The organism is Pseudofrankia coriaricola (assembly GCF_032027725.1).
Classification (GTDB): domain Bacteria; phylum Actinomycetota; class Actinomycetes; order Frankiales; family Frankiaceae; genus Pseudofrankia.
Map to the genome: position 1 here is coordinate 1 of NZ_JASNFO010000055.1, position 83,782 is coordinate 83,782.

69 protein-coding genes and 1 pseudogene are annotated in these 83,782 nt (G+C 72.1%); 20 read left to right on the plus strand and 50 right to left on the minus strand.

The features are described 5' to 3' along the window. Positions 1-424: pseudogene (locus tag QOZ89_RS27750) on the minus strand (ferritin-like domain-containing protein); the annotation flags it as partial. A 598-nt stretch (positions 425-1,022) separates the two neighbouring features. On the opposite strand from QOZ89_RS27750, the gene QOZ89_RS27755 reads away from it, so the two are divergent. Next, entirely contained in the window at positions 1,023-2,063 is a 1,041-nt protein-coding gene (locus QOZ89_RS27755) for a thioesterase family protein (RefSeq protein WP_312626300.1), read from the plus strand. Between the two features lie 52 nt (positions 2,064-2,115). On the opposite strand, the gene QOZ89_RS27760 is transcribed toward QOZ89_RS27755, so the two are convergent. The 4 genes from QOZ89_RS27760 to QOZ89_RS27775 all read right to left on the minus strand — a co-directional run bounded on the left by QOZ89_RS27760 (position 2,116) and on the right by QOZ89_RS27775 (position 8,008). Further along, entirely contained in the window at positions 2,116-3,573 is a 1,458-nt protein-coding gene (locus tag QOZ89_RS27760) for a VWA domain-containing protein (protein ID WP_083418729.1), read from the minus strand. A gap of 37 nt (positions 3,574-3,610) precedes the next feature. Continuing rightward, complete coding sequence (locus tag QOZ89_RS27765; protein WP_312626305.1) at positions 3,611-5,152, minus strand: TIGR02679 family protein; 1,542 nt, start codon at positions 5,150-5,152, stop codon at positions 3,611-3,613. Positions 5,153-5,265: 113 nt separating this feature from the next. Beyond that, positions 5,266-6,387 (minus strand): CapA family protein, encoded by a 1,122-nt coding sequence (locus tag QOZ89_RS27770; RefSeq protein ID WP_071049229.1) that lies wholly within the window; start codon positions 6,385-6,387, stop codon positions 5,266-5,268. Positions 6,388-6,859: 472 nt separating this feature from the next. Then, entirely contained in the window at positions 6,860-8,008 is a 1,149-nt protein-coding gene (locus QOZ89_RS27775) for a thiolase family protein (RefSeq protein ID WP_312626307.1), read from the minus strand. Between the two features lie 329 nt (positions 8,009-8,337). On the opposite strand from QOZ89_RS27775, the gene QOZ89_RS27780 reads away from it, so the two are divergent. Further along, positions 8,338-9,141 carry an LLM class flavin-dependent oxidoreductase gene (locus tag QOZ89_RS27780; RefSeq protein ID WP_071049232.1) on the plus strand — a complete coding sequence of 268 codons (804 nt, stop codon included), beginning with the start codon at positions 8,338-8,340 and terminating at the stop codon, positions 9,139-9,141. Between the two features lie 484 nt (positions 9,142-9,625). After that, complete coding sequence (locus QOZ89_RS27785) at positions 9,626-10,069, plus strand: SsgA family sporulation/cell division regulator (RefSeq protein WP_071049233.1); 444 nt, start codon at positions 9,626-9,628, stop codon at positions 10,067-10,069. An 81-nt stretch (positions 10,070-10,150) separates the two neighbouring features. Here QOZ89_RS27785 and QOZ89_RS27790 read toward each other — a convergent pair whose 3' ends face one another. Continuing rightward, complete coding sequence (locus tag QOZ89_RS27790) at positions 10,151-10,501, minus strand: NAD(P)(+) transhydrogenase (Re/Si-specific) subunit beta (protein WP_312626314.1); 351 nt, start codon at positions 10,499-10,501, stop codon at positions 10,151-10,153. Between the two features lie 242 nt (positions 10,502-10,743). Between QOZ89_RS27790 and add the strand changes: the two genes are divergently transcribed. Together add and QOZ89_RS27800 are read left to right on the plus strand one after the other, a co-directional pair. Beyond that, complete coding sequence (gene add, locus QOZ89_RS27795; protein ID WP_071049235.1) at positions 10,744-11,778, plus strand: adenosine deaminase; 1,035 nt, start codon at positions 10,744-10,746, stop codon at positions 11,776-11,778. Positions 11,779-13,186: 1,408 nt separating this feature from the next. After that, a complete protein-coding gene (locus QOZ89_RS27800; RefSeq protein ID WP_312626315.1) occupies positions 13,187-13,921 on the plus strand; it encodes an SAM-dependent methyltransferase in 735 nt (244 codons plus the stop codon). Between the two features lie 76 nt (positions 13,922-13,997). On the opposite strand, the gene QOZ89_RS27805 is transcribed toward QOZ89_RS27800, so the two are convergent. The 3 genes from QOZ89_RS27805 to QOZ89_RS27815 all read right to left on the minus strand — a co-directional run bounded on the left by QOZ89_RS27805 (position 13,998) and on the right by QOZ89_RS27815 (position 16,647). Next, complete coding sequence (locus tag QOZ89_RS27805) at positions 13,998-14,768, minus strand: SDR family NAD(P)-dependent oxidoreductase (protein ID WP_071049236.1); 771 nt, start codon at positions 14,766-14,768, stop codon at positions 13,998-14,000. Positions 14,769-14,945: 177 nt separating this feature from the next. Further along, complete coding sequence (locus tag QOZ89_RS27810; RefSeq protein WP_312626319.1) at positions 14,946-15,371, minus strand: VOC family protein; 426 nt, start codon at positions 15,369-15,371, stop codon at positions 14,946-14,948. A 334-nt stretch (positions 15,372-15,705) separates the two neighbouring features. Further along, positions 15,706-16,647 carry an SDR family NAD(P)-dependent oxidoreductase gene (locus QOZ89_RS27815; protein WP_071047761.1) on the minus strand — a complete coding sequence of 314 codons (942 nt, stop codon included), beginning with the start codon at positions 16,645-16,647 and terminating at the stop codon, positions 15,706-15,708. 433 nt (positions 16,648-17,080) lie between these two features. Between QOZ89_RS27815 and QOZ89_RS27820 the strand changes: the two genes are divergently transcribed. Beyond that, the gene (locus tag QOZ89_RS27820) at positions 17,081-18,430 is read left to right on the plus strand and encodes an ABC transporter substrate-binding protein (RefSeq protein WP_071047762.1); all 1,350 of its coding nucleotides are present in this window, start codon (positions 17,081-17,083) and stop codon (positions 18,428-18,430) included. Between the two features lie 57 nt (positions 18,431-18,487). Here QOZ89_RS27820 and QOZ89_RS27825 read toward each other — a convergent pair whose 3' ends face one another. From QOZ89_RS27825 to QOZ89_RS27860, 8 genes are all read right to left on the minus strand, one after another. Then, positions 18,488-19,498 (minus strand): PfkB family carbohydrate kinase, encoded by a 1,011-nt coding sequence (locus QOZ89_RS27825; RefSeq protein WP_312626325.1) that lies wholly within the window; start codon positions 19,496-19,498, stop codon positions 18,488-18,490. Positions 19,499-19,518: 20 nt separating this feature from the next. After that, positions 19,519-19,995 carry a cytidine deaminase gene (cdd, locus tag QOZ89_RS27830; RefSeq protein ID WP_071047763.1) on the minus strand — a complete coding sequence of 159 codons (477 nt, stop codon included), beginning with the start codon at positions 19,993-19,995 and terminating at the stop codon, positions 19,519-19,521. Between the two features lie 85 nt (positions 19,996-20,080). After that, the gene (locus tag QOZ89_RS27835) at positions 20,081-21,517 is read right to left on the minus strand and encodes an ABC transporter permease (RefSeq protein WP_312626328.1); all 1,437 of its coding nucleotides are present in this window, start codon (positions 21,515-21,517) and stop codon (positions 20,081-20,083) included. Then, positions 21,514-22,659 carry an ABC transporter permease gene (locus tag QOZ89_RS27840; RefSeq protein ID WP_312626331.1) on the minus strand — a complete coding sequence of 382 codons (1,146 nt, stop codon included), beginning with the start codon at positions 22,657-22,659 and terminating at the stop codon, positions 21,514-21,516. The genes QOZ89_RS27835 and QOZ89_RS27840 overlap by 4 nt, the downstream gene beginning before the upstream one ends. Next, positions 22,656-24,695, minus strand: a complete 2,040-nt coding sequence (locus QOZ89_RS27845) for an ATP-binding cassette domain-containing protein (RefSeq protein WP_312626333.1) — start codon at positions 24,693-24,695, stop codon at positions 22,656-22,658. The genes QOZ89_RS27840 and QOZ89_RS27845 overlap by 4 nt, the downstream gene beginning before the upstream one ends. Positions 24,696-24,728: 33 nt before the next feature. Continuing rightward, positions 24,729-25,805, minus strand: coding sequence for a BMP family lipoprotein (locus QOZ89_RS27850; protein WP_071047765.1), 1,077 nt, complete (start codon positions 25,803-25,805; stop codon positions 24,729-24,731). Positions 25,806-26,352: 547 nt separating this feature from the next. Beyond that, positions 26,353-27,666: a thymidine phosphorylase gene (locus QOZ89_RS27855; RefSeq protein ID WP_312626336.1), complete on the minus strand. Its 1,314-nt coding sequence runs from the start codon at positions 27,664-27,666 to the stop codon at positions 26,353-26,355. Positions 27,667-27,833: 167 nt separating this feature from the next. Continuing rightward, entirely contained in the window at positions 27,834-29,255 is a 1,422-nt protein-coding gene (locus QOZ89_RS27860) for an MFS transporter (RefSeq protein ID WP_312626339.1), read from the minus strand. 103 nt (positions 29,256-29,358) lie between these two features. On the opposite strand from QOZ89_RS27860, the gene QOZ89_RS27865 reads away from it, so the two are divergent. Then, positions 29,359-30,000 carry a TetR/AcrR family transcriptional regulator gene (locus tag QOZ89_RS27865; RefSeq protein ID WP_312626341.1) on the plus strand — a complete coding sequence of 214 codons (642 nt, stop codon included), beginning with the start codon at positions 29,359-29,361 and terminating at the stop codon, positions 29,998-30,000. 166 nt (positions 30,001-30,166) lie between these two features. Here the strand turns inward: QOZ89_RS27865 and QOZ89_RS27870 are convergent, their stop codons facing one another. Next, positions 30,167-31,264 (minus strand): esterase-like activity of phytase family protein, encoded by a 1,098-nt coding sequence (locus tag QOZ89_RS27870; RefSeq protein ID WP_312626343.1) that lies wholly within the window; start codon positions 31,262-31,264, stop codon positions 30,167-30,169. Between the two features lie 328 nt (positions 31,265-31,592). After that, positions 31,593-32,090 (minus strand): DoxX family protein, encoded by a 498-nt coding sequence (locus QOZ89_RS27875; RefSeq protein WP_312626346.1) that lies wholly within the window; start codon positions 32,088-32,090, stop codon positions 31,593-31,595. A gap of 683 nt (positions 32,091-32,773) precedes the next feature. Here QOZ89_RS27875 and chrA point away from each other — a divergent pair. Beyond that, positions 32,774-33,967, plus strand: a complete 1,194-nt coding sequence (gene chrA / locus QOZ89_RS27880; protein WP_312626349.1) for a chromate efflux transporter — start codon at positions 32,774-32,776, stop codon at positions 33,965-33,967. Positions 33,968-34,147: 180 nt separating this feature from the next. Here chrA and QOZ89_RS27885 read toward each other — a convergent pair whose 3' ends face one another. Then, a complete protein-coding gene (locus QOZ89_RS27885) occupies positions 34,148-34,918 on the minus strand; it encodes an arsenate reductase/protein-tyrosine-phosphatase family protein (protein ID WP_071047769.1) in 771 nt (256 codons plus the stop codon). A 255-nt stretch (positions 34,919-35,173) separates the two neighbouring features. Then, positions 35,174-35,404 (minus strand): hypothetical protein, encoded by a 231-nt coding sequence (locus QOZ89_RS27890; protein ID WP_312626353.1) that lies wholly within the window; start codon positions 35,402-35,404, stop codon positions 35,174-35,176. Positions 35,405-35,592: 188 nt separating this feature from the next. Between QOZ89_RS27890 and QOZ89_RS27895 the strand changes: the two genes are divergently transcribed. From QOZ89_RS27895 to QOZ89_RS27905, 3 genes are all read left to right on the plus strand, one after another. Beyond that, complete coding sequence (locus QOZ89_RS27895) at positions 35,593-39,060, plus strand: BTAD domain-containing putative transcriptional regulator (RefSeq protein WP_312626356.1); 3,468 nt, start codon at positions 35,593-35,595, stop codon at positions 39,058-39,060. A 148-nt stretch (positions 39,061-39,208) separates the two neighbouring features. Further along, positions 39,209-39,853, plus strand: a complete 645-nt coding sequence (locus QOZ89_RS27900; RefSeq protein WP_071047776.1) for a hemerythrin domain-containing protein — start codon at positions 39,209-39,211, stop codon at positions 39,851-39,853. Between the two features lie 64 nt (positions 39,854-39,917). Next, on the plus strand, positions 39,918-40,376 hold the full coding sequence (locus tag QOZ89_RS27905) for a nuclear transport factor 2 family protein (RefSeq protein ID WP_071047777.1): 459 nt from the start codon (positions 39,918-39,920) through the stop codon (positions 40,374-40,376). A gap of 315 nt (positions 40,377-40,691) precedes the next feature. Here QOZ89_RS27905 and QOZ89_RS27910 read toward each other — a convergent pair whose 3' ends face one another. From QOZ89_RS27910 to QOZ89_RS27920, 3 genes are all read right to left on the minus strand, one after another. Continuing rightward, complete coding sequence (locus QOZ89_RS27910; protein WP_071047778.1) at positions 40,692-41,579, minus strand: NmrA family NAD(P)-binding protein; 888 nt, start codon at positions 41,577-41,579, stop codon at positions 40,692-40,694. 173 nt (positions 41,580-41,752) lie between these two features. Next, positions 41,753-42,529, minus strand: a complete 777-nt coding sequence (locus tag QOZ89_RS27915; protein ID WP_312626362.1) for an SDR family oxidoreductase — start codon at positions 42,527-42,529, stop codon at positions 41,753-41,755. A 58-nt stretch (positions 42,530-42,587) separates the two neighbouring features. Continuing rightward, positions 42,588-43,343, minus strand: coding sequence for an SDR family oxidoreductase (locus tag QOZ89_RS27920; protein ID WP_071047780.1), 756 nt, complete (start codon positions 43,341-43,343; stop codon positions 42,588-42,590). Between the two features lie 132 nt (positions 43,344-43,475). Between QOZ89_RS27920 and QOZ89_RS27925 the strand changes: the two genes are divergently transcribed. Beyond that, positions 43,476-44,099, plus strand: a complete 624-nt coding sequence (locus QOZ89_RS27925; RefSeq protein WP_312626365.1) for a TetR/AcrR family transcriptional regulator — start codon at positions 43,476-43,478, stop codon at positions 44,097-44,099. Between the two features lie 170 nt (positions 44,100-44,269). Here the strand turns inward: QOZ89_RS27925 and QOZ89_RS27930 are convergent, their stop codons facing one another. The 12 genes from QOZ89_RS27930 to QOZ89_RS27985 form a co-directional block, all read right to left on the minus strand. Then, a complete protein-coding gene (locus QOZ89_RS27930; protein WP_312626368.1) occupies positions 44,270-45,346 on the minus strand; it encodes a methionine synthase in 1,077 nt (358 codons plus the stop codon). After that, positions 45,339-45,803 carry a GlcG/HbpS family heme-binding protein gene (locus QOZ89_RS27935; protein WP_071047783.1) on the minus strand — a complete coding sequence of 155 codons (465 nt, stop codon included), beginning with the start codon at positions 45,801-45,803 and terminating at the stop codon, positions 45,339-45,341. Before QOZ89_RS27935 ends, QOZ89_RS27930 begins: the two co-directional genes overlap by 8 nt. After that, a complete protein-coding gene (locus QOZ89_RS27940) occupies positions 45,800-46,615 on the minus strand; it encodes an alpha/beta fold hydrolase (RefSeq protein ID WP_071047791.1) in 816 nt (271 codons plus the stop codon). Before QOZ89_RS27940 ends, QOZ89_RS27935 begins: the two co-directional genes overlap by 4 nt. Before the next feature lies 1 nt (position 46,616). Then, positions 46,617-47,105: a VOC family protein gene (locus QOZ89_RS27945; protein ID WP_083418342.1), complete on the minus strand. Its 489-nt coding sequence runs from the start codon at positions 47,103-47,105 to the stop codon at positions 46,617-46,619. Between the two features lie 152 nt (positions 47,106-47,257). Further along, positions 47,258-48,112 carry a fumarylacetoacetate hydrolase family protein gene (locus QOZ89_RS27950; protein WP_312626375.1) on the minus strand — a complete coding sequence of 285 codons (855 nt, stop codon included), beginning with the start codon at positions 48,110-48,112 and terminating at the stop codon, positions 47,258-47,260. Beyond that, positions 48,112-49,614 carry an NAD-dependent succinate-semialdehyde dehydrogenase gene (locus QOZ89_RS27955; protein ID WP_312626377.1) on the minus strand — a complete coding sequence of 501 codons (1,503 nt, stop codon included), beginning with the start codon at positions 49,612-49,614 and terminating at the stop codon, positions 48,112-48,114. Before QOZ89_RS27955 ends, QOZ89_RS27950 begins: the two co-directional genes overlap by 1 nt. Further along, positions 49,611-50,528: a VOC family protein gene (locus QOZ89_RS27960; protein WP_071047784.1), complete on the minus strand. Its 918-nt coding sequence runs from the start codon at positions 50,526-50,528 to the stop codon at positions 49,611-49,613. The genes QOZ89_RS27955 and QOZ89_RS27960 overlap by 4 nt, the downstream gene beginning before the upstream one ends. Before the next feature lie 120 nt (positions 50,529-50,648). Beyond that, positions 50,649-51,554, minus strand: a complete 906-nt coding sequence (locus QOZ89_RS27965) for a LysR family transcriptional regulator (RefSeq protein ID WP_071047785.1) — start codon at positions 51,552-51,554, stop codon at positions 50,649-50,651. Between the two features lie 133 nt (positions 51,555-51,687). After that, positions 51,688-53,988 (minus strand): ATP-binding cassette domain-containing protein, encoded by a 2,301-nt coding sequence (locus tag QOZ89_RS27970; RefSeq protein WP_312626382.1) that lies wholly within the window; start codon positions 53,986-53,988, stop codon positions 51,688-51,690. Between the two features lie 3 nt (positions 53,989-53,991). After that, complete coding sequence (locus QOZ89_RS27975) at positions 53,992-55,191, minus strand: sugar ABC transporter substrate-binding protein (protein ID WP_312626385.1); 1,200 nt, start codon at positions 55,189-55,191, stop codon at positions 53,992-53,994. Positions 55,192-55,263: 72 nt separating this feature from the next. Continuing rightward, a complete protein-coding gene (locus QOZ89_RS27980) occupies positions 55,264-56,394 on the minus strand; it encodes an ABC transporter permease (protein WP_312626387.1) in 1,131 nt (376 codons plus the stop codon). Next, positions 56,391-57,056, minus strand: coding sequence for a carboxymuconolactone decarboxylase family protein (locus QOZ89_RS27985; protein ID WP_083418346.1), 666 nt, complete (start codon positions 57,054-57,056; stop codon positions 56,391-56,393). Before QOZ89_RS27985 ends, QOZ89_RS27980 begins: the two co-directional genes overlap by 4 nt. A 210-nt stretch (positions 57,057-57,266) precedes the next feature. Between QOZ89_RS27985 and QOZ89_RS27990 the strand changes: the two genes are divergently transcribed. Next, positions 57,267-57,674, plus strand: coding sequence for a cupin domain-containing protein (locus tag QOZ89_RS27990; protein ID WP_071047787.1), 408 nt, complete (start codon positions 57,267-57,269; stop codon positions 57,672-57,674). Positions 57,675-57,888: 214 nt separating this feature from the next. Here QOZ89_RS27990 and QOZ89_RS27995 read toward each other — a convergent pair whose 3' ends face one another. From QOZ89_RS27995 to QOZ89_RS28015, 5 genes are all read right to left on the minus strand, one after another. Continuing rightward, entirely contained in the window at positions 57,889-58,941 is a 1,053-nt protein-coding gene (locus QOZ89_RS27995; protein WP_071047788.1) for an Ldh family oxidoreductase, read from the minus strand. Positions 58,942-59,028: 87 nt separating this feature from the next. Beyond that, a complete protein-coding gene (locus QOZ89_RS28000) occupies positions 59,029-60,840 on the minus strand; it encodes a thiamine pyrophosphate-dependent enzyme (protein WP_241841596.1) in 1,812 nt (603 codons plus the stop codon). Beyond that, complete coding sequence (locus QOZ89_RS28005) at positions 60,837-61,733, minus strand: amidohydrolase family protein (RefSeq protein ID WP_071047789.1); 897 nt, start codon at positions 61,731-61,733, stop codon at positions 60,837-60,839. Before QOZ89_RS28005 ends, QOZ89_RS28000 begins: the two co-directional genes overlap by 4 nt. Positions 61,734-61,915: 182 nt before the next feature. Further along, a complete protein-coding gene (lhgO, locus tag QOZ89_RS28010) occupies positions 61,916-63,142 on the minus strand; it encodes an L-2-hydroxyglutarate oxidase (RefSeq protein WP_071047790.1) in 1,227 nt (408 codons plus the stop codon). A gap of 209 nt (positions 63,143-63,351) precedes the next feature. Then, positions 63,352-64,815 carry an aldehyde dehydrogenase family protein gene (locus QOZ89_RS28015; protein WP_071047796.1) on the minus strand — a complete coding sequence of 488 codons (1,464 nt, stop codon included), beginning with the start codon at positions 64,813-64,815 and terminating at the stop codon, positions 63,352-63,354. Between the two features lie 213 nt (positions 64,816-65,028). On the opposite strand from QOZ89_RS28015, the gene QOZ89_RS28020 reads away from it, so the two are divergent. Beyond that, complete coding sequence (locus QOZ89_RS28020; RefSeq protein ID WP_083418348.1) at positions 65,029-65,415, plus strand: putative quinol monooxygenase; 387 nt, start codon at positions 65,029-65,031, stop codon at positions 65,413-65,415. Positions 65,416-65,696: 281 nt separating this feature from the next. Here QOZ89_RS28020 and QOZ89_RS28025 read toward each other — a convergent pair whose 3' ends face one another. Then, the gene (locus QOZ89_RS28025; protein WP_071052810.1) at positions 65,697-66,272 is read right to left on the minus strand and encodes a TetR/AcrR family transcriptional regulator; all 576 of its coding nucleotides are present in this window, start codon (positions 66,270-66,272) and stop codon (positions 65,697-65,699) included. Positions 66,273-66,328: 56 nt separating this feature from the next. Here QOZ89_RS28025 and QOZ89_RS28030 point away from each other — a divergent pair, with 56 nt between their 5' ends. Further along, complete coding sequence (locus QOZ89_RS28030) at positions 66,329-67,354, plus strand: NmrA/HSCARG family protein (protein WP_198543531.1); 1,026 nt, start codon at positions 66,329-66,331, stop codon at positions 67,352-67,354. Further along, entirely contained in the window at positions 67,351-68,241 is an 891-nt protein-coding gene (locus QOZ89_RS28035; RefSeq protein ID WP_071052809.1) for an LLM class flavin-dependent oxidoreductase, read from the plus strand. Before QOZ89_RS28030 ends, QOZ89_RS28035 begins: the two co-directional genes overlap by 4 nt. A gap of 159 nt (positions 68,242-68,400) precedes the next feature. Here the strand turns inward: QOZ89_RS28035 and QOZ89_RS28040 are convergent, their stop codons facing one another. The 7 genes from QOZ89_RS28040 to QOZ89_RS28070 all read right to left on the minus strand — a co-directional run bounded on the left by QOZ89_RS28040 (position 68,401) and on the right by QOZ89_RS28070 (position 77,319). Further along, positions 68,401-69,141, minus strand: coding sequence for a class II aldolase/adducin family protein (locus QOZ89_RS28040; protein WP_241842255.1), 741 nt, complete (start codon positions 69,139-69,141; stop codon positions 68,401-68,403). A gap of 101 nt (positions 69,142-69,242) precedes the next feature. Further along, positions 69,243-70,472, minus strand: a complete 1,230-nt coding sequence (locus QOZ89_RS28045; protein WP_312626399.1) for an amidohydrolase family protein — start codon at positions 70,470-70,472, stop codon at positions 69,243-69,245. A gap of 155 nt (positions 70,473-70,627) precedes the next feature. Beyond that, positions 70,628-71,848 (minus strand): thiolase family protein, encoded by a 1,221-nt coding sequence (locus tag QOZ89_RS28050; RefSeq protein WP_198543530.1) that lies wholly within the window; start codon positions 71,846-71,848, stop codon positions 70,628-70,630. A 2-nt stretch (positions 71,849-71,850) separates the two neighbouring features. Next, positions 71,851-72,816: a PadR family transcriptional regulator gene (locus QOZ89_RS28055; protein ID WP_312626401.1), complete on the minus strand. Its 966-nt coding sequence runs from the start codon at positions 72,814-72,816 to the stop codon at positions 71,851-71,853. After that, entirely contained in the window at positions 72,813-75,536 is a 2,724-nt protein-coding gene (locus tag QOZ89_RS28060) for a CaiB/BaiF CoA transferase family protein (RefSeq protein WP_312626403.1), read from the minus strand. The genes QOZ89_RS28055 and QOZ89_RS28060 overlap by 4 nt, the downstream gene beginning before the upstream one ends. Positions 75,537-75,547: 11 nt before the next feature. Next, positions 75,548-76,870 (minus strand): amidohydrolase family protein, encoded by a 1,323-nt coding sequence (locus QOZ89_RS28065; RefSeq protein WP_071052806.1) that lies wholly within the window; start codon positions 76,868-76,870, stop codon positions 75,548-75,550. Between the two features lie 17 nt (positions 76,871-76,887). Beyond that, positions 76,888-77,319 carry a Zn-ribbon domain-containing OB-fold protein gene (locus QOZ89_RS28070; protein WP_312626405.1) on the minus strand — a complete coding sequence of 144 codons (432 nt, stop codon included), beginning with the start codon at positions 77,317-77,319 and terminating at the stop codon, positions 76,888-76,890. A gap of 435 nt (positions 77,320-77,754) precedes the next feature. On the opposite strand from QOZ89_RS28070, the gene QOZ89_RS28075 reads away from it, so the two are divergent. Beyond that, positions 77,755-79,173: an ABC transporter substrate-binding protein gene (locus QOZ89_RS28075; protein WP_312626407.1), complete on the plus strand. Its 1,419-nt coding sequence runs from the start codon at positions 77,755-77,757 to the stop codon at positions 79,171-79,173. Between the two features lie 93 nt (positions 79,174-79,266). Here QOZ89_RS28075 and QOZ89_RS28080 read toward each other — a convergent pair whose 3' ends face one another. After that, complete coding sequence (locus QOZ89_RS28080) at positions 79,267-79,971, minus strand: nitroreductase family protein (protein WP_071052803.1); 705 nt, start codon at positions 79,969-79,971, stop codon at positions 79,267-79,269. 172 nt (positions 79,972-80,143) lie between these two features. On the opposite strand from QOZ89_RS28080, the gene QOZ89_RS28085 reads away from it, so the two are divergent. The 3 genes from QOZ89_RS28085 (at position 80,144) to QOZ89_RS28095 (ending at position 83,599) form a co-directional block, all read left to right on the plus strand. Then, complete coding sequence (locus QOZ89_RS28085) at positions 80,144-82,552, plus strand: ATP-binding cassette domain-containing protein (protein WP_312626410.1); 2,409 nt, start codon at positions 80,144-80,146, stop codon at positions 82,550-82,552. 185 nt (positions 82,553-82,737) lie between these two features. After that, entirely contained in the window at positions 82,738-83,178 is a 441-nt protein-coding gene (locus tag QOZ89_RS28090) for a helix-turn-helix transcriptional regulator (protein WP_071052802.1), read from the plus strand. A 10-nt stretch (positions 83,179-83,188) separates the two neighbouring features. Beyond that, a complete protein-coding gene (locus tag QOZ89_RS28095) occupies positions 83,189-83,599 on the plus strand; it encodes a VOC family protein (RefSeq protein WP_071052801.1) in 411 nt (136 codons plus the stop codon). Positions 83,600-83,782: the final 183 nt, after the last annotated feature.

The following is an 83,782-nucleotide window of genomic DNA, read 5'->3' on the forward strand; positions in this document are numbered from 1 at the left end:
GCAGAACCGGTTCGTCGACCCAGGCGGCGACGGACCGGTAGACGTGGTTGACCGTCAGCTCGGAGATGATGTTGGTCGCCAGGGTGGCGCTCGGCGTGGTGCCCGGCGCGTACGGCGCGCGCATCGCCTGGACCGGGGCGGTGGGCATCGTCACACCGACGGCGTTCAGCCAGGTCCGGAAAGCGAAATGATGCTGGAGCTCCTCGTAGCCCCAGACCGCGACGAACGCCGAGAAGTCGTAGTCGTCGAACTCGTTGAGGAAGCCGTGCTGGGCCGCGATCGAGTTCGCCTCACCCATCACGGCACTCTTGACCATGGTCATGTACTCGGGCCGCACCAGATCCTGGTCGATCTCGTCGAACGGGAGCTCGTCGAGCGTCCAACGCTTGCGTTCGTAGTGCCGGAAGACGTCGTAGCCATGCATCGGGCTCAACCTCCGTCGGGGTTGGTCACTCATCCGCCCGCCGGCGCGGCCAGCCCGGCGCCCGGCCCATCGCCGTCCGCCGCTCCGTCTCCCCGGCACGCGGCCGTCACGGTGTCGAGCGCGGGACGACGACGGCCCAGCCGACACGGCGCGGACGGCACCGGACGGCCGCGCCGCCGCACCCAAGACTGACAATCCGGCATCGACCGGTCAACGAAGAGCACATCTCTTCTATCGATCGATCGTGGACAACAATGAGCCGCCCCGGCCACCAGCGCTTTTCTCCAGGAAATGGCCGGTGAACTTCCCCGAGTTCACCCGATATTACGGTCGGCGGCACTGGCCGGTCGGGGCAGGTTTGGTCCCTGTTCGCCGGCGTTCGCCGTGCCGTGGCGTTCCGCGATTGCCGGCCAGGGGCACCGATATTCTGTTGGCATTTGGTATATCGACCAACCGGAAACCCGGACCAGATGTCGCCTCGACGGGCCGCGCGCTGGTGGCGCGGACGCCGTCGGTCGGGGTGGCCGGGCCGACCGGCGCACCGCCCCGGGTCGTGAGCGGACGAGGCCGGCGTCCACCGTTCAGGGAGGGTGCACTCGTGGAGCAGATCGGCGCAGCGGACCGTGACGGCCTGGTCCACCAGGCGGCCGGGACCGCCCAGCGAGACGACGACGGAAGCGGCGATGGCGCCTTCTTCGTCCCCGACACCACCGTTTTCGACACCGCCATTTCCGAGACCGCCGTTTCCGGCACCGCTGTCCCGCCCGCCGTCGGGCAGACGCCGCCAGGCCTCACGCCTGAGCCGACGCCGACGCCGACGCGGCCGCCGATCGCCGCCGCGGCTGGCGGCACACCGCTGCGCGCGACGTCGTCCAGCGAAGGCCCGTGGGCGCCCGGCCTGCAGCACGGCGGCGTGGTCAGCGCGGTGCTCACCCGGTCGCTTGAGCAGACCGCCGAGGCGGCTGGCCTCACCGGCGGGCACCTCGCCCGGATCGCGGTGGAGTTCCTGCGCCCGGCGCCGGTCGGGCCGGTCTCGATCACGGCCGAGGTGGTCCGCCCCGGCCGCCAGGTCGCGCTGCTGCGCGCCGAGCTACGCACGGGCCCGGATCCGGCGTCCCGGGTGCTCGCCGTCGCGACGGCCTGGTGGCGGCGCCGGTCGCCCGGCCTGGTCCCCGACATCGCCCACACCGAGGCGCCCACGCTGCCCGACCCGGACACGCTGCCCACCGAGGTGCCCGACAGCGACCTCACGCGCTACCTGGACCGCGGCTACATCGCCGCCACCGAGTGGCGCTACGCCGGCGGACGGCTCGAGGAGCCCGGCTCGTCCACCGCGTGGGTCCGACCCCGCGTCCCCCTCGTACACGGCGAGCCGATCAGCCCGGCCCAGCTGCTGATGCTGGTCGCCGACGCCGCCAGCGGCGTCAGCGCCGTGCTTGACTTCCGCACCCACCTGTTCACCAACGTCGACCTCGTCGTCAGCGCGCTGCGGCCGATCGAGGGCGACTGGGTGAGCCTGCACGCCACGACCGCCATCGACGGCGCCGGCGGCGGCACCACGACCACCATGCTCGGCGACCGGCGCGGCCCGGTCGCCTTCGCCCTGCACACCCTCTTCGTCGCACCCCTCGTCGGCTGACGGCAAGCGGTCAGCGGTCAGCGGTCAGCGGTCAGCGGTCAGCGGTCAGCGGTCAGCGGAGGATGCCAGCGGCGCGGGCGGCGGAGAGCCAGATGGGGAACTCGGCGAGGAGCTGGTCGTAGAGCTCGCCGGCGGACAGGTCGCCCGGGGCGCGGCCGGTGGCGAGGAAGCCGGCGTTGTCGACCAGCCGGCCCTCCATGGTGTCCAGGCCCTGCAGGAACTTCAGATGACGGCCCTTTCCGAAGCCGACGAACTGCCAGAAGATCGGCAGGTTGCTGCTCCGCCGGATCAGGTCACGCGCCGGGCGCTTGTCGAACGGCGCGCCGTCGGTCTGGAACACGACGAACGCCGGGTAGGCGCCGCCGGTCGCCCGGTGGTGGTCGATAACCGCCATCATCGCCGGGAGGTAGTTGGTGCCGCCCCAGGAAAGCTTCGCCTGCAGCGCCTGGATCCTGCCGTGGTAGTTGTCCAGGCCGATCTCGTCGATGAGGCTGACCTTGTCGGAGAAGAACACCAGCGGCACGACGCCGTCGTCGTCGAGGTTCGCGGACAGGCCGAGCACCTGCTCCGCGAAGTGCTGCATCGTCCCGGTCCGGTAGTGGCCGGACATGCTGGCCGAGTGGTCCAGGACCAGGTAGACGGCGGCGCGCAGCCCGGCCGCGCCCTGCTTGCGCAGGCTGACCCCGGCCGCCTTGTAGAGGTCGACCAGGCCCGGCGCGGTTCGCGAGACCTTCTCGAGGCTGATGGCGGGCGCACCCGCCGGCACGGTGCCGCCAGGAGCACTCCCCGGCGCGGGCTGCCACCCACCCGGAGCCGGCGGTCCCCAGGCCGGTGACGGCTGCACGGGTGCCGGCTGCACGGGCTGTCCCGTCGGCGCGGGCCATGGCGTCGGCGCGGGCCATGCCGCCGGGGCGGACGGTGCGAACGGGGTGGCGGGCGTACCCGGCGGACCGGGAGGCGGCGGCGTGGCGCCACCGGCCGCCCGGGTGGCCGGCGCGGTGGGTGTGCCGGGGTCGTCCACGACGACCCCGAAGTCGGCCGCCAGACCCGCGAGCCCCGTCGCGTACCCCTGTCCGATGGCCCGGACCTTCCAGCCGCCGTCGCGCCGGTAGAACTCCGCCAGGAGCACGACGGTCTCCCCATGCGTGAGCGGCGCCGGGGTGAACTGGAAGCGGCGCCCGCCGTCGTCGACGTCGACCCAGGGCGTGGTGGCGCCGTCGAACACCACGCCGGGCCGCGCCGCGTCGACGCTCGCGGCGACCACCACCTTGGCGACGTCGGCCGGAACACGCGGAAGGTCGACCGTCACGCACGCCCCGTCGAGCCGCACACCGCCGTACGCCGGATGGTTGAAGAAGACCAGGTCGTCGTCGCCGCGGACCTTGCCCGTGGTCGTCAGCAGGACCGCGGACACGTCGATGGACCCGCCGGCGGCCGCGACCGCCGCCCTGACCTGGCCTCCGGCCAGCGGTCCGTTCGCGCCGGGCGTCAGGCGGGTCACGGCGTTCATGACGGCGGCTCCCCATCACTCGACGATGCGCGAAGTCTTAGGATCGCCGCCGCGCGGCCAGGTCGGCAAGGAGTGTGGGCAGGACGAGCTCCTCGTCGACGCGGATGCCGTGGCGTTCGAGGGCGGGGCGCAGGGCCGGGTCCCAGGCGGCGTCGACGGGGCGGCCGGTGAGCGGGCCGCCGGCGAGCGGGCCGCCGGTCGCGGTCGCCAGGGCCGCGGCGTAGGCCTCGGCGTCGTAGCGCCACGGACGCCAGCCGACGCGGTCACGCAGTGCCCCCGCAATGCGCAGGCCGCCCCAGTCGAAGTCGCCGTGGTAGGCGAGGCTCGCGCCCTGGGCGGCGAGCAGCTCGAGCAGGCCGAGGACGGCGGCCGACGGCTGGCCGCCCGCGCAGACCAGCGGCGGGGTGCCCAGGCCGAGCTCGTCGGCGGCGCTGGCCAGCACGATCGGGTTCTCGCAGACGAAGACGAGGCCGGCACCGACGCCCAGGTCTGCCCGCTCGCCGCCCCGGCCGGTGACCTGGCGCAGCGTCAGCACGCACGGCTCCGCCGCCTCGTGGGCGGCGGCGAGCACCCGGCCCGCCGCCGTGGCCGCGCCGCCGGGCAGACCCAGGCAGAGCACGGTCGACGACAGCTCGTCCAGATGGACCCCGACCGCGGCCCAGGCGGCACGCCGCCCGGCCGCCGACGCGTCGCCGGTCAGCGCGGACCCGGCGAGCACCCGGGCGGCGGCGAGTGCCAGCGTCGCGAGCGGCCGGCCGTCGTCGAGCGCGTGCGCGTCGCCCGCGGCCCGCATCGCCAGCCGGTCCAGCGCCATCCCGCCGGCTGGGAGCGCGTCGAGCACCGCCACCAGCGGCTCGACCAGCGCGGTCGCCGTCCCCGGGTCGCCGGCGAGCCGGCGTAGCGTCCCCGTGCCGTCCAGCCAGGTGAGCCACGGTGAAAGCTCCGGCCGCCGCCCGGCGAGCATGTCCAGCGGTGCCCGGGCGGCGGCCCACGCGGCGGGCGCGGCGGCGGGCGCCGCGGCCCCGGCCCGGGCCGGCCCCGTCAGCAGCACGACCGCCGCCGCGAGCCCGTCGGGCGCGGCGCCGCTGGCCCGCAGGATCCGGTCGACCTCGTCCAGCGGAACCGACAGCGAGTAGCCCCGCCCGGCGCGCCGCCCGAGCAGCCGCTCGGCGGCGCGGCGCTGCTCGTGGCTCGCCTTCGGCAGCGTGACGACGCCGGTCAGCGGCTGCCCCTGCGCCATCCGCCGCCGAGCCCGATCCACCAGCCACGCCAGCTGCTCTCCGCCCAGCAGCCGCCGCAGCCGTTCGACGTCCCCGTCCGACCTCCCCCGCACCGACGACGCGCCGACGGAGACAGCCGACGTGTCCGGGGAAGTCGACGGGCCCGGGAGAGTCGACGGGCCCGGGAGAGCCGACGGGTCCGGGAGAGCCGACGGGTCCGGAGAAGCCGACGACGAGGCCCCGGGCGCGGGCCCGGCGGCCGCGGTCGGGTCCGTCTGGGCGCCGGGCGTGCGCGCGGCGCCACCCACGCGGGCGTCGCGGGGTGGTGCGCCGGCCGGTCTGTCCCCCTGGTGGCTCATCACCCACGATGGTGGCACCCCAGCGCCTCGCGGTGACGCGGGCGGGTCCCCGACCGCCCGGAGGTGTCCGCCGCCGCCGGACCCACTGACCCGCGGCCAGCCCGTCCCTCGCATCATCGCGACGCTCGGCGCAGTGACAGCAGGCCGTCGGGGTCGAGGTCGAAGCCGGCGCCGAACCGGCGGCTGATCCGGTCGAGCGTTCCGCGCAGCCACGCGGCGTCCCTGGTGGCCGCGCGGCGCAGCCGCATCCGCCAGGCATGCAGCGGCATCACCCGCAGGGCGGCCAGCCGGCCGGTGTCCGGCTCGACCGAGGCGAGGTAGGCGGGCCGCAGGTCGTCACGGTAGCTCTCGTAGCCGGGTATGCCCTCGTAGTCGTCGATGAAGTCGCCGCAGCCGTAGAGGATCAGCCGGTCCCGGTACACCTCGACGGGGCGTGGATGGTGCGACGAGTGCCCGTGCACGAGGTCGACGCCGCCGTCGACCAGCCGATGCGCGAACCGGACCTCGTCGTCGTCGACGCCGTACCCCCAGTTGGCTCCCCAGTGGATCGACGCGATCGCCACGTCCCCCGGCTGCCTGCCCCGCCGCGCGCGGGCGGCGACGTCGTCGGCCGCCGCGTCCGACAGCTCCGGGACGACGTCGACACCTGGCCGGTCGCCGACCGCGGCCCACGTCGGCGGGATGCCGCTGGACGGGACGCCGAACGCGAGCACCAGCAGGCGCGACCCGTCATCCAGGGGGACGGCGGCCGGCTGGCGCGCCTCGTCCGCGTTCCGCCCGGCGCCCGCCGTCCGTAGCCCTGCGCTGGCCAGCACGTCGAGCGTCTCGACGAGGCCGGCCCGCCCGAAGTCCAGCACATGGTTGTTCGCCAGCGCGCACACGTCGGGCCGGGCCGCGGCCAGGCACGGAAGGTTGCCCGGACTCATCCGGTAGTGCACCGCTTTCCCCGGAGCAAAGTCGTCGGACCGGGTAACGCTCGTCTCCAGGTTCACCAGCCGGGCGTCGACCCCGGCATCGTCCAAGGCGGGCAATGCCTGTCCCCACGGCCACGAGAAGTCAACCGGATACCCGATCCACCCGCTCGCCGCCTCAGCCAGGTCGACGTAGGCCAGAGCATCCCGGGTGAACCCTTCGCGCAACGCCGGATCCCCAGGATGCGGCAGGATCTGATCAATCCCCCGCCCCAGCATCACGTCGCCGCACAGGAACACCGTCACGAGGCCCGAGTCGTCCATCGTGCATCACCCCCTCGGCCCGCACTCTCTCGGCCCGCACCCCCTCGGCCCGCGCGTCGTCCTCCTCCCGGGCCCCGTCACGATCAGCAACCAGCTCCGGGCGGCGCGGCGGAGCGCGACCGTGATCTGGTGGGACTATCTGGCCCAGGGCGCCGAAGATTCCACCAGATCAAGAGGCCTGAGCGGACAGAGCGCCCGGCCCGGGGCCGGCCGGTGACTTCGAGTAGCTCCGAAGCCTGGGCGCCCCAGCCGACGCGCGGCGCTCCCGCCGCCACGCCCCGCTCACGACCAGCCTCCGGCCCGAGAGCGGCACACGGACGCACGGGCACACGGGTGCCCCACCTCCACCGTCTCCCTGCCCGACATGCCCCGCCCGAACACCCCGCGGGCAACAGGGCGCGGGGGATGCGTCAGCGGCCGGGCGCTCGCTGGTCACCCAGGCAGGCTGCCTCCACGCTGAGTGGCCCTCTGATCAGGCGTCGACGAGCTCCACGAGGGTCGCGTTGGCGGTGCCGCCGCCCTCGCACATGGTCTGCAGGCCGTAGCGCAGGCCATTGTCGCGCAGGTGGTTGACGAGGCGGGTCATCAGGATCGCGCCGGAGGCGCCGAGCGGGTGGCCGACGGCGATCGCGCCGCCGACCGGGTTCATCCGCTTCGAGTCGGCGCCGGTCTCGGCGAGCCAGGCGAGCGGCACGGCGGCGAACGCCTCGTTGACCTCGAACGCGCCGATATCGTCGATCGACAGGCTGGTCCTGGCCAGCAGCTTCTGGGTGGCCGGGATGGGCCCGGTCAGGACCATCACCGGGTCGGCGCCGACGACCGTGCCGGCGACGTAGCGGGCGATCGGGGTGAGACCCAGCTCGCGGGCCTTCTCCGGGGTGGTGATCAGGATGGCGGCGGCGCCGTCGGAGATCTGGGACGAGCTGCCGGCGTGGTGCAGGCCGTCCTCGCCCGCGACGGCCTTGAGCCCGGCCAGCGTGTCGGCGGTGGTGCCGCGGCGCAGGCCCTGGTCGACGGTGACCGGGCCGGCCTCGGTCGGCACGGCCACGATCTGCGTGTCGAAGGCGCCCGCGTCGATCGCGGCGGCGGCACGCTCGTGGCTCTGCGCGGAGAAGTCGTCGAGCTGGCGGCGGCCGAAGCCCCACCTGCGGGCGATCAGCTCGGCGCCGGTGAGCTGGTTGAAGTCGGAACCGTCGTAGCGGTTGCGGGCCGTGGCGCCGTAGGGCTCGCCGGACTGCCGGGAGGCGCCGAGCGGGATGCGGCTCATGCTCTCGATGCCGCCGGCGACGACGACCTCCTGCTGGCCGGACAGCACGGCCATCGCGGCGTAGTCGACCGCCTGCTGGCTCGACCCACAGGCCCGGTTGATCGTGACGGCGGGCACGGACTCCGGCCAGCCGGCGGCGAGCACGGCGAACCGGCCGACGTTGCTGGACTGGTCGCCGAGCTGCCCGACGCAGCCCCAGTGGACGTCGTCGACGACCGCCGGGTCGATCCCCGTCCGGGCGGCCAGCTCCCTGAGCACGAGCGCGGACAGGTCCACCGGGTGCACCCCGGCAAGCGCCCCGTTCCGCTTGCCGATCGGCGTACGCACCGCTTCGACGATCACCGCTTCCGGCACTGCTGTTCCCCTTCCCGACGCCCACATCCCACGACCGCGCACCGCGCCGGCGCCTGAGCCGCGAGGCTTCAGGCACCGGCACCCGGCCGGCCACGGTCCTGGCTGCCCAGGCCCCGTGACGGCGCAGGCGGCCCTTGCGGCCCGGCCGGCCAGCCAGCGCCCGAAATCCGCTTCTCGCCAGACGATAGGACGGTTTCCACTGCGAGGCCGGCACATGTGCCGCACTGAACGTCGTACGCCGGCCACCCGCGAGGCAACCGATGGCTTCCCACCAAGCCCCGTCGGTGCCTCCCCGCCAAGACCCGCCGGCCGCGGGCTACGGTCGGGGCGTGCACCTTGGGGTCTCTCCGTACGGTTCGGACCGCGACGAGACCGTCGCGTTCACGGACACGGCGGTCGCCGGTGGGATCGACACGCTCTGGCTCGGCGACGGGATGTTCCGCCGACCGGACTTCTCCGGCTGGCGGGGCGGACTGGAGTCGATGGTCGAGCTCGCCTGGTTCGCCGGCCGGCACCCGGGCACGCGGATCGGGATCACGGCCGCGGTGCTGCCGGTGCGGGACATGGACTGGCTGACGCGCCAGGCGACGACCCTCGACCAGCTCACCGAGGGCCGGTTCGTGCTCGCGGTCGCCGCCGGCTTCTGGGACGACGAGCTGGCCTACCGGGGTGTGGCGCCGGCCGAGCGCGGCCGGCGTTTCCGCGCCTGCCTGGACGAGCTGCGCACCGGCCTGACCGGTGACGTCCTCTCGCCCGAGCCGTTCACCCCGGGCGGGCCGCCGATCTGGCTCGCCGGCGCCGACGCGACGATGCGCCTGGCCGCGCGTCTCAGCCTGCCCTACCAGGCCTCACGGGCGCTACCGGACGAGTTTGCCCCGCTCGCCGCCCGCTGGCGCGACCTCGGCGGCGGCCTGCTCGCCCACCGGATCTACGTCGAGGCCGGGACCGCGGTTCCCGACGGCGTCCAGGTCGCCCGTCACGTCCTCGCCGGCTCGGCCGGCCAGCTCCTCGACGGCCTGTCCCGCTACCGCGAGCTGGGCGTGGGTGACCTGTCGATGGTCCTCGGCCACGACGACCTCACCGCCCGCCGCACTCTCGACATCCTCCTCGCGGACGTCCTCCCAGGTCTCTGACGGCCGGCCCAGAACCCGTCAACCTGTGGAGACCGAATCTCGCGAGAACCACTGAGCCGGCCATGACGAAGGTCACCGGGCGGGGCCCTGGCCAGTACGGCCAGAGCGACATCAGCGGGGCGTACACGTTCGGCAAGTTCCTGGCCTATGACGCCGCGGTCGCGAAGGCCGGTCCGAGGCCGGCGCGCGCGCCATCGTCGACCAGATGGAATCGGCCGGCCACCGCTTCTGCGAGGAGCTGCGCCGCCGCGGGGTGTTCGCCGTACCGCCGTCCGTGTCGCCAGCGGACGGCACGGACGGCACGGACGGCACCTGATGGTCTGGCACCGCCCGAAGGTGCCCGTGGTCGCCGCCTACTTCCCGCCCACGCAGGTTCATAGGAAAATCGGTCCGACGCGCCGCGACTTCTGATACCTGCCTATTTTCGCGCCGGCGCGCCATGATATCGATAACGTCCGTACTCGCCCGGCAAGGGGAGGCCACGGTGAGCAGAGCCGAGCCAACCATCACCGTCCCGTTCGATGCCCGGCTGCTGGACGACGGAGGTAAGTTCCCCGCCGAGCTGGCCTACCGGCCCGGCGACCCGTTCGCCGTCGTCATCCGCTTTGACGTCGGCAGCGGGGCCCTGGTCGAATGGGTTTTCGCCCGTGAGCTGCTCGAGGACGGCCTACGCCGCCCCGCCGGCATCGCCGACGTGCGGATAGCCCCGATCACCCACGCCGGTGAGTCCGTCGTCGAGTTGTGGCTGACAAGTCCTGGGGGCCACGCCCGGATCGGCCTGCCGCGCTGGGCGGTTCGCACCTTCCTACGCCGCGTCGCCACCTCGGTGCCCTCGGGCACCGAATCAGGCCGCATCGACTGGGACCTGGAACTCTCCCTCCTCTCCGAGGGAGGCCTCACCGGCGATGGTCCCAGCATGACCACCTGAGCTGAGCGGACGCCCTCCTCAGCATGGTCAGTGCTTGTTCGTGGACCGCCCGGCCGCACAACACCGGATTCGGTCATTCGGTCAGTGGACGAGGGCCTTGGTGGCGGAGGTGAGGGCGGCGAGGCCAGCTTTTGCGTCCGCGAAGAGCATGCCGGTCTTCGGGCCGGTGTAGAGCTCGTTGTCGATGCCGGCGTAGCCGTGGCCCATCGAGCGTTTTACGACGACGACGCTGCGGGCCTTGTCGACATCGAGGATCGGCATACCGGAAACGGGATTGCCCGGGCGGCGGGCGGCCGGGTTCGTCACGTCGTTCGCCCCGACGACCAGAGCGACGTCGGTACGCGCGAGTTCGGCATTCGCCTCGTCCAGCTCCAGCATCAGCGGGTACGGGACGTGCGCCTCGGCGAGCAGCACGTTCATATGCCCCGGCATCCGGCCGGCGACGGCGGATTTCCTCTCAGCCCCAGCTGACCCCGTGGGTGAACGCCCTCGGCGAGGCTCCGCCTCGCCCGCGGCCGTGACCTGGGCGTTTCCCGGTGGAAACCGGCGAGGCGGGCTCGGCTCCTAAGGTGGGCGGGCGGCCGAGCGCGGGCCGGCCCCAGCTCGGCCAGGCCGGCCAGCAGGCGGACGGGGGCGGACGGTGAGGCGTTGACGGTGTGGGAGGCGAGCACGCGATGGACTACCCCGAGTACCTGCGGTCGGTGCCGAAGGTGGAGCTGCACTGCCACTTCGAGGGCACGGTGCGGGCGGCGACGTTCGCCGACCTGGCCCGCAAGCACGATGTCACGCTGCCCACGGACGAGGTGGCGCGGCTCTACGACTACGACACCATCTACGAGTTCCTGAAGATCTTCGGAATGGTGTCCTCGACGCTGATCGACCGCGCGGACTTCGCGCGCTGCGCCTACGAGTCGCTCGAGGACGGCGTGAAGCTCGGCAACCTGCGCTACCGGGAGATGTTCTTCAACCCGACCCTGCACACCCGGCGCGGGGTTCCGATGGCGACCGTCATCGGCGGTCTGGTCGACGGCATCCGGGCGGCCGAGACCGATTTCGGGGTGCGCTGCAGGCTCATCGCCGACGTCTACCGGCAGGACCCGCCCGAGATGGCCAGGCAGATGGTCGAGGAGGTGCTGGCGAACCGGGTGGACGAGCTGATCGGGCTCGGGATGGACGGCGCCGAGGCCCCCGACCCGCCGGAGAAGTTCGCCCTGGCCTACCGGGCTGCGAAGGCCGGTGGCCTGCGCCTGACCAGCCACGCGAGCGAGGACGCGCCGCCCGTCAACATCACCACCTGCCTGGACGTGCTCGGCTGCGAGCGGATCGACCACGGCTACCACATCATGTCCGACGACGCGGTCCTGCGCCGATGCCGGGACGAGGGCATCTACTTCACCTGCTGCCCGACCTCGACCGCGGTCGTCTACGGCTGGCCGGACCTGACCGCCCACCCGATCAGGGACATGGTGGCGGCCGGCCTGAACGTGATGCTCAATTCCGACGACCCGACGATGTTCCACACCGACATCGGCCGCGAGTACGTCGAGCTGTGCACCGCCCTCGACTACGGCCAGGAAACCGTGCGCGCCCTCGTCCTGAACGGCGTCGACGCCACCTGGCTCGACGGCACCGACAAGACCGCGCTGCGCGCCGCCTTCACCGCCGAGCTCGACGCCCTCGACACCCGCCTGGTGGCCGGCACCACCTGACCAGCTCACATTTCGATTCCCACAGCCATGGCCTCACGCGGCTACGTCCCGTCTCGCGCGGGCGGGACGGGACGGGACGTAGCCGTTTCGCATGGATCTGACCGCGTCGCTCCGGCAACCCGTCACCCGTCATCGGGATGACGGTGCTTCCCCCTTGCCCGCCCTGAACCTTGGCGGGCCGGCGTGGGTATGCACACGGCTGAACGGGCCGTTGGCGCCCGGCAAAACTCCGCCTGGACCGATCCCCTGGGTTCCGACCGACCGCCCACCGACCGCATCCTCGCCGCCAGGCCGTCCCGACCACCAAGCGTGTCATCTCAGCCCGCCCATGGACTTGCTCTTCCGACACAGTCCGACCACACACCCCGCCACTGTGTTGGATGAGCCTGCGTATAGGCCTGCTCATCCGACGCGCTTCGCACTTGGGTGCCCCCCACGCCAGCCACACCCACCAACCAGTGGCCCAACCGGTCACATTTCGCAATCAGCCGATTGCGCCTGGCGTGCGAGACCGCGCGCGCCCGCCTGGCACATTCGGGCCAGATCTCCGAGATGCGATGACGTGCCGCGGCGTGACCGATCGGACCCTCTACGTGGTCCCCACCTCGGAATGGCGGGTGGGTACGGCCACCCCGAAAGCAGATCGCGAACCCGCCGTCCAGACCATGACCTCATGACCCGCGCGGCCGGAAGTATGGCGCGGGAAAAGAACGGGGTGAGAGAAGTCCACCTTACACCGCAAGAACGGTGTTTAGGTGATGCATGGTGCGGGGATCACGCCTTTCGGCGCGTCCACTTCTCCGTGCCATTCTTTTGGTGGCTCCTCTCACCTGTTTTCGTTATACCCGCCTCCGCCCGTCCACACAACCCCCAGGGCGGTCCGAGGTGCCCGCCACCCGCGCCGCGGGCACCGACAGCGCCGTGACCAGTGGTTTTCTCCCGTTCGCCAGGGTCGTCCGGCCCGCCAGACCGGGCCAGAATGGTCCTTTTCGCCACCTTCCAGCGCCCATCTCCGCATTGCCGCTCAACTCCAGGCCGGAGCGTTGGGCGAAGACCGAGTCTCGGCGAGACGGCGACGAATCGGGAACGAGAAGCGCCTGTCCGATGCGGCCAAGATCCGCGACTATACGGCCACGATCGATACTGTCCGCCCCGAGGGACGCCGAGTGCCACGCCCCCTGCCCGTTCGCCCGCTCCGGCAACCCTCGGGTAGGTGCGGGGGGAGACCGCGGCGGCCCGCCGTCGCGAACCTCCTCGGTGGCGCGCCCGGAAGTAACCTTTGTCCGGATTGAGGCGGTGGGCCTGGCATCGCCAGATGATCGGCGACCGGCGACGTGGTCAGACGGCGAAGCGCGTGGCCCAAAAGGAGCGGGCCGCGCCGCGGCCGTCGGAAGGGATCGGGATCAGGATGGACGCGACGCACTGGGACGCGCGATACCGCGCCAGCGAGCTCGTCTGGGGGCTCGCGCCGAACCGGTTCGTCGCCGCGGAGCTGGCCGACCTGCCGCCCGGTCGGGCTCTCGACGTCGCCTGTGGCGAAGGCCGCAACGCCATCTGGCTCGCCAGCCGCGGCTGGCACGCCACAGGCCTGGACTTCTCCGACGCGGCCATCGACCGTGCCCGTCGCCTCGCCACCGAGGCCGGAGTCGCCGAGCGCGCGGCCTTCCTCGTCGCCGACGTCGTCGCGGGTGTCATGGCCGAACCACCAACCACCGCCGCTGGCGCGGCCGCCGCCGGACCGGCCAACGCCAGTGCCGGCGTCGACGCCGGGGCCGGGGCCGGGGCCGGCACCAGCGGGGACGATGGCCTACCGCCGACGGCGGCGTTCGACGCGGTCGTGGTCGCCTACCTGCAACTGCCCGCCGACGCGCGCCGCGCCGCCCTGCGCGCCGCCGCCGGTCGGCTCGCCCCTGGCGGCACCCTACTCGTCGTCGCCCACGACGCCACGAACCTCACCGACGGTGTCGGCGGTCCCCGCGACGCCTCCGTCCTCTACACCCCCGACGGCACCGCCGCGGATCTGGCCGATATTCCTGGCCTCGTCATCGAGAAGGCCGCACGCGTGCCGCGCCCGGTCGAAACCCCGGACGGCGAGGCGACCGCCATCGACACGCTTGTCCGGGCGCGCCTGGCCCCCGCCTGACACGAGGAGCCGGCGAGACACCCCGCCGGGCCACCGGCGGTCGGGCGACGGTGTCCATTACGAGGCCGCCCGGGTGTCAGCCGGCGGTGACGCCGCCGTCGGTGGACAGGATCGCGCCGTGGATGTTGCGGCCGTCGTCGCTGGCGACGAAGGCGAACAACTTGGCGATGTCGTCGGGCTTGGCCATCGGGCGCGGGACCATATAGCGGCCGATCAGGTCGTAGTCGACATCGTCGGGAAAAGTTGTGGCGGCGACCAGCGCCGTCTCGGTGCCGCCGGGCGCGATCGCGTTGACGCGGATCTTCTTCTTGAGGAACTCCATGGCCAGCGCGCGGGTGAGCTGGACGACCGCGCCCTTGGTCATGCAGTACAGGACGGTGTAGGCACCGCCCATCAGGCCCGAGTTCGAGGCGATGTTGACGATGTTGCCCTTGGTCGTCAGCAGATGCGGGATGGCGGCCTGGGCGAGGAAGAAGTAGGCGTCGGTGTTGACCGCGAACATCAGCCGGTACTCGTCCTCGGTCACGTCCGTCACGTGACCGGTGCGCAGGATCCCGGCGACGTTGCCGAGGACATCGAGCCTGCCGAACGCGGCGACCGCGTCCGCGACGGCGGCGCGGCATTCGCCGCTCTCCCGCACGTCGGTGACCCGGGTGACGATCCGGCCGCCCCCTTCCGGTTCCTCCTTGGCCAGCGAATCCAGGCCCGCCGCGTCGATGTCGCAGGCGAACACCGAGGCACCCTCGGCGGCGAGCCGTAGCGTCACCGCGTGGCCAATACCGGACGCGGCGCCGGTGACGAGCGCGACGCGGCCCTCGAACCGGCGCGGCTGGCTCCCCTGAGACATGCGGGCACCTCCCTGACGCGCGGACCATGGCCGCGCCCGACTAGAACCTGTTCCAGTATTCAGCGAACCGGCCTTTGTGCGCACGTATCTCCCGATCCGCGGGGGCCAGATCGCCCGCCGGCACGCGGCAGGACCAGCCGAGCGCGTGCGGGCGGGCCCCGTCGGAGCAGGACGTGGTCAGGCCTCGAGCTTCTTGGGGTCGGGGACGGTGGCGGGGGTGCCCTGGTGGTATTCGATGAGTTCCAGGAGGTAGCCGTCCGGGTCCTTCACGAAGGCAACCGTGACGGGCCACCGGTCGAGCCGGGCCGGCGGGGTGACGGCCTCGCAGCCCGCCGCGACGGCCCTCTCGAACAGCGCGGCGCAGTCGTCGGTGTTCACGTAGAGCTTCCAGATCGCGGTGCCCATGTCGATCGGGCCGGTCTGGCCGAGCTGCTGGGCGAGCTGCATCCGGCTTCCGCCGTGCGGCGACTGGATGACCGCCTCGCGCGCCGTCTCGATCTCGGTGCGGCTGACGACGGGAATGCCGACGACTCCCTCCCAGAACGCCACCGAGCGCTCCAGGTCCGACACGTTGATGCAGTACTGGCCAAGGATCGCTACCACCGACGTCCTCCTGGACTGGGGAATGCGGGTACCGCACGGCCAGGAGGTACCGGCCGGCGGTGGGCGAGTATCGAGGGCGGGGCTGAGACGAGGCGAGGGGTGGCCGCGGACGCAAATGGGCCAGCGCCGCCCCGCCAACGTTCGCCCGTCAGTGATCCTGGGGACAACGGCCGCCGGGTGGGCGAAGGAAGATCATTTTCGCACACCCTTTGGCCCTGTAGCGTGCGGCTGGCGGATCACCACCACCGTGTCGTCGTAGTCGTGAATCGGGCCAGATCGCGACCGCGACAACACGTCCGCGGCGATCATGAAGCAGACCGTTGCGGGCGCGGCGCTAGTCGGGCGGTTGCGACGTCGCCCCCGCTCCCGCCGGGCGGCCGGTCATCAGGTTTGCCTCGAGCAGGTAGGCCGGGTCGGTACGCTCGACCTGGGAGTGGGCGCGGGCAAGGATCTTCGCGTTCTGCGCGTCGCCCGGCACCGTGATCCAGAAGATCTCGTCGCGGATACCTGCCAGGCACAGGTCGGCGACCTCGGACAACGGCGCGAACGTGACCGGCAGGCCGGCCGCCTCCATGCGCTGCAGGAAGGCGCCCAGCGAGTCACGGCCGTCCTTCGGCGGGGCGCCCGGCCGGTCATAGCGGTCGGGCCGGTTCGCGCCGGGGCGCCAGATCCCGGTGTTGAGCAGGCCGGGGGTTGCGGTCGACGGGTACAGCAACGAAGCGCCGACCAGGGCGCCCGCCTCGCGCAGCTGCCCCCACAGGCATTCGGTGATGGTCGTGACCGCGGCCTTCGTCGCCGCGTAGACCGCGCTGTTGATGAGCGGGGTGAAGCCCCCGTTGCCCGAGGTGGTGTTGACGATGTGCCCTTCGACTCCCTGGTCGATCATCAGCTGGGTGAAGGCGCGGATGCCGTTGACGACACCCAGCACGTTGACGTCGAACGACCACCGCCAGTCGTTGACGTGGTGCTCCCAGATCCGTCCCTCCGAGCCCGAGCCGATGCCCGCGTTGTTGCACAGGACGTGCACGGCGCCGTAGGCGCCCAGAGCCGCGTCGCGTAACGCCTCGACGGACTCGAGCGAGGTCACGTCCGTGACGACGCCGGTCACCTCGCAGCCGGCGGCGCGCAGTTCAGCCGTGGTCTTCTCGACGAGGTCGGGCACGACGTCGGCGACGACCGCCTTCATGCCCTCGGCGCAGAACCGTTCGACAAGCGCGCGGCCGATCCCCTGACCAGCGCCCGTCACCACCGCGACCCTGCCGGCGAAGTCCTTCACAGCGCACCCCTCTGCCGTCGCGTTCGCCCGTCATGCCCTACCACCGGTGAGCACCACCCGCCTCGGGTAGAACGCGTTCTACCCAACCGTCAGACCGGGCGCAACGCAAGACCCGGCCGACGGTGGCCCGCGCCGGGCTGACACGCCCCTGCCGCGAGGCCTGCACCAGCATCGACGCCATCGAGCCAGCACTTGTGACCTGCGCCACGTTTGGATAACATATTCTGTATCAAATAGACGGACAACGACGACGTTAGGTGACACCGCCGGCTCCCCACCCCCTGAACAACCCGGGAGGGTCACGGTTCGAGCACGGCCGGTACGTCGCAACCGCCCCGGACCCGGCAGATCCGCCACAGCAGCCACGCAATCCAGGCCCAGCCCTCGTCGGCGTCATGCCGGCGCACCGTCAGCGCAAGAAAGGTGTTCGCCCATGCGGGCCTCACGATTAGTCACGGCCGTCGCGTTCACGGCCGCGCTCGCGACCAGCCTGGTCGCCTGCGGGAGTGGCGACGACGGCACTTCGCAACCCGGCGCGCCGACCGTCGCCGCCAACGACGTCACCCCAGGCCCGCCGACCGGCTGGAGCGACGGCGGCTGGAAACCCCCGGTGTCCCTGAAGTGCTCGCAGACGGCCTCGAACCCGACCCGCGGCGTCACCGCCACCTCGATCAAGGTGGGCGGGCTCGGCTACCTGACCAGCCCGAACGGCAGCACGCAGGCCGGCAGCGACGTCGGCGCGAAGGTGCGCTTCCAGCGAGCCAACGATTCCGGCGGCATCAACGGCCGGAAGATCGACTTCATCGGCATGCTCGACGACGGCAACGACCCGGCCCGCAACGGATCCCAGGCCAAGGTCCTCGCCCAGCAGGACCAGGTCTTCGCCGCCCTCCCGATCATGGCCTCCCGCGCCACCTACCTCGACACGTTCTGCGCCGAGACGGTGCCGTTCTTCGGCTGGGGCTTCAACCTCGGCTTCTGCGGCACGTCGATCGGCTTCGGCATCACCGGCTGCCTGCTGCCCACGCAGAAGGACGTCACGACGAACACCTACGGCCTGATGATCAAGGGCATGTTCAACGGTGACGTCAGCGGGAAGACGACCGCGCTCATCGGCCAGGACAACGACTCGGCGCGCACCGGCGTCGTCAGCCTGGCCCAGCAGGTCAAGGTGGTCGGCATCGGCGTGCCGTACGCGGAGAACCCGATCCCGGACTCCGGGCTTTCCGACACGACCGCGATCGTGTCGGCCGTGATGCAGTCCAACAAGGGCGCCCCGCCGGACGTCATCCTCGCCGTCACCGACTTCGCGACCACGGTGAAGCTCACCCAGGCGTTCGTCGCCGCCGGCTTCAAGGGCAAGTTCCTCAACGCGGTCGGCTACGACCCGCGGCTGGCCGGTTTCGACGGCCTCGCCGGCTCCTACACGCTGCTGCAGTGGTCGCCGGCGGAGGACACCTCGTCGTCGGCCGTCCAGCAGCTCGTCGCCGACTTCAAGAAGTACGCGCCCGACCAGGCGATCAGCCTGCCGGCGATGGCCGGCTACTGGTCGGCGGACATGTTCGTCACCGCCGCCACCAAGGTCGGCCCGAACCTGACGGTCGACTCGCTGCTCAAGCTGCTCAACAACAACTACTCGAACTACGTCGAGGGGGCGCTGCCCGAGACGCGTTACCCGCTGAGCCATTTCATCGGCACGCCGTGCGCCTCGATCGTCCAGCTGACCGGCAAGGCCTACACCGTCCCGACCAAGCTGTCCTGCGGCTCCCTCCTCAAGCAGTGACCTGATCGCCAGGCCGGCCCGGGTAGCGCGGTCCCCCAGACCCGCCGCCCCGGCCGGTCACGGGCCGGTGGGCGTTACAGCTCGTGGCGGCGCCTGTCCCACCGCGTCGCGCGCGAGGTCGGCCCGGGTGGGGAGGGCGTCGTAGGCGCCGGGGCGGGTGATGGTCAGCGCGGCGGCGGACTGTGCCTGGTCAACGGCGTCAGCCTGGTCCGCCTTCGCGAGGTGGCAGGCGGAGAAGACGGCGGTGAAGGCGTCGCTGGCGCCAGTCGTGTCGATGGCCTCGGTGGCATGCGCCGGGTAGGCGCGGGTCGTCGCGCCGTCGTAGACCGCGCAGCCGCGTTCGGCGAGGGTGACGCAGACCAGTGGGATGGCGAGCGTCTTTCCGACGGCCTCGGCCAGGCGCTCGGCGGGGCCGTCGCGGGCTGGGTGATCGTCGGGCAGCAGGGCGCGCGCCTCGGCCTCGTTCGGGATGAGGACGTCGACGAGATCCCACCGCACGGCGTCGAACTCATGGCGGTCGGCGGGACGCGGCGCCGGGTTGACGATGACCTGGGCGCCCGCGGCACGGGCGATCCCGCCGACGAGGGAGATCGCCTCAGGGGCCTCGAAGGTGAGCAGGACGGCGTCGGCGCCGCGAATCGCCTTCTCCGCCTGGGCGATGACCTCGGGCGTGATGGCGTACTCGTCGGGGACACGCCAGACGAAGGCGTTCCGACCGTCGGGGGCGGTGAACACGAGACAGACCGGGGTCGGCACGGTCGGGTGCCGGGCGATCGTGGTCACGTCGATGCCCTCGGCGGCCAGCGTCGCGAGCAACGACGACCCGACAGGGTCGGCGCCGAGCACACCGACGGCCCAGACGTGGGCACCGGCGCGCGCGAGGGTGACGGCCTGGTTCAGGCCCTTGCCACCAGGAACCGTCCGGACCGAATCGGGGCGCAGATCGTCACCCCAGTTCGGCAGAACCGGGGTGTTGATCAGACAGTCGGCGTGGTACGAACCGACCACGACGATCCTCAGATCGGAGATCGGTCGCGGCGGCGCCGTGCCCGGCTCGGCCCGGCTCACCGTTGGTGTGTCCAAGCCATCTAGCTCGGCGGTGTCTCTGAAATCGGCGGTGTCTCTGAAAAAAGAGGTGCCTTCTCAGAAAGAAAGGCCCGCGCGTCCGGCAGCGCCTCCTCGATCGGCACCCGTTTGAACACGCCGAGCGCGTCCCGGTAGATCAGGAGCGCGCCCGTCCGGGCGAACTCGGAGATGACCTGCCGGCAGCCCCCGCAGGGCGCGCACGGCCCGCCGTTGCTTTCGGCGACGGCGACGGCGACGATCTCGAGGTCCTCCCTGCTGTCGGTGACCGCCTTGACGATCGCCGCCCGCTCGGCGCAGATCGACATCGGATACGACCGGTTCTCCACGTTGGCACCCGAGCAGAACCGGCCGTCCCCCGTCAGGAGCGCCGCGCCGACCTGAAAGTTGGAATACGGCGCATAGGCGAACTCCGTGGCCTCGGTCGCCATTCTCACGAGCTCGTTCACGATCTGGTCGGTGACGCGCGCATTGCTCACCATGGCCCCCTTGGACCTGGAGATGGGACGAGGACGATCCTGCCGGGCCAGCCGCCCCGCTCGAGCCCAGACCCGGATCCTGGCGGCTCTACTCCTCGCCGCGCCGGTAGACGAGGCCGTCCGCCTTCGGGGGCCGCAGCCGCTGCGAGGAGAACGCGAGTACCAGCAGCGTGGTCACGTACGGGGTGGCGGTGACGACCTGGCCGGGCAGCGAGTCGGTTCCGGCGTACCAGGCGGCCAGTCCGCCGGCGGCCACGAAGCAGGCGATGGCCGCGACGATCCGTCGTCGCCCACCGCGGCTGGCGGCCCTCCCGGCCACCGTGCCCTCGCCGCCGGAGTCACCGTTGTCGCCACCCGCGCCACCCGCGCCGCCAAGGCCACCGCCGGCTCCAAGGCCACCCCCAGCTCCGCGGATCCGCGACCGCCGCAGCAGCATGACCAGCCCGGCCGCGGCCAGCAGCACCGCCGCGACCAACAGCAGTGCGTGCACGGCCGGCGCATTCCGCAGCTGCAGTGCGTCCGCGTAGCCGAAGAGCGCGGCACCGGCGGCGAGCCCACCGGGCCGCCAGTTTCCGAAGATCATCGATGCCAGGCCGATATACCCTCGGCCGCCGGTCTGGCCCTCGCGGTAGAGGTTGGCGGCGACCTCGGCGAGATACGCCCCACCGAAGCCGGCCAGCGCGCCGGAGATCGTGACCGCCACGTACTTGTAGGCGTACACGTTGACGCCGAGCGTCTCCGCGGCGTGCGGCTCCTCGCCGCATGAGCGCAGCCGCAGCCCGAACGGGGTCCGCCACAGGATGACCGCGCTGAGCACCACCAGAGCGACCGCGATCAGCGTGAACAGCGAGATGTTCGTGAGCAGGCCGCGCAGCAGCCCGGCAAGGTCGGAGACAAGGAACCAGTGCCGGCTCTCGACCGGCCGCAGCGCCGACTCGACGCCGGGCACCGAGAACCGCCCGACCGGCCCGATCGGCGGCGACTGCGACTGGCCGCCACCGGGGGTGCCTTCGAGCAGTTCGGCGGCCAGGTACTTGGTGACGCCCAGGCCGAGGATGTTGATGGCGACACCGCTGACGATGTGGTCGACGCCGAAGGTGACGGTGGCGACCGCGTGCACCAGCCCGCCGATCGCGCCGAACAGCATGGCCGCGACCAGCCCGGCCCACGGCCCGTGCTCCCAGCCGATGCAGCCGGCCCCGAACGTGCCGAGGATCATCATGCCCTCGAGGCCGATGTTGACCACGCCGGCCCGCTCGGCCCACATGCCGCCGAGCGCGGCCATCGCGATCGGGACCGTGGCGCCGAGCGCCGCCCGTACGGTGCCCGACGAGGTGAGCTGGTCAGCCCCGGACACCACCCGTGCGAACGCCATGACCAGCAGGACGCCCGCCACGGCCCACAGCCAGCGCGGCCCCGCGGCGCGGCGCCACATCGGCGCCGCGGCGGAGCCCTCGCCCGCCGCGGTCGGTGTGCCGGGCCCGGATGCGGGCGGCGGTGGGCTTGGGGTCAGGACCGTCGTCACGCTCCCACCTCCTGAGGCGTCGACGGGGCGGGCGGGGCAGGGGTCGTCGCGGCGAGCCTGCGCGCGACGTCCCGCTGCTCGGCCCGGGTGCGCACCCGCCGGACCAGCTCATAGGCGACGACGACCGACAGCACGATGACGCCCTGGGTGACGAGCACGATGTCCCTCGAGACGCCCCGCAGCTCCAGCGAGGTCGCCGCGTTGTCGAGGAAGCCGAACAGCAGCGCGCCGATCGCGATGCCGACCGGATGGTTGCGGCCGAGCAGCGCGATCGCGATCCCGGTGAAGCCGAGCCCGGCGGGGAAGTCCAGGGAGAAGGTGTGCGCCGCGCCGAGCAGCTGCGGCATGCCGACCAAGCCGGCGACCGCGCCGGACAGGAGCATGCTGATGATGATCATCCGGCTGACCCGCACGCCGCTGGCCTTCGCCGCGTCCTCGCTGGCGCCGGCGGCCCGCAGGTCGAAGCCGAACCGGGTGCGCGACAGCAGGAACCAGTAGCCGGCTCCGACCGCGACCGCCAGGATCGCCAGGCCGTAGACCTGCAGCCGCGAGTCCGGGATGAGCGAGATCCCGGGGACCTGCCCGGAGGCCGGGATGGTCGGGGTACCGATGTTGTTCGAGCCGACGGTGCGCACGGCAAGCCGCTCCGGCGTCAGCAGATAGGCGATCAGCGCCGTACCGATGAAGTTCAGCATGATGGTCGAGATGACCTCGCTGACGCCGCGGTAGACCTTCAGCAGCGCCGCGAGGCCCGCCCACGACGCGCCCACGCCCATCGCGATCAGCAGCACGACTGTGACGTGCAGGACGGGCGGCAGGCTGATCTCGGCCGCCGCCGCGGCGGCGAGCAGCGCGGCCAGCCGGTACTGCCCGTCCACGCCGATGTTGAACAGGTTCATCCGGAACCCGATCGCGACCGCGACCGCCGAGAAGTAGTACGTCACCGCCGAGTTGACCATCAGCGCCTGGGACCGCGGCCGCTGGGCGTACGTGACCATCGTGTCGAGAACGTCGAGCGGGCTGCTGCCGGTGCCGAGCAGCACCAGCACCGTCACCGTGACCGCTGTGACCAGCGCCAGCAGCGGCGCCGCGAGCGCGGCGCCCGCGGAGGCGAGCAGCCTCGTGGGGTTCGGCACCGTCACCTGTCCTCCCCGGGCTGCGCGGCGGCACCGGTATCGCTGCCATCGCCGGTATCACCGACATCGCCGGCACCCGGTCCGGCCCCGTCCGTGGCGGGCGCGGCCGCGGCGGGTGTGGTGACCGCGCCCGGCGCGGTGTCCACGGCGGGCGTGCTGGGCACGGCCGGCGCGCGGCTCATGCCGGACATCGCCGATCCCAGATCCTCCGGGGTCACGCCGCGGGGGTCGGCCTCGGCGACCAGCCGGCCGCGCAGGATGACCCGCAGCGTGTCGGACAGGCCGATCAGCTCATCCAGGTCGGCGCTGACCAGCAGCACCGCCAGGCCCTCCCGGCGGGCGGCCCGCAGCTGGTCCCAGATCGCGGCCTGGGCGCCGACGTCCACCCCGCGGGTCGGATGCGCCGCGACGAGCAGCGTCGGGCCGTCGCGCATCTCCCGGCCGACGATCAGCTTCTGCTGGTTGCCGCCCGACAGCGCACCGGCGGCGACGGCCACCGACGGGGTGCGCACGTCGTACTCGGCCACGATCTGGCGGGTGTCGGACCGGGCCGCGGACGGCGTCAGCAGGCCGCCACGGGAGTTCGGCGGCCGGGTCTGATGGCCGAGCATGCGGTTCTCCCACAGCGGCGAGTCGAAGAGGAGGCCGGAGCGGATCCGGTCCTCGGGCACGTACGCCACGCCGGCCTCCCGGCGGCGTCGCGTCGGCCACGCGGTGACGTCGGTCCCGCCGAGCAGCACCCTGCCGGTGGCGGCGGGCCGGATGCCCATCACCGCCTCGATCAGCTCGGCCTGGCCGTTGCCCTCGACACCGGCGATGCCGAGAATCTCGCCGCGCCGCACGGTGAAGCCGACGTCCGTCACGGCCCGGCGGCCATCCTCGGTGTCGACGGACAGTCCCTCGACCGTCAGCGCCACCTCGTCGGTGACGGATTCCTCCGAGATCTCCGGAGAGGGCAGCTCGCTGCCGACCATCAGCTCGGCCAGCTGCCGCGCGGTGACCTCGGCCGGACGGACGGTGCCCACCGTCGTCCCTCGTCGGATCACGGTGATGTCGTCGGCGACGGTGAGCACCTCGTCGAGCTTGTGCGAGATGAAGATGATGGACAGGCCCTCGTTGACCAGGTCACGCAGCGCTCCGAAGAGCTCGTCGACCTCCTGCGGGACGAGAACCGCGGTCGGCTCGTCGAGAATGAGGGTGCGCGCCCCGCGGTAGAGCACCTTGAGGATCTCGACCCGTTGCCGTTCGCCGATCCCCAGGTCGCGGACGTAGGCGCCAGGCCGGATGTCCAGGCCGTAGCGGGTGGCGATCTCGTTGATGCGGGTCCGCGCCTGGCGGGAGTCAAGCAGGAGCCGGCGCCACCCCGGCTTGCGCGGCTCGGCGCCGAGCACCACGTTCTCCAGCACGGTCAGGTTCTCGGCGAGCTTGAAATGCTGGTGCACCATGCCGATGCCACGGGCGATCGCGTCGGCCGGGCTGCGCAGGGTGACGTCCTCGCCGTCGACGAGGATCGTCCCCGAATCCGGCCGGTGCATCCCGTACAGCGTCTTCATCAGCGTCGACTTGCCGGCGCCGTTCTCGCCGACCACCGCGTGCACGGAGCCGCGCCGGACGCGGATGGAGACGTCCCGGTTGGCGACCACACCGGGGAACGTCTTGGTGATGTCGCGGAGCTCGACGGCGAAGGCCGCTGATTCCGTGCCAGCGGCCTCGGTGGTCTCGGCCGCCGCGGCCGCCGCGGTCTCGGCCGCCGCCTCACGGTCGCCGGTGGCTGGCCCGGCGACCGGTGTTTCGGGGTCGTCGGCGGCTGACGCCTGTGTGCCCTCGGTGCCGATGCGAGACGCTCCTCGTGGGATGGACGGAAAGGTGGGCGGGCTCCGGGCCGTGCCGGCGCCGGCGCCGCGCCCTGGTAGGCCCGGGCCTCTGCCGCATGACGTTCCCGCGGCCGGGCCCCGCTCCGCTCTGACCGGCCAGGCGGGCCGGCGTAGCCAGAGCCGGCCGCGGTCAGTGACCTGACCGCGGCCGGCGTGGTTGGCGGGCAAGGCCCGCCAGGTGTCCGGCCTGGCTGGGTCAGATCAGCTGGTCGGTGTGGTCGGCACCTTGATCTCCCCAGAAATGATCTTCTTCTGGTAGTCCTCGGCCATGGCCGTGTACGGCGACACGGCACTGTTCGACGTCGAGAAGGCCACGCCGCCGACCTTCAGGTCGTACACCTTCGCCCCGGTCAGCGGCTTGCCGTCGACCGCCGACTTGACCATGTCGTAGACGGCGACATCCACATGCTTGATCATCGAGGTGAGAATGACCGGCTGGACGTCCGCGGCGGCGCCCAGGTACTGGTCCGCGTCGACGCCGATGGCGAGCTTGCCGGCGGACTTCGCGGCGGTGAAGACACCGCCACCGGAACCGCCCGCCGCGTGGTACACGACGTCGGCGCCGCTGTCGTACATGCCGGCGGCCGCGGTCTGGCCCTTGGCCGGGTCGTTGAAGCCGGTGAAGTCCGGCGGCTGGGTCAGGTAGGTCACCTGGATCTTGATGTCCGGCTTGACCGCCTTCGCGCCCGCCTCGTAGCCGGCCTGGAACTTCTGGATCAGCGGGGTGTTGACGCCGCCCACGAAGCCGATGTTGCCGACCTTTGTCGCCTGCGCCGCGATCGCGCCAACGAGGAAGGAGCCCTGCTCCTCGGCGAAGGTCAGGCTGGCGACGTTCGGCACATCGACGAGCGTGGCGTCGTCGATGATCGCGAAGTTGATGTCCGGGTACTCGGGGGCCACCTTGCCGAGCGCCGTCGCGTACGCGAAGCCGACCGCGATGATCGGGTTGTTGCCGGCGTCGGCGAGCTGCCGCAGCCGCTCCTCCTTCTGGGCGTCGGTCTCGCCCTCGGCGGCCTCCAGCTCGGTCTTCGTGACGCCGAGCCCCGTGGCGGCCTTGTCGAGGCCGGCCGCCGCCGAGTCGTTGAAGGACTTGTCGCCCCGGCCACCGATGTCGTACGCGAGGCCGACCTTGATGGACTTGGCGGCGGCGGTGCCGCTGGCGGCGGGCGCCGTGCCGTCGTCCCCGTCGTCACTCCCGCAGGCACCGAGGGCGAGCACCACCACGCTGGCGGCGGCGACGAGCCCCGTTATCTTCCCAAAGCGGCCGAATCTCCGCATACGCCTGTCTGCGTGCAAGGAACCTGTCTCCCCTTCGTATGCCTCGGGCACTCCACCCGTCGGCGCCGTCAGCGTCGGCCCCTGCCGGGAAAGATCCCCCCAATCCCCCCGATCTGGGCGTAACCGTAGGGAGGCTAGAACTAGCAGGTTTCACCGCCAGATGCCGGCAGTTTCCAGGCTCAACGCACTTGTAACACTTGTGTTACCTAATTCACAAAGGTCGAGTCAAGGTTGACGGTCACGTGACGCCGCGGACCGCGGGCGTGCGGGTACCGCGCTCCGTTATCGGTTGTTCATCCGGTTGGAACGCGTCGTTGGACGGCCGCCGGTCCCCCGCGGATCCGTGGCCTCGCCCGCTCAGGCCGGGGCCGGGGCGGAAACCGGCACGCAACAGCGTTGTCGGCGGATCACGGGTCGAGGCATCGCGGAGCAGCGGTCCGGTGAAGCCGAGACGTTGCGAGCCGCGGCCGGCCACCCGGGCCTGACCGCCCGAAAGTGACGCCGGCGAGGCGGCCCGGGCGGGTGCTGGGCGGTCAGATGATCTGGGTCAGATGATCTGAAGGACGACCGGCCTGGCGGCCGGCGCGGACTCGGACACCCGAAACGCGTCTCGGACGAGGTCGACGGGCGGCTGGACACCGTGGCGATGGTGAATGACCGCCAGCGGCTCACCCACCGAGACCCGATCCCCCACCTGGTGACGCAGCACGACCCCCGCCGAGTGGTCCAGCGGTCCGCCCTTGACGAGCCGGCCCGCGCCGACCCTCATCGCGGCCGTGCCGATGGCGCGTGGGTCGATCTCGTGCACGTAGCCACCGCGATCGGCGAGGACCTGCTCGCGGCAGTCGGCGGTCGGCAACCCGCCCGGTTCCGCCAGCGCTTCGGGCTCGGCTCCCTGCGCCACCGCCCAGCGGAGAAACTGCTCGTAGCCCTCGCCGCCGGCCAGGATCCCGCTCACCTTCCGCTCGGCCGCCTCCGGCGCGAGGCCCGGCTCCGCGCTGCGCAGCATCAGGCCGGCGATCGTGCGGCAGAGCTCCGTCAGTCCCGGCACCTCCTGGCCCCTGAGCACGTCCAACGCCTCACGTACCTCGAGGGCGTTCCCGACCGCATACCCGAGCGGCTGGCTCATGTCCGTGAGCACGGCCCGGCAGCGTAGTCCGGCCCCGGTGGCGACCTCGACCATCAGCCGCGCCAGGTCGAGAGCCCGGTCCCGGTCCGGGATCAGCGCCCCCGCGCCCGTCTTCACGTCGAACAGCACACCGTGCGCACCCACCGCTATCTTCTTGCTGACGATGCTGGCCGCGATCAGCGGAAGGCTGTCGACCGTTCCGGTGACGTCTCGCAGCGCGTACGTCGCCTTGTCGCCGGGGGTCAGGCGCGCGCTCTGCCCGGTGATGACCATCCCGACCTGGTCGACCATCCGGTAGACCTCGTCGGTGTCGAGCTCCAGCCGCAGTCCACGGATGGACTCCATCTTGTCGATCGTGCCCCCGGTAAGGCCCAGGCCGCGTCCGCTCATCTTGGCCACCGCCACCCCGCATGCCGCGACCAGCGGCACGACGATGAGACTCACCGTGTCGCCCACGCCGCCCGTGCTGTGCTTGTCGAGCACCACCCGTCCGGTCGCGGCGAAGTCGAGCGTCTCACCGCCGGTCACATAGGCCCGGGTGAGGGCCACCGTCTCCGCCCGCGACAAGCCCTGACAGGCCACCGTCGCCAGCCAGGCGGACATCTGATAGTCGGGAATCCGGCCGGCGACGAAGTCCGCCACAAGCCGCTCGATCTCTTCCACGGCCAACGCGGTCCCCGCCCTGGTGCGGGCGACAGCGTCGATGGCGCGCGCGGAGGCTTCAGCGTTCATGCGCTCAGTCTCCACGCTGGTCAAGGGGCGCAGGACGAGGTGTGACGCGCCCGCCCGCTGGCTGAGGGTCAGGTTTCTCGAAGCGCCGCCCGCGGTTAGACGAGCTCCGCGAGACCGAGCGATCTTGATGGCACGCCGCCAGGAAGGGCCTCGTCGCGAGGACCGGCTCAGTGCGCCAGGCGGCCGTCGGCCGGATGGCGGAAGGTTCGAGGGAGGACGGCCGCGGCCGCGACGGCGCTGGCGGCCGCCGCCACCGCTCCGGCGATGAAAGCGTGCTGGAACGCGTCGGCGGACGGGCGGGCGGCGGTCAGCGCCGATCCCGCGACGCTCGAGAGAACAGACACGCCGACGGCGCCGCCGAGCTCGTGGAAGGTGTTGACGAGCGCGGAGCGCAGGCCCGTCTCGGCCTGCTCCGCGTCGCTGAGCGAGGCCGTGAAAGCGGTGACGAAGATGGCCCCGATCCCGAGCGCGGCGACGCTCAGGCCGGCGACGAGGGCCACCGTCCGGTCGGACACGGCCGGCGCCGCGTAGCCCAGCGCGGCGAGGCCGAAGCCCGCGGGCGCCACGACGCGGGAACTCACCCGGGTCAGGAGCTCGCCGCCAAGATGCGCTCCGGCCACCGTCCCGACCGCGACGGGGATGAAGTAGAGCCCCGTCGCCAGGGCGCCGTGGTGATGCGCGTGCTGCAGCGTGAAGGAACCGAGGAAGAACGCGCCCACGAGCAGCCCGGTGGCCGTCAGCATCAGCAGCGCGCCCGCGGCGACCGGCCGCCGCATCAGCAGGCTCACCTGCAGCAGCGGCCGGGGCGTGACGCGCTCCACCAGGGCGAACGCGGTCCACAGCAGCACCGCCCCGACGAGCGGGACGATCGCACGCGCCGACAGCCAGCCCTGGCCGCCGTGGATCACGCCGTAGACGGCGCTGGCCGTCCCGGCCGTGACGAGCACGGCCCCGGGGAGGTCGAAGCCCGCCCCGCCGGCGGGCTCACGGGCGGGCCGGTGGCGCGTCGCGACCGGGACGGCAACGAGCAGGGCCATGCCGATAGGCACGTTGATGCCGAAGACCCAGCGCCAGCCGGCCGTGGCGGTGAGGACGCCGCCGAGCACGACACCGAGCGCGGAGCCGATCCCGGCCAGGCTCGACCAGACGGCGAGCGCCCGCTGCCGCCCTGGCCCAGGGAAGTACCCGAGCGCCGCCGACAGGGCGGCCGGCGACAGAACGGCGGCCGACAGGCCCTGCAGGGCCCGCCCGGCGAGCAGCAGGTCGCCCCGGCCGGCGAGGCCCGTGAGGGCGGACGACGCGACGAACAGCGCGAGGCCGATGAGGGCGAGGACGCGCGGGCCGTACCGGTCCGCGAGCCGGCCGCCGGAGAGCATGAGCCCGCCGAAGAAGAGCGTGTAGATGGTCATCACCCACGGCACGGTGGTCCGCGCGAGGCCGAGGCCGGCGGCGATGTCCGGCAGGGCGACGTTCACGACGGTGACGTCGAGAACGAGCATCAGCTGGGCCGTCGCGAGCAGCGCCAGGACGAGCCACGGCCGCGCGGTCTTGGGCGTGGCCTCGGGCACGGCCCGCTCGATGGTGGTCATGGAGACCTCCGATAACTTGAACACGACTGTACGAGTTTTCGGTACGCTACCATTAACTCGAATCAACGGGTACGAGTTATCGGTGATCGTCAGGAGAGGCCGGATGGCGGTGAGCGAAAGCACCCCGACCGGGCAGCGGGCCCGGCGAGCCGACGCGCGCCGCAACGTGGAGGCCATCCTGGACGCGGCCACGCGCAGCCTGCGGCGCAACCCGGACGTGAGCATCGCGGACATCGCGGCCGAGGCCGGCGTCGGCCGCATCACGCTCTACGGCCACTTCAAGACCCGAGCCGACCTGGTGGAAGCCGTCCTCGCCCGCACGATCAGTCACGCAAACGCGGCGTTCGACGGCCTCGACCTCTCCGGCGACCCGGTCGGGGCGCTGGCGACGCTCGTGACCTCGTCGTGGCGGATCGTCGAGCAGCACCGTGGCGTGCTGGGCGCCGCGTCCCGCGAGCTAGGGCACGAGCGCATCCGCGACGCGCACGACGACATCCTCGCCCGCGTCGGCCAGCTAGTGGAGCGCGGCCAGGCGGAGGGCGTCTTCCGCGGCGACCTGCCCGGCTCGTGGCTCGTCACTGTGATGCTCACGCTCATGCACGCCGCCGCGGAGGATGTCGACGCCGACCGGCTGGACGCTTTCGATGCCGGCCCCTACCTGGTCCGCACGCTCGTCGCCGCTCTCACGCCCCCCGGCTCGACCGTCCCGGTCCGGCGCAAGCCAGCCGAGTCGCCCACCTCCTGACCGCCGGCAGGTGAGCGCATCTCCGGGACGACCTGGCCGTAGGTGCCAAGGGTGAGGCCGATTTGGGAATGGCCGAGGACTCGGCGGTCTGGCCCGCGTAGGCCAGACCGCCGACCTGTGTTCCGACGCCGAGCCGACTGATCCCGGCAGGCTCGGCCGGGACGACCTACGGCAGCCGCACCTCGAGACGCAGCAGACGCGTCACCTGGGTCGCGCTGAAGTTGTCGTCGCTCAGCACGTAAGCGGACTCGGTGCCCCGGCCGATGCCGGCCGGGTCGAGCGCGAGCGCCTCGTAGTTGTCGAGCAGTGGGTTGATCTGCGGTTCCGGGCTGGTCGCGCCGAGCGTCGGGCACTTGGTCAGGTCGGCGACGAGCCGCTTGCCGACCAGGACACGCGCCGGAGCGGCCGAGAGGTTCGGGATGGCGCTGACATCGCCGCCACGCCTGGCATCCGGCACCGCGTACAGAGAAACCCCGTTGCCGACGCCAGCGGTGAACGACGCCTCCATGACGACGAAGCTTCCGTCCCGGTAGGCAGCGATCTCGGAGATCCTGTTACCCGCCTCGACCTGGTAGCCCAGCTGCTTGATCAGCTTGTAGTCGTGGCCAAGACGCTCGTAGACGAGGACGCGCCGCAGAGCCACCTCGCCTGTCACCGGCGCGTCACCGGAGAGCGCTCCCTCCATCGCCGCGTAGATGAACCGCTCCGACGGGGAGATCGTCAGGCCCTCGAGGGTGGCGTTGTTGATGGCCTCGCCAGCCGGCGCGACCTGGAAACGGGCTGGTACGGGCAGGCTCGCGACCTCGGTCCCCGTCCGATCGAAGATCCGGATCGACGGCTCGGTCTCGGAGCTGACCGCGTACTGGCCGTCTGGGAGCACCACCAGGCCCTCACCGTCGAAGTTCGTGCCGTCATAGGCGACGCCCGCCGCGTTCTTGAGCACCAGGGTGCCCACGACCTTCGGCGACGCGGGGTTGGTGAAGAACCAGAGCCGCGCCGGCAGCGTGCCCGTACGGTCCACGACCGCCGCATACGCATGCCGGCGGGGGTCGTAGGCCAGGGCGGACAGACCGCCAACCGTCTCCCCGTTCACGACGAGCTTGTTCAGCGCGTCGCTGAAGCCGACCGCGACCGCCCCCGGGGGGCAGGCGTTCGGCCCACCCGGCGCCGTAGATCGACCGGGTGCGCCCGAGCCGTCGGCGTTCGCGACGCCCGGGGTGGCGACGGCGACGGCGAGCCCCACCGCCACGGCCGCCGCCGCCACGGCCGCACGACACCCGGCCGACCGCGCGGGGCTGGCTGGTGTTGGGGAAATCGCTGACCGGTGGACACGACGATGAGCCACGAGGTCCTCCTCGGAACGCTCCGGCTGAAGCGTCTCTGCGCCTCGACGCGGACCCTGGGTCCGGGGCATGGCGGCTCCGCATCCCGGGGCAGCGGGATAGAACCCCTGAGGACTCGACGGACGCCAGTCGGCACCGCTCCGAGGCGAATTCAATAGGCCCGACGAGCCTCCCGACCCCGCCGAACGCCGGCGAAGCCCCCCGATGACCACCCCACGTCCGTTCCGTGAACTCACCAACCTGCAGGGGTCAGGGTCGCCGCGGAAGTGCTCCTGCCGGTGCCTGTGACCGTATCCGGTCGGATCCGGCGAGCAGAGCGTCGAGGGACCAGCGTCCCGGTCCGACGATCAGGAGGAAGACAAGGCCGAGGAGCATCGACCAGTCGGTACGGGCGTCGTGGGCCATACCCCAGAAGCCGGAGACGCCGAGGAAGCCGCCGGCCTGTAGTTCGCGCAGCTTGGTCAGGATGATCGCGAGGCTGATGTCGACGAGCAGCGGGATGCAGGCCAGCCGAGTGAGCAGCCCTGCCAGCAGGAGACTGCCGCAGACGATCTCGATGGTGCCGTCCAGGTAGGCGAAGAAACTGGGCGCGGGTATGCCGATCTTGTCGAAGCGGCCCGGACCGAGCTTCTCCGGGAACAGGAACTTCTGGATGCCCTCGGACAGGAAGACCGCGCCGACGAGCAGCCGGACCAGGATCAGTGCGGCCGGCCCGTCGGACTTGAGCATCTTGGCGAGGTCCGGCATGCGTCCTTCCCCTTCCGTCCTGGTGAGCTGACCTGGGTGGTGGGATCGCCCGCCTGGCACGGCCGGTTCGCGGGGTCGCTGGTGGACGCCCCGCCGGCCAACAAGGCCGCCGCCCCGAACAGGCGACGCCGAGGCAGTTCCCAAGGACCCGACACCACTCACCCCCTGCATGCGTAGCCGCACTGACACACAGCGTAGGAACCGGTGGCCCGGATCGCTTCCGGGCCCGGCGAGGCCGCGCAGGAAGACCGAACAATCTGGGTTGTTCGATCAAACTTGCTTGATGTAGCGTCTCCGGCGTGGCGGTGGATGGTCGGGATGTGCGCTTCCGCTGCTTGCGGGCCATCCGGTGCGGCGGCTGTTGAGCGCATCGGTCCGAGTTCGCCGGCCGGCGACTCGACGACATGGCCAGCGTGCGTGACTGGTGCGGACGGCCCGCCCGACGTTCCCGGGACTGCCGGGGACGATCCGCCGGAGCCTGCTCGACCCGGCCCGGATGGGCGGCAAGGGCGAAGCAAGCTGCCCGGCGGTCGAGCGGCTCGCCGCCGACGTCGAGGCCCGGGACCGCGTTCCGCTCGCGAATCGAGGCACCGTCGCACCTGGACGCGGCGGCGCCCGCCTGACGGCCTCTCCGTTTCGAGTACATGGCCGACGGCGTCGGCGCGACACGCCTGGAGTGACCTGTGGACCTGAACGCGGACGCGGCGGCGACGCCCACCCACCCCAGCGTCGGCACCATGCTGCGCGAGTGGGGCCGGATCGGCTGCCTTGGGTTCGGCGGCCCGCCGACGCACATCGCGATGTTTCGCCAGCTGTGCGTCGAGGACCGGGGATGGATCACGGCACACGAGTTCGAGGACGCGATCGCCGCCTGCAACCTGCTACCCGGGCCGGCCTCCACCCAGCTGTCGATCTACTGCGCCTGGCGGCTGCGCGGCCGGGCCGGCGCGCTCGTCGGCGGTCTCGCGTTCATCGTCCCCGGGCTGGTGGCCATCCTGGCGCTGTCCGCACTGTTCCTGGCCGGATCCCCACCCCGGTGGGTGCGCGCGGCCGGCGCCGGCGCGGGAGCGGCGGTCGCGGCCGTCGCCGTGCACGCCGCGATAGGACTGCTACCCGCGAGCTGGCAGCGCGCCAAGACCGTCAGCCGCCGGCGCTGGCCGCTCTACCTGGCCGCCGGCCTCGCCGGCGCCGCGACGCTCGGCCCCTGGCTGGTCCTCCTCCTCCTCGGCTGCGGCCTGGTCGAGCTCGCGGCCCGCACCACCAGCCTCGGCCGCGGCGGCCGGACTCACCTGCCGGCGGTCACCCCGATGCCCGTGCTGGCAGCCGGCGCCGTGGCCGGCGGTGGGCTGCTCGCGCTGGCCTGGGTCGCGATCAAGGTCGGCCTGCTGTCCTACGGCGGCGGTTTCGTCATCATCCCGCTCATGCAGGCCGACGCCGTCGACCACTACCACTGGATGAGCGCCAGCCAGTTCCTGGGCGCCGTCGCCCTCGGCCAGGTCACCCCCGGCCCCGTCGTGCACACCGTCGCCGCCGTCGGCTACGCCGCAGCCGGCATCGGCGGCGGACTGCTCGCCGCCGCCGTCGCCTTCGCCCCCTCGTTCGTGTTCATCCTCGTCGGCGGACCCCATTTCGACCGGCTGCGGTCCAACCCCCGAACGCGTACCTTCCTCGACGGCGCCGGGCCCGCAGCGCTCGGCGCCATCCTCGGCTCCGCCATCCCACTCGCGCTCGCCCTGCAGGAGCCCTGGCAGTTCGCCGTCCTCGCCGGCGCCGCCGCCCTTCTCCTCGTAGCGCGCCGCGGCGTGGTCCTCACCCTGCTCGCCGCCGCCGTTGCCGGTGTGGTCGTCGTGACCGCCGGAGGACCGCTGGCCTACTGACCCGACGACGGCCGGCGTCGAGGGCATGGCCCGGTGACTGCTGGGAGGCGCCATCACGTCGAGCCCGGCCTTCATCCGCCTCCGATAGCCCGCGGATAAGCCAGCCCAGGAAAGGTTGACTGATCCGCGGGCGCAGGTCGAGGCAGCTGTCATAGTCAGCGGACGTGCACTAAACCGTCCTCAGGCACCACCGTCACCTCTCGTTGGGACAGTGCCGTCGTCGTCCCGGTCATCGATCACATGGAGCAAGAACCGGATACGGGTCTCCAAGTCGACGGCGAGACGCTCGAAGGACGGATAGGTTTCGTCGTCGGTATCGCCGTCCAACGCAGGGTCTGGAATACTCCAGTGGATGAGGTTGGGGTGCCCGGGGAAATCCGGGCAGACCTCCCGCACACGGTCACACAGACTGATCACATGGTCGAACCGCTGACCGATGAACGCGTTCAGGTGCTTGGCGCGCCGGCCGCTCAGATCGATTCCTCGGACCGACATCACCCGCACAGCGTTCGGATGCAACCTCTTGGGATGACTGCCAGCGCTACATGCCACCGCCCGGCCACCGGCCTGCGCCTGGAGGAGTCCTTCGGCGATCTGCGAACGGGCGCTGTTCCCGGTACACAGAAACAGGACCCGCGCTGGCGTCCTCGCCGGCTCCACGGGACAGGCGGGCGGTGGCGCCAGCCGTAGAGCAGGATGCAGCCCCCCACCCGCGGCGGCAAGCAGCTCTCCGCAACGCATCAGATCAAGCTTGTAGTAGGCGTCCCGACCGTCCGCCGAACTACGCCGCATCGACACCAACCGCGCGGACCGCAGCTGGCCAAGGTGGTAGGAGACCAGGCTCTGCTTCTGACCCAACAGCTCAGTCAGCTCCCGGACCTGCCGATCGCTGCGAGCCAGCTCGCTCAACAACCGCCAACGCACCGGGTGGCCGGCCAGCCGCAGGAACATCGGCGGGGACACCTCACGTCCGACAGCTATCACGCCCCAGACGATACATCAGTCTAATTCGACCCATCAATCCAGACTGATCGATCGTTCCTCGACGGGCAACGACCACCCCGGCACCCCGCTTTGCCAGCGCCGCCGCAGTGGTCATTGAGAAGATCTACAAGGACTTCTACGACAAGCGGCAGGTCTCCATGTCCCGCACAGAAAGGAACTACCGGCTCGGCACGAACGTCAAAGCGCCCAGGGGTGGCGTCGTCATAGCAGATCCGGGTCCGGCCTACCGAGTTCCGAATCTTTTTCTTCTTGCAGAACCTGACGAACTGGCGGCTGACTTCCGCGGTCGGCGTGGAACACGACGCCGGCGAGCGGCACCTCGGCGTGCGCACCCGCCTTCGCGACCTCCGCCGCCAACGTCTCCGGATCGTTGGCGATCCGGACGGTCGACAGCGGCCGGACGGTCGACAGCGGAACGCCTTCCGGCGTCATCCGCACCACCACACTCCGGCGACGGTGCAGATCAATACCGACTACCTGCGTGCCCTTGAGTCACAGGGGCCTCCTCGTCCAGTGACGATGGCAACAACCCCCGGCCTACCCGGGGGCCGTCACCAAAGAGCGGAGGCCCCGCCCTTCATCGCATCAGCGCGGGGATGTGGTGAGTATCGTCGGCCGGGATGGACATGGATATCTGCCTGTTCGGCGGGCTGCGGGTGTTCAGGGCGGGACATGCCGTCGACCTTGGACGACCCAAGCAGCGGTTTCTGCTGGGTGTGCTGGTCCTCGATGCGGGCCGGACGGTGCCCGCGCAACGACTCGCCGAACTGCTCTGGGGACGGGACGGCGACCGCGAGCGGGCCTCGCTGCAGGCATATGTCTCCCACCTCCGCCGCGCGCTGGAGCCGCCGCGCGCCGTTGGGGCGGGGCCGTCGGTAGTCGTTCGCCAGCCGCCCGGATACCGGCTTGCGGCCGATCGGGCGCAGGTGGACGTCCTGCGGTTCGAGGATCTACTGAGTACCGGCCGCCGGTGCGCAGGGGCGGGCCGGGACGCCGAGGCGCTGGACGCGTTTGAGTCGGCGGCCGCGCTGTGGACCGCACCCCCGCTCCCGGAGTTCGCCGACCGACCGGTCGTCCTCGACGCCGCTACCCGGCTGCGCGGTCTGTTGGGAGTCGCGCTTGAGGGCGCGGCGGAGATTCACCTGCGGACCGGACGCGCCGACGCGGCGGCGTCGCTTCTGGAACCTGCCGTTGCGGAGTTCCCGCTGCGTGAGCGGCTGCACAGCCTGCTCGCGCTCGCGTTGTACCGCACGGCCCGGCAGGCTGATGCGCTCCGCGTGATCGACAGCTCTCGCCGTGCGCTGATCGACGCCGTCGGGTTGGCGCCGAGCGCGGAACTGCGGGAGCTCCAGCGACGCATCCTCGCCCAGGCAGCCGATCTGGACTGGCAGCCGGCGGTGGCGACGCCACCTGAGCTGACAGGGGGCACGGCGATCGAAGCCGGCCCGCCGTCCTCACTGCGATGGGAGCCGCTCCTGGGCCGGGACGGCGAACTCGAACTGTTGCGGCGTGCGGCGGCCGGCGCCGTCCGGGGGCGCGGCGGCGCGGTCACCGTGAGCGGGCCGTCTGGCATCGGCAAGACCGCTCTCGTCGAGCAGATGACCGACCTCGTCGCCACCAGTGGCTTTGCCACCGCCTGGGCACGGTGCCCCGAGAACGGCGGTTCGCCGCCGTTCTGGGCACTGGCGCACCTCGGCCGGCAACTCCGCGACGTCGGTGCGCTCCCCGTCGACCTGCTGGCGGCCGACCCGGCCGGTGCTGGCGACCCCTTCGTCCTGGCCCAGGCCGCCGTCGGCGCCCTTCGCGGGGCAAACCGGCCGGTCCTGCTCGTCATAGATGACCTGCAGTGGGCCGATCGGGACACCCTGCGTGTGCTCGCTCATCTCATCAAAGAGCTGCGCACCACCCGAACCCTCCTGCTGGTCACTACTCGCCCGCCGGAGTCGGCTGCCGGCGACGAACTGGGCCGCTGCCTCGCCGAACTCGCCCGGCAGCAGATTGCCGAGGTAACGCTCCACGAGCTCAGCCTCACCACGGTCACCGAATGGCTCGCCATCCGGGCCGGATCCCCGGTACCACCGACGATTGCTGCCCATGTGCAGTCGCGGACCGGGGGTCTTCCGCTGTTCATCCGAGAGCTCGTCGAGCTTCTCGCCGCCGAGGGCCGCCTCGCCGACCCCGCGTTGCCCGCGGGGTGGGCTACCGTGCCGTTCGGCGTGAAGTCGATCGTCCGCAGACGCGTTGCGAGGTTGCCGACGGCTCGGGCGCAACGACTGCTGTCCATCGCGTCGGTGCTCGGGTCGCCGTTCGACCTCGCCGTCGTGGCGGACGTGGCCGAGAGCCCACTCGGGGAAGCGCTGGTCGACCTCGCCGACATCCTGGACGCCGGGCTGGTGGTGCCCGACGGTGCCGCCGGCATGTTCAGGTTCTCCCACGTCCTCGTCGCGGAGGCACTCGCGGACGAGGTGAACGCCGCCCGCCGGGCCGGGCTGCACGCCGCGGCCGCCCGGTCGGTGGCCCGACGTCACCCGGGCGACGAGCACGCCGCGCGGGTCGCTCAGCATGCGGTGGCCGGCGCCGCCGCAGGCACCGCTCTGCTTGCCGCGACGGCGGCGCGCCGGGCAGCCCGACTGGCCCAGGCACGCGCGGCACATGCCGAGGCGGCCCGGCACTGGGCGAGCGTGGTGGAGATGCTCGAACGCAGCCAGCCCGAGGACGGGACGGCCCGGCTGCGGGCGCTGGTCGAACTGGCCCGCGCCCACCAGCGGGCCGGCGAGGTCCGTGCCGCCCAGCAGGCCGTGGTCGCCGCCGTCGAGGTGGCCGGCTCGCTCGGGGATGTCGCGGCGATGGGTAACGCCGTGGCCGTGCTCAACCATCCGAGCATCTACCCCAACCAGCCCTACGGGGTTGTCGACCTCCGGCTCGTCGCGGTGCTGGACGGCGTCCTCGCGGCGCTCCCGGCGGACGACAGCGCAGCGCGGGTACTCGTTCTCGCCGCTTTGGCGACCGAACTGTTCCACAGCAGCGACACCGAACGCAGAGACCACGCTACGAACGAGGCGATCGACATCGCGCGGCGGCTCGGCGATCCCGCGGTGCTGGCTGGCGCGTTGCACGCCCGTACCTTCGCGCTGAAGCGGCCCGCCGCGGTACCGGTCCGCCGGCGGGTCGCACTCGAACTGCTCGCCCTCGCCGAGCAGGCCGCGCTGGGTGACGACCTCGTCCTCGTCGCCCAGTTGCAGGTGACCCAGGCAGACTTCGCGCTCGGTGACTTCGACGCCGTCCAGGCCGGATTGCCGCGGTGTCTCGGATTGGGCGACCGGCCCGTCGGCCAGGCGCTGCGCGGCCAGCTCGGCTTCTTCCGAGCCCTCTTCGAGCTCGCACGGGGACGTTACAGCGAGGCAGTGCGGCACGCCGAGGAGGCATTCGAGGTGTTCCGCCGCGGCCGCGGCGACGAGGCCGGGTTCTATCGCCTCGCCCAACGCCTGACGATCGGCCATGACCTCGGCGGGCTGGATGATGGTCTCATCGACGCGGTACTGGCTGACGCCGAGGTCACCGGCTTCGCGCTCGCCGTCCGGCTCTACGTCGCGGTGATCCTGTTCGACCTCGGACGGCCCGACGATGCTGTCCGGCAGCTGCCATACCCGCGGGGGACGGTGCCGGATCGGCCTCTCGACTACGTCACCGTGTTCATCGACGTCGCCGCCGCCATCGTGGCTGCCGAGACCGGCGACGCCGTCGCCGCCGCTGTCCTGCTCGACCGGATCACGCCGTGGGCCGGCCGGTGGGCGTCGGCCGGCACAGCCGCCGCCTCGCTCGGTCTCGTGGATCTGGCCATCGCCCGGCTGCATGCGGCGGTGGGCGACACGGCTCGGGCTCGCCCCGCCTTCGCGGCGGCTGTCGCCGGACACGAGAGGGTGGGCTCACCTGCCTGGCTGGCCCGCTCGCTGCTGCACCAGGGCCGGTTTCTTCGCGCGGCCGGGGACGGAGCCGCGGCCTCGGCCGCATTCACCCGAGCCGCGGCGCTCGCCGACGCGTTCGCGCTGCCGATTGTGGCCGGCCAGATCGTCACCGCGCAGAGCTGAGTAGTCCCGCCTGTCCTCGGGCCGCAGGCAGTCTCCGCCCGTTGTCGGCCGCGGGCAGTCCCCGCCCGTCGTCAGGCCGCAGGCGGTCGCGGTGGACGTCAAGGTTCCGTCAAGGTTTCGTCCCAGCCCGGGCTCACATCCTTGCACCATGCGAACGAACACCCGTCCAGCCGCCTCCACTCCCAACCTCAGCAGCTATCTCCGGGTCCACCAGGCGCTACGGGCGAGCGCCGCCCGGCTGGCCGCAGCCGCGTCCTCACCACCGGCGGACGCCCACACCGCCAGGGCGCTCGCCCGCTGGTTCCACGGCTTCGCCGAGGAGATCCAACTCCACCACCGCATCGAGGACACACTGCTGTTCCCGGCGCTGGCCGCCCGTGTCGCAACCTACGGCGACTACGCGCCTGCGCTGGAATCCGACCACGCGGAACTCGACGCGATCCTGAACCAGCTCCGCGCGGCCCTCGTCAGCGGCGACCACGGACGCTCCGCAGCCCTCGCCGAGGACCTGTCAGACCACCTCGACCGTCACCTGGGGTTCGAGGATGACGAGATCGTCCCGCTGTTCGCCCGCCATTTTACTGGCGCCGAGTTCGACGAGCTGAACGCGAAAGCCGTACGGATGACGCCCGTGAGCCAGCTTCCGTTCACCGCCCCCTGGCTGTTGTCGCACCTCGACGAGGTGGAACAAGCCGAGCTGCTCGCGTCGGTCCCGCGGGCCATGCACCTGTTGTGGATCCTCACCCGTCGTCGCTACGCCCGGCTCGCCGCGACCGCGTTCACACCGCGCTGATCCTTTCGCGCTGATCCTCGGCAGAACACGACATCGTAGCGAAGAAACCACCGGAGGAAATGCAATGACCGCGACCACGACAACCCCGTCTCCGACCCAGCTGGCCGCTGCCCGTGAGCGCAACGAGGCGGTCTGGAGGACGTCGAGCGCGTTGCTCTACGCCGGGCGTATCGACGAGTTCATCGCCTGCTGGCACGACGACGCCCGCTATGAGGTGGCCTACCCCGTCGGGAGCTTCCCGGCGCTCGTCGAGGGCCGAGCGGCGCTGGCGCAGCTATTCAAGGGCTTCGGCGCCGCCACCACACGAATCGACGTGCATGACGTCCGTTTCTACCAGACCGACGACCCCGAGGTGGCCTTCGTCGAGGAGCGCATGGTCGCGGAACTGGTTGGCGGCGGGCAGTACGAGAACAAGCTCGCCATCCGGGTAACCTTCCGCGACGGCCTGCTCGCCCAGATGTTCGAATACTACGGTCAGAGGGCGCACGAGGAACTCCTGCGCCACCTGGGCCTGACGGCCTGACTGTCGCCCCTTGTGGGCGATCGCCCGTCGGGTGACCCTGTAGTAGCGGTGGTTTGTCGTGATCGTTTGATCATGTATGGGTGGCCGAGGAATTCCGTGGCTGTGCCGGGTAGGGAAGGAGTGGTTCGGTCGCGGAGGTGATCGCGATGGCAGAGCGGCTGCCGTGCTCGAACGTGATGTCAGGTCGGACTGGGAACAGCGTGAGCGGCACCGGACCGGATTTCGACGGGCTGGTCGTGGCGAGGCAACCGCAGTCCGGACCGCAGCCCCCCGCCGCAGGTGCTGTCTCCGCGAGTTCGGTGCTGAACGTGGCGGTTAGCCCGGCGGGGTGTAGGCGGCGCGGTTGGGTTCGACGAACATCTCCAATGTGCGAGGCGCCGCGCCGGTGAGCGCGCGAATCTCGTCGGTTACCTGGGAGTGTCGGCCGTCCTGCATCGCCAGGTCGATTCCGACGGCGACGTCGGCCAGCCAGCCCGGTACGCCCCGGGCAGCCATGGCTGCGCGCACATGGGCTTCGTCGGCGGCGTCGTAGCTGATTCGCCGGCCCAGCACCCGGCTGAAGCGTTCGGCGATCTCGGTGAATGTCAGCGCCTCCGGCCCGGTCAGCTGGTAGGCCGCTCCGCGGCCAGCGGGGTCCCGCAGCACGACCGCGGCGGCCTCGGCGACGTCGCGGGTGTCGACCAGGGCGACCCTGCCGTCGGGTACCAGCCCGGCCCACCTGCTGGTCGCCGCGATCGAGGGCGCGGCGACCAGCAGGTTGCTACTGAAATAGGTGGGGCGGAGCAGGGTGTGCGGCACCCCGGAGGCGGCCAGGTAGGCGTCGAGTTCGCCGTGGCGTCGGCCGATCTCGTAGCCGGCGTCGAGGTCCGCGTCGAACACGGACAGCCGGACCAGGTGGGGCAGTTCCGCCCGGGCGGCGGCGTCGACGACGTTCCGCTCCAGCGCGATCTGCCGCGGGCTGGTGGACAGCGCGAGGAAGGCTGCGTCTAACCCCGTCGTCGCGGACAGGAGCAGCGCTGGGTCGTCGAAGGGACCGCTGATGATTTCGAGGTGCCCGGTGGCAGGACGCCGGGTGGCGCGGAACACGGTCTCGGCCTTGTCCCGGTCCCGCACCAGCGCCCGCACCGGCACGCCGTCCCGCAGCAGGCACCTGACGAGGTGCGACGCGGTTCGGCCGGTAGCGCCGACGACGAGGACGGTCACCGCCGGTCGTCCCCGTCCTTGCCCTGGTAGTCGCCGCTGACCACGCCGCCCCGGGTGAGATATTCCGCTGTCACCCGACGGTTCTGTTCGTCGAGTTCGGCCTTGTCCATGACTGGTCTGAGTTCCTTCGGCTAAGTGGGTGAGATCGACCGGAACCGGTGCCGCCACGGGTCTTAGACGCTGGCCATCATCCCGCCGTCGACGACGACGTCGGCGCCGGTGAGGTAACTGGCCGCGTCCGAAACCAGGAAAGCGACGGTCCGGGCCACTTCTTCGTCCGACGCTATTCGGCCGAGCGGAACCTTGGCCGTCAGCGTCGCGCGAAGACTGGTCAGTTCCGCGGCGGACAGCCCTTGTTTCGCCAGCGCCGGGGTGTCGACCGGGCCAGGGCTGACGACGTTGACCCGAATCCGCCGGGGGGCAAGTTCCACGGCGAGCGCCCTGGCCATCGACGCCAGCGCTCCTTTGGTGGCGACGTACAGCGACATCCCGGGAAACGACCGGGCCACCAGCCGCGAGCTGTTGAACACGACGGCACCGCCGTCGCGGAGCAGCGGCAGCACTCGCTGCAACGTGAAGAACTGCCCTTTCACGTTCACTCCGAAATGTTCCTCGTACGATTCTTCGGTGACGGAGCCGAACGGCGAGGGCTGGGCGACGGCGGCGTTCAGGAACACCGCGTCGAGGTGCCCGAACCGGTCACGGAGTTCGGCGGCGAGCACGTCGGCGTCCGCCAGGACCCGGGCGTCGGCGCGCTGGACGAGGACGTCGTCGGGCAATGCGTGTCGCGCCGCCGCCAGCGTCTCGGGGTTCCGGCCAGTGATCGCGACGGCGAACCCGCCCCGGTGCAGCAACCGAGCCGTGGCCAGGCCGATTCCGGTGGTTCCGCCGGTGACAAGCGCGACCCGCGGCTGGTTCTGGTCCTGGGCGGTGGCGTTGGTCGTGGTCATGTGCGTGTCCTTGTCCTTGTCGTTCTCGTGAAGCTGTCGTGGGACCTGGACGTCCGACTCAGACCGCCGCGCCGAGGCCGCCGTCGACCGCGATCGTCGTGCCGGTGACGAAACCGGCCGCTGGGGAGCCAAGGAACGCCACGACGCGGGCGACGTCCTGGGCGACGCCCAGGCGGCCCAGTGGGATCGCGGCGGCCAGGTCTTTCCGCATCGTGGCCAGCGCCGCGCCCGGCAGGCCGAGCTTGGAGAGCGCGGGCGTGTCCGCCGGGCCGGCACTGACCGCGTTAACCCGGATTCCTCGCGGCGCGAGTTCCACGGCCAAGGCGTGGACCAGGGCGGTCAGCGCGCCCTTCGTCGCGCTGTAAACCGACCAGTTGGCCAGACCGAGCGTGGCGCCCAGGGCCGTACTGAACACGACGGAGCCGCCGTCTCGCACCAGTGACAGGACCCGTTGCAGCGTGAACAACTGACTCCTGACGTTCACGTCGAACATTTCGTCGTACGTCGCCTCGTCGACTGCTCCGATCGGGACGAGCTGGCCGACACCTGCGTTGAGGAATACTACGTCGAGCCGGCCGAAACGATCCCGAACGGCAGCCGCCACCCGATCCGGCTCTGCCGGTGCGCGGGCGTCGGAACGTAGCACGACCACATCGGCGGGCAACTGTTCGGCGGCGGCGGCAAGTGTTTCTGGATTTTGGCCGGTGACGAGCACGTCGAACCCGTCGGCATGCAGCAGCTGCGCCGTCGCGAGACCTATTCCGGTGGTACCGCCGGTCACCAGCGCGGCGGGCCTTCCAGTGAGCGATGACACGAAAAACGCTCCGTTCGACGGCAGGCGCCAGGCGGCCCTCGGAAGGTGGGACGACTGGCGGGGCGAACGCTCTGTGCGGCTTACGCTAGCCACGACTGGACCGATCTGTCCAGTCCAAGCTAGAGTGACGTCGTGAAGAACCAACCGACGACTGGCCGGGGCCGGCACAGCCGCCAGAAAATCGTCGATGCGGCGTCGGCCCTGATCGACGACCGCGGCGTGGCCGGGGCCGGGCTGGACCAGATCCTCACGGCGGCGGGGGCCAGCAAGAGCCAGCTCTACCACTACTTCGGCGACAAGGGCGGACTCGTCAGGGCGGTCGTCGCCGACCGGTTCGACTGCCTGGTCGAAGCGCAGCAGCCTCGGCTCTCGCAGCTCGACAGCTGGACGGCGATCCGCGCCTGGATGGACGAGTTCGCCACCCAGACCGCGGCGAGCGACTTCCCCGGCTGCCCGCTCGGCAACCTGGCCGGCGAGCTGGCCGGTCGCGACGAAGCCACCCGCGCCGACCTGTCGGCCTGCTTCGAGCGCTGGCAGGCCTACCTGACGCAAGGCCTGGAACGCATGCGGACCCGAGGCGAACTCGTGCCCGACGCGGAGCCGGAGTTCCTGGCGCTCGCGGTCTTCACCAGTTTGCAGGGCGGCGTCCTCCTCGCCCGGACCCACCGGGACGTCCTGCCGTTGCGCGTCGCGCTCGACGCCGCCTACGCCCACCTGCGCTCGTTCGCCGCGCCCCAGCCCGACGTCGGGCGATGAAACCCCGCGCCGCCGCGGGGGCGCGGCCGAGGTGCGCCAGGAAATCGCGCGGCCGCCGGTGGTTCGGTCGACAGTCGGCGGCAGGCCCGCCAGGGGGCTACGGGGCGAGCGAAAGACACAGACAGCCTGGTAGTAGCCATGATCCAGGATTCGCCCAGGCCGCTGGCTCCCTACAGCTCGTTGCCCCAGAAGTAACGGGCGACCATCTCCACGCGCTGCAGCTTGTCGCGCTGGGTGGCCTCGTCGAGGCCGCCCGGGACCGAGCGGAAGCCGCCGTTCGTCGAGATCGCGATGTCGTCGATGTCGACGACCTCGGCCGCGGCGTCGATCCGCCCGACCAGCTCGTCGACGTTCTCCAGCGCCGGGTCGCTCACGTCCACGATGCCGAGGGAGATCACCAGACCCGCCGGCAGCTCGCCGAGCGGGAACCGCGCGGCGGCATCGCGGGGGAACTCGACGCACAGCCGGCCGAACGGCGACCGGCCGAGGAAGCCCGCCACAGCGGCGGCGTCATAGGGGCCGCCGGCCGTGCCCGCGGTCGTGATGTCCAGGCCGACGCGGAACTCCGCGGGCGTTTCCAGGCCGGCGAGCACCTGCGCGTCGGCGGCGAGCATCCGCTCGATCGCCGCGTCCGGGTCGAGGCCCAGCTCGGCGGCCCGGGCACGGCCCCGCTCGGCGAGCAGGAAGCCGTACGCCGGGTTGGTGAGCAGCACGTAGCGGACGCCGTCGGCGGCGGCCGCGGCGATCTCGTCCCGCAGGATCCGCGCGAGCCGCTCCCCCGCGTCCGCGGACGCGGCCGGGTCCGCCCCGCCCGCCTCGGCCGCCAGTTCGGCGACGTAGCCCGGCGACGGGAGGGCGACCAGGACGGGCCGCTGCACCGCCGAGAGCACGAAGTCGGTCTCATGCTTGACCAGTCGGCCGCGCTCGGCCGGCGGTTCGACGAGCGCCCGGACCTCCGGGGCGTGCCGCTCGCCGACGAGCCGGGCGAGCGGGCCAGCGGCCGCACCGGCGGGGCCGAAGCCCGCGATGCCGTCGTAGACGACGGACAGGTGGTTGCGCCGTCGGTACTCGCCGTCGGACGAGGCCGCGAGCCCCAGGCGGCGCTGGGTGAGCAGCGTCCGGCTGACGGCCGTGTCCTCGGCGGCGCGCAGATCGACGTCGGTCCCCGCGGCACGCGCCTCGACGATCTTCGGCGGCGTGAGCAGGCTCGCGTGGTGGTCGATGTGGTACTTGAAGTCGTCAGCCACGGCTGCGCTCCTTCTTCGCGCCGGCCCACGCGGCAAAGTCGAGCTCAAAGCCGGCCGACTTGACGATCCGCTCGCAGATCCGCTGGTCCTCGTCGGGGCTGCCGCCGGAGATCCCGACGCCGCCGAGAATCTCGCCGTCGCGTTTGAGGGTGATGCCGCCCTTGGTGGCGATGATCGGGTGGTGGCCCATCCGGCCGACCTGGGCGAAGAACACCGGGTCGGAGTCGCGCCAGCCTTCCAGCATCTCGGTCGGCCGCTGCATGACGGCCGCCGAGTACGCCTTCGAGACGGCGATGCTCGGCGTCATCGGCCGGGCGCCGTCCATCCGCTCGACGAGCACGACGAAACCGCCGTAGTCGACGACGGCGACGCTGATCGCCTTGCCGAGGTCGAGGGCGAGCGCCCGGGCCTCGTCGACGAGGGCGCGCGCCTCGGTGAGGGTCGGGGAAGAGGTCATGCGGACGCTCCAGAGCTCGACAGCGCGCCCGGCAGCTCGGCGCCGTATACGGAGGTGAGGAATCGGTCGAGGGCGGCGTTGAACAACTCCGGGGTCTCCCAGTACATCGAGTGCGGCGCGGCGGTGACGATGTCGAGCGTCGCGCCCGGCAGCAGCGCGGCCGCGGCGCGGACCGTGGCGGGGCGCAGCACCGCGTCGTTCTCGCCGGCAAGCAGGCAGATCGGGATACCCGACGCGACGACCTCCGCGGCGGTCGGGCCGTCGGTGTTGAGATTGCGCAGGTCGGCCATCTTCGCGGTGTTGAAGGTGCCCATCTGCTGGAAGAGGAACGTGCGCGCCGGGTCGGCGGCGCGGAAACGCGGGGTGAGCAGCCGGTCGAGCACCGGCAGCTTCTCGGCCTCGGCCCGGTCGGCGCGGACCCGGGCGGCCAGGTCCGGGTGGTCGATGCCGCCGAGCGAATGGGCGAGCACGACGCCGGCGGCGCGCGCCGGGTCGAGCAGCGCCGCCTTCAGCGCCGCGGCGGCACCGATCGACTGGCCGACGAGCACGGCGCGGGCGATGCCGGCCGCGTCGAGGACAGCGGCGATGTCGTCGGGGAAGGCCCGGCTGTCGTACTCGGCCATCGTCGAGTCGGACCGGCCGAAGCCGCGCAGGTCCAGCGTCACCACGGTGAACCGGTCGCGCAGGTGCGGGACCTGCTGCCACCAGGCGGCGTGGTGGCCGCCGGAGCCGTGTACGAACAGGACCGCCGGCCCGGCGCCGTGCGTCTCGTAGTAGATCAGGGCGCCGTCCGCCGAGGTCGCGTAGGGCACGTCAGCCTCCCTGGCCGTTCGTGGCGGGCGCACCCGCGGCACCGCCCGCACCGGGACCGCCCGCACCCGGACCGCCCGCGCCGGGGCCACCCGCGGCAGGACCGCCGGGCGCTCCGGGGCCGCCCGGCCGTCTGGCGTGGTAGACGATCTCGATCATGGTGTGGTCGGGGTCGTGGATGTAGCAGAACTTGGAGTTGTTCTCGGGGCGCTCGATCGGGCGGGTGTAGCGGACCCCCAGCTCGCGCAGATGCGCGAGGAAGCCGTCCCAGTCCTCCACCTCCATGGCGAAGTGGTAGGGCGACATGCGGTCCATCTCCTCGACCGGGGTGAAGTGCAGGTCGAAGTTACCGCGCGTCATCAGGACGACCTTGGTGTTGCTCTTCGGGGTGATGGCCTTGAGGCCGAAGACCTTGGAGTACCACTCCTTGGTCCGCTCGGGGTCGGTGGTCGGGAAATTGACGTGGTGGATATAGGCGGGACGACTGCTCATACCGGCTCCCCTGGGTTTCCGTTCGCCAGGTCTTCCTGCACTAGATTTCTGACTACACGGTTTTCCGGACTACCGGTTTTCTGAGCCACCCGGTCTTCTGGGCTACCCGGTTTTCCGGACCACACGGTTTCCTGCGCCGCGCATTTCCTGGCCTACATTTCCTGGACAACCGGGTTAGATAGGGTCCCGATCCCGGTGATTGTCACGCTGAGGGTCTTACCCGCGGGCATCTCGACGACCGCGTCGGTGCCCATCCACAGCACGTCACCCGGCGACAGCGTGATATATCGGGAGATCTCCGCGATGTAGTCGTACGGGTCGAAGACCATGTCGCCGGTGGCGAACTCGGCGGCCGTCTCGCCGCCGACGGCGACGAGCGTCCGCGAGCTCATCGGGTCGACGTCGGTCTCGATCCACGGGCCCATCGGTTTGAACGTGTCGCTGTTCTTCGCCCGCCACAGGGTCCGGTCGGCGTGCTGCCAGTCGCGGGCGCTGACGTCGTTGCCGATCGTCCAGCCGAGGACGGCGTCCCGCGCCTGCGCCCGGGTGCACCGGCGCACCGGCCGGCCGATGACGGCGACCAGTTCGCCCTCGGCCTCGAACCGGCCGGCGCAGTCCGTGGGCCTGACGACCGGGGCGCCGTGGCCGACGAGGGCGCTGTTGGCCCGGTAGCCGACCTCCGGCCGTTCCGGAACGGCGGCGCCCGCCATCCCGTGCTCGCGGGCGTGCCGGATGTGCGAGGTGTAGTTCAGGCCGACGGCGAAGAACGTGTTCGGCACGACCGGCGGCAACAGCTCCACCTCGGCGAGCGGCCGGCGCGCCCGCCGGCCTCGTGGGCGGTACTCGCCGAACGGGCCGCCGTCGACGGGCCGGACCGTCTCACCGTCCTCGACGATCCCGAACCGGGCCACGCCAGGCCCGCCGGTGTGCCTGGCCGCCTCGCCACCCCCGGCGAGGCGTCGGCGGACGCTGGGGGTGACGAGGTCTCGAAACCGGCACCAGCGCATCAGATCTGCATCCGGTGCGAGACCCGCTTGGTGACCAGGTAGCCCTCCAGGCCCTCCGAGCCGCCCTCGCGGCCGTGACCGCTCTCCTTGAGGCCGCCCGACGGGGCCTGCGGCACCGAGCCGCCGACATGGTTGATCGACAGGATGCCCGCCTCGAACGCGCCGGTCAGCTTCGCCGCGATGTCCGCGCGGTGCGTGAAGCCGTAGGCGGCCAAGCCGTACGGCAGCGCGTTGGCCCGCCCGATCGCCTCGTCCAGGTCGGTGAACACCACGATCGGCGCCACCGGGCCGAACGGCTCCTCGCGCAGCATCACCGCGTCCTCCGGCACGTCGACGAGCACCGTCGGCGGGTAGAAGAACCCGGGCCCGGCCGGCACCTCGCCGCCGGTGAGCACCCGCGCCCCGCACGCCCGCGCGTCCTCGACCAGCGCGTGCACGGCCGCGCGCCGCCGCGGGTTGGCGAGCGGGCCCATCTGGACGCCCGGTTCCAGCCCGTCGCCGACCTTGACGGCCTCGGCGGCCTGGACGAACGCGTCGACGAACGCGTCGTGGTGGCTCTCGTGGACGTAGAACCGGCTCGGCGACGTGCAGACCTGGCCCGCGTTGGCGAACTTCCCGCGCACGCAGGATCTCGCCGCTTCGGCCGGGTCGACGTCCTGGCAGACGATCACCGGCGCGTGCCCGCCGAGCTCCATGATCGTCGGCTTCATCACGGCGGCGGCGAGACCCGCCAGGTGCTTGCCGACCGGGATCGATCCGGTGAACGCGACGAACCGGATCACCGGCGAGGCGATCAGCCGTTCGGAGATCTCGCTCGGCACCCCGAACACCAGGTTGAGTACCCCCGCCGGCAGCCCGGCCTCCTCGAAGGCCCGTGCCAGCAGGTTCGCGGTCCCCGGAGTCTCCTCGGAGGCCTTGATGACGATCGAGCAGCCGGCCGCGAGCGCCGCCGCGATCTTGCGCATCGGGCCGCCGGCGGGGAAGTTCCACGGGGTGAACGCCGCCACCGGTCCGACGGGCGCCCGGGCGACGGTGAGGGTCTCCCCCGGCCCGGTCGGGATGATCCGGCCGTAGGCACGCCTGCCCTCCTCGGCGTCCCAGTCCAGGAGCGTGGCGACCCGCCTGACCTCGCCGGTGGCCTCACCGTGCGGCTTGCCCTCCTCCTGGGTCATCACGCGGCCGATCTCACCGGCCCGGGCGCGTAGCAGGTCGGCCGTCCGGTGCAGGATCGCGGCGCGCCGATCGACCGGCAGGTCCCGCCACAGCGCGAAACCCCGTTCGGCGGCGGCGACCGCCGCGTCCAGGTCGCTGGCCTCGGCCAGCGGGACCTGGCCGAGCACCTCGCCGGTCGCCGGGTTCAGCACCGGCTCGCGCCGGCTCCCGCTCCCCTGCGTCCACCGGCCGTCGATGTACATCGCCAGTTCGGGATAGCCGGCGACAGCGGTCGCGTTGGTCGGTGAGCTGGCATCCGCCGGCGCTGGCGGAATCGTCTGCGTGCTCATTCGTCTCCGTCCCGATTGGTCTGCAGGGTCCAGAGGTGGTGCGGCGGGGCGGTCTCGTGGACGCGGGCCGGGTAGGACGCGTCGACCCGGTCCATGTCGGCGGCGTACTCGACACGGCCGCCACACGGGGCGTGGACAAACCGGAAGACGTTCGACCCGACGGTGTGCCGGCCGAGGCGGCGCGCCTCCCGCCAGCCTCTGGCGATCATCTGGTTGCCGCCGAGGATCACCTCGTCGAAGCCGGCGACCTCATAGGCGGTGTGGTTCACGCCGGCGCGGTCCGGGCGGTGGCACAGCAGCAGGGTGTGCTGGTCCTGGTCCCCCCCGGCCCGCATGAACGTGCCCATGGGCAACACGTCGTCGGTGATCCGGAAACCGAGCCGGTCGACGTAGAAGGCGACCGCCTCGGCGCGGTTCCTCTTCGGGATGTTCCAGGCGACGTGGCAGATCCGCAGCGGCTGGACCGCGCCGTCGGGTGGCGGCAGCGGCGCGTTCCAGCGGCGCAGCGCGCCAGGCCGGTTCACCACCGCCTGCGGCACGTCCACCGGGGTGACGTCGGCGACGGCGAGCCCGAGGCCGAAGCCGGTCTCGTCGTGGGTGTGCGCGACGCCCCGCGCGTCGACGGCCACCGTCCGGTCCTTGCGGAGGTCCGCCACGAGCCGGTCGAGCGCTGCCTGGCCGTCGACGCCCCAGACGAGCTCGCGCAGCGTCGAGCCCGGTTCGACGGCCGGCGGAAGTGCCGCGTCGTCGCGGCGGCGCAGTTCCACGACCTGGTTCGTCCGTGTCGCGAGTACCGCGGATTCGTCAGGGTCGTCGCGGGCCGCCGCGGTAAGGCCGAAATCCTCGAAGAACCGGCGGCAGGTCGCCACGTCGTCTACGCCGTAGACGGCCCGCTCGATACGAAGGATCGTCACCGGTCAGGAACTCCAATCTCGACATGCATCGTGTCTCGGCACGGCGACACTATGGCCGCCGTGAACGGCGGATCAATGCCCGGCCCGCGGTTTTGGCGAACTCTAAAGATGCGTGAACGGTCAGGTCGCGGTCATCGGGTTGCGGGTGAACCAGGTGGTGATGTAGTCCAGGAAAACCCGCACGCGGCGCAGCGTGTGCGCGCCCGGCGAGTGCACCGCGTAGAGCGAGCGCGCCGGCCCGCGGTAGTCCGGCAGCGCGCGCTCCAGCAGCCCCGCGTCCAGATCCGCCGCGACCGTCCGGATCGGCATGAGTGCGAGCCCCCGCCCGCGCACCGCCGCCTTGCGCAGCGTCAGGTAGCTGTTCGACGAGTACACCGCCGTCAGCACCTTCGAGTGCACCTCCCGGCCGTTCCCGTGCAGGTGCCAGATCGGGTCGTTCAGGTGCACCAGGCAGTCATGGTCGGCGAGTTCCACCGGATCCTTCAGGGGCGGCCGCGCGGCCAGATACTCCGGCGACGCGCACAGCACGTAGTCGATGTCGGCGAGCTTGCGGATGAGCATCGTCGAGTCGCGCAGGTCGCGGGTGTGGAACGCGACGTCGTAGCCCTGGTCCAGGAAGTCGAACGCCCGGTCCGACATCCCGCCGACCTCGAACCGCACGTGGATCTTCGGATGGTCGACCGCGAAGTCGGCGATCGCCTCGCCGAGGTCGAGGTTCCCGATCCACTTCGGGCAGATCACCGCCAGCGGCCCCTCGGCACGTTCCCGCATGCCGCGCAGCGCCGCGTCCTCCGCGTCGAGGTCGTGCAGCATCCGGTCCGCGAAGTCGTAGTAGCGCCGCCCGGCCGCCGTCAGCGTCACCGCCCGCGCGGTCCGGTTCACCAGCCGGATGTCGAGCTGGCGCTCCAGCTCGGCGACGTGGCGGGAGACCAGCGAGCCGGAGATGCCCAACCTGCGCGCGGCCCGGCTGAAACTGCCCTCCTCGCCGACCTGGACGAAGCTGCGCATGACGGTGATCCGGTCCACGATCGGTCCTCCCGGTCTCGGTCGGTCTACCGCGGCGGGCCTCCGGGCACGCGACAGGGCTCGCTGTCGTCGCGCGCCTTCGGCTGTAACCAGCGCCACGGCGCCGTGCGCTGGAAGCTATCCCGGCGCATACCTATCCGTCGCCCACGCCGCCGGCCGAGGCGCTGGCGCGGGACGGTGAGCGCAGAGCGCGACGGTCGCCGGTGCTGAACGTCGCGGCAACGATCGCGTCCGGCGCGAGATCATCCGTCAGCTCCTCGGCTGCCCGGCCGTCCCGGAACACGACCACCCGGTCGCACAGCAGCGCCAGCTCGTTCTCGTCGCTGCCGGCCACCAGCACGGCGCAGCCACGCACCGCCGCCTCGCGGATCGTGGCGATGATGGTGTGCCGGGCACCGACGTCGACGGCCTGGGTCGGCTCATGTAGCACCAGCAGCCGTGGCCGCACGGCCAGCCACTTCGCCAGCAGCACCTTCTGCTGGTTGCCACCTGAGAGCTTCCCGGCGGCCAGCTCCGGCGCCGGCGGGCGCACGTCGACCGCGTTGATCCAGTGCTTCACGAACGCCCGCTCGGCGTCCCGGTCCACCGGCATCAGCCCGCCGCGCATCCGCCCCGGTGGCTCGTGGCGGTACCAGTCCCGCCTCCGGCCCCGGCCGGCCCGGCCGCGCACCGCGCGTGAACTGGACCGGCCGTCCGCGCCGCCACCGCGTAGCCGACCAGCCCGACCAGCCTGACCGCCCTGACCGCCGTGGCCACGGTGTCGACGCGGCACGTCCGCGCCGTCGCCGGCCTCCCCTTCCCGACGGCCGCGCCGCCCGGCGTGCGCGGCCGGCCCGTCGTCGCCGGCGGCCTGGGCCACCCGGGGCAACAGGACGTTCTCACCGACGGTCAGCTCTAGCGCGAGCCCGGCGTGCTCGCGCGCCTCCGGCACGAGCGCCACGCCCGCGGCGATCGCCGCCCGGCTGTCGAGGGACGTCAGGTCCAGGGACGTCCCGGCGACGGTGAGCCGGCCGGCGCCGGCGCGGCGCGCCCCCGCGACCAGGTAGGGCAGCTCGTCGTACCCGCTCGCGGTCAGCCCGGTGACGCCGACGATCTCGCCCGGCTCCAGCCGCAGTGACACATCCCGCGCGATCGCTCCGGACACCCCCACCAGCTCGACGAACGGCTCCGCCGGCTTCGCGGGCGTGGCGGCCCGCGCCGGCACGCCCGACCCAGCCGATTCCGAATCAGCTGGCGCGACCTCGACCAGCACCATCTCGGCCGGCACCATCTCGGCCGGCACCGTCTCGACCGGCACCGTCTCGACCGGCACCGTCTCGACCGGCACCGTCTCGGCCGGCACCGTCTCGACCGGCACCGTCTCGACCGGCACCGTCTCGACCGGCACCGTCTCGACCGGCACCGTCTCGACCGGCACCGTCTCGACCGACGCCGTCTCGACCGACGCCTGATCGGCCGATGCCCCGGTCCGCGCCGGCACCGCCGCCGACGCTGGCGGTGGTGCCGGCGTCGCGGGCTGGTCCGGCGGGGTCCGAACCGGGCCTGGCATCGAGGTGAGGGCGCGACCGAGGACGAGGCGAGCCAGGTCGGTCGCGCGCAGGCCCTGGGTGGGCAGGCCCGACTCGGCGGCCACGCCGTCGCGCAGCACGGTCACCCTGTCCGCGGCTTCGACGACCTCCTCCAACCGGTGGGTGATCATCAGCACGGCCGTTCCGGTCGCGACGACCTCGTCGAGGATGCCGTAGAAGTGCTCGAGCGCTTCCCGGCCGAGCGAACGGGTCGACTCGTCAAAGATGATCATCCCATGGCCGGGGTGCGCGTCCTGCAGCGCCCGCGCGATCGCGACCGTCGCCCTGGCCTCCTCGGGCAGCGAGGCGACCGGGACGTGCAATGGCAGCGGCCGGCCGAGGCGTTCGAGCACCGCGAGCGCGGCCTCCCGCTCCTCGCGCCACCGGATCCGCCGGGAGAACCGGCCGGCGCGGAACCGCCCGACCCGCAGGTTCTCCACGACGCTCGCCTCGCCGACGAGGCCGAGGCTCTGGTGGACGACGGCGACCCCGGCGGCGCGCGCCTGACGCGGCCGGACCGGCAGGCGCAGCTCCACGCCGTCGACCAGCACCCGCCCGCCCGGGTCCGGCGCGTGGTAGCCAGTCAGCACCTTGGCCAGCGTCGACTTGCCCGAGCCGTTCTGGCCGACGAGGGCGTGGATCTCGCCGGGCCGCAGGTCGAGGCGGACATCGCGCAGCGCCCGGTTGCGGCCGAAGGTCTTCGAGACGTTCTCGACGCGCAGCCGCGGGGGGCCGCCCGCCCCGACGGCCGCGGCCGTCGGGGCGGGCGCCGCCGCGTCACCCGGTGTTCCCACCGGCTCGGCGACGCCCGAGGCGCCTGCCCGGTCGGCGAAGCCGGTCCCGGCGGACCGTTGGGAGAGCGGCATGGGTCAGCTCATTCCCCACAGCGCCTTGAACTGCGCCGGGAAGGCGGTCGGGCCGTACCACTCGCCGGAGGCCTCGCCCTCGGCCGTCAGTGTCAGGCCGGAGACGTTGTCGCGGGTGAACAGCCGCACGACCGGGTCGTAGGTGGGCAGCGGCTTGCCGAGCATCAGCCGCAGCACCGCGTCGGCGTCCACCCAGCCCTGGAAGGTCGACGCCTGGCCGGCGTCCACGTGCAGGAAGTTCTTCGACGCGAGCATCTGCAGGCCGGCGAGCTGCGCCGAGCCCGACGCGCCCTTCACTGACGTGATCTTTCCGGACTGCTGGACGCCGCCGAGCGTCGGCTGCAGGTACTGGTCGAACTCCGACAGGACGTAGTTCACGCCGGGGGTGCGCAGGATCGCGGAGCTTGTCGACGGGGCGATCAGCGGGAAGTTCGCCGACGAGATCGGGTTGACCGTCACCTTGCAGCCGGGGCAGTGGTCGGAGAACTCGTCCTTGGCTGCCTGGACGTAGGCCTGCGACGACGGCGAGTCGGTGCTGCCGTTGATGAGGACGTTCGCCTTGCCACCGGAGTCGACGATGATCCAGTCGGCGACGGCCACGAGCTGGGCGGTGCCGCCGCCCTCGACGTAGCCGAGGGTCTTGCTGACGGGGTGGGCTGGGTCGGCGATCTGGTTGGTGATGAGAACCGGGATGTTCTTCGCCTGCGCGGCGCCCAGCGCGTTGGCGGCGAGCGCGTACGGGATGGCGTCGGTGACGATCGCGCCGGCGTTCGCGCCGATGGCCTGGTTGACGCAGGCGGTGATCTGCGTCGGGTTGGCGCCGCCGTTGCAGATCTGCAACGAGATCCCGACCGCGCCCATGGCGCTCGTCAGCGCGTCACCGATGATCTTGAACTGCGAGGACTGCTGGGTGATCGGGATGTAGTAGACGGTCTTGCCCTTCAGTCCCGCGACGCCGTCGAGCTGGGTGGTCGGCACCGGGAGGCCGGCGGTGGGCTCGAGCAGCTTGTCGACCGTGGCGGCCAGCGCGTCGCCGCTCGGCGAGGCGCTGGCGGCGCCCGTCGCCGAGGAGCCCGAGCCGCCGTCATCCGAGCCGGAGGAGCCACAGGCGGCCAGTACGACCGCGGCCGCTAATGCCCCGGCGGTCGCGATGCCGTGGCGGGGTAACGGCCGGCGGTCCGAACGTCTCAGGGATGTCCGCATCGTCCGAGAACCTTTCGGGAGTGTTGCGCCAGTTTCGGGAGTGACAGGGGGCGGACCGCGGCCAGGGCGGGGTCAGCCGGAGCGTCGGTGCAGGAGGGTGGAGATCGTGACGGCGATCACCAGGACGCCGCCGTAGAAGACGTTGGAGACCCAGCCGGCCACGCCCATCAGCTGCAGGCCGAGAATCCCCGTGGCGAGGAAATAGACGGCGATGAGCGTCCCCAGCGGGTTGAACCGGCCGGGCTGCAGGATCGCGGTGCCGAGGAACGTCGAGGCGAACACCGGCAGCAGGTAGCTCTGGGAGACAGTCGGGTCGAAACCGCCGGTGGCGGCCGTGGCGAGCACCCCGCCGACGCCGCTGACGAGGCCGGCGGCGACGAACGCACCGAAGCGGATCCCGTGCACCCGGACCCCGGCGAGCCGGCTGACCTCGCGGTTCGCCGAGACAAAGCGCATGTTCCGCCCCAGCGGGGTGGCCAGGTGAACGTAGGCGAACACCAGCATGAGCACGACACCCTCGTAGAAGCTGATCGGCAGGCCACCGACGTCGAGCAGCGAGATCTTCGAGAAACCACTGGACAGACCGCTCACCGGCGTCAGGTTGCTGACCCACAGCGCGACGCCGAGCAGAAGCGTCCCCATGCCCAGCGTCACGACGATCGTGTTCACGCCGAGGCGCACGACCAGGGCGCCGTTGACCGCCCCGACGGCGACGGCGACGGCGATCGCGACCAGGCTCGCCAACCAGACGTTCCAGCCGTGCTGGACGGTCAGCACCGGCACGAGGATCGCCGCGAGGCCGAAGACTGAGGGCACCGACAGGTCGACGAACTCCCCGACGCAGATCGTGCACAGTAACGCCGCGGTCAGGAACACCAGCGCCTGCTGGCTTCCGAAGATGGTCTGGAAGGTGCCGGCCGTCAGGAAGGTGTCCGGCTCGGTCAGGCCGTAGACGCCGATCAGCAGCAGCCAGACGCCAACGACCGCGAACCGCGCCCCCTGGTACCCCCACGAGTGCCCGTACCCGGGATGGCGCCCCTGGCCCTGGCCGCGCCCGGGCCACGGCCCGGCGCCGGAACGCCCGCGCCCCGCCGGCTCGACGTCCGCGGAAGCCGAGCTCCCGACGCCGGCGGCCGCGACCGCGTCGGCGGCCGCGAGGCCGGTTCCCCGGGGCGCCCCCTGCTCAGGGGCCGCGGTGGTCATGGCCTCTCCGGCCACTGACCGCCGACCAGCTCCGGCTTACGCCCTGCCTCGGAAGCGGCGTCGGCGTCAGGGGCGGCCTCGACCTCGGAGTCTGAGTCTGAGTCGATCTTGACATAGCCGCGGATGTCCGGGAACGGCGCCGGCCGGCTGGCCTGCAGGTCGACCTGGAAGGTGTTGAGCAGCATGGCCAGCATCGAGAAGTTGCCGAGGCAGCCGATGAGGTCCACCAGGCCCTGCTCGCCGAAGGCGGCGAGCCCGGCGGCGAACGTCTCGTCGCTGACGAAGTGCCGCTCGAGCACCTCGGTGGCGAACTGGTAGAGCAGCTGGTCGTCGGCGGCCGGGAACCGGGGGTCCTCGCGGCGCGCGAGCCGCTCCAGCCCCTCGCGGGAGACACCCGTGTCGACCGCCTTGTCGACGTGCGCGTTCCACGAGTACTGGGCGTCGAAGTGGCGCGCCGCAATCAGCAGGGAGAGCTCCCGCAGCCGCGGGGAAAGCGCGGACTCGAACCGGCAGTAGGCGCCGAGTGACTCGACCCGCTCGCATAGCTCGGGGCTGCGCAGCCAGACCAGGAACGGGCCGCGCGTGCCACCGCGCCGAGCGGTGATCCGCGCACTGATCTCCGCCTGCCGCGGGGTCAGTTCTTGAATGGGTTCCAGTCGCACGCGCGTCCTCCTTCAGGTGACCTGGGTAACAATGCTGAAACGGGCCGGAGTTGTCCAGAGGCTTCTCGCCGAACTGGTCCCCGCGGGCGAAACATTAGGCTTCGGGTTGTGCGCTCGCGGGCGCTGACGTGGCCTTCTACCGTCGGATGGCGGCCCGCGCGTCGAAGCACGGCACTCACCGAGCCGACGCCGGACCTGGGAGGAGACCCGGTGACGATCATCAAGGCGAGCCAGGTGGAACGGCTCGACCGCGGCGGGAGCGTCCGCACGCTGCCGCTCATCACCCGCGCCAGCGCGGCCGAACAGATCACCCTCACCTCCGGAATCAGTACCTATCCCGTGGGTACCGGAGCGCCGTTGCACACCCACAACTGCGTGGAACACGTGACGCTGCTTTCCGGTGCCGCCGAGGTCGAGGTCGATGGGGAGACCACCCGGCTCGAGCCGTTCGACACCACCTACGTCGAGGCCGGCATCCCCCATCTGTTCCGCAACATCGGCCAGGTTCCGATGACAATCCTCTGGGTCTACGACTCGGCCTACGTGACCCGCACGTTCGTCGCCACCGGCCGCACCGTCGAGCATCTGTCCGACGATGACCGGATGGTCGCCGACTGAGTTCTCCCGAGCGGTTTCCCGGCCGCCGGGAAACCGGTCGGGAAGGGTGGCCGGCCCGGCCGCGGGAATCGGGGTGACCAGTTCCCGCGGCCGGGTCACCGCGCCGCGGGCTCGCTCCCGAGATTTCCGCCGGATCGACGGAGCCCGGGATTCCCGCCGGATCGGCGAATCCGATCCGGCGGCGTCTGCCACCGGCGCTGCCAGCGGGCCCGGCTCAGAGGCCCTCGGGAACCGGCGCGCCGAGCGCCCGCGCATGCCCGACCAGCTTGGCGACCAGCGGAACCGGCAGCGGCACCCCGCTCGTGAGCCGCTCGGCGTAGGTCCGCGCCCCGCGTTCGCCGGGGACCAGCAGCTCCCGGTCCGGATCACTCGGCGGCAGCGCCTTGATCGCGTCGACGGTCTCGTCGACGATCCCGCGGAACCGCTCGACCGGCACGAACGCCGAGATGTCGACCGCGACCAGGACCGCGTTCTGCCGGTGCCGGCGGCCCTCCGGCGTCCCGGAGTGGTAGGAGGACACGATCGGGTTGGCCGCGAGGCCGCTCGCGAGCAGTTCGAAGACCAGCGACATCCCGGCGCCCTTCGCCCCGCCGACCGGCAACGGCAGCGCCGCCTCGGCCGGGTCGGTCGTCGGCCGGCCGTCCTTCGTCAGCGCCGCCCCCTCGGGCAGCGGCGTGCCCTTCGCCCTGTGCTCGGCGATCCGGCCGAGCGCGATCACCGACGTCGCCATGTCGAGCAGCACGGTCGGGTGCCGGCCGGCGGGGATGGCCACCGACAGCGGGCTCGTCGCCACCCCGGCGCTGGTTGTCCCGACGTAGGCCATGTTCGGCACGCCGGCGACGATTCCGAGACCGGCCATGCCGTAGCGGGCCGCGGCCTCGGTGTAGTAGCCGATCGTGCCGGTGTGCACGGTGCCTCGCACGGTCACCCAGGCGACGCCCGCGGAGCGGGCCATGCTGACGGCCTGGTCCATCGCCAGCGAGAGCGCCACCGGGCCGGGCGCCGCGTCCGCGTCGACGATGGCGACGGCCGAGCGCAGCTCGTCCACCGCGATGGTGGGCTTCGGGTTCGCCTGGCCCTTCTCGAACAGTTCCAGGTAGCGGGGCACGCGGGAGACGCCGTGCGAGTCGATGTCGCGCAGGTTCGCCCAGACGAGCACGTCGGCGATGGTGTCGGCGTGCTCCCGACTGGTGCCGGCGGCGGCGAAGATGTCACTGACCAGCGTGCGCAGCGTTTTGTCCGGCACAAGGGTGCGAGGGGCTGCCATGAGCGCTCCAGACAGACAGACGGAGGAAGACTTCCAGTAGCGGTCGTGCGAGCGAGGGGTTCGGGGACCCGGTGGATCGCGGTGTGGCTAGCGGGCGAGGCGGATGTCGACCAGCGCGGTAGTGCCGGACCGGACGGACGCCAGGGCGCGCGCCAGGGTCGGCCGCAGGTCCGCCGGATCGGTGACGGTCGCGCCGAACATGCCGAACGGGGCGGCCAGGGCCGCGAGCTCGGGGGCGTCGGGGAGGTCGACGCCGCGGAAGTCGTCCTCGGTGACCGCGGCGCCGTCCGGGTAGAAGCGCAGGTGGTTGAGCTTCATCGACCGGTACTGCCCGTTGTTGAAGACGACGACCAGGATGGGCAGGCCGAGGCCGCGAGCGGCCGCGAAAGACTGGACGATCGGGTTGTAGAGCAGGGAGCCGTCGCCGACGGTCAGCACCACCTCGCGGGCAGGGTCGGCGAGCTTCACGCCGAGCGCCACGCCCAGCCCCTGGCCGAGCCCGCCCTGCACGTAGCTGTAACGCAGCGGCTCCTCGGCGCGCAGGTGCTCGGCGACGACCCGGCTGTGGGTGATCGTCTCGTCGACGACCGCCGCGCGCCCGTCGAGCAGCTCGCGCAGCGCCACCGCGACCTCCGCCGCGTCCAGCCCGCCACCCGAGCGACCCGAACTACCCGAACTACCCGAACCGGCAGCTGTGGCCGGGCTGGCGGAGCGGGTCGCGGGCGGCGGTGGCGTGGCCAGCTGGGCACGCCGGGCCGCGATCCGCTGCTCATCGGCGCCCAGTGCCTTGATCTTCGCGCTGAGCGCGCGCAGGGTCGGGCCGACGTCGCCCTCCAGGTACTGGTCGGCGCCGAGCACCTGGTAGGCCATCACCGGCCGCTGCGGCACGTCGTCGATCACCAGCACCTCGGCGCCGGCCGGCCGGTTGCTCGGCGGGTACCAGGGCGCCCGGCAGCAGGCCAGCACGATCAGGTCCGCCTCGCGGGTGAGCGCCCCGGCCTCGCCGCCGCGGTGCAGCGGGCTGGTGCGCGGGAAGTTCGCGCACACCGCCGACTGCGGCTCCACCACCGGGATCGCGAGCAGCTCGGCGAGCTCGACCAGCGCCCCGAACCCGTCCGGCGCCCGCCCCACCGACTCGGTGACCAGCACCGGCCGTTCGGCGGCCAGCAGCCGCCGGGCGGCCCGCTCCAGCTCGTCGTCCGTGCTGACCCGCCGCCCCGTCGGCGCCACCGGCCGCACGTCCGCCCGCGCCGCGTCCCACGGCGCGAGCAGCACCTCGACCGGCACGTTCAGGTACACCGGCCCGGCCGGCCCCCGCACCGCCAGCTCCGCGGCGCGCACCACCGACCCGTACAGCGTGCCGACGTCGCCGACCTGGGACGACCACTTCACCCACGGCGCCGCGAACGCCTGCGGCCCGCCGACCATCGACAGGTTGCGGTACCACTGCGACCCCGGGTCGACGGCGCCGCTGCCCGCCGAAAACCCCTCACCGTAGGTGAGCGACTCGGCCGAGCAGACGACCATGCCAACCCCGGCGAGCAGCGCGCCGTGGATCCCGCAGGCACCCTGTAGCAGGCCCGGGCCGGCGTGCAGGAGCACCAGCTGCGGACGGCCGGTGGCCAGGCCGTAACCGGTCGCCATCGCCACGGCGAGCGTCTCGTGCATGAGGTCCAGGTAGCGCGGGCCCGCGACGCCGTCGCGCGCCTGGCGGGCGAGCGCCTCCCACACCGGGGCCCACTCGGACCCCGGAGAGGAGAAGATCACGTCCACGCCGAGGCTGCGGCAGGCGGCGAGGATCGCCTCGCCGCCGTCGGCCCGGTCGACCGCCGCCCGGGCGTCGCCGGCGGCGCGGCCAACGCCGGCGGTGGCGGTGGCGGTGGCGTCGGGACCCGTCACGGGGCCGCCTCCACAGCGGGGGCGGTCTCGGCGGCCACCGGCAGCGGCCAGTCGAGGCACTCGCAGATCCCCCGACCCATGATCCATTCAAGCTCGCCGGGAGTGAGGCCGAAGTGCTCGGTGAACTGGGCGATCGTGTCGGCGTAGGTCAGGCCGTGACCCATGAGCCGGGTGAGGTCCGTGCCCCAGAAGCAGCGCCTCGGGCCCATCGCGTCGACCATCTCGCGCACGTACTTGGCGAGGTTCAGGTTCGGGAACGGGTGCGTCGAGTAGCCCGGGACCGCCGAGACCTTGACGTAGATGTTCGGGTGGACGTGCAGGTCCGCGGTCTCCTTGACCCAGTACCCGATCGCGTCGTCGACGCAGCGCGCCATGATCCCCATGTGGTCGATGATGATCCGCAGTTCGGGGTGACGGGCGGCGATGACGCCGAGCTCGGCCTTCCAGATCGGGGCGTGCACCATCGTCCGGATGCCAAGCTCCTCGGCCAGAGGCCAGTACCAGTCGTTCGTGCCGTCGATCATCCAGTTCCGGTCGACCGGCCGGTGGAACGTGAGCCGCGTGCCCTTGACGTAGGGGTTCTGCGCGAAGTCGCGCATCATCGCCGCGCCCTCGGCCGGCTTGTTCTGCGGGATCCGCGCCATCACGCCGAACCGGTCCGGGTACGCCTCGCAGGCCTCGAGCGCGTAGTCGGTCCGGTCGCCCTCCCAGCTCGGCGGCAGGATCAGCGCCCGGTGCACTCCGGCGGAGTCCATCAGGCTCAGCGCCTCCTCGTAGGAGAACGCCTCCTCGCGGTGCCCGTTGAGCCGGATCCGTTCCCGGGCGCCCGGGACCCAGGGACGGTCGGGCGTCTCTTCCTTCCAGATGTGGATCTGGGAGTCGACGATGAGCATCTGTGCGGTTCCTCGTTTCACTCTGTGGGGGCGGGGCCGGACCGCGGCGGAACAGCCTGGCGGCGGCCGGCCGGGACGGCGCGACGGTGGCAGTGGCGGTTCGGGGGCCGGCAGTTCGGAGGCCGCCGGTTCGGCGGTGGTTCGGCGACCGAGGACCGGAGCGACGGATCGGGGCTCGGGGCTCAGGCGACGGCGGCCAGGCAGTCGACCACGTGCTCGGCGATCGCGAGCGACGACGTCGCCGCCGGTGACGGGGCGTTGCGGACCGCGGTCACCGGGCCTAGGTGGCTGATCCGGAAGTCGTCGACGAGCGTGCCATCGGCGTCCACGGCCTGCGCGCGCACGCCGGCCGGGGCACGCACGACGTCGCGGGCGCGCAGCTCGGGCACGTAGGCGCGGGCGGCGGCGACGAACGCCCGCTTCGACAGCGACCCGCGCAGCTCGCACGCCCCGGCCCGCCAGTGCTGGCGGAACAGCCTGCGGGCCCCCGGCCAGCGCAGCACCGCCGCGAGCTCCCGCGGGTCGACGTCGCGGCGCCGGTACCCCTCGCGGGCCGCGGCGAGGACGGCGTTGGGGCCGATGTCCACGCTGCCGTCGACCCGCGGGGTCAGATGCACGCCCAGGAACGGGTAGGCCGGATCTGGCACCGGGTAGACGAGGCCGCGCACCAAGCCCGCACGCTCGGGGACGAGCCGGTAGTACTCACCGCGGAACGGCACGATCGCGGGCCCCGGGTCGTCGCCCGCGAGCCGGGCGACGACGTCGGACTGCAGCCCGGCGCACAGCACCACCCGGTCGAACCGGTACCGCTCCTCGCCGGCGTGCACCGCCACACCGCCGCCCGCGCCGTCCGGGGTCACGGCGCCGACCCGGGAGGCGAACAGCACCCGCCCGCCGGCGGCGCGCACGTCGTCGGCCATCGCGCGGGCCACGGCCCGGTAGTCGACGATCGCGGTGGTCGGCGAGTGCAGCGCCGCGACGCCGGTGACGCCCGGTTCCAGCTCCCGCAGCGCCGCCGGGTCGAGCCAGCGCACGCCCGGCACGCCGTTCGCCCTCGCCCGCTGTTCGAGGTCGGCGAGCCGGACGCGCTCGGCCTCGTCGCGGGCCACGACGACCTTGCCGATCTCGTTGAACACCAGCCCGTGCTCCGCGCAGAACTCGCGCAGCAGCCCCGCGCCGCGCCGGCACAGCGTCGCCTTCAGCGAGCCCGGCTGGTAGTAGAGCCCGGCGTGGACGACCCCCGAGTTGTGCCCGGACTGGTGGGTGGCGACGTCGTCCTCCTTCTCCAGGACCGTCACCTCGGCGCCGAGGTGGGCGAGCCGGCGGGCGACGGCAAGCCCCACCAGCCCCGCCCCGACCACCCCGACCCGGCCCGATCCCGCCGGCAGCCCTGCCGTCGCCGGGCTCATGGCGCCTCGGCCCCGCTCCGCCTTCACGCTCACTGTGTTTCGGGTTCGCTCCGTCGCCGCACTCGCTCCGCGGCCGTCCTCGTCCCTCGGACGACCACTCCACTCGCTTGCTCCTACGCTCACTGTGTTTCGGGTTCGCTCCGTCGCCGCACTCGCTCCGCGGCCGTCCTCGTCCCTCGGACGACCACTCCACTCGCTTGCTCCTACGCTCACGGCGCGCCGCCGTGGCGGATCGCGACGGTCTTCACCCGGGTGTAGAAACGCGGGCCCTCCCGGCCCTGCTCCTTGAACGGCGACCCGGAGTCACCGAAGCCGCCGAAGGGCATGTGGACATCCCATCCTGTGGTCGGCAGGTTCACGGAGACCTGTCCCGTGTTCGCCCGGTCGGCGAATGCGTGCGCCCGCGCCAGGCTCGTGGTGAAGATGGCGGCGGCGAGGCCGAAGGCCGAGTCGTTGGTGGCGGCCACCGCCGCGTCGAACCCGTCGACGACCTGGACGACGACGACCGGGCCGAACACCTCCTCGCGCCAGATGTCCATGGTCGCGTCGACATGGGTGAGGACGGTCGGCGTGACGTAGCAGCCGTGCGCGAACGGCTCGTCGGCCGGGGCCGCGCCGCCGGTGACGACACGCGCCCCCAGCGCCCGCGCCCGGCCGATGTGCTCCAGCACGTCGGCGCGGTGGCGGGCTGAGACGAGCGGGCCCATGGTGGTCGCCGGGTCCGCGCCCGGTCCGAGCCGCACCGCGGCCGCCGCGCGAGCCAGGCCGTCGACGACCTGGTCGGCGACCAGGCGGTCGACGATCACCCGGCTGGTGGCGGTGCAGCGCTGACCCGCCTGGCCGAACGCGGCGGCGGCGACCGTCGCGACGGCGAGGTCGAGGTCGGCGTCGGCGAGCACCACCGAGGCGTTCTTGCCACCCATCTCCGTCTGCAGGCGCACGTTGCGATCCGCGAGCCGGCGTTTGATCCGCTGGCCGACGCCGTTGCTACCGGTGAACGACACGGCGGCGAGCCGGGGGTCGTCCAGCAGGGCCGCCTCGATCTCACCCACCCGGCCGGTGACCGTCGCGAATACGCCGCGCGGCAGGCCCGCCTCGCGCAGCGCCTGTTCCAGGCGCAGGGCGACGAGCGGCGTTTCGGTCGCCGGCTTCAGAATCACCGCGTTTCCGGTCGCCAGCGCCGGGGAGAGCTTTCTCGCCGGGGTCAGCAGCGGATCGTTCCACGGGGTGATGAGGCAGACGACGCCGAGCGGCTCGGTACGCACACTTGTCTGCGTACCAGGCCGGGAATCGACGAGCAGATAGCCGCAGGGCTCACGCGCAAGGCCCGCGTAGTAGTCAAGAAAGTCCGCGGACTTCTCGACCTCGACGCTCGCCTCGGCGCGGGTCTTGCCCATCTCGGCGACCAGGTCCGCGGCGATCTCCTCGCGGCGGCGGCGCAGGTTGGCCGCGGCCGCCGCGAGCACCCGGGCCCGCTCCAGCGGCGAGGTGTCCCGCCAGCGCGCCGCCCCCTCGGCCGCCGCGTCGTACAGCGCGGTGACGTCGGCCGGCGACATCGCCGGCACCCGACCCACCACCCGCCGCAGGTCGGCTGGGTCCAGCACGTCGATGAAGGCGCTGTCGGGCGGTGACATCACGGCCAGGTGCTGGCCTGGCGGCGCCGTTGGTGCCATGAGCTCCGGCCGTCCTCTCGATCGCTACGCCGGCGGGGGGCTGGTGCCCCGGCCGCTGATCGAGCACAATCGTAGGAGCGGTCCGCCGTCACCGGACCCATGCAGAACCGCAAGCTAAGGTGTACGCCTCGGGCCGCGGCAGGCAGCGCCGGCAGCGGGTGAGCCGGTCCATGATGGGCCTCGCACACATAACCATCCGCCGCCGGAGGATCTATGAGCCACATCGTCATCGTGCATTACCGGGCGCGCCCCGGCGCCGAGCAGAAGGTGGCCGACTCACTGCGCGAAATGGTCCTGCACACCCGGGCGGAGCCCGGCAACACCGCCTATCACGTCGCCCGGTCGCCGACGGATCCGACGGTTTTCGCGATCTACGAGGAATACGTCGACGAAGCGGCGATGCGGGCGCACACCGAATCCGCGCATTTCGCCCGCTGGCTGCGCGAGGGCACCCTGCCCCACCTCACCGACCGCGTCCGCCACGACCTCGCCGGCCTCGACCCCACCAACACGGCGGGCCGCTCCGACGTGATCGACTCCGCTGACGCGACCGACCCCGCCGGGCCTGCCGGGTCCGGCGACCCGGCACCGCGGGTCTGAACGGGGCAAACGCCCGTCAGGCCCTGGGGCAGATGACGAGGCTGAAGCCGGCTCCACGGCGGTGGCCTGCTGGGGGACGGCGGGCGCCGTCCGGGGACGGCCGGGCGGAAGCGCGGCGGCGAGGACGACCGCGACCAGGCTGATGGCGCCGCACGTCCCGCGGGTGATCTAGTGGCGTTGTGGGAGCCAGGGCTCCGAACATCGCACCAGATCATGAGGCCGGCCATGATGAGTCTTCAAAATTGACCGTGCTTGGCCAACCGGCTCGGGATCCAGTGGGATCAGGGCGAAGGACGCGTAGCGCGCACGCCGTCGAAGGCGAGGGTGATCAGCCGGTCGGCCTGGGTCGCGCCATCAGGTTCCAGCTCGGCGGCCAGGGAGATGGCGCCGACGAGTTTGAGCAGGTCGGTGATGACGATGCCGGAACGTACCGCATGCGTCCGGACCGCCTCATCGAGCAGCATCCCGCCGGCATTGATGATCATCGTGTGGCAGGTGGTTCCCAGCGTCGGGTCGCCGGCGCCGTTGCCGTCGCGGGCGCCGCGCATCAGGGACGGGGCCAGTCCTCGGTTGGCGGCGGCGTGCGTCCCCACCGCCCGTAGCCAGGTGAACAGCGCGGTTGCGGGGTCGAATTCGGCGGCGAAGTCGCCCGCCTTCGCGCACAGCGTCTCGACCCGGCCACGGAAGACCGACTCCAACAGGGACTGACGGGACGGGAAGTGCCTGTGCAGCGTCGCCGAGCCGACTCCGGCTTGGCGGGCGATCTCCTCCAGCGACGCGTCCACACCGTCGCGGGCGATGGCGGCCTCGGCGGCGGCGAGGATCCGGCCGCGGTTGCGGCGGGCGTCAGCGCGCATGCCGCGCTCTGCCGGGGCTGGTGCGGTGTCGCCTCCAGGCACGGGAACTCCAGGGATTGCTAAACGGGGTGGCCCTCCATATAGTACTCCACAGCAAACGGGGTGGCACCCCACTTATCGGGCGGGCCCGCCTTCCCTCAGGAGTTCCGGGAGAGATCGTGCAAACAGAAAAGATCATCGCGGTGGTAGGGGCGACCGGTCTGCAGGGCGGCGTCGTGACGGCGCAACTGCTGGCCGACGGCTGGAAGGTGCGGGCGCTGACCCGCGATCCGGGCAGCGAGCGGTCGGCGGCACTGGCGAAAGCGGGGGCACAGGTCATCCGCGCCGAGATGGACGACGTCGCCTCCCTGAACGCCGCGATCGAGGGCGCTTACGGCGTGTTCAGCGTCCAGCCCACTGTCGGCTCGCCGGGCACCGCGCCGAACTTCACCGCAGAAGACGAAGTCCGCTGGGGCATCAATGTCGCAGAAGCCGCGCACGCCGCCGACATCGCGCACTTCGTCTTCACCTCGGTCAGCGGTGCCGGCCGCCACGAAACCGAGATGCTGCCGCAGAACCTGGTGAGCAAGTGGCGGATCGAGCAGCGCATCGCCGGGCTCGGCCTGCCCGCGACGATCCTGCGGCCAGTCTCGTTCATGGAGAACTACACCGGCGGATACCACCTGCACAACGGCACCCTGGCCAGCCCTCTGATACCGGACGTCCCGCAACAGATCATGGCCGTCGACGACGTCGGCGTGTTCGCCGCGCTGGCCTTCGCCCGGCCGCAGGACTGGATCGGCCGACAGATCGAGCTGGCTGGAGACCGGCTGACGCCGCTGCAGATCGCCGCAGCCATCGCCGAGGAGATCGGCTGCCCGCTGCCCTACGTCCAGATCCCGATCGAGACGGTCCGCCAGGTCAGCGAGGACTTCGCGTTCGCCAACGAATGGCTCAACGCCGGCGGCTACCAGGCCGACATCCCAGCCGTCCGGCAGATTCACCCCGGCCTGATGGACCTGCGCACCTGGCTCACCCGGACCGGCGGAGCCCAGATCAGCGCGTTCCTCGCCGCCCAGCGCGCCGAGAAGCAGGACGCATGAACAGCCCGAAGCCCGACCTCGGGCGGATCGGGATCTGGGCCGGCGACCTCGACAGCTACCCGATGGCCGACGTCCGCACCGCCGCGACGGCGATCGAGGACTTCGGCTACGGAGCCCTGTGGTTCCCGGAGACGACCGGCAGGGAAGCCATGGCACAAGCCGGGATCCTGCTGTCGGCCACCCAGCGGATCACGGTGGCCGCGGGCGCCGCCGACATCTATGCCCGCGACGCGGTGACCACCGCCGCAGCGCAGCGGACCCTCGACGAGGCGTTCCCAGGACGTTTCCTGCTCGGGCTCTGGGAAAGCCATCCCACCCTCGCCCACGACGTCCGCGGCCACCTCTACGGCCCGGCACCGGAGACCATGAGCGGCTACCTGGACGCAGTGGACGCCGCCCCGTTCGGTCCGCCGCCCGCTCCGGAAATGTCGGGTGCGCCGCGTCGGATCCTGTCCGTGCTGGATCCCGACATGCTCGAACTCGCGGGCCGTCGGGCCTGGGGCGCGCACCAGATGGGCATGCCGGCCGAGTGCACCGCAAGGTCCAGAGCCGTGCTCGGCCCCGACGCGCTGCTGGCCGTCACCCAGTTCGTCATCCTGGATGCGGCCGGGTCGCACTCAGCCGATCTGGCCCGAACCTACGCCGCCGCAGCGCTGCCCAACCGTCGCGCACTGCTGCAGGAGCTGGGGTTCGAAGACGTTGACTCACTGAACGACCGGCTTGTCGACGCGCTGATCGCCCGCGGGACCGCAAACGACATCACGCACCGCGTCACAGCACACTTCGACGCCGGCGCCGACCACGTGAGCCTCTACGTCCTCACGGCCGAACCTGCGACCCCGCCGATCGGGCAGTGGCAGGAACTCGCCGCACGACTCCTGGCCTGACGGCCCACGGCAAGAGCGCCCCGCGCGGGCTCCTGACCCCGCGGAGCTTCTCTCCACCACTTCGGCAGGGCAGGGCCCGCTTGGCGGGTGGGTGTCAGGAGTCGACCAAAGGTCGATCGGCGTAACCGCCGAGCAGCGCGGCCAGGCAGGCGACAAGGGTCAGTGGGTGTCGAGGAGGGTGGGGTCGGCGCGGAGCTCGGCGCGGACGGCGGACTCCCAGAAGCCGATGAAGCCGTTGCCGTCGGAGTTCTTCATGTGGTTAAGGAAGCCGGCCGGCAGCACCTGCGCCGGGGTGGCGCCGAGGGCGCGGACGTGCCAGGCACGCTGGCAGCGCTGCTCGAGCGCGACGGCGCGCTGGAACAGCGCCCGGGCCGAGGTGCCGAGCACGAAGACGCCGTGGCCGGCGAGCAGCGCGAGGTGGCCGCCGTGCAGGGCGTCGACCGCGCCGCGGGCGGTGGCGAGGTCGTTGACGGGGCCCTCGTACTCGTTGACGAGGACCAGGTCGCCACCGCCGCCGAGCGCGGAGCTCTGGTCGTAGACCGGCGGGATCTCGCCCAGGTCCGCCCAGACGGTGCCGTAGAGCGGGTGGTTGTGGACGGCCCAGGTGACGTCGGTGCGGGCGGCGTGCAGCGCGAGGTGCAGCGGGATGCCGAGCGGGACCGGCCAGTCGCCTTCGAGCAGGTTGCCGGCCAGGTCGATCCGGATGATCTGCTCGGGGCGCAGCTCGTCCCAGCGGACCAGCCACGGGTTGCACAGCAGGGTCCCGTCGGGCTGTAACGCGGTGACGTGGCCGGCCAGGTGGTCGTTGTAGCCCTCCCGCCACAGGGCGCGGGCGAGCAGGGCGATCTCCTCGCGGGTGGTGAGCTCCGGCATCAGCTTCTCGGCGGTGGGAACGAACATCACGGGAATGCCTTTCAGCACAGGACAGCCGGACAGGAATGCCTTCAGGACAGGGCGGCCAGACGAGAGCGCCTCGCGGGGTGGGCTGAGCGCGAACGCCTTCAGACCGGGTCGGCGGGCAGGACCGTCGGTGGCAGTGGGTGGCGGAACAGGGCGGCGGCGTTCTCGCTGCACATCGCCCGGATCTCGGCGGGCGGGATGTGGCCCCAGGCGTCGGCGATGACCTGCTGGGTGTCTGGCCAGGTGCCGTCGCCGTGCGGGTAGTCGGTCTCGACCATGATGTTCTCGACGCCGATCCGGTGGCGGGTGTCGATCGTCGACGGGTCGTCGATCGTGCAGAACCAGAAGTTGCGGCGCAGCACCTCGGCGGGGCGCAGTTCCCAGCCAAGGCCGTAGCCGGACCGGTCGACGATGTTGTCGAGGCGGTCGAGCAGCATCGCGACCCAGCCGATCCCGCCCTCGCTCATCGCGATCCTCAGGGTCGGGAAGCGGGCCGGGTACTCCGACCACAGCCATTCGGCGCAGGCGGTGAGCGACGCCTGGCCGAACAGCGTCGAACCGAGCTGCAGGCCGGGCGCGCCCGGTGGCTTCTCCGAGAGGCCGGCGCTGCCGACGTGCAGGGTGATGACGGTGTCCGTGTCGACGCAGGCCTGGATGATCGGGTCCCAGTGGCCGCGGTCCCACAGCGACGGCAGGCCGATGTTGTGCGGGCGCTCCGGGAAGGTGACGGCGGTGAACCCGCGGGCGGCGTTCCGCCGGATCTCGGCGACGGCGAGCGCCGGGGCGGACAGGTGGGTGATGCCCATCGGGACGACCCGCTCGGGGTAGGCCTGGAACCACTCCTCGTACAGCCAGTCGTTCCAGGCCCGCACGCAGGCAAGACCCAGCTCCTGGTCGCGGGCGCCGAAGAACACCCGGCCGCAGAACCCGGTGATCTGCGACGGGAAGTTCACCGACGCCCACACCCCGCTCACGTCCATGTCCCGCACGCGGGCGTCGATGTCGTAGCAGCCGGGACGCATGTACTCGAACCGGAACGGCTCGACCTTCACCGAATCGGGCCGCCGGCCGGCGACGGCGTTCATGCCGACCTGGGTGAACCGCTGGTCCTCGAACAGCCAGACCTGGTGGCCGCGCTCCGTCTCGACGATCCGCGGCGCCGCGTCCGCGAACTGGGCCGGGACGCGCCCGGCGAACAGGTGCGGCGGCTCCACGACGTGGTCGTCGACCGAGATGATCGTGTAACGGACCTCGCGGGGTGCCGGCTCGGGCAGGAACAGGCTCGGGTCGAGGGCGGCCTCGCTGACGGTCGGGTTGGGGGTGGTGGCCACGGGTGCCTCCGGGCGGGTGCGTGGGGTTCGGACCGCTGGTCAGGCCGAAGGACGCGCGATCATGGCGAAGCCTCGCGCATCCGGAGGCCCTTCAGACATGTGGTCAGGCCGAAGGACGCGCGATCATGGCGAAGCCTCGCGCATCCGGAGGCCCTTCAGACATGTGGAAGGTCGAGGCCGAGCAGGACCAGGTGGAGGAACAGGGCGCCGGCGCCGCCGGCCGTGCACAGCGCGACCCGAGCGTCGGGAACCTGCAGGCCGGGGCCGCAGTCGCCGCGCAGCTGCTCGGCGCCGCGGATGACGCGCTGCAGCATCTGGACGGACGAGCCGGCGTGGCTGAACGACATCGTGCCGCCGTCGGTGGTGACCGGATGGCTGCCGGTGATGGCGATGTGGCCGTCCTCGACGAACGGGCCGCCCTCCCCCGGCCCGCAGAAGCCGAACGCCTCCAGCTGGCGGATGATCTCGAACGAGAACGGGTCGTAGAGCTCCAGCACGTCGACGTCGTCGCGGCGCAGGCTGGCGGTCGCGAGCGCCCGTTCGAACGCGCGCCGCCCGGCCTGACCGTTGACCGGGACATCCGCGCCGGCCGCCCCGGGCGCGCCAGCCCCTCCAGGCCCGACGGCGCGGCGGGCGTGGCCGGTGTGGTCCCAGGCCGGTGGGAAGCGGTAGCTGGGGCCGAAGTGGTCGGCGCCGCCGGCCAGCACGTGCACCGGCGGGCGGGGCAGGTCGGCGGCGCGCTCGGCGGTCGTGAGCAGCAGCGCGCAGCCGCCCTCGGAGGTGGTCGAACAGTCGAGCAGGTGGAACGGGTCCGCGACCATCCGGGAGGCGAGCACGTCGGCGGCGGTGAAGGGGCCGCGGCCCGCGTAGACCGCGGCGGGGTTGGCGTGGCCGTTGTTGCGGATGGTCGCCGCGACCGTGGCGAGCTGCTCCTGCGTGGTGCCGTACGTCGTCATGTGCCGGCGGGCGATGAGGGCGAACTCGGCGGCGGTGAACATGCCCCAGGGAATGACGAACTCGTTCTCCGGGCGGGTCCACGGGGCGGTGGAGGCACGCTCGGTGTAGGTGCCAGCGGCTCCGGAGGCGACGAGGACCGTGTCCGCCTCACCGGAGGTGATCGCCGCGGCCGCCTCGAGCACCGCGGCGACGCCGTGCTGGGCGCCCTGCCAGGCGGGTCCGAGGCCGAGGTCGTAGACGAACCCGCCGGACATGCCAGGGGTGGACAGGCCGTCGACGTCGGCGAGGCCAAGCCCCGCATCGGCGAGGACACCCGCGACCGCGTCGACCAGCAGGGCCGTCGACGTCTGGTCCGGCAGCCGCCGGGCCTGGGTGGTGTTGTGGATGCCGACGATCGCGGCGGACCGCGGACGTACCACGCTCAGCTCCTCTCCCCCGCCGACCCGGCGCCGTCCTGGCCGCGCTCGTCGCCGTCGCCGTCGACACGCCCGCGCTGGTCGTCGGGGTGCTCGTAGTCGTGCAGCGGCGGCGGCCCGGCGAACGGTGGCCGTGGCGTGGTGGGCAGGTCGGCGAGCTCGTCACGCAGCTGGGCGACGTTCGCCAGCTCCGCGTACATCCGGCGCAGCACGTAGTCGCCGACGGCGCGGGAGTAACGCAGCTCGGGCCGGCTGTCCAGCCGGACCTCCTGGGCGCGGCGCCGGCCCCAGCGCAGCTCGTCGACGGCCGCCCGGGTCTGCTCCAGGTAACGGTCGAGGATCTCCACGACCCGCTGCGGCTCGGTCTCGGCGCCCAGCCACACCCGCAGCAGCACCGGGTGCTTGATGACCACCGGCTCCTCGTCGGCGGTCTGGTGCAACCAGTCACGCAGCACCGCGCGGCCGGCCGGGGTGATCTCGTGGACGAAGGTGCGCCGGATCCGGCGGCCTGGCGCCGGGCTCGCGGTGACCAGGCCCAGCGCCTCCAGCCGCGCCAGCTCCTTGCGGATGTGGCTGATCGCCGGCGCCCAGTAGAAGAAGCGCAGGCTGAAGTCGGCCCGGGTCTTCAGCTCGACCGGCGACAGCGGCACGTCGGCGACCGCCAGTTGCCCCAGCACCGCGTAGGCGGTCGTCGGCAGGCCGTCCCCCGCGCCGGAGCCGTCGGCGCCGGTGCTGTTGTCGCCGGTGCTGTTGTCGCCGGTGCTGTTGTCGCCGGTGCTGTTGTCGCCGGTGCTGTTGTCGCCGGTGCTGTTGTCGCCGGTGCTGTTGTCGCCGGTGCTGTTGTCGCCGACGACGCCAGCGTCGTCGGCGGCAGCAGCCTCGTACGCGGCGGCGCCGTCAGCGGTACGGGCACGATCGGCCGCACCGGCACCGGCGCCGTTGGCGGCGGCGGCCCGCGACGGCCCGGTCATACGCCGGCCGGCTTGTCGCCAAGGACGCGGCGGGCGCGCAGGCCGTCGATCTCGGCCAGGGTGAGGCCGAGCAGGCCGCCGTACACCTCGTCGTCGTGCTGCCCGAAAACGGGCGCCGGGCGGCGCAACAGCGGGCCGGGCTGGCTGGCGAGGCGGAACGCGACGCCGGGCATCGGGTGCTCGCCGACCACCGGGTGGGCCAGCCGCTCGAAGAAGCCGCGGGCCGCGAGCTGCGGGTTGGCCAGCAGACCGGCGGCCGGGGTGACCGGCGCGGCCGGGACACCGGCGGTGGCGAGGGCGGCGAGGGCCGTGACCCGGTCGGGCGCCGCGGCCGTCCAGGCGGCGATCGCCTCGTCGACCAGATCGTGGGCGGCGGTGACGCGGCGGCCGGCCAGGGTCGCGAGTCCCCCGTCGGCGGCGAGGTCGGGGCGGCCGAGCACGGCGCACAGGCGCCGCCATTGCGCATCGTCGGTAATGGCGAGCGCGAGCCAGACATCGGGGCCGGCCGGGTCGCGGGGGCAGCGGTAGACGCCCTGCGGGGCCGCCAGCGGCCCGAGCGGGCCGCGGTTGCCGTCGCGGCGCAGCGACGCCCCGCCCTCCGTGTACTCGACGGTCAGCTCGGCGGCGACGTTGAGAACCGACTCGATCATCGTCGCCTCGACCAGCGCGCCGGAGCCGTCACCGTCCGGGCGGTCCCGGGCGGCCAGTGCCACCAGGGTGGCGAACGCGGCGTGCAGGCCGGCGATCGGGTCGCAGGCGCCGCGCGGGATCACCGGCGGGCCGTCCGCGGTCCCGGTCAGCCAGGCCATGCCGCTGGCCTGCTCCATCGTCTGGGCGAAGCCGGTGCGGTCGCGCCACGGCCCGTCGAGCCCGAACGCCGGCATGCGGGTGAGCACGGCCGACGGGTTCGCGGCGTGCACCGTCTCCCAGTCGAGGCCGAGGTTGGGCAGCACCCGGGGGGTGAAGTTCTCGATGACCACGTCGCAGGCGCCGATGAGCCGCCGGGCCAGGTCGAACCCCTCCATGGAGGACAGTTCCAGGCTGACCGCACGCTTGTTGGCGTTGGTGGCGAGGAACATCGTGCCCCATTCCCACCAGCTCGGCTCGGTCGGCGGCTTACCGCCCGCGAACCGCATGCCGTCGGGGCGGGACACCCCCTCGACCTTGATGACGTCAGCGCCGAGCGAGCCGAGCAGCATCGTCGCCGACGGGCCGGCCCAGAACGCGGTCAGGTCAAGGACCCGCAGCCCGTCCAGCGGCAGCGGCCGCGCCGGGCGGACAGGCTCGGCCGCGCCGGCGGCCGGACCGTCGGCAGCCGGACCGTCAGGAGCCAGGCCGTCAGGAGCCAGGCCGTCAGCGGCAGGACCGTCGGCGGCGGGACCGTCGGCGGCGGGACCGTCGGCGGCGGGCCAGCGCGCGGTGTCGGTGTGCTCGCCGAGGGTGGGGGCCGGGGCGAGCGGCCGGCCGCCGAAGTCGCCCACGCGGTAGGGGGTGCGGGGCTGGCGGAAGCCCCCGCGGGGGTTGGGGACGAACACGCCGCGGGCCGTGAACTGGTCGATCGTCGTCACGGTCTCCGGGGTGCCGACGGGGGTGGCCGGGATGCGCAGGGCGGCGGCGAACTCGACGATCTCCTCGGTGGTGTGCCGGGTGGTCCAGGCGTGCACGGCGGCGTGGAACTCGGCACGGCGGGCGTGCCGGCGCGGCAGCAGCGCGAGGTCGCGGTCGCCGAGCAGGTCGGGCCGTTCGATGAGGACCAGGAAGTCCTGGAACTGCTGCGCGGTGATGGTGCAGAAACCGACCAGGCCATCCTTCGTCGGCTCGATCGACGGCGTCTCGGGGATGCGGCCGGGTGCGCCGGGGATGCCTGGCTTCGGGCCGCCCATGATGGTCGGCCCGACGACCGAAAGGCCGCCCATCATGATCGTCATGCATTCGAGCATCGAGATGTCGACCAGGTCGCCGACGCCGTCACGGCGGGCGCCGCGCAGCGCGGCGAGCCCGACGACGGCGGCGTAGACGCCGGACGCCCACTCGCCGATCCGCCCGCCGGCCTGCAGCGGGGCGGCGTCCGGTTCGCCCCGGCCGGCGGTGGATCCGCAGAGCGCCTGGAGGAGGAACTCGGTGAACGCCGCCCCGTCCAGCGTTTCTCCGTCCAGTGCCTCCGCGCTCGACTGGGGCCCCTGCTGCCGGCCGCCGCCCGCCCACGGCCCGGTGAGGCCGAACGGGCTGATCGACAGGACGACGGCGCGCGGGTTGTCGGCGTGCAGGCGCCGGACAGCCGCCGGGCCCGGGCCACCACCCGTGAAGATCCCTTCACCGGTGGAGGTCCCGCCGCCGGGGGTTCCGCCGCCGGCGAGGGCACCGCCGACGATGACGAGATCGGCGGCGGCGGCCAGGGCGCGAACCCGCGAACTGTCGAGGTCCACGGCGACGGACCGCTTGGAGGTGTTGAGGAAGCGGAACAGCGCGCCGTCCCCGACGGGGCGGGAGCCCGACGCGGACCAGGCGCGCATCAGGTCGCCGGAGCCGGGCGGCTCCACCTTCACCACGTCGGCACCGGCGTCGGCGAACAGCTTTCCGCAGTAGGGCCCGGCGATCTGCGTCGCCAGTTCCAGGACGCGGACGCCGGCGAGCGGCCCGAGAGCCGACCGCGCCGACGCGTCGGCGGACACGCCGGCTGACGCGTCAGCGGGTGCCTCGGCGGGGGCGTCGTGTGACACCGGGCCCGCCCCTACGCCTGAGAAGCGCCGGGGGCGGCCGGCGCGGAGGGGAACGACGGTGACGTGCGTGTGGTGAGGCGCTTCCACGCCTGGAGGTCGCGCTCGCTGGCGAGACGGCCGACCCGGGTGACGACGTCGACGTCGGTCGCCTCGGCGCGCAGCGCGCCAGCGGTGGCCCGCTCGCGCGGGCGGGTCGCGAACGGGTCGAACTGGAAGTGCCGCAGGGCGTTCTCGTGGGTGATCCTGTTGACGGTGTCGTCGGGCAGGTGGCCGAGGTTGGCGATGACGTCCTCGGGGGCGTTCGGCCAGCTGGAGTCGGAGTGCGGGAAGTCGGACTCCCAGCACACGTTGCCGACGTCGAACCAGTCGAGCAGGCGCGGGCCGACCGTGTCGCTGATGAAGCAGGTCAGGATGTGCTTGCGGAAGATGTCCGCCGGCCCGTCGATCCCGGCGGGGAAGGACGGCCGGGTCCAGGCGGAGTGGCGGCGCTGGACGTGCTCACTGCGCCACAGGAAATATGGGATCCAGCCGATGTCGCCCTCGGTCAGCGAGAACCGCAGGTCCGGGAAGTCGGCCCAGAACTCGGCCCAGACCAGCTCCAGGAACGAGTAGATCGAAGCGATCGACGAGCCGGACATGTTGACGCTGGCCGGGGCGTCGGAGGAGAACATCGGGGATCGCGAGGCCGAGCCGAGGTGCAGGCACAGCACGGTGCGGGAGTCGCTGGCCGCGCGGAACAGCGGGCCCCAGTAGCCGCTGTGCAGGCTCGGCATCTTCAGCGCCTCGGGGTTCTCGGAGAAGGTGACGGCGTGGCAGCCCTTGCCGGCCAGCCGCCGCAGCTCCTTCGCCGCCTCGTCGACGTCGAACAGCGGCAGGATGCCGCAGGGGATGAACCGGTCCGGGTAGGCGCCGCACCACTCGTCGACGTGCCAGTCGTTGTACGCCTTGATCATGATGAGGTTGACGTCGCGGTCCGTGCCCTGGTTGAGGACCTGGCCGGAGAAGCCGGTCCAGTTCGGGAAGTTCAGCCCGGCGAGCTGCCCGCCGGCGTTCATGTCGCGGACCCGTTCGTGTACGTCGTAGCAGCCGGGCCGCATTTCGTCGTAGCGGCTGGCGTCGACGTTGAACATCTCCGGCGGCTTGCCGGCGACCGCGTTCAGGCCGAGGTTACGGCCGCGCTGGGTGCCGTAGTACCACTGCTGGACGCCGTCGGGCTCGTCGACGACGCGCGGGGCTAAGTCCTTGTACTTCGCCGGGACGTGCGCGTCGAACATGCCGGCCGGCTCGGCGATGTGGTCGTCGACGCTGACCAGGATCAGGTCTTCTGGCTTCATGCGGCTGGTCTCCCGTTTCAGGCTCGGCCGGCGGGTTCGAAGTAGGGAAGCGTCGTTGTCGGCTGGCTCCCCGCGTCCGGGGCGGCGGAGGCCGCGGGGACGACGGAGTGGAACGCGACGCGCAGGCGCAGATCCGGGCGGATCTCGACGACCGTGAGGCCGACCAGGCAGGTCATCAGCTGGTAGCCCTCGTCGAGGGTCACGATGGCCGGCGCGTACGGGGTGCGGAAGGCGGGGCTCACCGGGCGGTGCACGACCGTCCAGCTGTAGAGGGTGGCGAGGCCCGCGGAACGTTCCCAGCACAGATCGCGCGACAGGCAGGCCCGGCAGGCCTCAGCCGGGGGGAATCCGGGGGTTGCGCAGGCCGCGCAGCGCTGGAACAGCAGTTCGCCGCGTGCGCAGCCCGCCCAGAACGGCTCGGTGAGCGGCGTCCGCGGCGCGAACGGCACTCCCTCGGTCTGAGGGCGAAGAGCTGTGTCACCGCCGACCTCACCGCCGACGGCCGCGCCACGGCCGTTCCGGGCCACTCCGCTCGGACTAGTAGTCCCAACCGGAGGCCGAGACGCGATCAAATGAGTGTCACCCACAGTGATATCGACCGCCCTTCCCGTGATGGACACCCCGAATCATCTCGGCCTTCCCTCAACTGGGCGAGGCGCTGGCACATCCAGAGCCGGCGGTGTGCCCGAGGTCACCATGTCCCAGGTCAAGAAGGTTAGCTCAATAGTCCGGCCACGCGCACCCCTGACGCCCGGACAGGGATTTCTTGCCCAGCCGGGGTGGCGGTGGTAGACGTACCGCTGAGCAGTGGTTCTCTGGGTTGAACGATCGTTCGCTGGTCCGCGCGGCGGCGGCGACGGCGCGCGAGCGGCGAGGAGTCTCGGATGAGCGAGCAGGGCTTACCCGGCCAGGGCCGGCCTGAGCAGGACAAGGACGCCGGGCGGTATGCCGAGCGCCTTTTCCCCGCGCCGGTGGATCACGGGATCGCCCAGCCGGACCGGGCGGTCTCGACGGTCGAGCGCGGGACCGACACCATCGCCTACAACGACCCGGCGGGCCGCTGGTACGAGGGCGGCGGGCGGATCGGCGAGAAGGCGGTCGAGTCGATCGTCGTCTACCCGCCGACGCGGGGCCTGGTCACCCAGGGCGACCCGTTCGAGCCGGTGAAGATCGGCATCCTCGTCGACATGGACCTCGGGCAGCTGCAGTCCGACTGGGTCGACTCCACGATTCTCGCCGTCGAGGACGCGCTCAACGAGGGCGTCTACGACCGGCCGGTCGAGATCCGCACCGTCGACGCGCGCGGGCTGCCCAGGGAGAACTACTTCAAGGTCCGCCGGGGATACCAGAAGCTGGTCGACGACGGCTGTGTCGTCGTGCTCGGCCCGATGATCTCCGACAACTCGCTGAACCTGCAGGACACCGCCAACCGCACGGGCGTCTCGTGCATCGGCTGGACCGGCAGCGTCAAGTTCGCCGGCGACTACTGCTTCACCGTCGCCAACGGCGACATCCCGACCGAGTCGGTGATGGGCGCGAACTGGTGCGCGCAGCAGGGCCACACCAAGGTCGGCTTCTTCTGGGAGAAGGGCTCGTCCGGCGACCACTACTCGGACTTCTTCCGGACGGCGGCGCAGCAGGTCGGCGTCGAGATCGTCAAGGAGGTCAGCCTCGGCCCGAACCCGAAGAACCTCCAGCAGCAGCTTGAGACGATGCGCGCCCAGGGCGCCGAGGCCATCGTCTATATGGGGTACGGCTACTCGACCTTCCATTTCGCCGCGGCGTTCAAGGCCCTCGACTGGGATCCGCCGCGGTTCATGGGCACCGCGTTCATGTTCTACTCGAACTCGAATGCCTGGGCCGAGGGCCTGGAGGGCTGGCACGGCGTCGACCAGCTCGGCGAGGACGGCGCGAACCCGAACTACGAGGCGATGACCCGCCGCTTCGAGGCGCGGTTCGGCCGGGTCACCCGCAACGTCGTCGTGGCCCTTGGCTACGACACCGCGCGCGCCGCGATCCACGGCATCGCGAACGCCGCGATCCCCACGCCCGAGCAGGTCCGGCTCGGGCTGGAGAAGATCAAGTGGATGCCGTGCACCAACGGCGGCCCCGGCGCGTACATCACGTTCGCGCCCTACGACCACCGTGGCTACAAGGGCGACTTCCTGACGATCCGTGAGCTGCGCGGCGGCGAGCTGCATTTCCGCGGCTACTACCGCCCCCAGTGGCCCTCCAACACCAGTTCCCCGCTGCTCACCCCCCAGCCCAAGCCGGCCGACACCGACGGCACCTCCACGGGCTGATCCACCGTCCGACCTCGGGATGCTCCCTGGCCCGGCGCCGTCGCCGCTTTCCGCGTTCCCGGTCTCGTCCCGGCCGTCAGTCCCGGCTGTCAGTCAGGACTTGGGTCCGGCCGGCGCGGGACCGGGGAAGGCGTCGCCGTTGAACGTGTCGAGGCGGGCGAACTCCTCGACCGGGCGGCGGGTGAGCTTCGTGGCCCGCCGCTCGGGGTGGCCGAGGGCGATGACGGCCGCGATCGCGTGGTCGGGCGGGACGGCGAGCAACTTGGCGGCCTCCGGCTCCCGGCGGGCGAGGAAGGTCGTCAGCACGCCGCCCAGGCCCTCGGCCCGTGCCGCGAGCAGCACGTTCTGGGCGAACGGGTAGACCGAGGCACCGCCGATGATGCTCTGCCGGTCCAGGTCCACGTCCATGACGGCGAGCGCCGTGAGCCGCGCGCACAGGACCAGCAGCACCGGTACCTCGTCGAGGCTGTCGACGAACGACATCGGCGCGGGGGTGGCCGCCGCCTCGGCGAGGTCGATCGCCGGCCCGTGCCAGCGGCCGTCCGGGCCCGGCGCGAACGGGCGCACCCCGGCCTGGACCTGCGCGCGGTACTCGCGCCAGCCGAGCACCACCAGGTCGCGGATGGCCCGGCGGATCTCCGGGTCGCGCAGGACGATCACCGTCCACGGCTGGGTGTTGCCACCGCTGGGCGCGAACCTGGCCTCGTCGAGCACCCGCGCGAGCACCTCGTCCGGCACCGGCTCGTCGGTGAACCTGCGCACGGCCCCCGACGTGCGCATCGCCTCGCGCAGCTCCATCCCGCCCGCTCCCTCCGGTTCCGGCCGCGGCCGCTCCCGTGACCTGGGCACGACGCTAGTCCCGGCGGACGGCGGAATTCTGTCGTGCGCCACGAGACAGGTAGGCCAGATCGGTCAGGAATCGAGAAGCACAGACCGCCGAGCGGTGGCTAGCGTGACCTCCATGGAGACGATGAGCACGGCCACGAGGACTGACCCGCGGTCACCCGCGCCGCGCGTCGCCAACCACGATGCCGACGGCCACTATGCCGACAGCCACGATCTGATCCGGGTGCGGGGCGCGCGCGAGCACAACCTCAAGGACGTCAGCATCGAGATCCCGAAGCGCCGGCTGACGGTGTTCACCGGTGTCTCCGGCTCGGGCAAGAGCTCGCTGGTGTTCGGCACGATCGCCGCGGAGTCGCAGCGGCTGATCAACGAGACGTACAGCACCTTCGTGCAGGGTTTCATGCCGACGCTGGCGCGCCCGGAGGTCGACCTGCTGGAGGGGCTGACGACGGCGATCATCGTCGACCAGGAGCGGATGGGCGGCAACCCCCGTTCCACGGTCGGCACCGCCACCGACGCCAACGCGTTGCTGCGGATCGTCTTCAGCCGCCTCGGCACGCCGTATGCCGGCTCGCCGAACGCGTTCTCCTTCAACGTCGCCTCGGTCCGGGCCAGCGGCGCGATCACCGTCGAGCGCGGCGCCAAGAAGACCGTGAAGGCGACCTTCAACCGCATCGGCGGCATGTGCCCCCGCTGCGAAGGCATGGGATCGGTGTCCGACATCGACCTCTCGCAGCTGTTCGACGAGAGCAAGTCGCTGTCCGAGGGCGCGATCACGGTGCCGGGCTACAGCGCCGACGGCTGGTTCGGGCGGATCTTCGCCGCGGTGGTGCCGGCCGACATACCCATCGCCAGGTTCACCAAGAAGCAGCGCGAGGAGTTCCTGTACGGCGAGGCCCGCAGGATCAAGGTCGACAACATCAACCTGACCTATGAAGGGCTGATCCCGCGGATCCAGAAGTCGCATCTCTCCAAGGACATCGAGTCCCTGCAGCCGCACGTCCGCGCGTTCGTCGAGCGGGCGGTGACGTTCACCGTCTGCCCCGAGTGCGGCGGCACCCGGCTGTCCGAGGCGGCCCGGTCGTCGAAGATCAGCGGGATCAGCATCGCCGACGCCTGCGCGATGCAGATCAGTGACCTGGCCGAGTGGGTGCGCGGCCTCGACGAGCCGACTGTGGCGCCGCTGCTCGCTGCGCTGAGGCACGCCCTCGACTCGTTCACCGACATCGGGCTGGGCTACCTCTCGCTCGACCGCGCCACGGGAACGCTGTCGGGTGGCGAGGCGCAGCGCACCAAGATGATCCGCCACCTCGGGTCGTCGCTGACCGACGTCACCTACGTCTTCGACGAGCCGACCATCGGGCTGCACCCGCACGACATCCAGCGGATGAACGACCTCCTGCTGCGGCTGCGCGACAAGGGCAACACCGTGCTGGTCGTGGAGCACAAGCCGGAGGTGATCGCGATCGCCGACCATGTCGTCGACCTCGGCCCCGGCGCCGGCACGGCGGGCGGCACCGTCTGCTTCGAGGGCACCGTCGGAGGGCTGCGGGCCAGCGGCACGCTCACCGGGCGGCACCTGGACGACCGCGCCTCCCTGAAGTCGTCGGTGCGCACGCCGTCGGGCGCGATGGAGGTCCGCGGCGCCGACGCCCACAACCTGCGGGACGTCGACGTCGACATCCCGCTCGGCGTGCTGGTCGTCGTCACCGGGGTGGCGGGCTCGGGCAAGAGCTCGCTGATCCACGGCTCGGTGTCCGGGCGGGACGGGGTGGTGTCGGTCGACCAGACCCCGATCCGCGGCTCGCGGCGGAGCAACCCGGCGACGTACACCGGGCTGCTCGACCCGATCCGCAAGGCCTTCGCGAAGGTGAACGGCGTGAAGCCGGCGCTGTTCAGCGCCAACTCCGAGGGCGCCTGCCCCGCCTGCAACGGTGCCGGCGTCATCTACACCGATCTGGCGATGATGGCCGGCGTCGCCACCACCTGCGAGGAGTGCGAGGGGAAGCGGTTCCAGGCGTCGGTGCTGGATTACCACCTCGGCGGCCGCGACATCAGCGAGGTGCTCGCGATGCCGGTGACCGAGGCCGAGGAGTTCTTCGGCGCTGGCGAGGCGCGCACGCCGGCCGCACACGCCATCCTCGGCCGGCTCGCCGACGTCGGGCTCGGCTACCTCAGCCTCGGCCAGCCGCTCACGACGCTGTCCGGCGGCGAGCGGCAGCGCCTCAAACTCGCCACCCGGATGGCAGACAAGGGCGGCGTCTACGTCCTCGACGAGCCGACCACCGGCCTGCACCTCGCCGACGTCGAGCAGCTGCTCGGCCTGCTGGACCGGCTCGTCGACGCCGGCAAGTCGGTCATCGTCATCGAGCACCACCAAGCGGTCATGGCACACGCCGACTGGATCATCGACCTCGGCCCCGGCGCCGGCCACGACGGCGGCCGGATCATCTTCGAGGGCACACCCGCCGGCCTCGTCGCCGCCCGCTCCACCCTCACCGGCGAGCACCTGGCTTCCTACATCGGGCGTTGAGCGCCCTGCCTGGGGCAGGGTGGCTTTCGTCGGGGCGGGTGAGACTGGGGCGGACGGGCGGGTCGGAGCCTCAATTCGGCCTGCCGGGATGGGGCGGACTCTCCGGTTGACGGGCATCGCGAGCCCCGGGGCGGGCGGCAGCACGATCAGCGGGGTGTCGCGCCTGCGTTGTTACGCTGGCGTTCGTGACGCCGGAGGAGCTTGCCAACCTCGCGCACCTTCGGCGTGCCCGCGATCTGATGGACCGCGAGTACGCGAGCCCGCTCGACGTCGCCGCGCTCGCCCGCGCCGCGCTGATGTCGACCGCGCACTTCTCCCGGCGGTTCCGCGCGGCATACGGGGAGACGCCCTATTCCTACCTGATGACGCGGCGGATCGAGCGGGCGAAGGCGCTGCTGCGCCGCGGCGACATGTCGGTCACCGACGTCTGCATGGCGGTCGGGTGTACGTCGCTCGGCTCGTTCAGCGCGCGTTTCACCGAGCTGGTGGGCGAGACGCCGACGGCCTATCGGAGCCGGGACCACAGCGCGCTCGCGAACGTGCCGGGCTGCGTCGCCAAGGACCTCACCCGCCCCAGCCGTGGTCCGAGCAGGATCGGAGAAGCACGCGCGACGCCAGCCCCCTAGCGTTGCGGACATGGATCTCACTCTTGCCCGCTGCTTCGTCCAGGTTCAGGACCCGGACCTCTCCCTGGCCTTCTACCGCGACGCGCTCGGCCTCGAGCTGCGCAACGACGTCGCCCGTGAGGGCTTCCGCTGGATCACCGTCGGCTCGGCCACCCAGCCCGGCGTCGAGATCGTCCTCACGAACTACCTGGCCGGCAGCCCCGCCGACGGCGAGGCGATCACCGCGCTCGTCGCCAAGGGCGCCATGAACGGCGTCCACTTCCACACCGACGACCTCGACGCCACCTTCGAGAAGGTGCGCGCCTCGGGCGCCGAGATCGTGCAGGAGCCGACCAACCAGCCGTGGGGCCCCCGCGACTGCGCCGTCCGCGACCCCTCCGGCAACCTGGTGCGCATCGACCAGCAGCCCGCCGCGAAGTAGGGACGCGGTCGACGCGCCGCGCCGGTGACCACCTTCCGCCCGCGCACCGCATCCCATGCCAGGGCGGCGAACGCCCGCCCACTCACGATCATTCGTGATCGCCACGGACGTGTCGTTGCCGTGGGGGGGGGGTTGGGCCGAAAGCCGGGCGCCGGGCCCCCGGGGGGGGGGGAAAACCGGGGG

Bases quoted from the DNA above. Each gene is read 5' to 3' on its own strand.
- QOZ89_RS27760 (WP_083418729.1), bottom strand. From the start codon at position 3,573: ATGAACGCCGTGACCCGCCTGACGCCCGGCGCGAACGGACCGCTGGCC.
- QOZ89_RS27765 (WP_312626305.1), bottom strand. From the start codon at position 5,152: ATGAGCCACCAGGGGGACAGACCGGCCGGCGCACCACCCCGCGACGCC.
- QOZ89_RS27770 (WP_071049229.1), bottom strand. From the start codon at position 6,387: ATGGACGACTCGGGCCTCGTGACGGTGTTCCTGTGCGGCGACGTGATG.
- QOZ89_RS27790 (WP_312626314.1), bottom strand. From the start codon at position 10,501: ATGCCGGGGCATATGAACGTGCTGCTCGCCGAGGCGCACGTCCCGTAC.
- add (WP_071049235.1), top strand. From the start codon at position 10,744: ATGGACTACCCCGAGTACCTGCGGTCGGTGCCGAAGGTGGAGCTGCAC.
- QOZ89_RS27800 (WP_312626315.1), top strand. From the start codon at position 13,187: ATGGACGCGACGCACTGGGACGCGCGATACCGCGCCAGCGAGCTCGTC.
- QOZ89_RS27805 (WP_071049236.1), bottom strand. From the start codon at position 14,768: ATGTCTCAGGGGAGCCAGCCGCGCCGGTTCGAGGGCCGCGTCGCGCTC.
- QOZ89_RS27820 (WP_071047762.1), top strand. From the start codon at position 17,081: ATGCGGGCCTCACGATTAGTCACGGCCGTCGCGTTCACGGCCGCGCTC.
- cdd (WP_071047763.1), bottom strand. From the start codon at position 19,995: ATGGTGAGCAATGCGCGCGTCACCGACCAGATCGTGAACGAGCTCGTG.
- QOZ89_RS27850 (WP_071047765.1), bottom strand. From the start codon at position 25,805: ATGCGGAGATTCGGCCGCTTTGGGAAGATAACGGGGCTCGTCGCCGCC.
- QOZ89_RS27855 (WP_312626336.1), bottom strand. From the start codon at position 27,666: ATGAACGCTGAAGCCTCCGCGCGCGCCATCGACGCTGTCGCCCGCACC.
- QOZ89_RS27860 (WP_312626339.1), bottom strand. From the start codon at position 29,255: ATGACCACCATCGAGCGGGCCGTGCCCGAGGCCACGCCCAAGACCGCG.
- QOZ89_RS27865 (WP_312626341.1), top strand. From the start codon at position 29,359: ATGGCGGTGAGCGAAAGCACCCCGACCGGGCAGCGGGCCCGGCGAGCC.
- QOZ89_RS27875 (WP_312626346.1), bottom strand. From the start codon at position 32,090: ATGCCGGACCTCGCCAAGATGCTCAAGTCCGACGGGCCGGCCGCACTG.
- QOZ89_RS27885 (WP_071047769.1), bottom strand. From the start codon at position 34,918: ATGTTCCTGCGGCTGGCCGGCCACCCGGTGCGTTGGCGGTTGTTGAGC.
- QOZ89_RS27890 (WP_312626353.1), bottom strand. From the start codon at position 35,404: ATGACGCCGGAAGGCGTTCCGCTGTCGACCGTCCGGCCGCTGTCGACC.
- QOZ89_RS27895 (WP_312626356.1), top strand. From the start codon at position 35,593: ATGGACATGGATATCTGCCTGTTCGGCGGGCTGCGGGTGTTCAGGGCG.
- QOZ89_RS27900 (WP_071047776.1), top strand. From the start codon at position 39,209: ATGCGAACGAACACCCGTCCAGCCGCCTCCACTCCCAACCTCAGCAGC.
- QOZ89_RS27905 (WP_071047777.1), top strand. From the start codon at position 39,918: ATGACCGCGACCACGACAACCCCGTCTCCGACCCAGCTGGCCGCTGCC.
- QOZ89_RS27915 (WP_312626362.1), bottom strand. From the start codon at position 42,529: ATGACCACGACCAACGCCACCGCCCAGGACCAGAACCAGCCGCGGGTC.
- QOZ89_RS27935 (WP_071047783.1), bottom strand. From the start codon at position 45,803: ATGACCTCTTCCCCGACCCTCACCGAGGCGCGCGCCCTCGTCGACGAG.
- QOZ89_RS27945 (WP_083418342.1), bottom strand. From the start codon at position 47,105: ATGAGCAGTCGTCCCGCCTATATCCACCACGTCAATTTCCCGACCACC.
- QOZ89_RS27950 (WP_312626375.1), bottom strand. From the start codon at position 48,112: ATGCGCTGGTGCCGGTTTCGAGACCTCGTCACCCCCAGCGTCCGCCGA.
- QOZ89_RS27955 (WP_312626377.1), bottom strand. From the start codon at position 49,614: ATGAGCACGCAGACGATTCCGCCAGCGCCGGCGGATGCCAGCTCACCG.
- QOZ89_RS27970 (WP_312626382.1), bottom strand. From the start codon at position 53,988: ATGCCGCTCTCCCAACGGTCCGCCGGGACCGGCTTCGCCGACCGGGCA.
- QOZ89_RS27975 (WP_312626385.1), bottom strand. From the start codon at position 55,191: ATGCGGACATCCCTGAGACGTTCGGACCGCCGGCCGTTACCCCGCCAC.
- QOZ89_RS27980 (WP_312626387.1), bottom strand. From the start codon at position 56,394: ATGACCACCGCGGCCCCTGAGCAGGGGGCGCCCCGGGGAACCGGCCTC.
- QOZ89_RS27995 (WP_071047788.1), bottom strand. From the start codon at position 58,941: ATGGCAGCCCCTCGCACCCTTGTGCCGGACAAAACGCTGCGCACGCTG.
- QOZ89_RS28005 (WP_071047789.1), bottom strand. From the start codon at position 61,733: ATGCTCATCGTCGACTCCCAGATCCACATCTGGAAGGAAGAGACGCCC.
- lhgO (WP_071047790.1), bottom strand. From the start codon at position 63,142: ATGAGCCCGGCGACGGCAGGGCTGCCGGCGGGATCGGGCCGGGTCGGG.
- QOZ89_RS28015 (WP_071047796.1), bottom strand. From the start codon at position 64,815: ATGGCACCAACGGCGCCGCCAGGCCAGCACCTGGCCGTGATGTCACCG.
- QOZ89_RS28020 (WP_083418348.1), top strand. From the start codon at position 65,029: ATGAGCCACATCGTCATCGTGCATTACCGGGCGCGCCCCGGCGCCGAG.
- QOZ89_RS28025 (WP_071052810.1), bottom strand. From the start codon at position 66,272: ATGCGCGCTGACGCCCGCCGCAACCGCGGCCGGATCCTCGCCGCCGCC.
- QOZ89_RS28035 (WP_071052809.1), top strand. From the start codon at position 67,351: ATGAACAGCCCGAAGCCCGACCTCGGGCGGATCGGGATCTGGGCCGGC.
- QOZ89_RS28040 (WP_241842255.1), bottom strand. From the start codon at position 69,141: ATGTTCGTTCCCACCGCCGAGAAGCTGATGCCGGAGCTCACCACCCGC.
- QOZ89_RS28055 (WP_312626401.1), bottom strand. From the start codon at position 72,816: ATGACCGGGCCGTCGCGGGCCGCCGCCGCCAACGGCGCCGGTGCCGGT.
- QOZ89_RS28065 (WP_071052806.1), bottom strand. From the start codon at position 76,870: ATGAAGCCAGAAGACCTGATCCTGGTCAGCGTCGACGACCACATCGCC.
- QOZ89_RS28075 (WP_312626407.1), top strand. From the start codon at position 77,755: ATGAGCGAGCAGGGCTTACCCGGCCAGGGCCGGCCTGAGCAGGACAAG.
- QOZ89_RS28080 (WP_071052803.1), bottom strand. From the start codon at position 79,971: ATGGAGCTGCGCGAGGCGATGCGCACGTCGGGGGCCGTGCGCAGGTTC.
- QOZ89_RS28085 (WP_312626410.1), top strand. From the start codon at position 80,144: ATGAGCACGGCCACGAGGACTGACCCGCGGTCACCCGCGCCGCGCGTC.
- QOZ89_RS28095 (WP_071052801.1), top strand. From the start codon at position 83,189: ATGGATCTCACTCTTGCCCGCTGCTTCGTCCAGGTTCAGGACCCGGAC.